The 115,343-nt window shown below is 35.2% G+C and carries 103 protein-coding genes, 5 tRNA genes and 1 other RNA gene (2 of these 109 running past the window's edge); 50 read left to right on the top strand and 59 right to left on the bottom strand.

The window, feature by feature from the left end:
• Positions 1-410 carry the 3' portion of a polysaccharide deacetylase family protein gene (locus tag ESB04_RS01055; RefSeq protein WP_164969563.1) on the top strand. 220 nt of this gene lie to the left of the window's left edge, so the window shows 410 of its 630 coding nt (coding positions 221-630); the start codon falls outside the window, past its left edge; the stop codon is at positions 408-410.
• A complete protein-coding gene (locus tag ESB04_RS01050) occupies positions 407-1,180 on the top strand; it encodes a TatD family hydrolase (protein ID WP_129025356.1) in 774 nt (257 codons plus the stop codon). Before ESB04_RS01055 ends, ESB04_RS01050 begins: the two co-directional genes overlap by 4 nt.
• On the opposite strand, the gene ESB04_RS01045 is transcribed toward ESB04_RS01050, so the two are convergent.
• Complete coding sequence (locus tag ESB04_RS01045; protein ID WP_129025354.1) at positions 1,166-1,915, bottom strand: ATP-binding cassette domain-containing protein; 750 nt, start codon at positions 1,913-1,915, stop codon at positions 1,166-1,168. The two genes, ESB04_RS01050 and ESB04_RS01045, sit on opposite strands and share 15 nt — an antisense overlap.
• 14 nt (positions 1,916-1,929) lie before the next feature.
• Between ESB04_RS01045 and ESB04_RS01040 the strand changes: the two genes are divergently transcribed.
• Entirely contained in the window at positions 1,930-3,405 is a 1,476-nt protein-coding gene (locus tag ESB04_RS01040) for a xylulokinase (RefSeq protein ID WP_129025352.1), read from the top strand.
• 34 nt (positions 3,406-3,439) lie between these two features.
• Here the strand turns inward: ESB04_RS01040 and ESB04_RS01035 are convergent.
• Together ESB04_RS01035 and ESB04_RS01030 are read right to left on the bottom strand one after the other, a co-directional pair.
• A tRNA-Leu gene (locus ESB04_RS01035) sits at positions 3,440-3,523 on the bottom strand.
• Between the two features lie 71 nt (positions 3,524-3,594).
• On the bottom strand, positions 3,595-4,833 hold the full coding sequence (locus tag ESB04_RS01030; protein ID WP_129025350.1) for an ABC transporter permease: 1,239 nt from the start codon (positions 4,831-4,833) through the stop codon (positions 3,595-3,597).
• A gap of 65 nt (positions 4,834-4,898) precedes the next feature.
• On the opposite strand from ESB04_RS01030, the gene ESB04_RS01025 reads away from it, so the two are divergent.
• The gene (locus ESB04_RS01025) at positions 4,899-6,170 is read left to right on the top strand and encodes an asparagine synthetase B (protein ID WP_129025347.1); all 1,272 of its coding nucleotides are present in this window, start codon (positions 4,899-4,901) and stop codon (positions 6,168-6,170) included.
• On the opposite strand, the gene ESB04_RS01020 is transcribed toward ESB04_RS01025, so the two are convergent.
• Genes ESB04_RS01020 through ESB04_RS00995 form a run of 6 tightly spaced genes read right to left on the bottom strand, consistent with a single transcriptional unit; the run spans position 6,167 to position 14,931 of the window.
• The gene (locus tag ESB04_RS01020) at positions 6,167-8,179 is read right to left on the bottom strand and encodes a glycosyltransferase family 39 protein (protein ID WP_129025345.1); all 2,013 of its coding nucleotides are present in this window, start codon (positions 8,177-8,179) and stop codon (positions 6,167-6,169) included. The genes ESB04_RS01025 and ESB04_RS01020 overlap by 4 nt on opposite strands.
• Positions 8,180-8,186: 7 nt before the next feature.
• Positions 8,187-9,257 carry a DegT/DnrJ/EryC1/StrS family aminotransferase gene (locus ESB04_RS01015; RefSeq protein WP_129025343.1) on the bottom strand — a complete coding sequence of 357 codons (1,071 nt, stop codon included), beginning with the start codon at positions 9,255-9,257 and terminating at the stop codon, positions 8,187-8,189.
• Positions 9,258-9,259: 2 nt separating this feature from the next.
• The gene (locus ESB04_RS01010; RefSeq protein WP_129025341.1) at positions 9,260-10,480 is read right to left on the bottom strand and encodes an ABC transporter ATP-binding protein; all 1,221 of its coding nucleotides are present in this window, start codon (positions 10,478-10,480) and stop codon (positions 9,260-9,262) included.
• 5 nt (positions 10,481-10,485) lie between these two features.
• Positions 10,486-11,289, bottom strand: coding sequence for an ABC transporter permease (locus ESB04_RS01005; protein WP_129025339.1), 804 nt, complete (start codon positions 11,287-11,289; stop codon positions 10,486-10,488).
• 5 nt (positions 11,290-11,294) lie between these two features.
• Complete coding sequence (locus tag ESB04_RS01000) at positions 11,295-12,353, bottom strand: hypothetical protein (protein ID WP_129025337.1); 1,059 nt, start codon at positions 12,351-12,353, stop codon at positions 11,295-11,297.
• 4 nt (positions 12,354-12,357) lie between these two features.
• Positions 12,358-14,931: an SLBB domain-containing protein gene (locus ESB04_RS00995; RefSeq protein ID WP_164969561.1), complete on the bottom strand. Its 2,574-nt coding sequence runs from the start codon at positions 14,929-14,931 to the stop codon at positions 12,358-12,360.
• 224 nt (positions 14,932-15,155) lie between these two features.
• Between ESB04_RS00995 and ESB04_RS00990 the strand changes: the two genes are divergently transcribed.
• Positions 15,156-17,036, top strand: coding sequence for a DNA topoisomerase IV subunit B (locus tag ESB04_RS00990; RefSeq protein WP_235832154.1), 1,881 nt, complete (start codon positions 15,156-15,158; stop codon positions 17,034-17,036).
• Here the strand turns inward: ESB04_RS00990 and ESB04_RS00985 are convergent.
• On the bottom strand, positions 17,033-17,341 hold the full coding sequence (locus tag ESB04_RS00985; RefSeq protein ID WP_129025333.1) for a tetratricopeptide repeat protein: 309 nt from the start codon (positions 17,339-17,341) through the stop codon (positions 17,033-17,035). The two genes, ESB04_RS00990 and ESB04_RS00985, sit on opposite strands and share 4 nt — an antisense overlap.
• Before the next feature lie 54 nt (positions 17,342-17,395).
• Here ESB04_RS00985 and ESB04_RS00980 point away from each other — a divergent pair, with 54 nt between their 5' ends.
• Genes ESB04_RS00980 through ESB04_RS00965 form a run of 4 tightly spaced genes read left to right on the top strand, consistent with a single transcriptional unit; the run spans position 17,396 to position 20,597 of the window.
• The gene (locus ESB04_RS00980) at positions 17,396-18,127 is read left to right on the top strand and encodes an electron transfer flavoprotein subunit beta/FixA family protein (protein ID WP_129025331.1); all 732 of its coding nucleotides are present in this window, start codon (positions 17,396-17,398) and stop codon (positions 18,125-18,127) included.
• 1 nt (position 18,128) lies between these two features.
• Positions 18,129-19,085: an electron transfer flavoprotein subunit alpha/FixB family protein gene (locus tag ESB04_RS00975; protein WP_129025329.1), complete on the top strand. Its 957-nt coding sequence runs from the start codon at positions 18,129-18,131 to the stop codon at positions 19,083-19,085.
• 43 nt (positions 19,086-19,128) lie between these two features.
• Positions 19,129-19,716: a bifunctional nuclease family protein gene (locus ESB04_RS00970; RefSeq protein ID WP_129026124.1), complete on the top strand. Its 588-nt coding sequence runs from the start codon at positions 19,129-19,131 to the stop codon at positions 19,714-19,716.
• The gene (locus ESB04_RS00965) at positions 19,713-20,597 is read left to right on the top strand and encodes a cell division protein FtsX (protein WP_129025327.1); all 885 of its coding nucleotides are present in this window, start codon (positions 19,713-19,715) and stop codon (positions 20,595-20,597) included. Before ESB04_RS00970 ends, ESB04_RS00965 begins: the two co-directional genes overlap by 4 nt.
• On the opposite strand, the gene ESB04_RS12390 is transcribed toward ESB04_RS00965, so the two are convergent.
• On the bottom strand, positions 20,589-20,783 hold the full coding sequence (locus ESB04_RS12390) for a hypothetical protein (protein WP_164969560.1): 195 nt from the start codon (positions 20,781-20,783) through the stop codon (positions 20,589-20,591). The genes ESB04_RS00965 and ESB04_RS12390 overlap by 9 nt on opposite strands.
• Before the next feature lie 27 nt (positions 20,784-20,810).
• Here ESB04_RS12390 and ESB04_RS00955 point away from each other — a divergent pair, with 27 nt between their 5' ends.
• The 3 genes from ESB04_RS00955 to ESB04_RS00945 are packed head-to-tail and all read left to right on the top strand — an operon-like array spanning position 20,811 to position 23,189.
• On the top strand, positions 20,811-21,599 hold the full coding sequence (locus tag ESB04_RS00955; RefSeq protein ID WP_129025323.1) for an undecaprenyl-diphosphate phosphatase: 789 nt from the start codon (positions 20,811-20,813) through the stop codon (positions 21,597-21,599).
• A complete protein-coding gene (gene truB / locus ESB04_RS00950) occupies positions 21,590-22,276 on the top strand; it encodes a tRNA pseudouridine(55) synthase TruB (protein ID WP_129025321.1) in 687 nt (228 codons plus the stop codon). Before ESB04_RS00955 ends, truB begins: the two co-directional genes overlap by 10 nt.
• Positions 22,260-23,189, top strand: coding sequence for a bifunctional riboflavin kinase/FAD synthetase (locus ESB04_RS00945; RefSeq protein ID WP_129025319.1), 930 nt, complete (start codon positions 22,260-22,262; stop codon positions 23,187-23,189). Before truB ends, ESB04_RS00945 begins: the two co-directional genes overlap by 17 nt.
• Here the strand turns inward: ESB04_RS00945 and pheA are convergent.
• A complete protein-coding gene (pheA, locus tag ESB04_RS00940) occupies positions 23,181-24,260 on the bottom strand; it encodes a prephenate dehydratase (protein ID WP_129025317.1) in 1,080 nt (359 codons plus the stop codon). The genes ESB04_RS00945 and pheA overlap by 9 nt on opposite strands.
• An 89-nt stretch (positions 24,261-24,349) precedes the next feature.
• Here pheA and ESB04_RS00935 point away from each other — a divergent pair, with 89 nt between their 5' ends.
• Complete coding sequence (locus ESB04_RS00935) at positions 24,350-25,450, top strand: glycosyltransferase family 4 protein (RefSeq protein WP_129025315.1); 1,101 nt, start codon at positions 24,350-24,352, stop codon at positions 25,448-25,450.
• Here the strand turns inward: ESB04_RS00935 and ESB04_RS00930 are convergent.
• From ESB04_RS00930 to ESB04_RS00920, 3 genes are read right to left on the bottom strand one after another with little or no spacing between them, the layout of a single operon-like run.
• Complete coding sequence (locus ESB04_RS00930; RefSeq protein WP_129025313.1) at positions 25,437-26,630, bottom strand: MraY family glycosyltransferase; 1,194 nt, start codon at positions 26,628-26,630, stop codon at positions 25,437-25,439. The genes ESB04_RS00935 and ESB04_RS00930 overlap by 14 nt on opposite strands.
• Positions 26,631-26,635: 5 nt before the next feature.
• Entirely contained in the window at positions 26,636-27,184 is a 549-nt protein-coding gene (locus ESB04_RS00925; protein WP_235832153.1) for a WcaF family extracellular polysaccharide biosynthesis acetyltransferase, read from the bottom strand.
• Complete coding sequence (locus ESB04_RS00920) at positions 27,181-28,065, bottom strand: glycosyltransferase family 2 protein (RefSeq protein WP_164969559.1); 885 nt, start codon at positions 28,063-28,065, stop codon at positions 27,181-27,183. The genes ESB04_RS00925 and ESB04_RS00920 overlap by 4 nt, the downstream gene beginning before the upstream one ends.
• 160 nt (positions 28,066-28,225) lie before the next feature.
• Between ESB04_RS00920 and ESB04_RS00915 the strand changes: the two genes are divergently transcribed.
• Positions 28,226-29,365: a glycosyltransferase gene (locus ESB04_RS00915; protein ID WP_129025309.1), complete on the top strand. Its 1,140-nt coding sequence runs from the start codon at positions 28,226-28,228 to the stop codon at positions 29,363-29,365.
• Here the strand turns inward: ESB04_RS00915 and ESB04_RS00910 are convergent.
• From ESB04_RS00910 to ESB04_RS00860, 11 genes are all read right to left on the bottom strand, one after another.
• Positions 29,343-30,539, bottom strand: a complete 1,197-nt coding sequence (locus tag ESB04_RS00910; RefSeq protein ID WP_129025307.1) for a glycosyltransferase — start codon at positions 30,537-30,539, stop codon at positions 29,343-29,345. The genes ESB04_RS00915 and ESB04_RS00910 overlap by 23 nt on opposite strands.
• Positions 30,540-30,545: 6 nt before the next feature.
• Positions 30,546-31,844 (bottom strand): hypothetical protein, encoded by a 1,299-nt coding sequence (locus ESB04_RS00905; protein WP_129025305.1) that lies wholly within the window; start codon positions 31,842-31,844, stop codon positions 30,546-30,548.
• 57 nt (positions 31,845-31,901) lie between these two features.
• Positions 31,902-31,975, bottom strand: a tRNA-Arg gene (locus ESB04_RS00900).
• Positions 31,976-32,033: 58 nt separating this feature from the next.
• A tRNA-Pro gene (locus ESB04_RS00895) sits at positions 32,034-32,107 on the bottom strand.
• Positions 32,108-32,118: 11 nt separating this feature from the next.
• Positions 32,119-32,205 (bottom strand) — tRNA-Ser (locus ESB04_RS00890).
• A gap of 63 nt (positions 32,206-32,268) precedes the next feature.
• On the bottom strand, positions 32,269-33,765 hold the full coding sequence (locus ESB04_RS00885) for a glutamate synthase subunit beta (RefSeq protein ID WP_129025303.1): 1,497 nt from the start codon (positions 33,763-33,765) through the stop codon (positions 32,269-32,271).
• A gap of 9 nt (positions 33,766-33,774) precedes the next feature.
• Positions 33,775-38,346: a glutamate synthase large subunit gene (gene gltB / locus ESB04_RS00880; RefSeq protein WP_394343736.1), complete on the bottom strand. Its 4,572-nt coding sequence runs from the start codon at positions 38,344-38,346 to the stop codon at positions 33,775-33,777.
• 202 nt (positions 38,347-38,548) lie between these two features.
• A complete protein-coding gene (locus ESB04_RS00875) occupies positions 38,549-38,986 on the bottom strand; it encodes an STAS domain-containing protein (protein WP_129025301.1) in 438 nt (145 codons plus the stop codon).
• Positions 38,976-39,923 carry a phosphoribosylaminoimidazolesuccinocarboxamide synthase gene (locus tag ESB04_RS00870; protein ID WP_129025299.1) on the bottom strand — a complete coding sequence of 316 codons (948 nt, stop codon included), beginning with the start codon at positions 39,921-39,923 and terminating at the stop codon, positions 38,976-38,978. Before ESB04_RS00870 ends, ESB04_RS00875 begins: the two co-directional genes overlap by 11 nt.
• A 2-nt stretch (positions 39,924-39,925) precedes the next feature.
• Entirely contained in the window at positions 39,926-40,468 is a 543-nt protein-coding gene (locus ESB04_RS00865) for a hypothetical protein (protein ID WP_129025297.1), read from the bottom strand.
• Position 40,469: 1 nt separating this feature from the next.
• Entirely contained in the window at positions 40,470-41,006 is a 537-nt protein-coding gene (locus ESB04_RS00860) for a hypothetical protein (RefSeq protein WP_129025295.1), read from the bottom strand.
• A 226-nt stretch (positions 41,007-41,232) separates the two neighbouring features.
• On the opposite strand from ESB04_RS00860, the gene ESB04_RS00855 reads away from it, so the two are divergent.
• Both ESB04_RS00855 and ESB04_RS00850 read left to right on the top strand, forming a co-directional pair.
• Entirely contained in the window at positions 41,233-42,444 is a 1,212-nt protein-coding gene (locus tag ESB04_RS00855) for a pyridoxal phosphate-dependent aminotransferase (RefSeq protein ID WP_129025293.1), read from the top strand.
• Entirely contained in the window at positions 42,441-43,178 is a 738-nt protein-coding gene (locus ESB04_RS00850; protein WP_129025291.1) for a queuosine precursor transporter, read from the top strand. Before ESB04_RS00855 ends, ESB04_RS00850 begins: the two co-directional genes overlap by 4 nt.
• Here the strand turns inward: ESB04_RS00850 and ESB04_RS00845 are convergent.
• Positions 43,175-43,903 (bottom strand): TrmH family RNA methyltransferase, encoded by a 729-nt coding sequence (locus tag ESB04_RS00845; RefSeq protein ID WP_129025289.1) that lies wholly within the window; start codon positions 43,901-43,903, stop codon positions 43,175-43,177. The two genes, ESB04_RS00850 and ESB04_RS00845, sit on opposite strands and share 4 nt — an antisense overlap.
• A gap of 3 nt (positions 43,904-43,906) precedes the next feature.
• On the opposite strand from ESB04_RS00845, the gene tamL reads away from it, so the two are divergent.
• Complete coding sequence (tamL, locus tag ESB04_RS00840; protein ID WP_129025287.1) at positions 43,907-46,189, top strand: translocation and assembly module lipoprotein TamL; 2,283 nt, start codon at positions 43,907-43,909, stop codon at positions 46,187-46,189.
• Between the two features lies 1 nt (position 46,190).
• On the opposite strand, the gene ESB04_RS00835 is transcribed toward tamL, so the two are convergent.
• The 5 genes from ESB04_RS00835 to sucC are packed head-to-tail and all read right to left on the bottom strand — an operon-like array spanning position 46,191 to position 50,272.
• Positions 46,191-47,141 (bottom strand): transketolase family protein, encoded by a 951-nt coding sequence (locus ESB04_RS00835; protein ID WP_129025285.1) that lies wholly within the window; start codon positions 47,139-47,141, stop codon positions 46,191-46,193.
• Positions 47,142-47,150: 9 nt separating this feature from the next.
• Positions 47,151-48,008: a transketolase gene (locus ESB04_RS00830; RefSeq protein WP_129025283.1), complete on the bottom strand. Its 858-nt coding sequence runs from the start codon at positions 48,006-48,008 to the stop codon at positions 47,151-47,153.
• A 7-nt stretch (positions 48,009-48,015) separates the two neighbouring features.
• A complete protein-coding gene (bcp, locus tag ESB04_RS00825) occupies positions 48,016-48,462 on the bottom strand; it encodes a thioredoxin-dependent thiol peroxidase (protein WP_129025281.1) in 447 nt (148 codons plus the stop codon).
• 1 nt (position 48,463) lies between these two features.
• On the bottom strand, positions 48,464-49,075 hold the full coding sequence (locus ESB04_RS00820; protein ID WP_129025279.1) for a fumarylacetoacetate hydrolase family protein: 612 nt from the start codon (positions 49,073-49,075) through the stop codon (positions 48,464-48,466).
• 6 nt (positions 49,076-49,081) lie between these two features.
• On the bottom strand, positions 49,082-50,272 hold the full coding sequence (sucC, locus tag ESB04_RS00815; protein WP_129025277.1) for an ADP-forming succinate--CoA ligase subunit beta: 1,191 nt from the start codon (positions 50,270-50,272) through the stop codon (positions 49,082-49,084).
• A gap of 95 nt (positions 50,273-50,367) precedes the next feature.
• Here sucC and ESB04_RS00810 point away from each other — a divergent pair, with 95 nt between their 5' ends.
• From ESB04_RS00810 to ESB04_RS00760, 11 genes are all read left to right on the top strand, one after another.
• Entirely contained in the window at positions 50,368-51,045 is a 678-nt protein-coding gene (locus ESB04_RS00810) for an ABC transporter ATP-binding protein (RefSeq protein WP_129025275.1), read from the top strand.
• A 26-nt stretch (positions 51,046-51,071) separates the two neighbouring features.
• Positions 51,072-52,493, top strand: a complete 1,422-nt coding sequence (miaB, locus tag ESB04_RS00805) for a tRNA (N6-isopentenyl adenosine(37)-C2)-methylthiotransferase MiaB (RefSeq protein ID WP_129025273.1) — start codon at positions 51,072-51,074, stop codon at positions 52,491-52,493.
• A gap of 1 nt (position 52,494) precedes the next feature.
• Complete coding sequence (locus ESB04_RS00800; RefSeq protein WP_129025271.1) at positions 52,495-53,805, top strand: sigma-54 interaction domain-containing protein; 1,311 nt, start codon at positions 52,495-52,497, stop codon at positions 53,803-53,805.
• Positions 53,783-54,289, top strand: coding sequence for an LPS assembly lipoprotein LptE (lptE, locus tag ESB04_RS00795; RefSeq protein WP_129025269.1), 507 nt, complete (start codon positions 53,783-53,785; stop codon positions 54,287-54,289). The genes ESB04_RS00800 and lptE overlap by 23 nt, the downstream gene beginning before the upstream one ends.
• Before the next feature lies 1 nt (position 54,290).
• Positions 54,291-54,836: a hypothetical protein gene (locus ESB04_RS00790; protein ID WP_129025267.1), complete on the top strand. Its 546-nt coding sequence runs from the start codon at positions 54,291-54,293 to the stop codon at positions 54,834-54,836.
• 7 nt (positions 54,837-54,843) lie between these two features.
• A complete protein-coding gene (gene secG, locus ESB04_RS00785) occupies positions 54,844-55,170 on the top strand; it encodes a preprotein translocase subunit SecG (protein ID WP_129025265.1) in 327 nt (108 codons plus the stop codon).
• A 134-nt stretch (positions 55,171-55,304) separates the two neighbouring features.
• The gene (locus ESB04_RS00780) at positions 55,305-55,583 is read left to right on the top strand and encodes a co-chaperone GroES (protein WP_129025263.1); all 279 of its coding nucleotides are present in this window, start codon (positions 55,305-55,307) and stop codon (positions 55,581-55,583) included.
• A gap of 44 nt (positions 55,584-55,627) precedes the next feature.
• Positions 55,628-57,259 (top strand): chaperonin GroEL, encoded by a 1,632-nt coding sequence (gene groL, locus ESB04_RS00775; protein WP_129025261.1) that lies wholly within the window; start codon positions 55,628-55,630, stop codon positions 57,257-57,259.
• A gap of 64 nt (positions 57,260-57,323) precedes the next feature.
• Positions 57,324-57,848, top strand: a complete 525-nt coding sequence (locus tag ESB04_RS00770; protein ID WP_129025259.1) for a 5' nucleotidase, NT5C type — start codon at positions 57,324-57,326, stop codon at positions 57,846-57,848.
• Between the two features lie 12 nt (positions 57,849-57,860).
• On the top strand, positions 57,861-58,997 hold the full coding sequence (locus tag ESB04_RS00765) for an MFS transporter (RefSeq protein WP_129025257.1): 1,137 nt from the start codon (positions 57,861-57,863) through the stop codon (positions 58,995-58,997).
• A gap of 62 nt (positions 58,998-59,059) precedes the next feature.
• Positions 59,060-60,367, top strand: coding sequence for a sugar porter family MFS transporter (locus ESB04_RS00760; protein ID WP_129025256.1), 1,308 nt, complete (start codon positions 59,060-59,062; stop codon positions 60,365-60,367).
• Between the two features lie 21 nt (positions 60,368-60,388).
• On the opposite strand, the gene ESB04_RS00755 is transcribed toward ESB04_RS00760, so the two are convergent.
• Both ESB04_RS00755 and ESB04_RS00750 read right to left on the bottom strand, forming a co-directional pair.
• Positions 60,389-60,844, bottom strand: a complete 456-nt coding sequence (locus tag ESB04_RS00755) for a GNAT family N-acetyltransferase (protein WP_235832152.1) — start codon at positions 60,842-60,844, stop codon at positions 60,389-60,391.
• Positions 60,822-61,865 carry an RluA family pseudouridine synthase gene (locus tag ESB04_RS00750; protein ID WP_129025254.1) on the bottom strand — a complete coding sequence of 348 codons (1,044 nt, stop codon included), beginning with the start codon at positions 61,863-61,865 and terminating at the stop codon, positions 60,822-60,824. Before ESB04_RS00750 ends, ESB04_RS00755 begins: the two co-directional genes overlap by 23 nt.
• Here ESB04_RS00750 and ESB04_RS00745 point away from each other — a divergent pair.
• Positions 61,858-62,727: a 1-aminocyclopropane-1-carboxylate deaminase/D-cysteine desulfhydrase gene (locus ESB04_RS00745; RefSeq protein ID WP_129025252.1), complete on the top strand. Its 870-nt coding sequence runs from the start codon at positions 61,858-61,860 to the stop codon at positions 62,725-62,727. The two genes, ESB04_RS00750 and ESB04_RS00745, sit on opposite strands and share 8 nt — an antisense overlap.
• Here the strand turns inward: ESB04_RS00745 and sufB are convergent, their stop codons facing one another.
• Entirely contained in the window at positions 62,728-64,176 is a 1,449-nt protein-coding gene (sufB, locus tag ESB04_RS00740; protein WP_129025250.1) for a Fe-S cluster assembly protein SufB, read from the bottom strand. It lies immediately after the preceding gene.
• 80 nt (positions 64,177-64,256) lie between these two features.
• Positions 64,257-64,721 carry an Lrp/AsnC ligand binding domain-containing protein gene (locus ESB04_RS00735; protein WP_129025248.1) on the bottom strand — a complete coding sequence of 155 codons (465 nt, stop codon included), beginning with the start codon at positions 64,719-64,721 and terminating at the stop codon, positions 64,257-64,259.
• Between the two features lie 406 nt (positions 64,722-65,127).
• Here ESB04_RS00735 and ESB04_RS00730 point away from each other — a divergent pair, with 406 nt between their 5' ends.
• Genes ESB04_RS00730 through pgi form a run of 3 tightly spaced genes read left to right on the top strand, consistent with a single transcriptional unit; the run spans position 65,128 to position 68,210 of the window.
• On the top strand, positions 65,128-65,763 hold the full coding sequence (locus tag ESB04_RS00730) for a peroxiredoxin (protein ID WP_129025246.1): 636 nt from the start codon (positions 65,128-65,130) through the stop codon (positions 65,761-65,763).
• A 33-nt stretch (positions 65,764-65,796) separates the two neighbouring features.
• Complete coding sequence (locus tag ESB04_RS00725) at positions 65,797-66,558, top strand: glycoside hydrolase family 25 protein (protein ID WP_164969558.1); 762 nt, start codon at positions 65,797-65,799, stop codon at positions 66,556-66,558.
• A gap of 5 nt (positions 66,559-66,563) precedes the next feature.
• Complete coding sequence (gene pgi / locus ESB04_RS00720; RefSeq protein WP_129025242.1) at positions 66,564-68,210, top strand: glucose-6-phosphate isomerase; 1,647 nt, start codon at positions 66,564-66,566, stop codon at positions 68,208-68,210.
• Positions 68,211-68,257: 47 nt separating this feature from the next.
• Here pgi and hisS read toward each other — a convergent pair whose 3' ends face one another.
• Positions 68,258-69,613 (bottom strand): histidine--tRNA ligase, encoded by a 1,356-nt coding sequence (hisS, locus tag ESB04_RS00715; protein ID WP_129025240.1) that lies wholly within the window; start codon positions 69,611-69,613, stop codon positions 68,258-68,260.
• A 92-nt stretch (positions 69,614-69,705) separates the two neighbouring features.
• Here hisS and ESB04_RS12385 point away from each other — a divergent pair, with 92 nt between their 5' ends.
• The 11 genes from ESB04_RS12385 (at position 69,706) to ESB04_RS00665 (ending at position 80,410) form a co-directional block, all read left to right on the top strand.
• Complete coding sequence (locus ESB04_RS12385) at positions 69,706-69,849, top strand: hypothetical protein (RefSeq protein ID WP_164969557.1); 144 nt, start codon at positions 69,706-69,708, stop codon at positions 69,847-69,849.
• An 87-nt stretch (positions 69,850-69,936) separates the two neighbouring features.
• Complete coding sequence (locus ESB04_RS00710) at positions 69,937-70,692, top strand: 3-keto-disaccharide hydrolase (RefSeq protein WP_129025238.1); 756 nt, start codon at positions 69,937-69,939, stop codon at positions 70,690-70,692.
• Between the two features lie 60 nt (positions 70,693-70,752).
• Positions 70,753-71,517, top strand: a complete 765-nt coding sequence (locus ESB04_RS00705; protein WP_129025236.1) for a class I SAM-dependent methyltransferase — start codon at positions 70,753-70,755, stop codon at positions 71,515-71,517.
• A 4-nt stretch (positions 71,518-71,521) separates the two neighbouring features.
• Complete coding sequence (locus tag ESB04_RS00700) at positions 71,522-72,817, top strand: aminopeptidase P family protein (RefSeq protein WP_129025234.1); 1,296 nt, start codon at positions 71,522-71,524, stop codon at positions 72,815-72,817.
• A gap of 215 nt (positions 72,818-73,032) precedes the next feature.
• Entirely contained in the window at positions 73,033-74,820 is a 1,788-nt protein-coding gene (gene lepA / locus ESB04_RS00695) for a translation elongation factor 4 (protein ID WP_129025232.1), read from the top strand.
• A gap of 71 nt (positions 74,821-74,891) precedes the next feature.
• Positions 74,892-76,520: a pyruvate dehydrogenase complex dihydrolipoamide acetyltransferase gene (locus ESB04_RS00690; RefSeq protein WP_129025230.1), complete on the top strand. Its 1,629-nt coding sequence runs from the start codon at positions 74,892-74,894 to the stop codon at positions 76,518-76,520.
• A 59-nt stretch (positions 76,521-76,579) separates the two neighbouring features.
• Positions 76,580-77,443 carry an ATP phosphoribosyltransferase gene (gene hisG, locus ESB04_RS00685; RefSeq protein WP_129025228.1) on the top strand — a complete coding sequence of 288 codons (864 nt, stop codon included), beginning with the start codon at positions 76,580-76,582 and terminating at the stop codon, positions 77,441-77,443.
• A gap of 2 nt (positions 77,444-77,445) precedes the next feature.
• Positions 77,446-78,717, top strand: coding sequence for a histidinol dehydrogenase (gene hisD, locus ESB04_RS00680; RefSeq protein WP_205749450.1), 1,272 nt, complete (start codon positions 77,446-77,448; stop codon positions 78,715-78,717).
• Positions 78,714-79,763 carry a histidinol-phosphate transaminase gene (hisC, locus tag ESB04_RS00675; protein ID WP_129025226.1) on the top strand — a complete coding sequence of 350 codons (1,050 nt, stop codon included), beginning with the start codon at positions 78,714-78,716 and terminating at the stop codon, positions 79,761-79,763. Before hisD ends, hisC begins: the two co-directional genes overlap by 4 nt.
• 3 nt (positions 79,764-79,766) lie before the next feature.
• Positions 79,767-80,288, top strand: a complete 522-nt coding sequence (locus tag ESB04_RS00670; RefSeq protein WP_129025224.1) for a hypothetical protein — start codon at positions 79,767-79,769, stop codon at positions 80,286-80,288.
• A gap of 48 nt (positions 80,289-80,336) precedes the next feature.
• Positions 80,337-80,410, top strand: a tRNA-Ala gene (locus ESB04_RS00665).
• A gap of 161 nt (positions 80,411-80,571) precedes the next feature.
• Here the strand turns inward: ESB04_RS00665 and nspC are convergent.
• The 4 genes from nspC to ESB04_RS00645 all read right to left on the bottom strand — a co-directional run bounded on the left by nspC (position 80,572) and on the right by ESB04_RS00645 (position 86,820).
• Positions 80,572-81,720 carry a carboxynorspermidine decarboxylase gene (gene nspC, locus ESB04_RS00660; protein WP_129025222.1) on the bottom strand — a complete coding sequence of 383 codons (1,149 nt, stop codon included), beginning with the start codon at positions 81,718-81,720 and terminating at the stop codon, positions 80,572-80,574.
• Positions 81,710-82,924: a saccharopine dehydrogenase family protein gene (locus ESB04_RS00655; protein ID WP_129025220.1), complete on the bottom strand. Its 1,215-nt coding sequence runs from the start codon at positions 82,922-82,924 to the stop codon at positions 81,710-81,712. Before ESB04_RS00655 ends, nspC begins: the two co-directional genes overlap by 11 nt.
• Before the next feature lie 61 nt (positions 82,925-82,985).
• Positions 82,986-83,501, bottom strand: a complete 516-nt coding sequence (locus tag ESB04_RS00650) for a C40 family peptidase (RefSeq protein ID WP_129025218.1) — start codon at positions 83,499-83,501, stop codon at positions 82,986-82,988.
• On the bottom strand, positions 83,494-86,820 hold the full coding sequence (locus tag ESB04_RS00645; RefSeq protein WP_129025216.1) for a UvrD-helicase domain-containing protein: 3,327 nt from the start codon (positions 86,818-86,820) through the stop codon (positions 83,494-83,496). The genes ESB04_RS00650 and ESB04_RS00645 overlap by 8 nt, the downstream gene beginning before the upstream one ends.
• A 101-nt stretch (positions 86,821-86,921) precedes the next feature.
• Between ESB04_RS00645 and ESB04_RS00640 the strand changes: the two genes are divergently transcribed.
• Genes ESB04_RS00640 through ESB04_RS00625 form a run of 4 tightly spaced genes read left to right on the top strand, consistent with a single transcriptional unit; the run spans position 86,922 to position 92,722 of the window.
• Positions 86,922-88,571 (top strand): CTP synthase, encoded by a 1,650-nt coding sequence (locus ESB04_RS00640; protein WP_129025214.1) that lies wholly within the window; start codon positions 86,922-86,924, stop codon positions 88,569-88,571.
• 17 nt (positions 88,572-88,588) lie between these two features.
• Complete coding sequence (yidC, locus tag ESB04_RS00635; RefSeq protein WP_129025212.1) at positions 88,589-90,412, top strand: membrane protein insertase YidC; 1,824 nt, start codon at positions 88,589-88,591, stop codon at positions 90,410-90,412.
• A gap of 2 nt (positions 90,413-90,414) precedes the next feature.
• The gene (hemL, locus tag ESB04_RS00630) at positions 90,415-91,707 is read left to right on the top strand and encodes a glutamate-1-semialdehyde 2,1-aminomutase (RefSeq protein ID WP_129025210.1); all 1,293 of its coding nucleotides are present in this window, start codon (positions 90,415-90,417) and stop codon (positions 91,705-91,707) included.
• A 28-nt stretch (positions 91,708-91,735) separates the two neighbouring features.
• Positions 91,736-92,722, top strand: coding sequence for a glycosyltransferase (locus ESB04_RS00625; protein WP_129025208.1), 987 nt, complete (start codon positions 91,736-91,738; stop codon positions 92,720-92,722).
• On the opposite strand, the gene rfaD is transcribed toward ESB04_RS00625, so the two are convergent.
• Positions 92,703-93,668 (bottom strand): ADP-glyceromanno-heptose 6-epimerase, encoded by a 966-nt coding sequence (rfaD, locus tag ESB04_RS00620; protein WP_129025206.1) that lies wholly within the window; start codon positions 93,666-93,668, stop codon positions 92,703-92,705. The genes ESB04_RS00625 and rfaD overlap by 20 nt on opposite strands.
• Before the next feature lie 132 nt (positions 93,669-93,800).
• On the opposite strand from rfaD, the gene ESB04_RS00615 reads away from it, so the two are divergent.
• Together ESB04_RS00615 and lpxB are read left to right on the top strand one after the other, a co-directional pair.
• On the top strand, positions 93,801-94,220 hold the full coding sequence (locus tag ESB04_RS00615) for a 6-pyruvoyl trahydropterin synthase family protein (protein WP_129025204.1): 420 nt from the start codon (positions 93,801-93,803) through the stop codon (positions 94,218-94,220).
• 3 nt (positions 94,221-94,223) lie between these two features.
• Positions 94,224-95,324 (top strand): lipid-A-disaccharide synthase, encoded by a 1,101-nt coding sequence (gene lpxB / locus ESB04_RS00610; protein WP_129025202.1) that lies wholly within the window; start codon positions 94,224-94,226, stop codon positions 95,322-95,324.
• On the opposite strand, the gene ESB04_RS00605 is transcribed toward lpxB, so the two are convergent.
• The 8 genes from ESB04_RS00605 to ESB04_RS00570 form a co-directional block, all read right to left on the bottom strand.
• Positions 95,309-95,872, bottom strand: coding sequence for a 1-acyl-sn-glycerol-3-phosphate acyltransferase (locus ESB04_RS00605; protein WP_129025200.1), 564 nt, complete (start codon positions 95,870-95,872; stop codon positions 95,309-95,311). The genes lpxB and ESB04_RS00605 overlap by 16 nt on opposite strands.
• Positions 95,863-96,501 (bottom strand): HAD family hydrolase, encoded by a 639-nt coding sequence (locus ESB04_RS00600; RefSeq protein ID WP_129025198.1) that lies wholly within the window; start codon positions 96,499-96,501, stop codon positions 95,863-95,865. The genes ESB04_RS00605 and ESB04_RS00600 overlap by 10 nt, the downstream gene beginning before the upstream one ends.
• Before the next feature lie 4 nt (positions 96,502-96,505).
• Positions 96,506-97,462 carry an acetyl-CoA carboxylase carboxyltransferase subunit alpha gene (locus ESB04_RS00595; protein ID WP_129025196.1) on the bottom strand — a complete coding sequence of 319 codons (957 nt, stop codon included), beginning with the start codon at positions 97,460-97,462 and terminating at the stop codon, positions 96,506-96,508.
• Positions 97,463-97,495: 33 nt separating this feature from the next.
• The gene (locus ESB04_RS00590) at positions 97,496-98,920 is read right to left on the bottom strand and encodes an MBL fold metallo-hydrolase RNA specificity domain-containing protein (RefSeq protein WP_129025194.1); all 1,425 of its coding nucleotides are present in this window, start codon (positions 98,918-98,920) and stop codon (positions 97,496-97,498) included.
• A gap of 74 nt (positions 98,921-98,994) precedes the next feature.
• Positions 98,995-100,044 (bottom strand): DUF6807 domain-containing protein, encoded by a 1,050-nt coding sequence (locus ESB04_RS00585; RefSeq protein WP_129025192.1) that lies wholly within the window; start codon positions 100,042-100,044, stop codon positions 98,995-98,997.
• Positions 100,045-100,116: 72 nt separating this feature from the next.
• Positions 100,117-101,793: a RagB/SusD family nutrient uptake outer membrane protein gene (locus tag ESB04_RS00580; RefSeq protein WP_129025190.1), complete on the bottom strand. Its 1,677-nt coding sequence runs from the start codon at positions 101,791-101,793 to the stop codon at positions 100,117-100,119.
• Between the two features lie 23 nt (positions 101,794-101,816).
• Positions 101,817-104,846: a SusC/RagA family TonB-linked outer membrane protein gene (locus ESB04_RS00575; protein ID WP_129025188.1), complete on the bottom strand. Its 3,030-nt coding sequence runs from the start codon at positions 104,844-104,846 to the stop codon at positions 101,817-101,819.
• A 278-nt stretch (positions 104,847-105,124) separates the two neighbouring features.
• Positions 105,125-105,694: an RNA polymerase sigma factor gene (locus tag ESB04_RS00570; protein ID WP_129025186.1), complete on the bottom strand. Its 570-nt coding sequence runs from the start codon at positions 105,692-105,694 to the stop codon at positions 105,125-105,127.
• A gap of 265 nt (positions 105,695-105,959) precedes the next feature.
• Between ESB04_RS00570 and ESB04_RS00565 the strand changes: the two genes are divergently transcribed.
• Positions 105,960-107,369 (top strand): APC family permease, encoded by a 1,410-nt coding sequence (locus ESB04_RS00565; protein ID WP_129025184.1) that lies wholly within the window; start codon positions 105,960-105,962, stop codon positions 107,367-107,369.
• On the opposite strand, the gene ESB04_RS00560 is transcribed toward ESB04_RS00565, so the two are convergent.
• The 9 genes from ESB04_RS00560 to fabG form a co-directional block, all read right to left on the bottom strand.
• Entirely contained in the window at positions 107,354-108,259 is a 906-nt protein-coding gene (locus ESB04_RS00560) for an alpha/beta hydrolase (protein WP_129025182.1), read from the bottom strand. The genes ESB04_RS00565 and ESB04_RS00560 overlap by 16 nt on opposite strands.
• Positions 108,256-109,155, bottom strand: coding sequence for an EamA family transporter (locus ESB04_RS00555; RefSeq protein ID WP_164969555.1), 900 nt, complete (start codon positions 109,153-109,155; stop codon positions 108,256-108,258). Before ESB04_RS00555 ends, ESB04_RS00560 begins: the two co-directional genes overlap by 4 nt.
• 27 nt (positions 109,156-109,182) lie before the next feature.
• Positions 109,183-109,857: a tRNA (guanosine(37)-N1)-methyltransferase TrmD gene (trmD, locus tag ESB04_RS00550; protein WP_129026114.1), complete on the bottom strand. Its 675-nt coding sequence runs from the start codon at positions 109,855-109,857 to the stop codon at positions 109,183-109,185.
• A complete protein-coding gene (gene rimM / locus ESB04_RS00545) occupies positions 109,847-110,380 on the bottom strand; it encodes a ribosome maturation factor RimM (RefSeq protein WP_129025178.1) in 534 nt (177 codons plus the stop codon). The genes trmD and rimM overlap by 11 nt, the downstream gene beginning before the upstream one ends.
• A gap of 64 nt (positions 110,381-110,444) precedes the next feature.
• Positions 110,445-111,074, bottom strand: a complete 630-nt coding sequence (locus tag ESB04_RS00540; RefSeq protein WP_129025176.1) for a 30S ribosomal protein S16 — start codon at positions 111,072-111,074, stop codon at positions 110,445-110,447.
• 93 nt (positions 111,075-111,167) lie between these two features.
• Positions 111,168-111,525: RNase P RNA component class A (gene rnpB / locus ESB04_RS00535), an RNA gene on the bottom strand.
• 20 nt (positions 111,526-111,545) lie between these two features.
• Positions 111,546-112,829, bottom strand: a complete 1,284-nt coding sequence (locus ESB04_RS00530; protein WP_129025174.1) for a DUF4403 family protein — start codon at positions 112,827-112,829, stop codon at positions 111,546-111,548.
• On the bottom strand, positions 112,826-114,409 hold the full coding sequence (locus ESB04_RS00525) for a hypothetical protein (protein ID WP_164969554.1): 1,584 nt from the start codon (positions 114,407-114,409) through the stop codon (positions 112,826-112,828). Before ESB04_RS00525 ends, ESB04_RS00530 begins: the two co-directional genes overlap by 4 nt.
• A 230-nt stretch (positions 114,410-114,639) precedes the next feature.
• A protein-coding gene (gene fabG / locus ESB04_RS00520; RefSeq protein WP_129025170.1) for a 3-oxoacyl-[acyl-carrier-protein] reductase crosses the window boundary here: on the bottom strand, positions 114,640-115,343 show its 3' portion. The gene runs 43 nt beyond the window's last position; 704 of the gene's 747 nt are visible here — the last part of the coding sequence; the start codon falls outside the window, past its right edge; it ends in the stop codon at positions 114,640-114,642.

Here is a 115,343-nt window from a genome sequence, read left to right as displayed (position 1 = left end):
ATTTGATTCAATCTTCGGGACACAGTTTGGGTAATCACACCATGAATCATGTGAATGCTTGGCAAGTATCATATCAAGCCTATAAAGAGGATAAAGTAGCCTGTGATGTCGTTTTCGATGAATTGGGAATTTCAAGTGTTGGATTTCGTCCACCCTATGGCCGGGTAAATCGAGAACTTATTCGGGATTTAGCAAGTCAAGAGTCCGTTTTCATGTGGAGCGTATTGACCGGTGATTATCATTCAGGTTTATCCTCTAAATCCATTATTAATCAATGTATTAAGGCTATAAAACCTGGATCAATTATCGTCTTCCATGATAGTCAAAAAGCATTTCCTCATTTGAAAATTGTATTACCAGCACTCTTGTCCTATTGTCATGGACAGGGATTTCAACTTCTACCTTTATGATTGATACGCACGCGCATTTATATGATGAATATTTTACCAATGAATGGAATCAGCATTTAGTAGAAATGCAAACTGCAGGAATAAAAGAGGTTTGGTTGCCCAATTGTGATCAAGAATCTTGGAATGCATTATGGAATTTATATACCCAAAATCCAAGCTTATGTAAACCGATGATTGGTTTACATCCTACCTATGTAAAAGAAGATTTTAACAATCAATTATCTTTTTTAGAACTGGAATTAGCTAGTAAAAAAGTATTAGCCATCGGAGAAATTGGGTTGGATTATTATTGGGATATTACGTATAAAGAGCAGCAAATAAGTGCTTTTATTACTCAATGCCATTGGGCTTTGGAGCACCATATTTGGATTGATGTTCATTGCAGGAAAGCCTATGCTGATTTAATTTCAGTGCTTAAAAGAAAGGAATTTGAAGACTTACATGGGATTATTCATTGCTTTTCAGGTGATGCGCGTGAAGCAAAAACTTTGGTTGATTTAGGATATACCTTAGGAATTGGGGGAGTTTTGACCTATAAGAATGCACAGTTATTTCAGGATATTCAGGATATTCCTTTAAGTCATTTAGTTTTAGAGACGGATTCGCCCTATTTAAGCCCCGTTCCCCATCGAGGTAAACCTAATACTCCTGCCTATTTAGGTATTATTGCTCAAAAATTGGCAGATTATCGTCAAATTTCAAAAGAGGAAGTGATTCGGATTACTACTCAAAATGCCCTGGAAATGAAAAAATTTTCAAGCTTCGAATAAATTATCCACTTTTTGTTTCCAAGCTTGCATAGCATGTTGTAATTGAAGGACAAAGCGATTTTTCGACTTTTTAAATTGCGTCCAATTTCCTTGGAAAATGATTTTACCTTGGTGTAGTATTCCTACCTGTTGGCTTAAACTTAAAATATCCAACAAATCATGACTAATGAGCAAACATGGAATTTTTTCCTCTTCGATAACTTGTTTAAAAATGGATGAAAACTCAAGCTTTTGTTCGGTGTCTAACTGGCTGAATGGTTCATCCAATACTAATATTCCGATTGGTTTACTGATGGCTTCTAATAATGCTAATTTTTGTCTTTCTCCTCCCGACAAATGTTGAATTTTGGTTTTTTTTGCGTTTTTTAGTCGGAATCGCTTCAAATTTTTCTGAATAAATTTCTCTTGTTCCTGTACGCTTCGTTTTTGAACTAACCTTTGAATGTATTCCTCAACGGTATGATGTGGCATTAAATGTAAGTTTTGAGGAACATAACCAACTTCCTTAAATAATTTAATAAGTCGGTCTGATTCGGTATTTAATTCTTTTCCATTGATTTGAATAGAGGCATCCTTTGTAATAGTTTGACCCACAACAATATTAGCGATGGTACTTTTCCCTGACCCACTTTTACCAATGAGAGCAAATATTTCACCCGCTTTTACTTTCATCTGTATATGGTTTAAAGCAAAATGACTTGTAACTTGGTGGTGATTAATTTGAATCTCTAACATTTAAATGATTTTTTATGCTTTTGTGTGGAATTGATGTAGGTACATCATCGATTAAAGTTAGTATTGTTGATGCTGCGAAGCAAACTGTTTTATTTTCCTGCTCCTTCCCAGAAACGGAAAATGAAATTTTTTCTCCAGAGCCAGGTTTTGCAGAACAAGATCCTGCTCATTGGTGGTATTGTACCCAGCAAGCTATATTAAAAGGTAATTCTTCAGGAAAATATAATCCATTGAATGTACATGCCATAGGTATTTCGTATCAAATGCACGGCTTGGTTGTTTTGGATGAACAAATGGAAGTATTAAGACCCTCCATCATTTGGTGTGATTCTAGAGCAGGATATTTGGGGGATAAAGCAGCTCAAGCTTTAGGTGAGGCTTATTGCCAAAATCATTTGTTGAACTCGCCTGGTAATTTTACTGCGGCTAAATTGGCATGGGTAAAAGAAAATCAACCAGAAGTTTTTAATAAGATTAAGCATGTTGTTTTACCTGGAGATTATATAGCAGCCAAATTAACGGGTACCTTGACCTGTACCCCGTCATCTCTTTCGGAGGGAATATTTTGGGATTTCAAGGAGAATAAGATTTCTTCTGAATTATTAGCTCATTTTGGATATTCAACTGATTTATTTCCTACTATACAAGCGGTATTTTCAGAACATGGTCAGATTCTACCTGAGATAGCAGAAAATTTAGGTTTCAATTCCTTTGTGAAAGTGACTTATAAAGCGGGCGATCAACCCAATAATGCCTTGTCCTTAGGAGTATTGGAACCCGGGGAAATTGCCACTACTGCTGGAACTTCTGGGGTTGTATATGGGGTAAGTGATGAACTAAAATTTGATCAGGGGAATCGAGTAAATTCATTTGCTCATGTCAATTATCAGGAAGAGCTTCGTCGTATTGGGGTATTGATGTGCATCAATGGCACAGGTATTATGAATCGTTGGCTGAAGCAGAACTTTTTTGATTCGAGTTCATACCAACAAATGAATGAAATTGCTTCTAAGGCAGCAATTGGCTCTAAAGGTCTTATCGTAATGCCTTTCGGAAATGGTGCGGAAAGAATTTTCCAAAATCGCGTGATAGGTGCAAGCTTCCAACAATTGGATTTGAATCGACACCAACAAGCAGAGATTTGTCGGTCTGTTCAAGAAGGAATTGCTTTCTCTTTAGTTTATGGCATTGAATTATTGGATAGTGTAGGTATCTCACCTCAACGCTTAAAAGCTGGTTTAGCCAATATGTACTTAAGTCCTGTATTTAGTCAAAGTGTGGTGAATGCTGCTCAGATTTCCTTGGATTTGATGGAATCTGATGGAGCAATGGGTGCTGCTTTAGGTGCAGGTATAGGAATTGGTTACTACAATTCTCCTACTGAGGCGGTGAGTCAATTAAAAATCAAAAAAACGATTGAACCTGATTCGAAGCAAATTGATGCTACGACAGAAAGTTATAGTCATTGGAAAACTTTCCTACCCGCATAAAAAAGTAAAAGCCTCCTGAAATTCAGGAGGCTTGTACCCAGAGCCGGAGTCGAACCGGCACGGGCTTGCACCCACGGGTGTTTGAGACCAGCGCGTCTACCAATTCCGCCATCTGGGCAATTCTTAATTGCGACACAAAAGTACTCCAAATCCTTTGATTAATCAAGTACCTCTTTAATATTTTATCGTTTATTCGTAACGTAGGGCTTCAACCGGATCCAATTTAGAAGCTTTGAAAGCAGGATAAATTCCTGAAAATAAGCCAACTAAAATACAAACAATGATACCTGTTATCATCCAGACCCAAGGTATAATAAAACTTGCATTTCCAGAGCTGATTCCTTGTGCAATTAGATTGCCTATAGGAATAGCTAATACGATTCCGCCTAATCCTCCTATGATACAAATGACAATGGCTTCAATGAGGAATTGTTGTAAAATCCTAAATGGAGTAGCCCCTAATGATTTTCTAATACCTATTTCTCTTGTTCTTTCTGTAACGGAAACCATCATGATATTCATCAAGGCAATGGCTGCTCCTAATAAAGTAATAAAACCAATTACAAAGCCACCAATTCGTAATGATGATGTAATATTTTCAAAGCTCTTAGCTATGGAATCTGAGCGGTCAATTGAAAATGAATCTTCTGCACCTATAGGATCCATTCGTACTTTTCTCATCACTCCCCTTGCTTCTTCCATAAAATCATCTAAATTTTTCACCTTGGTAGAGGAAGTGGTTATATCAAAAGTTAAATTTCGTCCCATCGCCATTTTTCTACCCGTTTCCAAAGGAACCATAATAACACGGTCATCCCCCCCTCCCATCATACTCCCTTTTTTGGCAAGGATACCCACTACCTTTAATTTTTGACCACTTACCACGATTTCAGAATTTACCGGGCTTTCTTTTTCATATAATTGATCTACCACATCTACACCAAGTACACATACATTGCTAGCATGCTGATATTCATGAGTTGAAAAATTTCTTCCTGAACTTACTTTATAGCCCTTCAATTCCATGAAATTATCATCAATTCCTATTAAGCGGGTGTTAGGATTTGTTTTTTTTGAGCCATGTTTGGCAATCGCATTGAAATTGACATTGGTTTTCAAAGACACCTTGCCCTTGGAACTGAAGAGTGATTTATACTTGCTAGCTTGTCTGTAATCAATATTTTTAAATCTCTTTTCTTTTTGACCTTCTCTACGGATTTGCATGGCTGGTCTATTTCTTATATCGAAGGAATTAGCACCTAATCCAGAAAATGAATTATCAACAGAACTTTGAATTCCATCAATGGCAGTTAATATACCCACCAATGAGGTAATTCCTAATGAAATGATTAAGGCTGTTAAAATCGTTCTTAGTAAATTTCCCTTGATTGATCTTAATCCTTCAAATACGTTTTCCTTAAGATTCATGTTGCTCTCCTAGCGTTTAAATTTTACCTTGCAATTTATTAGATAAATCATTCCATAGGAAACCAATGAAAGGGCTAATTCTTCCATTAATCATTTTTTATTCGTCGATTAACTTTTTACATGCGAATAAGTTGTTAATTCCCATGGATGAAGGCCAAAGCAATCACTTAAAAGCTTATGGGTTTACATATAAAGTTTTGCAAGGGGAAGATGCGAAAGTTTCCTGGTTATTAAATTATCGAGGTGGATCTTTTATGATGGATTATACTCCTGAATTTTCTAAAGATTTATTAAGTAAAGGAATTACCTATCAAATCATATCTGATCAGGTGGCTAGTCAAATTTTGCAGGAAGTCAATTCTGAGAGTTCCAATATGGAACAAGCACTTCTGCAGAAAGTACCCAAAATAGCGCTATATTCTCCAAAGTCTGCCTCTCCATGGGATGATGCCGTATCTTTAGCTCTTAGTTATGCGGAAATACCCTTTGAAACTATATATGATCAAGAGGTATTAGACGGTAATTTATCCAAATATGATTGGGTGCATTTACATCATGAGGACTTCACTGGCCAAATGGGTAAAATGTTTACTCAGAAAGATCAAGTTTGGTATCAATTACAGTTGCAAGAGGATATGCAAATGGCCAAGAAAAATGGTTTTTCAAAGGTTTCTCAAATGAAAGGAAAAGTGGCTTCCATGATCAAAGAATTTATGTTGGGTGGAGGATACCTCTTTGCTATGTGTACCGCTACGGATACCTTTGATATTGCCTTGGCTACCTTAGGTATGGATGCTGTACCTGCCTTTTATGATGGCGATGCCACTTCTTCTAACATAAGTGCTGATAATTTGAATTTTAAGAATACAGTGGCTTTTAAAGATTTTTCATTAATCCTTAATTATCGTGTTAATGAGTTTTCAACCATCGATTCAGCACCCAATTATACTCAAAGGCCAATAGCCGAGGAGAATGATTTTTTTGAATTGAATGAATTTTCGGCCAAATCAGACATGATACCTTGTATGTTGACACAAAACCACCAACAAGTTATTCATGGTTTTATGGGTCAAACCACTGGATTTGTTAGTTCAATGGTTAAATCTGAAGTAACTATTTTAGCTGAAAATGAAAGCTTAAAGGAAGTGAAATATTTGTACGGTCAAGTGGGAAATGGCTTTTTTGCCTTTTTAGGTGGACATGATCCAGAAGATTATCAACATTTTGTGAATGAGGAACATACCGATTTAAGTTTACATAAAAATTCCCCCGGATATCGATTGATTTTAAACAATGTACTTTTTCCATCTGCAAAAAAGAAAAAGCAAAAAACCTAGTTTAATTTTCGCAAATAATAATCCTCACCCCTAACGATTACACCCTCCACTAAAGTGGTATCTGTTCCTAATCTGATATCACCCATTTGAGGCTTTATGACATTCTTACTGAAGAACAGATACTGTGCCTTCTTTGGAATTTCTTGTAGCCCTTGCTCGAAAGGATTTAGAGGTATCAATTGTCTAGAAAATTTTGGCCCCCAAAGTGGATATTCAAAATCATCATTAATGGTCCCTAAAGCAACTACTGCATTTTGAGGAACTATTTTTTCAAAGTTTTGATAAGCTTTTGTTATGTCTGGTCGATTTATAGTCAATGCTGCCGCTCGATCTAATTTAAAAATTGACTTTTGACCATAGGCATTAAATGGTAAAGCTCTTATGTTTAATCCTAAAGTAAATAGCGCAGATAGGCAGATGATTACGACTATTCCACCTAATAATAATTGAGAAAGAATGTGTTGCCTTTGTTCAAATATGTATTTTGACATATATACCAATACTGGAAACAAATAAATGGCTGAACTAATCATATATCGACCTTTCCAAGGGTCATAAGCCGCTGTAAATGCGAGAGTGATAAAATGAATCGCAAAACATAAAAAGAATAAGCTAGCCATTAGATTCGGCTTTCTAATAAGTAAAAATATACTTGGTAGGATAATGAAAATAAAGATACTACCATAAATTGGACTTCCATTGTAAAATTCAAAACGCTTGTCAAATGTAAATGGAATGATAGTAAACTCTTTTACTTTTTCTAATCCTAATTGTAGTCCTTGGTCTAATGCTCTAAAAGGGGACTTCATGGCATGGTTCATTTTTTCGACCACCATGATATTACGTATACCATCAAAATTGAATAAGTCAAAACCGTATCGAAGAACATTTCTACTTCCTTGAACCAATAAATTACTTAAGTTACCAGCTCTTTCCACAGATTGATGTTGAGTGGCTGTTGGTGGACCAATGGGATGACCATAATTGATATAATTAGCAATATACCCTGTGGCAGAGACATATAAAATCGCCCCTAATATATGTGCTAAAAAAATATGTCTTATAACAAAAGAGGCTCTCCTTTTAATCGCAGGTAAATAGCTATATGCATATAAAATGAGTAGTGGAATAAAAGAAAATGCAAAGGTTATTTTATGGCTTAAGGCTAAACCAAAACTAAGTCCTGCCAAATAGATATAAATGGTTTTTTCTTGTTTTTTGTATGCCATTAAATAATAAACAATTGTACATAGGTAGGCAGCAAGAACAATATCTGTCTCCGTTGTAATTGATTGCATGATTACATTTGGGAGAAATAGAAATATGATACTTAAAAATAATCTTGTTTTGAATTTTACACCTTGGTTCTTTAAGATTCCATATATACCAAAAGAAATTATCCAATAGGCTCCTATGTTTGGAAGCTTAAATAAATACTCATTGTATCCGCTCATTAGAAATGGATAAACTTGTAATGAACAGAAGCTTCTCGGATAAGTGTCTATATTCCAATTGGTTCCAATAAAATGAGACATACTTCCTTTCTTTAAGAAATAGATTATTCTATTTAAATGACCAGTCATGCTGTCCCATTCATTAGGAGGACTATTGAAAATTAAAGTTAATTGAAGCGCACTTAGGGCAAGAAAAGACCAGAATAAACATGCAAAGATAAACCTTTCAATACCTGATAATTTCAAATAAGTTTGATGAGTGGTCTGAATGGCAGAACCAATGACTTTAAATGCAGAAATATGCTCTAATTCGAATGCAAATACGGGCCTTTGAAAAAAATAGTAGCTTAATGAAGTAATAAAAAATGGGATAATAGCCCAAAGCAATCTACTATTCCATAAATCTAATGCAGAAAGTCCATAGCCGGTTAAAATAACGCTACTTGTGTAAATAGTGAAACCTATGAGTAGTATTTCTTCTAAGTTTTTGTTGGATATTTTAGATGCTACCTTGTAGTTCATCAAAATAAATGAAATGAATGCAATCCAATACATGGTTAAATCATTTAAAAGATTGGTTCACTAATTCGGCAATCAAACGGATTTCTTCTTCTTTAATACTTGCACTCAAAGGTAAACACAAAACTCTTTTAGCAATATCTTCAGAAACTGGACAAGTTTGAGGTCCCACAAAACGTAAGGTATTCAAGGAAGGATAAAAGTATCTCCTAGGGTTGATTTGAACAGCTTGAAGTTTTTCTACAGCATTTAATAAATATGATTCATGGGGGAAAAGAACAGGATAGTAGCTATAATTTCGTCTTATTTGGTCATTGAATCTAATGGTCTCTCCTGGTACTTGTAATAGGCTATCGTATAGTTCACAAGCCCATTTACGATATTGTTTGATTTCTTCGAAATGACTCAAATTAACAAGACCCATGGCAGCATGAAATTCAGAATTCTTGCCATTTATTCCTGCAGAGAAATAATCATCATTTTTGTGTCCAAAGCTTCTTAATTCAATAATTTTGGCCGCTAATTGGGCATCTTTTGTAATTACCGCTCCACCTTCCACGGTATGAAATATCTTTGTGGCATGAAAGCTACAAGTACTTAATGTGCCATAATTAAATATGGATTGACCTTTATATTGTACTCCAAAGGCATGAGCACCATCGTATATTAAAGGAATATGATGTTCAGCAGCTAGGGCTTCCTGAGCTTCCAAGTCTCCCGCATTTCCATATACGTGAGTCGTTAAAATGGCCTTAGTATCTGGGGTAATCTTTGATTTAATTTCAGAAGATTCAACGGTTAAACTCCTGGGATTAATATCAGCAAAAATAGGGTTCGAACCCTCCCAAAGGATAGAATTTGAAGTGGCGCAATAAGAAAACGGAGTTGTTATGACATCTCCTTTTATTTGAAGAGCTTTTAAGCTCAATTGTAGAGCAATGGTTCCATTAGTTACGAACACCAAATGCTCTACCTGAAGATATTCTTTTAGTTTATTTTCTAATTCTTTCAATAATGGACCATCATTGGTTAAATGATTATTTTCCCAAATACGCTCCAGGTAACCAACATATTCCTTTAAATCAGGTAAGAATGATTTGGTAACATGTAACATAATTAAATGGAATCAGAAAGTTGACGAATTGGAAAGGTAAAAGAAGGTCTAACATAACCTGGCCATTTACCATACCAGGTAGTATCTTCTCTAAAATCAGCAATTTCAAAGTTAAATACTTCTTCGAAGTTAAATAACACAATGGACTTATCCTTCACAACCATAAAAGAAATAAGGTAACTACCATCATTTAAAAAATGTCCAGGTATTTCTAGACTCGCTTGTATTAGACCTACTCCAAAATTTCCTGTTGGGGTACCCACATTAAAAATACATTCGCCCGTGCTAGCAAATAAATGCAAACTCACGTTTAATTGTTGATTGGGTTCGGTATTCCAAAACTCTAAGTCGATCTTTATATTATTTCGAATATCTAAGTAATTCTGTCCTTCTATTAATTCTGGGATTAAGGAAGCTCTTTTCAAACGTATTTGCTGTGAACCAGGCGCGGAATCAAAGGAGTCATAACTTTGTTCTAGTCGATTCGTTTGTAAAGCCGCCATGTAATTGGTTAACACGTCTCCCGTTTCACCAAATTGATTAACCCTACCCTTCTCTAAATGCAAGGTTTTATTGCATAAGTTTTGAACAGCAGTGAGATTATGACTTACAAAAAGAATCGTTTTATCATTGGAAGCCACTTCTCTCATCTTTCCTAATGATTTCTTTTGGAAATCAGCATCTCCTACGGCTAATACCTCATCTACAATAAGTATTTCTGGATTCAAATGGGCAGAAATAGCAAATCCCAAACGAACATACATTCCTGAGGAATAGCGCTTAACTGGTGTGTCTAAAAATCGAGCAATTTGTTCACCAGCAAAGTCAACAATCTCATCAAATTGCGATTTGATTTCCTGTTTCGACATCCCCAAAATTGCACCATTCAGAAATATATTCTCTCTCCCTGTTAATTCAGGGTGAAATCCAGTACCAACCTCTAGTAGACTGGCTACTTTACCTTTTACATGAATTTGCCCACTCGTTGGTTGGGTAATTTTGCTTAAAATCTTAAGTAAAGTAGATTTACCGGCTCCATTGCTTCCTACAATCCCTAATTTATCTCCTCTGTTGAGAGTAAATGATACATCATTTACCGCCCAAAAGATCTCCTTTTCTTCCTTGGTAAATAGACTTTTTATCCCATTTTTTAAACTAACAGCTCCTTTATTTGCTGATAGCGCATATTTTTTCGAAATGGAATCTACTTCAATGATGTGCATAAAAATTATAAATAATCCACGAAGGAATCCTCTCTTTTATCAAATACAATAATTCCTAGTATAAAAACCAAGATACTAGCAGCAATACTAATCATTATATTTTGACTTGTTAACAAATCATAATTGTCAATCAAACAAGTACGAAACATTTCTACGATTCCTGCTAAAGGATTCAAAACATTATATAAAGTAAACCAGCTTTTTTCAGATAATTGTTTAGTGGTATAAACAATAGGTGTAGCAAAAAATCCATACTGAACAATGAGTGGAACAATTTGCTGAACGTCTCGATACTTTACCGAAAATGATGCAAATATCAGTCCAAATCCTAGGGCGATTAATGTTGTGATTAACAATGCCAAAGGCAATAAAATGATGTATGTGGATAGGCTTTGATGTAAACTTAAAGCAAGAATAATATAGACAATAAATCCAACCAAAAAGTCGACCAAAGAAACAGCAATAGAAGAAAAACAAATAATTAACCTCGGGAAATAGACCTTTGATATTAAATTACTATTCACTAATATAGAATTACTGATGGCTTGCAATGAATTAGCAAAGTAGTTCCAGAAAAGGATTCCTGAAAAAATGACTAGTTGTATGGGATACCCTGAAATATCCTGAACTTTGGCAACTTGTTTGTAGGCAAAAAGAAATACCAACATGGTTGCTACTGGTTTAACTACCGCCCAACTTAAACCAAGTATAGTTTGCTTGTATCGAACGGAAATATCTCTTTTGGCAAGTATTAATAATAATTCCCAATCGCTACCAATTTCCTTAATTTTTCTATGTACAAGATTCATATAAATTAGGCCATTAATTCTTTGTATACACTTCTGATGTAAATCAGCAATGAAGTGATTAACATGCCTATAACCATAGCCACCAAAGTAATTGGGCCCCAAAAATAGACTTCAATTTTAGTGGGTAATTCTGAATCAGAAATAATTGTAAATAAAGGTGATTCCTTGATTAAGGAGAATTTTAGATTGTCAAAATTACGAACAGCTTCAAAATACATACTTTGTAATTGAGAAGTATTCATCTGTAATCTTTCCGCAGTTATCCTTGCTCTTTGAAAAATAATCTGTTGATTCTGATCATTGTAATTAGCCAATTTGCCTTGTGTATAATACAATGCTGAACGTAAGGAATCTACCCTTTTGTCCATGATTACTAACAATTCCTTGGATTTTTTCGTCTTTGTTTGAATGTAAAAATCCGTGACCGTTTTTAGATACAATTTAGACCAAGTATATGATAAGGTATCATTGCGCGTCTCTACGGTCATGGTTAAAAAGGTAGACTTCGGATTCTCGTTGCTGATAACTGTATTTCCCTTTAAATATTCATAAATGGCATTCATGATATTTCTATCTTGCTCATTTGCTTGACTAGGGTCAGTAATTTTAAATCGATAGGTAAAGAAGTCATCTGGCAGATCACTCCATTCATGCGTTCGTAAATCAGCCTTTTGCAAAAAGAAATTGGCAAATAGATCTTCTTTGTTCCCGAATTTTACTCGGGTAAGCATAGCTTTTCTAAATAAAGCCTTGGTCTTTAATAATTCTTTGAAGTTTTCCCCGCTAAACAAGGAATTGTTGGCAGCGAAACTTCCTAATCCGAGACTACTGGCAATATCAGCCAACCCACCACCAGCTGAACCTTCTGAATCCATGACAAAGACAATCTGAGCTTTGTATATTTTGTTTTGACTACGGAAAATTTCTACACTAATTCCTGCAACAAAACCTATCAAGGCTCCAATTAGAAGTTTTTTACGGTGCATTTTAATGAAGGGAATCAATAAAAAGCACTTAAGTAATAAGCGTTTAAAAGAAAATTGATCAGATCTTAACTCTGCCATGTGATTAGTTTGAAGTAGCTTTTATCAAGGTAATAATACCGATTAAACTTGTAAGGGTTCCTGTAAAAATGGAAACAATAGACACAATTTGTTGACCAGTAGCCACTTTAGATTTCTTTGGAACAATAATTTCCGCACCTTGTTCTATTTTAGGGTGGAAACGCATAAATAAAAAGGATTTTGTTCTCTTCACAGATCCATTAGAGTACAAAACATAAGCTCTCTTTCTAGCAGAACTGGAAGTAAATCCTCCTGCTTCTGAAATAAAATCATAGAAAGACTTTCCGTCTATATATTTTACACTGTTGGGGTATAAAACCTCACCAGATACTTTTACAGTTTGTGGTTCTTTAGGGATGTCAATGATATCACCTTCTAGTACATATAGATCATCTTCACCACCTGGGTTGTTTAGCGCTTTCACCAAGTCAATACCTATAGTTTCTTTGGTTTTCGTAACAATTGTTTGGTCTCTTTGAGAAGAAATACCATTGAAGTTATCTTGAATTTCGTTCAGTTGTTCAATCTTTCTATTCTTTTCAAATTCAGTTAATTGAATTTTACGAATAAGTCTAGCACCACGTGGATAGGCCTGCTTGTTTAATCCTCCTGCACGATGGATGACTTCGCTCAAACGCTCATCTTTTTTCTCTAAACCATAAACACCTGGATAAATTACCTGCCCTTTAATAGTGATAAACTGCTGTAATTCATAGTTAGGTGATGAACGAATAAATACTTCGTCATATGGTTCTAATTCGAAAGTTGAGGCAGTTTCATCCAATTGTAATTTTTTACTAATGGAGAATCGAATGATTTCAGCAATTTGGGAATTTATCTGAGTATTATCTGCTAAATTTTTCTTTCTTCTAACAATTTCCACTACACCTGTTGCAGCTGATTCTCTTAACCCACCAGCTTGTAGAATTAAATCCTCTACCGTCATTTTCTCAACAAATGGTAGGGTTAATTTTAATTGTCTGTTAATTAGTTGATTGGATGTTTCATTGGACTTCAAATCTTCTGAAATTTCGCTTTCAATTTGAATATTATCCTCTTCTTGGTTATTTAATATGTTGTTACTGTTGCCGAGATTATTCGGATTATTGTTGTTGCCCAGATTATTACTAGCATTTAAAGTATTTAAATCTTGAGCATTGTTTAGTCTAGATGAACCCACTTCTAATTTACCAGTAGTAGAACCTACACCCGCTTCTAAATCTTTATCCTTCTTAGAGTCCTTTTTTAGATTAATTTCACCATGGATGGTGACGGTATAACCCTCTCGTAAATCTAATATGGAAAAAATATTAACAGCATCCTCTCTCCTCAAAGATATATCTGCTGATTTGTGATTTAAAATGTCTTTTAAATTAACAGATAAATTAGTTTGGGATAAATCTGGATTTATTCGTTGAATTAAAACACGATCTAAAAATGCATTTTCCTTTAAACCACCAGCACGGTCTATTAATTTCAATAAGGTTGGACTACTTTCAAGTGCAAATTGCCCCGGTCTAAATACCTCTCCTAAAATCGAAATCTTATTTTCAAAACGCTCTTGATTAACAGATTCGACCTGAATAACATCACCCATTTGTGGAGTAAATGAATCGAACAAGGCTGTATTTAAATCAATTAACTTACGCTCTCTGTTGGTATAGCGAGTGATTTTAACCAACTCTTTGAAGGCATCTTCAGTAAATCCTCCAGCAAAATCATGAATGACTTTGGTTAAATTTTCATGGCCTAATACCTCAAATAAAGCAGGTCTTTTCACTTTACCCTTTACCTCTATTCTATTCTTGTAAACCCCTACTTTGATGATATCTTGATCATGAATGTTGACATCATTCTTCTGTATTCCAGCGGTTAAAAAATCATATAAGTCTATGGTTGCAATAACCTTTTTATTACGTATTAATTGAATTTCACGGAAAGTACCATTTTCATTTGGTCCGCCTGCCAAATACAAAACGTTCATTACTCTTGCTAAAGATGGTACTGAATAAGTTCCTGGGAATATCACCTCTCCCTGAACAGTCACATTTACCGTACGAATGTTTCCGAGAGAAATAGAAGCATATAAATTTGTGCTGCTTGGCCCACTACCCTCTTTTTTCAAACCCACAAATATTTGTGACAATCTTGAAATAATACGAGCTCTGGCTTCCTCTATTGTTAATCCAGCTACATATACATTTCCTACACGATTTATTTTTACGTAACCATCTGGACTTACTGTCAAATTGTAATGATCTTCAGAATAACCATTAATATCTACAATTAATTCATCATCTGGCCCTAAAACATATGATTTAGGCGTAGCTATTTTTAAGTTTGGTTCAAAAGTTCCTGTTTTATTGTTGAAAATAGTATAGCCGAAAATACGTTTCCTTAAATTAAGTATAGCAGTATCCACTTCAGCAATATCACCCAAACCTTTTTTGCGTAAATCGATTAGACTATCGTAATTTTGCTTTTGTTTTGGCGTAGAAGTGATTGTTCTACGACCCACATTAATTTGATTTTGAGGCTGATTTCTATTTAGACTATTAGATTGATTAGTATTATTCATTCTGTCCAAAAGTTGGCCCTGTACTCCGAGTGGGATTGTCTGGCCCAAAATTTTTGTACTTAACAACAATACAGTCATTAAGACAAAAGAAAACTTTTTGTTCATAAAGTCTTTTATTTCTAATTTGACTGCAAATTAAAGAAAAAACATGATTTAATGCTAACTTTAAAGCTAATAGCAAGCTTAGCTTATTTTCGATTTAATAAATATTACTACAATTGCCCGTGGAAGAAATTAACAATAATGCTCCGATTTATAACGATGACAGTATTAGATCCTTAGATTGGAAAGAACACATACGCTTAAGACCTGGAATGTATATTGGGAAATTAGGTGACGGTTCTTCTGTTGATGACGGAATTTATGTGCTTGTAAAGGAAATCATGGATAACTCCATTGATGAGCATATGATGGGAAATGGTAAGGTGATTGAGGTAAAGATTTCGGATCATAAAGTTGAAGTGAGGGACTTTGGCCGAGGTATCCCATTAGGAAAAGTCATCGATTGCGTTTCTAAAATTAATACGGGTGGTAAATATGATTCTGGCGCATTTCAGAAGTCGGTAGGATTAAATGGTGTAGGTACCAAAGCTACCAACGCCCTTTCGCAGTATTTTAAGGTACAATCGTATCGTGATGGACAAACCAAATGGGCTGAGTTTTGCAAAGGTGAATTGATAGCCGAATCGAATGGATTTGAAACCTCTAATGCCAAAAGTGGTACACATGTATGGTTTGAACCCGATAATACTATATTTAAAAATTACCATTTCATTCCTCAGTACTTAGATTCTTTGTTTTGGAATTACGCCTATTTAAATGCGGGTTTAACCATAAACTTTAATGGAGAAAAGTATTTTTCGCAAAATGGCTTATTGGATTTATTATCTAAGAAGACCAATTCAGAAGAAAATAGGTACCCTATTATCCATTTAAAAGGGAATGATATAGAGATAGCCTTAACACACAATAATCAATATGGCGAGGAATATTATTCATTTGTGAATGGTCAAAATACGACCCAAGGAGGAACTCACTTAGCTGCATTTAGGGAAGCAATTGTTCGAACTGTTCGTGAGTTTTATAAGAAGGATTTTGATCCTTCTGATGTTCGTGCAAGTATCGTTGGCGCCATTGCTATTCGTGTTCAAGAACCAGTTTTCGAATCACAAACCAAAACCAAATTAGGTTCCACTACCATTTCACCAGATTCTAATTCCACCTCCATTAGGTCATTTATTGGAGATTTTGTTAAGACCGAACTGGATAATTTTTTACATAAAAATCCTGCTACAGCGGATGCTCTCTTAAAGAGGATTTTGCAGTCTGAAAGAGAAAGAAAGGATATTGCTGGAATTAAAAAATTAGCGAATGAACGTGCTAAGAAAGCCAATTTACACAATAAAAAACTGAGGGATTGCCGGATCCATTTATCCGATGAAAAATCAGATGCCAAACATGATACCATTTTATTTATTACTGAGGGAGATTCTGCCAGTGGCTCCATCACGAAATCTAGGGACGTTCAAACTCAGGCAGTTTTCAGTTTACGTGGTAAGCCTTTGAATTGCTTTGGCTTAACTAAGAAAATTGTATATGAAAATGAAGAATTCAATCTGCTTCAACATGCCCTTGATATTGAAGATAGTTTAGATAATTTGAGATACAATAAGATTGTGATAGCTACCGATGCCGACGTGGATGGGATGCATATACGTTTATTGATATTGACATTTTTCCTTCAATTTTTCCCTGATTTAGTTAGAAATGGACATTTGTATATCTTAGAAACTCCCCTATTCCGTGTTAGAAATAAAAAAGAAACGATTTATTGCTATTCGGATGAAGAAAGAAGAAATGCGATTGAAAAATTAGGACCTAAACCAGAAATTACTCGCTTCAAAGGTTTAGGAGAAATTTCTCCCGAAGAGTTTGGTAATTTTATTGGAGAGAACATCAAGTTGGAACCAGTCATTTTAGAAAAGGAATTTACGATTCCTCAACTACTAACTTATTATATGGGTAAAAATACTCCAGAAAGGCAAAAATTTATTATTGAAAACTTAATACTTGAGAAAGATCTAGAGGAGGTATTACTTAATTAGAAATTTAATGCCAATAACTGCTTTAACTCTTTTAAAGCTTTAGTATTTCCCGCTAATTCACTCATCTCAATACCTTTAAGAAGGACAATTTCAGCTTTATCGTCTAATTCATTTTCTATGAGGTAGTCGGCAAAGCTGTAATATGTCGGAATATAGTTTGGAAATTCGACTATTAATTTTTCAAACAGCTGAATGGCATCCACCATGATCCCCTCCTTTTTATATTCTAGCGCCAACAAATAATGATTGAAAGGATTCTGTGGGTCCTGTTCGATCTCTTTTTTTATAAATTCTTTACGTTCCATTTTTGTAATCTTAAAAAAAATTAGTATGCTTGCATAACATTTTTTTAATCGCCTATGAAAATATTAGTTTGTGTATCCATTGTGCCAGATACCACCTCCAAAATTACATTAGATTCATCGAATACTCGCATCAATTCTGAAGGTTTAACCTTCATTGCAGGTCCATACGATGATTATGCTTTATCTAGAGCTATTGAAATTAAAGATCAAACCCAAGCTGAATTGGTCGTTTTACATGTAGGATTGGCAGATTCAGAAGCTATTATCAGAAAATGTTTGGCCTTGGGTGCAGATAGTGCTGTTCGGATTGATACTGCTGCTGTAGACTCGTACCAAGTAGCTCAGGAAATAATTCAATTTGCCAAAAGTCAGTCATTTGATTTAATCATGATGGGTAAAGAGGCCATCGATTACAATGCAGGCATCGTTCATGCATTGGTAGCTCATGGTTTAGGATTCAATCATTTCTCCCCCGTCATGCATCTCGATGTAGATAATGATAAACTGACATTGGAAATTGAAACTGATTCCGGTAAATCTAAAATATCATCCACTTTACCTGCTGTTTTAGGATGTCAAGAACCTATTGCAGAATGGAAAATTCCTTCTATGCGTGGGATTATGACGGCAAGAACTAAAGAAATTCAAGTCATTGCTCCTTCTTTCAGTCCGAAAGAAAATCCAGTGAAAGCCAATGTGGTTGAAACGGAACGTTTACAAAAAATGATACCAGTGGAAGAAGCTGAGTCCTTAATTGACATGTTGAAAAGTGAAAATTTAATTTAAGATGAAAAATATAGCAGTATTTATAGATATTAAGAACGGACAAATAGCTGAAAGTTCACTTAGAGCCTTAGAATTTGCAAGTGCATGGTCAAATCAACAAGGGTTTGATGGTGTAATAGTTTATGGTTTTGAAAAAACTCAATTAGAGGCCTTAAATGCACTTAATTCTATTAAAGAATATGTTCAGATTGAAGTACCAGGTTTAGTTCAAAATAGTCAAGTATTGGCTGTACTTTTATCTCATATTCAGGAAAAAGGTATATCTCAAATATTATATGTGAAATCCTTATTGATGGATTCCGTTGCAGCTTATTTATCTGGCGCATTAGCATTTCCTTTAATTTCAAATGTAAAAGAATTAGAAAAGGTAAGTAATGGAAATCGTTTTACGAAATCGATATTTTCGGGTAAAGCTAATTTGGTTACAGAAGTAGCTGGAGATAATTTTATTGCTGCATTTAGTAAATCATTTTCCTCTAATCTAGCTCTACCAAGTGGTAATTCATCGCCAAGTCTATCATCTATTAGTTTACCCCTGAATTCCCAAAGCACCATAGTTGAGAATTATCCTTTAACAGGATCTATTCCATTGCCTGATGCGGCTGTAGTGGTAGGTGGAGGCCGTGGACTAAAGGATCCGTCAAATTGGGTAATGGTAGAAGATTTGGCCAAAGAATTAGGGGCAGCTACGGCTTGTTCTAAACCTGTATCTGATTTAAATTGGAGACCTCATCATGAACATGTTGGTCAAACTGGAGTAAAAATTGCCCCAAAATTATATATCGCTTGTGGAATTTCTGGTGCGATTCAACATTTAGCAGGAGTCAATGGCTCCAGGAAAATAGTTGTCATAAATAATGATCCAGAAGCACCCTTTTTTAAACATGCCGATTATGGAATAGTTGGAGATGTTTTTGATGTGCTTCCAAGATTGTTAAATAAGCTTAAAAGCCATTAATTTTAGGTCATTTTTTGATACATTTGTTTTTTAAAATGTAGCCTTGAACGATTTTTTAAAATTAAGTATAGTTTCCGTTTCTCCTAGTTCAGTGGGAGCCAGTTCGTTTATACTTCTATTACAATCTGAAGATTTTCCGAGTTTGCGATTTCCCATTGTAATTGGAAATCAGGAAGCTCAGGCTATTTCAGTCTATCTAGAACAAATTCAAACAAGCCGGCCCCTGACACATGATTTATTTATTCAGGTTATTGACAAATCAAATTTGAAGATAGAAAAGGTGCTAATTACTGATTTTAAAGAAGGTATTTTTTATGCCAAAATTATTTTGATTCAAGAAGATAAATGGGTTGAATTAGATGCAAGACCTAGCGATTCCATTGCTTTAGCACTAAGGGCTCAAAAAAATATCTATATCAAGGAGGCCCTGCTGAAATCAATTTGTATTCCAGAAGATGAGGAAGAGTTGGAAGATGAAGATCTATCTTCTCTTGAAACAACAGCCTACCAGTCAGTTTCACTTAGTTTAGCAGAACTAGAGGAATTGCTACAAAAAGCTCTTTTGGAAGAAAATTATGAGGAAGCAGCTAGATTAAGAGATCAAATTGAAATATTAAATAATCAAAAATGAAATATTCAAAAGCGAAGCCTAGTTCCACCAATATGTTGCTGATTTTTTCTATTTCAAGCTTAGCGTTTATCATTTGTGTGTTTTTTCAAGTCTTTGTAGGGATTAAGTCATGGGGAGATGATATAAAGTCACAAATGAAAATGTACGTTTATATGGAGGATTCTCTATCAAGTCAACAGCTTATAGATTCTTATAAGTTATTGTCCAAAAAGAATTATGTACTGTCAGCAGGAAATAAGAAACAAATTACATATGTTTCAAAAGAAAAAATTGCTACTGATTTTTTAAAATCGAGTCATGAGAACTATCAAGATTTACTAGGTGAAGAGAATCCTTTTAAAAATCTTTTCATTTTGAGCATCAGTGATGAATATAAATCTGTAAATTCTTTCAAAAAAATAGCTGCAGAGTTAAAGGCATTCCCAGGAGTATATGAAATCACTTACCCTAATGCCTTTTTGGATTCTTTTCTTTCCAAAATCAAACATGTCGGTTGGATAATAATGGTTTTCATTATTTTATTAAGTGCTTTAGTCTATCTTCAATTATCTAATTACATTCGATTAAATATACACAGTAACCGTGTATTGATTAAGACCATGCAATTATTAGGTTCTACCAATGCATTTATTAGAAAACCATATTTATTAAATGCACTTCTCATAGGATTATTAGGTGGTGGCTTAGGATATTTAATTTCCAATGGAGTTTTTTATTATTTCATTCAGAGTTTACCTGAAACCAGCTTTTTATTTTTCGACTTGAATAATCAATTCCAGTTGTTTTTATTGGCTGTTTTAAGTTCCTGCTTATTTAGTGTTATTTCAACATATTTTTCATTGAATCGCTATTTAAAGATTCAGCATACTAACTTATTTTAAAATGGCCAGTTCATCTAATTCTAATTTCCCTTTAGACAAAAAGGATATAACTATTTTGATTGTAGGAATTTGCCTTATGATCATTGGTTTTTTTGTAATGACTTTGGATAAAGAGCCTTTTGGCTTTGGATTCATTGGGATCACTTTAGGGCCTATTTTGGTTTTAATAGGTGTAATTTTACCCATCTTTTCCCTGTTTAAATTAAAGAAATAATGGGGCAATATATTGAAGCTCTAATTTTGGGAATTGTAGAAGGCCTTAGTGAATTTTTGCCAATTTCTTCTACGGCTCATATTATAGTAGCTGAGAAGTTATTAGGGATTGAGTCTTCAAAGTTTCTAAATTTTTTTACTGTATTTATACAATTAGGAGCAATTGCCGCTGTTCCTTTTTTATATTTTAAGAGGCTTTTTCATTCTTTTTATATCTATAAATTTATTATTGCTTCATTTATTCCTGCTGCATTTTTGGGTGTTTTTTTAGATGATTTTTTAGAGTCATTATTTCAAGGCTATTGGTTTATTGCAGCTTCTTGGGTAATGGGCGGACTACTATTAATTAAAATTGATGATTGGATTAAAGATCAAGACCATCAGCATAATAATTTAGATAAAATGTCCATTAGTCAATCCGTTAAAATAGGTTTATATCAATGTCTGGCTATGATCCCTGGTGTTTCTCGCTCTGGTGCTTCAATTGTCGGAGGTAGGTTGGTGGGTTTAAATCATCGTGCAGCAGTTGAGTTTTCTTTTTTATTAGGTATTCCTACCATTTTGGGAGCTTGTGCCAAGAAACTATTGGACTATCGTCATGATTTAGACATAATTTTAAATCCAACTAACAGTTTATCCCTTCTCATTGGAGCTGCTGTAAGTTTTGTAATTGCTTTAATTACCATTCAATGGATGGTCGGATTAGTGAATAAATTTGGTTTTAAATTCTTTGGTTACTATCGAGTTTTAGCCGGTATCTTTTTAGCAATTTATTTGTGGTGGAGTTAAATCTAATTGAAGATAAATTCTATTTAATTGATAAGCCCAAGACATGGACTTCCTTCGATGTTGTTAGAAAAATTAAGAACATAGGGAAATTCAAGAAAATAGGACACGCAGGCACCTTAGATCCCCTTGCTTCTGGGTTATTGATACTTTGTGTGGGGAAATACACTAAGAAAATAGAATACTTTCAATCTCTACCCAAAACATATACAGGTACTTTTGTTTTAGGTAAAACAACTCCTTCAATTGATTTGGAAACTGATTTTGATGAGGAATTTTCAGTTGATCATATTACAACAGAAATGCTAGAGAATGCTCGTGTTTCTCTATTGGGCGATATACAACAAGTACCTCCTATTTATTCGGCTGTTAAACAAAATGGTCAAAGATTATATGTCCAAGCTAGAAAAGGAGTAACTGAAAAAGAGCTAGATATTAAAATAAGACAAGCCATAGTTTATGATTTTGAGATGGATAGTTCTTCCTTCCCTGAAATCAAATTTAAAATAACCTGTTCAAAAGGTACATACATTCGGAGCATGGTTCGTGATTTCGGTTATTTTCTGAATTCTGGTGCTTATTTAAAAGAATTAATTCGAACACAAATTGGTGAATACTCCCTGGATCGAGCTCAATCCATCGAGAGTTTTAGTGCAGATCAACATGAAATACTTTTATAAGTTTCCTGAATTAGCTTTTATAGAACAGTCCGTTGTTACTATTGGAATGTTTGATGGAGTGCACCTGGGTCATGCAAAGGTATTATCTAGCTGTGTCAACATTGCCAAACAAAAAAGTATTAGCTCGGTGGTTATTTCATTCAGCAACCATCCATCTACTTATTTTAATCAATCCATTGAAAATAATGGCACCCTTTTAAGTCCAGAATCGGAAAAAATTCAATGGATTGAAGCATTAGGAATAGATTATTTATTTTTAATTCCTTTTGATCAGTTTATAGCTCAATTACCAGCTGAGAATTTAATAGAAGACATTTTGTTACCACAATTTGGCATTTGTGACTTGGTATTAGGTTATGATAATCGCTTCGGTTATCAAAGAAAAGGTTCTGTCGATTTCGTAAATGAATATTATTCTCAACATATAAAGGCATATTCAGTAGAGGTAGCTACAATAGAGGATGAAATTATTAGTTCTTCTATTATTAAAGAGTATTTATCTCAAGGAAATTTGCCCAGAGCCAATAAAATGCTAGGACGAGCTTATACCCTTTCAGGAAGCATTATTCATGGTAATCATAAAGGACGTGAATTAGGCTTCCCAACTGCTAATTTAATGTTGGAGGATTCAGCTAAATATATTCCTGGTTTGGGAGTGTATTTAAGTAAAATGAAAATAGGAAATAATACCTATTCTGGAATTACGAACATTGGCAAAAGACCTACCATAACCATGGATCAGCACATTTCTATTGAAACGCATCTCTTAAATTTTGATTGTGATATTTATGGAGAAAAGGTAGAAATATTTTTGCTTGATAAAATTCGAGATGAAAAGAAATTTAATTCTTTACAGGAGCTTATCGATCAGATATCCATAGATGTTAACCTGGCGAAATCTATCTTAGCATAGGTTCATATAGCTACCAAGGAATATAATTTCATCCTTGCGTTTATTCAATATTTGTTGAACATTTTCATCCAACTTATTTCCTTCTACATCAATAAAGAACCAGAATTTAAATTCATGCGTGTCTTTTTGTGGTCTGGATTCAATTTTCAATAAGTTAATTTGTAGCTGATCAAAATCCTTCAAGAGAGACAATAATGCACCTGGTTTATCGTCATGCTTTAATTTAACCGCCAAACTCGTTTTATCTTTATCCGTTTTTTTCAAATTCTCTACTTTGGATATAATAAAGAAGCGAGTTTGATTGGCCTCACTGTCCTGTATATTATCAAATAAAATAGGTAAAGAATATATTTTAGCTGCAATATGCGAGCATAATGCCGCAGCTTTATTATCCTCTACAGCCAATTTTGCCGCTTTTGAAGTAGAATCAACTTGAATGAAAAAGTCTTCAGGCTTATGGTTGAAGTAATCTTGCAAAAAGCCTTTGCATTGTTGGAAGGCTATGTCTTTTGAGTAAATCTTCTGAATATGGTGAATCGAATTTTCCTTAGAAGCTAGGCAAAAATTTACAGGAATAATGATTTCCGCAATGATGAATAAATTTCGTTCATTCAATAAATCCATGGTTTCTTTTACCATTCCTTCTTGATTATTTTCAATTGGGACAACTCCATACTTTGCTCTTCCTGTCTCAACTGAATCAAAAACAGAACGAATAGAAGGCAGTGAGATATAATCTGCTACAGCTCCAAATCTACTTTCCGCAGCTTGATGTGTAAAGCTCCCTTCAGGTCCTAGATATGAAATAATTTCAGGTAATTCTAAATTTCTAGAGACCCCAAAAATCTCCAAAAATATAGCTTCTATGGCTGCTTTACTCAATTTCCCAGTGTATTTTGAAGCTAAGCGATCAACGATTTCTTTTTCTCTATCCGGGTGATAAATAACCGTATTGTTCTCACGTTTTAATCGTCCAATCTCTTCAACGAATTCCATTCTTTCAACGAGAAGTTTTAAAATGGAATCGTCTATTTGATCAATGCTTTCTCTTAATTCTTGGATGCTTTTCATTCGGGAAAATTTTCAATGCAAGCCAAAATTACTAATTTTGATTGGTTGTAGAAGTTTTTCTGCCGAATAGCTTGTTTTAATTTTGCTAAATGTCAAAAAGGAAAATATTATTTTTCTCAAGTAACTTAAATCGAACAGGTGCTGAGATTGTCTTATTTGATATTTTACATCATATAGATAAAAGTAAATTTGAAATAGGTTTAGTTTTATTGGAGCGAGGTGGTGCATTAGTTGATCAAATATCCCCCGATATTCATGTATTTTATTTAGACACCCAATTTACCCTTTTGGATAAATTGAAATTTCATGCAGGGAAAAATATCATTCTTGATCGATTGGAATTTATTCAAAAACAATTTTCAGCTGATATTTGGTATATAAACACCATACAAAATGCTTTTTTATTACAATATAAAGAGGCTTGTCGTGTCACTACATTTTTACATGTTCATGAATATCTATACAATTTTGAACAACTAGAAATTAAAGATGCGAAACGAATGTTTGAACGATTAGATTATCTGGTGGCTTGTTCAGAATTGGTTTACGCGTTTTTTGCACCTATTTTTCCCAAAGAAAGCTTCATCTTTCATTCTGGAATTAATAAAAATTTGATTGATCAAAGTTTAATTGGATTTATAAAGCCTGAATCTGATAAAAAAGTAATTATCTCCTCTGGTACTGTCTGTTATCGAAAGGGAGTTGATTTATTTTTAGCCTTAAGCAAAGAATTTACTCCTTCTGAGTATAAGTTCATTTGGTTAGGTAAATGGGCAAATAACGGATATGCAGAGGTGATAAGACGTCAAATTTTGACAGGATCTTATCCAACTGTTGAATTTATAGAAGATTTAAGTCCCAAGGAATACTATCAAACAATGGCATGTGCTCATGCTTTTGTTACTTGTTCTAGAGAAGAAAGTATGGGTCTTGTGGCTATGGAGGCTATTTACTGCGGAATTCCTGTTTTAGCTACCAATTCAGGAGGTTCCAATTTAATCATAAATGAAGCCAATGGATTCCTAAGTCAAGATTTTAGACCATCTACCTTGGCAAAAGAACTTACTAATTTATTGAAAAATAAAAAGTTTGATCTGGCCCAAATGCAATCAAGTCTTTCGCATTTTGATATCGCTAAAGAATGTGGAAAACTGGAAATAGCTTTATTGAGTGCCCCTATTCAGATATAGCTTGTTGATTCCCTGTTAAGTTGGTATTCTTTTTCTCGTCGACTAATTGTAGACGTTTCAATTTATCAATCTTGGTATATTTTAACCTATCGACCGTATTGACATCGATATTTTTGGATAATAAATAAGAAACGTAACAATAGATTAAAAATGTTATTAATAGACCAAGTAAAACAGCATGGTTAGAGTATCCATGCCTTATCATCATGTAAATAAATAATACCAATAAATTAAAAGCAATTAAAATCATGGTAGCCCAAAAATGACTAAATCCATTATCTATTAAAATGTGGTGTAGGTGCTTTCTATCTCCTTTGAAAGGTGATACTCCAGTTGAAATACGAATAATAAACATTCGTAAAGTGTCAAATAAAGGTAACAATAAGATGATAATGGTTAATATTGGTGCATCTTTTTCTAACCTTGGATCATAGACGTAAGAACTATTATATACGATGTATTTGACAGCGAAAAAGGCTAGTAAAAAACCCAAGATCATAGAACCGGTATCTCCCATAAAGATCTTGTTTTTAGTTGACCAATTAAACCTTAAGAAGCCCACCAATGAGCCAGCCAAAGATAAGGCTAGTGTAGAAAGGGCAAATAAATTAAGTTGATAAAATAAAAAGGCAAAAATAACGGAGGATACAAAACCCACTGATCCAGCCAAGCCATCGATACCATCCAATAGATTTATGGCGTTGATAATCGCAATAATTATAAATAGGGTAAATACAGTACTTACGATGTAAGGAATTTGATGGATATTAAACAAGCCAAAAAATGTAGAAATACGTAAGTCACCAAAGGTAATTAGTAGTAAAGCAGCTGCAATTTGAATGAATAGTTTCTTTTTGGGAGATAATATAAGTATATCGTCTTTAATGCCTAAGAAGAACAAAATAATCAATGCAGCCACGGCTAAGTGGATTTCATGCCCTTCATTAGGATTATCCCATATAAAATAACTAATAAGAGTAGCTGCAAAAATAGCTACACCACCCAAAGTTGGCGTTAATTCCTCGTGTGAACTACGCAATTCTATTTCGGCCATTAAATCTTTTAATTTCGAGATATTAATGATCACGGGAATTGCCGTAACAGTCACCACCAAAGAGACCAAAAATGAAACAATGATTTGAAACTCTTTATTATTTAATAACTGTATATATTCATTCATTGTACCTAATTAATTTCTCTTTGTTTAATTACTTGCGCTGGGTTTCCCTGGTTTATAGTGTACGGTTTTAAATCCTTACTAGTAAAGGAAGCAACTGTTAACACACAATGACTACCTAAATGTACTCCACCGCTAACAACTGCTCTAGCCCCAATCCACACACCATCTTCCAGAATAATACCATCTGTATACAAATCAAAAGATTTTTTTTTATAGTTATGGTTTCCCGTTAATAAAAAAGCTCCTTGAGATATACAAGCATGGTCTCCTATTTGAATGATTGATAAATTATCTATCCAAACTTCTTCTCCCAGCCACACATAATTTCCAAGACTTAGTTTCCATGGAAATTTAATTTTAACCCAAGGTTTAATGACCACATGATTTCCTACTTTAGCTCCAAAAACACGCAAAAGTAAAATTTTTAAACTGTTCGGATACGGAATATTAGTTAAAAAAAACAAATTAGAAATTAATAACCATGCCAAGTATTTTACTTTCATAAAAATACCAGGTACCCCTTCGCCTGTATATGTACTAAGATCAGTTTTCAAATAATCTTCTTTAGTTCTTCTCTAATTCTAATTTTATCAAATTTATATAAATTCTCGAATTCATATACTTTGGCATCCACTAGAAATCGATACCAAAATACTTGCAATATGTTCCACATTAACCCTCTTAAACCATCCATAAAACCTAATCTAAAGAAGTAAGAATAATGGAACAAGAGTATGGATCTGACAAAAATAGGACTTTTGTTGTAAAATGTCTTTGAATAATGGATTATTGAGTCAATCCAAGGTAAGTCTTTATTATTTGGTACACTAGGTATATAGCGATGTCGCAATACTTCCATAGCCTCCCGACTAGCATACAAATTATGCTTTTGTGTCCACCAAGTTAGATTATTTAAATTATGGTCAATAATTAAATGTTTCAATTGATAAGTATTTGGATGCTCAATGACAATTTTCTCATCCATCCACTTGTCATCACATTTTCCTTCTCCCCTCTTCCAAATTCGCAAAAGCCACATAGGATTTGTCATTCCATAATGTAAAAGTCCTCCCATAAAAAAGACCTTTCTTCTCATGTAAAAACCATTAAAACTTATAAAGGAATCATCCTCCAAGCAAACCTTAATTTCATCAATCAATTCATCACTTAACAACTCGTCACAATCTACACGTATAATATAGTCAGACTCATATGGGTATACTTCTAAGGCTTGATTGATTTGATTTGCGTGGTGTATAAATTTATGCTGATATACAGGTATTTGATATTTTTCGGCAATTTCAAGAGTATTATCAGTTGAATAAGAATCTATGATAAAGATTTCAGAACTTAATTTTTGAACATTTTGAATACATCTCTCTAAATGAATTTCTTCATTGAAGGTTAGAAGTAATACACTAATAGTTCTTTTCAATATCAAAAAATTTTAAAATAAGTTGCCATTTTCATTAATGATGCAATTTAAGATTTATAATTTAAATATGCTTGTAAAGGTTCTTTAATGGGGTGAAGTGCGCAGTCTAAATTTCAATTGATGATTATTTCTTGGTAGTTTTGTTAATGAAAAGAAGCTCATGCGAATTCTAATTCTTCATAACTTATTGTGGTCTCAATACAAATCTGTTGTATTTGAAAAATTGGCTGAAATTGGCGGTAAGAATCATGATGATTTATTGGTGCTAGAAACGACCATTACAGAGGCTGGAAGAGAAGATTTAGTTGATTTTGATTTAGGTACTTATCCCTATAAGTTTCCGGTTAAATTGATTAGCAAACAACCTTTACAATCTATTTCTGCTTGGAAAGTGGGTTTTGAATGGGTTAAAGCTATTTTACGTTTTAAACCCGATGTGGTCAATTTTACTGGTTATGCTGAACCTGCCGCTTTACCTGTTTTGATTTTATGTAGAATTCTTGGTATAAAAACTGTTATGACTATTGAGTCGGTTAGGAATCAATCTGAACAACAGGGGAAATTGACTCATATTGTTAAATCAATGTTAAAAAGTGCCATATTTAAATTGACTAACGGCTTTTTTAGCTACGGCTTAAATTCTAATCTTTTTTTATTTAGAGTTGGTGTTCCTAAAAGTAAAATTTTATCCTTTTTGAACTCATTTGATAAGGTCAAATTTAGGCAACAATTATCCCAGCAATCATCAGAGAGCTTCTCAGGAAGGGCTTTTACGTATATTTTGTATGTTGGTAGGTTATCTGAAGAAAAGAACCTATTTGAATTATTAGATTTAATGAAGGAATTACCTTATTCGTTGAAAATGGTGGGTAGCGGTCCATTGTTAGAATCCATTCAAGAAAAAATAAAAAAGGAAAATATTCTAAATGTACATTTATTAGGTACAGTTGCATGGTCTGACTTGGCTGATCTTTATCAGCAGTCTTCTTGCTTGATTTTGGCCTCAAAAGCCGAAACTTGGGGAATGGTAGCTAATGAGGCACAAGAATTAGGTAAGCCTGTAATTTGTACAGAAGCATGCGGATGCGCTAATGATTTAATTATTGATAATTTCAATGGATTGGTGGTAAAACAAATAAATGATCCTCAAGAAAAGAATAGAATTAAGGAATTCTTGGAACAATTGCCTGGTAGTGCCACTCGATTAAAAGAAATCTCAAAAAGAAATTCTACAATTTTTAGTGTTGAGAAATTAGCAGATGAAATGTATGCTGGATTTAAAGCATTGACCCAGAAATGATTTCTTTTAGTTGATTCTTGACTGCATCAAATTCATAATGTTCCTGAACAAATTTCCTTCCGGCTTTTCCCATATTTACTTGGATATCAGGATTACCTAATAATTCAAGCACTGCATTTTCCAAAGAGTCATTTCCTAATTGTATGATATAAGCTGCATTAGATTCAACTAATTCTAAGGCTATACCTACCTGTTCCGATATGATAACGGGTGTTTCACACAGCATTGCTTCTACCACAGACATTCCAAAGTTCTCAGATAATGATGGTAGTAAAAATACTTGAGAATCGACTAATAATTCCATTCCTTCTTGAGGATTAAGCAACCCAGCAAAAATTACATGATCTTCAAGCTGAAGATGATTAATCATGTTTTTTAGCTCCGATATATAATTATCTTCTTCCCCGCCTGCAATTACGTATTTAATATGTGGATATTTTTTGATGAGAGAGGGTAGAATTTGTATGACAAAATTGATTCCTTTTTTGACAGTCACCCGCCCATAATGGCATAAAATAATTGCCTCCAAATTAATGGAATACTTAGTTCTAAAATTTCCCTTGATAGGTAAAGTTTTAAACTGATCTGTATTAACTATATTAGGTAAAATGGCTGATGTTATTGGCAGTGATAAGAACTTCTTTACCTTAATTTCCTCATCCCGTGTAGAGAATATAATTTTTCTTGCCCTTTTGAGCATATTTTCTACATAAATTTTTAAAAATAACTTTTTTACTTTTGAAGATTTGAGATGAAATGTTTCATCGTATAAACTACCGTGAGGTATTATAACGTAAGGTATGTTATAATATTTGCAAGCCCAATAGGCTGCCATAATCGGGAAATTCCATACCGCTTGAAATACGACTAAATCAAATTTTTTGACATGTTGAAATAACCAAAATAATAGTCCTGGAGCAAATGTATAATTAGGATATCCATAATAATGAAATCTCCAAATTGGATAAGGAAATTCATCATGAGAAACCTTGCCTATATTAAATTGTTGAATCTGTTCTTTTTTTAATCCTTGCGTAGTTGTAAGTACCTCAATATCGTAACCTATATCTACTAAAGCTTGAGAGAATGTGAGATTCGTAAAAATGGGGCCACCTATGGAAATAGCTGGGAAGTAAGCGGGTGAAACTTGTAGGACTTTCTTTCGTTTCAACATACTTAATTAAAGTGCTTGCTTAATTTCATTATTATCTGAAACCATTTCCACGTTCATAAATCGCATAAAAATCAAAAAAGAGACCCAATAGGCGAAGTCCATGGGTCTGCCTGAGGTAAACATGCCTACAAAAGTGTTTAAATAAAACAGGCCTATGAAATTTTGGAAAATACTTGAGGACTTAAAGCAGCGATAAGCGAAATATAAAAAGGTTAATTGAAAACAAGCGAAAAGGATAAACCCAAAAATTCCAAAATTTACTAATGATTCCAATATAGGGATATCAATATATCTGTACCGGTATCCATGACCAAATATGAAATCTATTTTATTGGTATTCCAAAGTTGTTTGACATAATTAATATTATACACACGTCCCATGGCCGATTCATCGACTTCTGAACTTTTACCTAATGTAACGCCCGTGCTCATGGCACGAATGAACAAGTTATAAAAGGAGCTATAGTATGAATCAAATAATTCAACGATACGCAGTTTAGTAGCGAAATAATATAAATTAGCTATTATGACAGCGTAAAATATGTAGGATTGTCTTTTAATGTTAGTGAAAATACTTCGCATAGGAACCATGAAAAATAAAATACATGGAATAGCCATTAAAAGGGTAAGAATTGTGGCCCTAGTTTGCGTTAAAATAATGACAATGAGACTAAACCACACATTGATATGTGCCAATAGTCGAGTAAAAAATGCATGAGGTACTTTAATGGAATCCCAACTCCTATTAATTATTAAAAAAGAAATTAGAAAACCCGCTAATCCATTTCTACTGTAGATGTAGGGATTTCCGGTGAAGCTTTCATTGGTTTTACTGGTATACTGCACAGTTGCTCTAGTTCCAAATACGTAATTGGGATTGGTTGCTACCGAATATATCAAGGCACAACTAGTTAAAAAAGTAATGATCAGAATTAGTACAGGTAGATATTTTTGAACCTCATTATCTACTCGTAATAAAGAAAACAAAAAGCCAAAAATTAGCGCAAAATTGATTAAATCGGTCGTAAACATGGTCATTTCCTTATTTAATAAAAAGAAATATATCATGGCTACACTAAAAAAGGTACCACCTAGAAGTAATAAGAATGTATTTGGTTTGTGACCAACTTTTGCATGAAAGTGGTTAAGCATTAATATCAACCCCATTACATATACAACTCCAGTAAATACAGATCCACCACCGAACCCAAGTTTCTCTTTGAAGAAATAAATTAATGGAGGAGCAATCCAGAATATCAGTATTCCTATCGCATTTTTAACCAAGGTGATTTGCTTAATGGTCAACGCTTTAAAGGAAGGCTAGAAATGATTGATATGGTTAGAAAGTCAAAAGACTTTTAGTGATTCCGTTTGGATTCGAACCAAAGACCTACTGCTTAGAAGGCAGTTGCTCTATCCAACTGAGCTACGGAACCTAAAAATAAATAGTCAATTTATTTTTAGTGCAAGCACTGCAATAAATTGACTATGTTGTCGGGGTGGCAGGATTCGAACCTACGACCTCTTGGTCCCAAACCAAGCGCGATACCGGGCTACGCTACACCCCGAAAAAACACTGCGGAGAGAGAGGGATTCGAACCCTCGGTACCGTTACCAGTACGACAGTTTAGCAAACTGTTCCTTTCGGCCTCTCAGGCATCTCTCCTAGCATTTAAGAGAGCACAAATGTAGTAATTTTTTTTGATTATCTAAATTTGAAAATGAAAATTTATTTAAAAATATCGAAACTTGAAACAGTTTTTCCTTCCAAACTTGTTGATCCCATTAAATAATGATCAATACTTCTTGCAGCCTCTCGGCCTTCGGATATTGCCCACACCACTAATGACTGTCCTCTGCGTGCATCACCCGCTACAAAAATTTTATCTTGGGCAGATTGATAATTAGCATTAGCTACAATATTTCCTCTTTCATCAGAAGAAATACCCGTTTCAGTCAATTGTTCAAATAAAGCACCATGATCAGTATGTAGAAACCCTGCAGCAATTAATGCCAAGTCGCAAGGTATCTCTCGAATATTAGTCACTTTTTGTTCCATTTTACCATTGGACATATCATAGCTGATATCTCCTATTTTTAACGCTACTAATTCATTTTTTTCATTTTTGATAAATTCCTGCAAAGAAATAGACCAAAGACGTTCCGCTCCCTCTTCATGTGAAGTGGACGTTCGTAGCATATTGGGCCAGTTGGGCCAAGGGGTATTTTCAGCACGATCAACTGGTGGCTTGGGCATTACTTCAATTTGAGTAATGGAGGCAGCTTTGTGCCTATTGGAAGTACCTACGCAATCTGAACCCGTATCTCCTCCCCCAATCACCACCACATGTTTTCCTGTAGCAATAATGTTCGAATTTGTGTAAGTTTCTCCTTTGTGATTGACCTCCAATGGTATATTTGCATTTCTTTTATTTTGTTGAGATAAGAATTCCATTGCAGGATAAATCCCTTGTGCATCACTTCCATTGACAGTAATTAACCTTGGAGTTGTGGAACCCGTAGCGATTAAAATAGCATCAAATTCTGTCATTAATTTGGATACCTTGAGATTAACTCCAATGTGAATGTTTGTTTTAAATTCTACCCCTTCTTTCTTCATTACATCCACCCGGCGATCCACCACTGATTTATCCAATTTGAAATCAGGAATTCCATATCGTAATAAACCACCGATTTGATCTGCTCGCTCAAAAACAGTAACTAAATGTCCAACCTTGTTTAATTGAGCAGCCGCTGCTAATCCAGCAGGACCAGAACCAATGATGGCCACTTTCTTTCCAGTTCTTTTAGTTGGAATAAAAGGAATTACCCATCCTTCGGAATAGGCTTTTTCAATAATTGATTTTTCAATCAATTCAATAGTTACAGGAGGTTTATTGATTCCCAATACACAAGCTGATTCGCATGGGGCAGGACAAATTCTCCCTGTAAATTCTGGAAAATTATTGGTAGAACTAAGAATTTCATATGCATATCTCCAATTTTGCTCGTAAACAGCATCATTGAATTCAGGTATAATATTTCCTAATGGACAACCACTATGACAAAATGGTGTGCCACAGTCCATACAACGACTAGCCTGCTTTTCAGTTTCTTCAGGTGTATTTAATAATTCAATTTCTTTATAGTCATTGATACGCTCTGAAACCACCCTCTTAGCAGAGGTCTTTCTTTCCACTTCTAAAAAACCAGTTGGCTTTCCCATCTTCAATAATTAGTTTAATTCTACTTTAATATTTTGATAAACTTTGTCTTTGTCATTTAACACATCAGTGATACTTAAATTTCTGCTAGCCAAGGCATTACGGTAATCAATTGGTAATACCTTTTTAAATAAACTGGTCATAGCTTTGAAATTATCCATCACAAATTTGCCTTTAACTGAACCCGTTAATTCGATGTGTTTAGTTAAATACAGTGACACGATTTGATCATCTTCTTGATTCAAGTCAGATATTTCTACCATCTCACGATTAACTTTAGATTCGAAATCATTCTTTTCATCAAGGACATAAGCTACACCACCTGACATACCTGCACCAAAGTTGCGACCTGTAGCCCCTAGAATGAGTACTAAACCACCTGTCATATACTCACAACCATGGTCTCCTATTCCCTCTACTACTACTTTTGCACCCGAATTCCTAACACAGAATCTTTCTCCTGCCATACCTGCTAAATATGCCTCTCCGGAAGTTGCGCCATAGAATGAAACATTTCCAACGATTGAGTTCTCAGATGCTACAAACTTAGCTTCAGGTGATGGATAGGCTATTAGAGTAGCACCACAAAGACCTTTACCAATATAATCATTGGCATCTCCTTCTATCTCAAACTTAAGTCCTTTTACAGCAAATGCTCCAAAAGATTGACCTGCAGTTCCCTTGAATTTCATATGAATTAGTCCTTCAGGTAACGCTTTATCACCATACTTCTTCGTAATTTCATTCGATAAAATCGTACCGACAGAACGGTTAACGTTGATAATATCCAATTCACCAGAAACAGGCTTTTTAGAGTCAATGGCATCCTTAGCTAATTTTAATATTTTCCAATCTAGCTGGTCAGCTAAACCATGATCTTGTTCTTCAGATTTGAATACAGCTACTCCTTCACCAGGATTAGAAGGCGTCAAAATTGGTGATAAATCAATATGCTTAAACTTCCAATGAGAAGATACATCGGTCATACTTAGGTAATCTACACGTCCAATCATGTCTTCTAGTTTTCGGAATCCTAATTCAGCCATGATTTCACGTAATTCTTGAGCTAAGAAATGGAATAGATTTACCACATGCTCAGGCTTACCTGTATACAAGGCTCGTAATTCAGGATTTTGCGTGGCAACACCCACAGGACATGTATTCAAATGACATTTACGCATCATAATACATCCTGCTGTCACTAGTGCAGCTGTAGCTACACCGAATTCTTCGGCTCCTAATAATGCAGCGATAGCGATGTCACGGCCTGTTTTAATTTGCCCATCTGTTTGAATGGTAACTCGACCTCTTAATTTGTTTTTTACCAGTGTTTGATGCGTTTCAGCTAATCCTAATTCCCATGGTAAACCTGCATGACGAATGGATGATAATGGTGAGGCTCCTGTTCCTCCGTCATATCCGGCAATTAAAATATGATCAGCATGTGCTTTAGCCACACCGGCTGCAATCGTTCCAACTCCTGCTTCAGATACTAATTTAACCGAAATTCTAGCTTCACGATTGGCATTTTTTAAATCAAATATTAATTGGGCCAAATCCTCAATCGAATAAATATCATGGTGAGGTGGAGGAGAAATTAAGCCTACACCTGGAGTAGAATGACGAGTTTTTCCAATCCAATCATCTACCTTATGGCCTGGTAATTGACCTCCTTCTCCTGGTTTTGCTCCTTGAGCCATTTTGATTTGTAATTCCACCGCATTTGTCAAGTAATTGGCTGTCACACCAAATCTACCCGACGCCACTTGCTTGATGGCTGAATTCATGGAATCACCATTTTTCATTTTTTCAAAACGAATTGGGTCTTCTCCACCTTCTCCTGTGTTGGATTTACCTCCAATACGGTTCATGGCAATAGCTAAGGTAGTATGAGCTTCATAAGATATGGAACCAAATGACATGGCCCCTGTGGCAAAACGTTTTAGAATATTCTCAATCGGCTCTACTTCATCGATCGAAATAGAATGAGAAGCATTTTTAAATCGCAACAAACCTCTAAGGGTAATGGACTTCTTACTTTGGTCATCAATTAATTTTGAATATTTTTTGTAAGTAGCGTAATCATTATTTTTAGTAGATTGTTGTAATAAGTGGATAGTCTGTGGATTGAATAAATGCTCCTCTCCTCTTTGTTTCCACTGATAAATACCTCCTACCTCTAGTTTTGGGTGATCTGATTTCAACAAGGCAAAACCTGATTGATGCTTAATTAGAGCTTCTTTGGCAATAGTATCCAAATCAACTCCATTGATTCTAGAAATTGAACCACTGAAATAATTGTCTACAACCTCTTTGCTTAAACCTAAAATTTCGAATATCTGAGCTCCTTGATATGATTGTAAGGTAGATATACCCATTTTAGAGAATATCTTGAGCAACTCCCCATTTACGGCTTTGATATAATTGTATTCTAATTTTTCGTAAGATAAACTAGCATCTACCAAACGATTATCTTTCATGGCCTTAATCGTCTCAAATGCCATATATGGATTAATTGCAGATGCACCGTAACCAATCAAAGTGGCAAAATGATGGGTCTCCCATACATCTCCTGCTTCAATAATGATCCCAACTTTAGCTCTTTTTTTAGCTCGAATTAAGTGATTATGTACTGCCCCAAGAGCCAATAAGGATGGTATTGGCGCATGAGATGAGTCAATACCTCTATCTGTCAATAAAATAATCGAATAACCATCATCTACTGCATCTTCTGCATATTGGCAAATTCTATTCAATGCTTTCTTTAAAACACCTGGTTCTTCAGATGAACGGAAAGTCATATGTATGGATTTAGTCTGAAAGTTGGCATGGTCAATCCAACGAATCTTCTCCACTTCTTTATTTCGCAATACTGGTTGTTGAATTTCAATTTGTCTACAATGACTAGGCGACTCTTCCAATAAATTAGACAATCCACCTATATCTGTCAATAAGGACATAACCATACGTTCACGTATGGGGTCAATCGGAGGATTAGTAACCTGGGCAAATAATTGTTTAAAATAACTTGACAAATGCTGAGCTTTATCAGAAAGAACAGCCAATGGGGTATCAATTCCCATAGATCCCAAGGCTTCTTTACCAGTTTCAGCCATTTGAGCTAGAATCACTCGTATATCTTCCGTGGTAAAACCAAATATTTGTTGACGTGAGATTAATTCGACTGGCTTTGGTTGACGATATTCACTTCCTGCTTCAGGCAAGTCTTCAACTCTAATTTTATTTTCTCTTAACCATTGGCCATAAGGCTGTTGTTGACAAATTTTCTCTTTTAATTCCTCGTCTGGAATAATTCTACCTTGCTCCATATCCACCACAAACATCTTTCCTGGCTGTAAACGACCTTTGGAAACGATGCTTGCTGGATCTAAATCCAAAACACCAGCCTCAGACGCCATGATAACATGATCATCATTGGTTACCCAATACCTGGAAGGACGTAATCCATTTCTATCTAGAGTAGCACCAATCATTTTACCATCAGTGAATGAAATGGAAGCGGGACCATCCCATGGTTCCATCATAGCGGCATGATACTCATAGAAATCCTTCTTATAACTTTCCATTGATTCATTACCATCCCACGCCTCTGGAATCAGCATCATCATTACATGAGGCAATGAACGTCCACTTAAATATAGGATTTCAATGGCATTATCTAGAATGGCTGAATCTGATTGCCCTAGACTACAAACGGGCAGAATCATATCCAACTCTTCTTGAGTGAAATATTTACTCGAGAATAAAGCTGATTGCGCCTGCATCCAAGATGAATTTCCTTTAACTGTATTTATTTCGCCATTATGAGCAATATACCTAAAGGGCTGTGCTAATCTCCATTCTGGAAAAGTATTTGTAGAAAAGCGAGAGTGTACAATGGCTAAAGCCGATGTGAAATTTTCTTGAAATAAATCCTGAAAATAACCCGGAACTTGCATGGTTGTCAACATACCCTTATAAATAATGGTACGGCAAGACAAAGAAGCAAAATAAAACTTACCGTTCAATTGAACAATAGTTTCATTTAACAAACGGGTTACATATTGACGGAAAACATATAGTTTTCTCTCAAAATCAATTTCAGTTAAGCAAGATTCAGGTCTTTCAATGAATAATTGTTGAATAGATGGTTCTTCATTTCCTGAATCTGCACCGATAATTTCCGAATTATTAACAGGTACATTTCGGTAACCTAATATTCTTAGACTTAATTTCTTTGCCTTCCTTTCGATAATCTCCTTACATTCTTTAATTAGAGTTTCATCTTGGGGGAAGAAAACCATACCCACACCATAATGCCCTAAAGAAGGTAAAGCGAAACCCAATTTTGCAGTTTCTTCAAAAAAGAATTCATGAGGTAACTGAACTAATACTCCAGCACCGTCTCCAGAATTAGGATCACAACCACAAGCACCACGATGGTCCATTCGAATCAACATCTTAATTGAATCTTGTACAATTCGATGCGATTTAATGCCTTTCATACTGGCTACAAATCCAATACCACAAGCATCGTGCTCAAATTCTTTCCGATACAATCCCTCTTCATTCATGACTTCCATAAAAAACTATTAATATTCTAATAATAAACTAAAAATTCTCAACAAAATTAAATATCAGTAATAAACGGCAAACAGATATTTATATAAGCAATATCAAATTTAATCAAAAATATATTTGGCAATCGATTGATTAAACAAAATATAATATGGTTTGCAAAATATCACTAAACAACTACAAAATATCTTGCTAGAGTACAATTTCTCAATAATCATCTCCATAATCAGATGATTCATTTCCATATTCATTCTCTTCTTCCCCATCGCTATCACCAAAATCATTCTCTAGATCGTTTAAATATATTGCATCAACACCTTCTCTTACGGTGTTTAGAATAGTTAAGTTTTCAATTTTAGCTTGATCAAGCCTTTCCACTACTCCTTCATCTTTATTAACCACTACGAACAGTCCTGATTCATTGGAGCATATTTTGGTACCTTTTCTAATAGCTGATACACCATAACCATCCAATTCAGTCACTTTGGATATATTTAAAATCATATTGGCATATTCTTTCTTAAAAAGCAACCGTACAACATTTTCTAATTCCTCATAATTGTTTTGAACTAAGCTTTCTTCCTTCCATTCAATTAAAGCATAGCTTTCATTTTGTTCAAGTTTAAACAAAGTATTAGTTGACATTTTCTAAAAATTGGTTTACGTGATTAAATATACGCTGTTCTAAATTTTCTTGGGGTTCTTTTTGAAATTTTTGACCGGTAATTTCTTCAAATAGTAGAATATAACGTTGTGAAATTTCCTCAACAAATTCATCTGTAAATACTGGAACCTCCTGCCCCTCTTTTCCTTGAAAGCCATTAGCAATTAACCATTCTCTAACAAATTCCTTTGATAATTGCTTCTGAGGCAAGTTCTTATCCAATAATTCTTGGTAAGTGTTAGCATAAAAATATCGAGATGAATCAGGAGTATGAATTTCATCCATAAGCATGATTTGACCATTATATAAACCAAATTCATATTTGGTGTCTACTAAAATCAAACCTTTCTCCTTGGCCATCTGTGTTCCTCTATCAAATAACTCTAAGGCTTTTTGACACAATTGATCCATTAAATCTTTATTAACAATTCCTAGTTCTAATATCTTAGCAATTGATATATCCTCATCATGGCCCTCACTGGCTTTAGTGGTAGGTGTAATAATAGGCTTTGGCAGGCGGTCGTTTTCTTTTAAGCCATCTGGAAGGACTACTCCGCAAATTTCTCTTTTACCCGATTTATACTCTCTCCAAAGGTGTCCTGCGACATAACCTCTTACTACCATTTCGATAGGAATTGCTTGACATCTATAACCATAGGCCACATTTGGATCAGGTGTGTCTATCAACCAGTTAGGTACAATGTCTTGTGTGGCTCTAAGAAAATAGGCGGCAATTTGATTCAACACCTGTCCTTTAAAAGGAATAGTTCTAGGTAAAATAACATCAAATGCAGAAATCCTATCCGATGTAACCATGAGTAGTCTGTCATCACCAATACTATATACATCCCTAACCTTCCCTCGATAAAATGCGGTTTGATTTTTAAAATGTAATGGACTTTGCGCCTGATTTGCCATAATTAATACATTAAAATTTTTTCTTTCTTCTTCATTAAATCAAGTAAACCTAAGGCTTCCTTAGCATTCATTCGATTTAAATTCTGTTGGTCAGTTAACCATTGATTCTGTTTGACTGATCTTAAGATCGGTAAAACTTTACGCCATTTAAAAGCATATATTTCAAACTGTTTGATCAATGTGTCGGAAACAGGGTTTGCTTTAATACCTTTTTCAATTAGGTCCATAGCCTGATCAATTTTCCCCTGTTTGTCCAATATGGCTGCTTGAATTAACAACTCGTTCGAATCTTTATCTGTAAGAGGAATACTTTTTTCTATGAATTGATTCAAGCGAATATTCAATAGTGCTTGTGTTCTCTCTAATTCTTTATTGATGAAAATATCCTTGCCCTTAGCTTTTTTAATCCAATACAAAGCTTCTTCGTTTTTTCCTTGCTTGATTAACAGGTTAACTTGTTGGATATCTTTATTATAAACACTGGCCCTATTAGAAAATAGCCCTTGGTATATCAATAAAAAGATGTAAAAATAAGATGTAAACAACCTAAATCTTAATTATATGCAGAATAAAGAGTAAATCCGTACAGATTAAAATCACCAACAAAATTAGCAAATATACCTTCATGTCGACTAATTCAGACCAATTATTCGAACTCAAGAAGGTAAAATATGATGCTTCATGATTAGTTAATGCTGATTCTTGTATTTGATTACCTATTTTAAGCACTTTAGTAATCGGCCTAAACTCCTCTCCCAAACGGAACTTAGAGTTCATTTTTATTGATTTCTTTGAAAGAAATGACCTTTTAAAATTTAGAATTTCGGTATTTTCAAGCAAGCTTTGAAATGAATTTGTAGGTGTATTGGGAATAAATGTTTCTATTTCACCTCTTTGATAATTATGTATTTCCAGTGAAATATAATATGATTGAGACCGCTTGATATCTTCACCAATAATATCCTGAGCCAACTTCCATTTTTCCTTGGAATTCGTGTAATAAAATGGAACTTGATAGATTAAAGTAATTTCATCGGTATCTTGATAATTAGAAACGTCTGAATCCCCATATGAAATAAACATCCAGAAGAACAAAAGAAAAATTCCAAATCGGAATAATACTTTAAATATAAAAATGCCAGATATGCGGAATATGCCTTTCGTTTTTATCCAATATTTCCATAGTATTAGCACATAAATGCAAATAAATAAACTCAATAAAATGAAAAAAAGTTGAGCAAAATTCATTGAGTTGGGTTAAAAACAATTCAAAAGTAAATGACTATTTTTACAATTCTTATTTTTTTCAATGGATATATTAAAAAGTAAAAGATTAGAGCATCTAAAATATGAGATACGTGGACCAGTTTATGATAAAGCTCTAGCTCTTCAAAATCAAGGTTATAAAATTACTTCCTTAAATATTGGAAATCCGGCGGCATTTGGATTTGAAACTCCTGATGAGATTGTGCATGATATTATTGTTAATATTCGAAATGCACAAGGGTATACTGATTCCCGAGGACTTTTTGCAGCCCGTAAGGCAGTCATGCAATATTACCAGAATAAAGGAGTAAAAAATATACTAATTGAAGATATTTATATTGGCAATGGGGTCAGTGAACTAATCTCATTAGTGATGATGGCTTTATTGAATCCAGATGACGAAGTTTTAATTCCATCGCCTGATTATCCCTTATGGACTACAGTAGTAGGCTTAGCAGGAGGTAAATCACTACATTATGTATGTGATGAAAGCAATGATTGGCAGCCAGATTTGGAGGATATGGAATCTAAAATCACAGATAAATGTAGGGCAATCGTCTTAATTAATCCTAATAACCCCACTGGAGCTGTTTATTCTAAAGAAGTTGTTGATAAAATTGTTCAACTGGCCATAAAGCATAAACTCATTTTATTCTCTGATGAGATTTATGATAAGATTTTATTTGATCAGCATGAACATTATTCAGCTGCAGGCCTATCAGATGATATTTTAATCGTTACCATGGGTGGTTTATCCAAAAATTATCGTGCAGCTGGATTTAGAGGTGGATGGATGATTTTAACAGGTGCTAAACATAAAGCTAAATCATATATTGAAGGTCTAAATTTTTTGTTTAGTACTCGATTGTGTGCGAATGTAATTACACAATTTGGAATTCAAACGGCTTTGGGTGGTTATCAGTCAATCAATGATTTGGTAGCTCCGTCAGGTAGGCTTTACAAGCAAATGCAATTGGCCTATGAAAAACTAAATGCAATAGATGGAGTAAGTTGTGTCAAACCCAAAGGAGCTTTATATCTTTTTCCAAAAATTGATTTGGGCAAATTTACTTTTGAAGACGACGAGCATTTTGTGATGTCTTTGTTGGAAGAACAAAAGATTTTAGTGGTGGCTGGTAGAGGATTTAACTTTAAACAAAGAGATCATTTCAGAATAGTATTTTTACCCCACGTAGAGCAACTTTCCGTAGCTTTGGACAAAATAGCTTTGCATTTTGATAATTATAGAAGATGATATTTAATCAGTTTTCTCGCAAGCAGAAGTTATTCATATTTCTATTTGGCATATTTCTAACCAATGCCATCGTTGCGGAGATTATTGGTGTAAAAATAGTAAGTATAGAGAAGTCATTGGGCTTTTCCCCCTTGGGCCTTTTAACTCCTTGGGGTGAAACCTGGGATTTCAATCAAACGGCTGGAGCTTTGAATTGGCCCATTGTATTTATTACTTCAGATATTATTAATGACTATTTTGGCAAAAAGGGCGTTCGTTTTATCTCCTACACTACTGCCTTATTTATCGCTTATTCCTTTTTAATCATTTATTTGGCTACCCTATTAGTCCCTGCTGATTTTTGGCTCCAAGTAAACAATTCCAGCAACTTTGATATCAATCTGTCTTTTTCTAAGATTTTCAGACAAGGTTTAGGAATTATTACGGGATCACTAACTGCCTTTTTAGTGAGTCAAATGTTTGATGCGATCATTTTTGAAAAGATTAAAAATAGAACCGGCCAGAAGTACATTTGGTTGAGAGCGACAGGCTCTACCCTTCTTTCCCAATTGATTGATAGTGTTTTAGTGATTGGTATCGCCTTTTATTTTTTTGGTAACTGGACTTTAGGCCAATGGATGAATGTCTCTTTGAACAACTATTTATACAAATTTTTTATAGCTATCTTATTTACTCCCGTTCTGTATTTGGCACATTACCTCATTGAGCTATACCTAAAAAAGGAAAAAAATTAATTTCTCTTAAGGTTATCTAAAATAATACCTGTAGAAATAGCTACATTTAGTGATTCGGCTCCACCATATCTTGGAATTGTGATTTTTTGCTGAATAATATTGTGCAGATCCTCTCTTATCCCGTGGGATTCACTACCCATAATCAAGAATGCTCTATCTGGGAATTCAAAAGCATGAATATTCTCTCCATCCAAATCAGCACCCAGAATTGAATAATTAGGATGAGATGTTAGAAATGCAGGTAAATCAGTATATAAACATTTCACTCGTTTAAAGGAACCCATGGTAGCCGATATAACTTTAGGATTGTAAAACTCCGTACAATCAGCTGATAACACTATTTGATCAATTCCATACCAATCACAAATTCTAATGATTGTTCCTAAATTACCAGGATCCCTTACTCCATCTAAGACTAAAACATATGGATTTAGCGTTTCAAAAGAAATTAAATTTTTCATCTTGACAACCGCTATTCCAAATTGATTTATAGTTAAGGTACTTAGCTTGGTAATTTCGTTTTTGGGCAAAAAATATATGGACTGTTTTATAGATGAAAATTGATGGGCATAATCTTCATTTATCACTAAAAATTCTATCTGGTATGAAGAATCAAGAACCTCCAAAATGCCCTTTTCCCCTTCCACTAAAAATAATCCATTCTCTGTTCTTCCTTTTTTAGAATGTAGAGAATTAATTAACTTTATTTGTTTATTCGTTAACATCTTTTGAAATCAATAAAATTATTTATCGGATTATTTATCATTCAGGTATTATTTCTATCCTGCAAAGGATTCCGTCAATTCAAGTTTACTGAATACAAAATAAACCGAATCGATATTCAAGGGAATAGGTTAATCTCCAAAGAAGATTTAAGAACAAATATACCTGGTTTGAAGGAATCTTATGTAAGATTATTTTCACCAAAAGTTTACGGATATTTTGAAAGCAAAAGAAAAATTAGGGATTCGCTAGGAAAGTCACCTGCTTTCATTCAACTTTTTAACACACCTAATCCTAGTAGTAATAAACAAAATCTTGAAAACGCAAAAGAGGCTCTTTATAGATATTACAGAAATAATGGCTTTTTAAGTAATCTAATTCGATTAGATTTAGACACCGTAGATCGTTTTAATAAATTGGTAAATGTGACCTTCACGATTGAAGAAAATGATTTAAGTCTGTTTTCTAAGAGAGATTCATTTTTAATAGACAATCCACTACTGAATAAAAAATTCGAGTCCTATTATACCAAAGAAAGCTTGATAAAACCTAATGATAGATTAAGCCTCGAAATATTAAGAAAAGAAAGAGAAAATATTAGTCACTACTTTAAGAATCAAGGGTATTTCTATTTTTCCAACGAAGCTGTTGGGTTGAAATTAAATGATTTAATAGACAGTAGCCTTTTAAGGGTAGGGATCATATATAAGATTCCTGATTTCAAAGAAAACAACGTAAATCGATTATATGATCGATTATTCCGTTTTGGTAAATCAAGTTTCATTAATAATCAATATGCAGATTCTTCCAACATTGATGTATTAAATACAACCGCTTTATCAAAATTAATAACTTTTAAAGAAGGTGATTTGTATTCGGTAGATCAACTCAACCAGAGCTTACAAAACATCTATTCGTCTGACCAATTCAAATCCGTATCCATTAAGTTCGACACCTCCTCTACTCGAGTGTTTCCTAAGGTCGAATTGGTACCCAATGAGAAATTTAATTTTTCTTCTGAATTAGGAGGAAGTGTCTTTAGAGGAATTCCGGGACCATTTTTAACTAATTCATTTAAAGTGAGAAGGGTATTTTCAAGCTTGGATTATTTAGATTTTTCAGCTAGAATAGGTTTTGAAGCCCAAGCTGGATTTATTAATACGGACCAAGCAAGAAAAAACCTAGAAGTTAATTTAAGTACTACTTTAAATTTCCCAAAATTGTTTCTTCCGAGCAATATTAGAAAGCAGTTAGGTGCACTTTATGCTTCTCAAACTCAAATAGGATTTGGATATGACTACATCAATCGTCCCGAATATTTGAGGACCAATTTTAAGATTTTTCAGAGATATCAATGGAGAAAGTCTCCCTACAAATCATTTCAATTTTCTTTGTTAGACTTAAATATATTAAATACCAATTATCCTGAAACGGCTACCTCTACGGCATTTAGAAATTATTTAGAGGAGTTAAGGCTTCAAGGAAATAACTTGTATAGAAGTTTTAATCCAAGTTTTGTTTCTAGTATTCATTTCAACTACAATTATCGAAGCTTCTTACCAAGTAATGAACTCCAGGCTGGAGAATCTTTTCAAATTGGAATTGAATCTGGTGGAAGTACATTGAATTTAATCAATTCAAAGAAGATTACATTTATCGAAAACATTCTAGGTAGTAGTGAAAATATTCAGTTTTATCGATTTTTAAGATTTAATTTCGATTACAGAAGATATAAAATGTTGGGCGTAAATAGGAAGTCGCAATTAGCATTTAAATTTTTAGGTGGATTAGCATATGCTTACGGGGAAGAAAATGATTTTCAATTACCATATGAAAAAAACTTCTTTATTGGAGGACCAAGTAGCTTACGTGCTTGGAAACCAAGGCGTTTAGGGCCTGGATCTTATAATTCTATTGGTAACTTAATTGAACAACCGGGAAGTATCTTAATAGAGTCTTCCTTGGAATACCGTTTTAGAATGTTTCAATTATTTGGAATTATGAATGGAGCCTTTTTTGTTGATGCTGGTAATATTTGGACATTTGCCAATTCAAAGGGAGTGAAAGACGGATATTTTAGCTTTGACAGTTTCTATAACCAAATAGCTGTTGGTACAGGCTTTGGTCTTCGTTGGGATTTCTCCTATTTCCTCTTACGATTGGACTTAGCCACTAAGGTGATTAATCCAGCCAAACAGACTAATGAAAAATGGGTCCTCTCCAAAACATCATTTAGTAGTGGTGAGAACCCAATTGAATTCAATATAGGTATTGGATATCCTTTCTAATCTATTTTCTTGCTATTACTTTCATTGATTTCTCAACGATAGCAGCTGCGTTTAAACCATATTTTTCCATCAAATCGGCTGGTTTACCTGACTCTCCGAAAGAGTCATTTACTCCCACAAATTCTTGTGGAGTTGGACGGTTAAGTGCCAAAAATTGGGCCACTGAATCTCCTAAACCACCGTTAATTTGATGTTCTTCAGCTGTTACCACACAAGAAGTTTTAGAAATAGAGGTTAAGATTGCATCTGTATCTAATGGCTTAATCGTATGTATATTCAATACATCCGCTTTGATACCCTTTTCTTCAAGAATTTCCGCGGCTTGAATAGCTTCCCATACCAAATGGCCTGTTGCTAAAATAGTAACATCCGTACCTTCTATCAAATGTATGGCTTTGCCTATTTCAAATTTTTGATTTTCAGGAGTAAATACGGGTACTACCGGACGACCAAAACGTAAATATACTGGGCCATCATAATCCGCAATGGCAATGGTAGCAGCCTTAGTTTGGTTATAATCACAAGGATTTATTACCACCATACCCGGAAGCATCTTCATTAATCCAATGTCTTCTAAAATCTGGTGAGTCGCTCCGTCTTCACCTAGTGTTAAGCCAGCATGTGAACAACAAATCTTCACATTTTTACCAGAATATGCTACTGATTGACGTATTTGGTCATACACGCGACCTGTTCCAAAATTAGCAAAGGTTGTAGCGTAAGGAATATACCCTCCAACAGCTAAACCCGCGGAAATACCGATCATATTGGCCTCGGCAATACCAGTTTGAAAAAAACGGTCAGGGCTATTTTTGATAAAACCTTCCAATTTTAAAGAGCCAATTAAATCAGCACACAAAGCTACCACTTTAGGGTTATTTTGACTCAAATATTCCATTCCTGCTCCAAAGCCTGAACGAGTATCTTTTTTTGTTTCGTAAGTAAACTTCATTGTAATTTATTAATAGTCGCCTAAAGTTTCATTTAATTGTGCTAAAGCGTCAGCTAATTGCTGATCGTTTGGTGCTACTCCATGCCACTTATGACTTCCCATCATAAAGTCAACTCCAGCACCCATTTCAGTATGCATTAACACCATAATTGGAGAGCCTTGACTGAGCATTGACTTTGCCTTTGCTACTGTAGCTTGAACTTCCTCCATATCATTACCATTCATTCGAAGTACTTGCCAGCCAAATGCCTTGTATTTAGCTTCTAAGTCACGATTATTCATAACCTTAGCTGTGGGTCCATCAATTTGTTGACCATTCTCATCAATAAAGGCAATCAAATTATCCACTTGATGATGCGGTGCATACATGGCTGCCTCCCATACTTGACCTTCATTTTGTTCACCATCACCCATTAGACAAAATACTGTGGAAGTATCTTTGGATAATTTTTTGGCTTGAGCTGTACCAATCGCCACACTTAAGCCTTGCCCTAATGAACCTGAGGCAATTCGAATACCTTCCAAATGCTCATGAGGAGTAGGATGACCCTGAAGGCGAGAATTTAATTGTCTGAAAGTCTTTAATTCTTGAACGGGAAAATATCCTCTTCTTGCCAATACACTGTAAATAAGTGGAGAAATGTGGCCATTAGATAAATAAAATATATCTTCGTTGGCCCCGGACATATTAAAAACTACTTTACCTTGGGCATCAGTAGCTAATTTCATGGAATTGAAATACAATTCAACTAATAAATCGGTACAACCTAATGAACCACCTGGATGTCCAGATTGGCAAGCATGCACTTGACGTAGAATATCTCTACGTACTTGGCTAGCAATATTTTTTAATTCTTGTGTTTGCATAAAAATGTTAGTGGATTTGAGAACTATGATTTTTGGTATCCACTTTTGAGATAATATCAGTAATAATTCCGTTTTCGTCAATTAAAAAAGTAGTTCTGGCAGTACCCATATATGTTTTACCATACATAGACTTTTCTACCCAAACATGATATTTATTAACAAGCTCATGCTCCGTATCGGCCAATAGAGAAAAATTTAAGTTATACTTTTTCTTAAACTTAGTGTGAGCAGCATTGGAATCCACACTTACTCCAATGACCCTATATCCTTTTGAACTTAAATAATCTAGATTTTCATTTAAGTTACAAGCCTGTGCAGTACAGCCTGGAGTATCATCTTTGGGATAAAAATAAAGAACAACTTTGGTACCTTTTAAAGCGGATAAATCCACTAAAGTACCATCTGAATCTACCATACTAAATGTAGGGGCAGTATCACCAATTTGTAAAGCCATATTAAGAGATGTTTAAATCAAATAATTTATCAGAGTACAAATAACCGCTTAAGCAATCACCTATTTTCACGGGTCCCACACCAGCAGGAGTTCCGGTAAAAATATAATCACCCGTTTTAAGCGTAAAGTATTGAGAAATATCAGCAATTAATTCACGTATATTCCAAATCATTAGATTGCTTTCTCCTGATTGAACGGTCATTCCATTAATGTCCAAATGAAAAGGAATCGAAGTGTCGATCTCACCTTCGTGTAATGGCCTAATAGCTGAAACGAACGCTGAACCATTAAAAGCTTTTGCCTTCTCCCAGGGTAGGCCTTTTTCTTTCAATTTGGATTGTAGATCACGGGCAGTAAAATCTATACCTAAACCAATACCATCTACATACTTATGAGCAAATTTTGCTTCAATGTTTTTCCCTACTTTACCAATACGAAATACTAATTCTATTTCGTGGTGCACATCATGAGAAAAACTCGGATAGTAAAAATCCGAGTTTTGGTCTAACAATGCCGTGTCTGGCTTCAAAAATATAACCGGATCTTTCGGCCTCTCATTAGAAAGTTCCTGTATATGATCCACGTAATTTCTTCCTACACAGATAATTTTCATCTACAATTATTTCAATACTTCAGATACCAATTTAGCCGCATCTTTTAATAAAACTGCTGAGAAAACCTTCAAGCCAGAATTATTGATGATAGCAGCACCTTCCTCCGCATTAGTACCTTGTAAACGAACAATGATTGGTACATTAATTTCCCCAATATTTTTGTAGGCTTCTACTACTCCGTTAGCAACACGATCACAACGAACTATACCTCCAAAAATATTAATCAAAATCGCTTTAACGTTAGGATCTTGCAAAATGATTCGGAAGCCTGCTTCCACAGTTTTTGCATTCGCTCCACCTCCTACATCTAAGAAGTTAGCAGGTTCTCCACCTGACAATTTAATGATATCCATAGTCGCCATAGCTAATCCAGCGCCATTCACCATACAACCTACGTTACCATCTAACTTCACATAGTTCAAATCATTGGCAGAAGCTTCTACTTCTAAAGGATCCTCCTCCGTAATATCACGAAGTACAGCCAAATCTTTATGACGATACAAAGCGTTATCATCTAAATTTACTTTGGCATCTACAGCAAGAATTTTATCATCAGAAGTTTTCAACACAGGGTTAATCTCAAACATGGAAGAATCTGTCTCCACGTAAGCCTTATATAATGACTGGATAAATTTAACCATCTCCTTAAATGCCTGTCCACTTAGTCCTAACATAAAGGCAATCTTGCGCGCTTGAAAATCTTGTAATCCAACACGTGGATCTATCCATTCTTTAATAATTTTCTCTGGACTGTGCTCAGCTACTTCCTCAATGTCCATTCCTCCTTCAGTAGAAGCCATGATTACATTGCATGCACGCCCACGATCCAATAAAATTGATAAATAAAATTCTTTAGGCTCCGAATCACCAGGATAATATACGTCCTCGCTGATCAAAACTTTGTTAACTTTTTTACCTTCCGGACCCGTTTGGTGTGTAATCAATTGCATTCCCAAAATTTGAGAAACACGCTCTTTTACCTCATCCATGTTTTTGGCAAGTTTAACCCCACCTCCTTTACCACGACCACCAGCATGAATCTGTGCCTTAACTACAAACCAACCTGTACCAGTTTGTGCTTTTAATGCCTCAGCAGCTGTGGTTGCTTCTTCTGCCTTGTCAATTACAATACCCTCCTGAATCCTTACCCCGTAACTCTTTAAAATTTCTTTTGCTTGGTATTCGTGAATATTCATTTATCAAAATTTTTATTTCGTGAAATTACTATTTATTTGCCAAACTTTTTAAATCTTATTGTATCATTCGTATTTTCTAAAAAAAAGACAAAAAAATGTTAGAATTAAAAAATATTTCCAAATCCTATGGGACTCAATTAATTCTGGATAACATTTCATTTACCATCAATAACAATGAATTAATCTCAATTCTTGGCCCCTCCGGCTCTGGAAAAAGTACTTTATTGCAAATTATAGGTTTACTAACAAACTACAATTCCGGTGAAATCTACTTAGATGGTACTCCCTACTCCAGTTTAGATAATCAAGAACAAAACATTTTTAGAAATCAAAAAATGGGCTTTGTATTCCAATTTCACAATTTATTAGGGGAGTTTACTTGTGAAGAAAATATTAAGTTTCCTCTGTTCATACGTGGCGGTAACTTTAGTAAAGAAGATCAAGAGTTTTTTCATAAACTAGTGAACAAACTAGGTATTACTGATATTCTTAAAAAATATCCAAGCCAAGTTTCAGGAGGCGAACAACAGCGCATTGCTGTAGCAAGAGCGCTCATTAATCGACCAAGTATTTTATTGGCCGACGAACCCACGGGAAATCTAGATAAAAGCAACGCGGAGAATCTTTACAATCTGTTTTTAGAATTAAAGCGAGATTGGAATCAAAGAATCATCATGGTAACTCATAATGAAGCCTTAACATATGAATCTGATCAAGTAATTATTTTAAATTCTGGTAAGATACAATTGACAAAGTCTGACAAAATGTCATAAATTTGTATTATAATTTATTATACTTCATGCAAGATTTAAAAGTAATTACGCCTGAGGAGTTAAAGGGATTGGATGAGCCAAGAATTACTCCTAGTCAGAATCAATCAGAATTTTCAAAGAAAATCTATTTGGAAAGTTATGGCTGCCAAATGAATTTTGCTGATTCAGAGGTAGTAACTTCAATTTTAATGGAGCAAGGGTATTCTACTACATCGAATATTCAAGATGCCGATACCATATTATTAAATACATGTGCTATTCGTGAAAATGCGGAGCAGAAAATAAGAAATCGTTTACAAAGCTTCAAACCACTCAAGGCTAAAAACCCACATATTACCGTTGGAATTTTAGGTTGTATGGCAGAAAGGTTAAAAACGAAGTTATTAGAAGAAGAGAAGATTGTAGACTTAATTGCAGGTCCAGATGCCTATCGTGATTTACCACGACTTTTAGAGGAAATAGAAGATGGCAACAAAGCTGTCAATGTATTTTTATCAAGGGAGGAAACGTACGGCAACATTGAACCGGTTAGGTTGCATACTAATGGTGTCAATGCACTTGTGAGTATCATGAGAGGATGTAATAATATGTGCTCCTTCTGCGTAGTTCCATATACCCGAGGAAGAGAGCGATCTCGTGATTTAAATTCTATTTTAAAAGAATGTGATAATTTATACAAAGAGGGTTATCGCGAAGTTACTCTTTTAGGACAAAATGTAGATTCCTATTATTGGGTAAATCATGAGAACCAGCAGAGTGTCAATTTTGCTCAGTTATTAGAAAAGGTAGCTCAATCTAATCCAGACTTGAGAATTCGCTTTTCTACGTCTCATCCTAAAGATATTACGGATGAAGTATTACACACCATGGCAGCATATGATAACATTTGTAAGAATATTCATTTGCCTGCACAGAGTGGAAACAATCGTATATTGGAATTGATGAATCGTACTTATACCCGAGAATGGTATTTGGATCGAATCAAAGCCATACGTCATATATTAGGAGAATCTTGTGGGATTTCACATGATTTAATTGCTGGTTTTTGCTCTGAAACTGAAGAGGAACATCAAGATACGCTTTCATTGATGGAGGAAGTAAAATACGATTTTGGGTATATGTTTGCTTATTCGGAAAGACCAGGAACCCCAGCAGAAAAGAAATTGAAAGATGACGTACCAGATGAAGTAAAAAAGAGACGTTTGCAGGAAATTATTGATTTACAGCGAATTCACTCAGGATACAGAAATCAGTTTATGGTTGGAACCATACAGCGTGTATTAGTAGAAGGTGATTCAAAAAAATCATCGGAACACCATTACGGGAGAACGGACAATAATAAGGTTGTTGTCTTTCCTAAGTTAAACATGGAGCTAAAAGGAAAATTCGTTGATGTTAAAATTACTCATTGTACAACAGGTACATTGCTGGGTGAATTAATCAATTAATATGGAATCAAGTCATTTGAATGCTATCAAAGCTCGTTTTGGTATAATCGGTAATTCTCCTGCCCTATTGAGATCAATTTCTGTAGCAGAGCAGGTGGCACCCACCGACATGACAGTTCTAATTACAGGTGAAAGTGGATCTGGAAAAGAGTCTTTTTCCAAAATAATTCATTCTCTTTCTAAAAGAAAGCATGGACAGTTTATCGCTGTCAATTGTGGTGCCATTCCAGAGGGAACCATTGATTCCGAATTATTTGGTCATGAAAAGGGTTCATTTACCGGAGCTATTGAAGCCAGAAAAGGGTATTTTGAAGTAACGGATGGAGGTACCATATTTTTGGATGAAATTGGAGAAATGCCATTAGGTACTCAGGCTCGACTATTGCGTGTATTGGAAAATGGAGAATTTTACCGCGTTGGTTCCTCGAAAGTTCAAAAAACCAATACTCGTGTAGTAGCCGCTACCAACGTTAATCTACAAGATGCCATTGCCTCAGGTAAATTCAGAGAGGATTTATACTATCGTCTTTGTACGGTGCCTATTTATGTACCTCCATTGCGTGAAAGAGGAGATGATATTGAATTACTATTCCGCAAGTTCACCACGGATTTTTCTGAGTTGCATCGTGTTAAACCGATTATGTTGACACGAGAGGCTAAAGATTTACTTCAAAAACAACGTTTTCCAGGCAATATTCGACAATTAAAGAATTTGGCTGAGCAAATTTCAGTATTGGAGGTAGGAGATCGAATTGTAGATGATGTTAAGCTTCAATATTATTTGGAATTCAATGAGCCTAAAATCAATTCTTCTGTTATCAAAGGCGATTTTTTCACAAGTCCCGAAGGTATCAATGAGCGCGAGATATTATATAAAATTCTATTTGATTTAAAGCGAGATGTGACTGAATTGAAGAAAATATTATTAAAAGTAATCGAGTCAGGTAATTCAAATGCCTATGACATTATTTCTAATAACATGTCGATTTTTGAGGATATTAAGCCTGAATTCTCTGAATTGCACAAAAACTTACCGTTACCAGCTACCACCAGTACAGTTGAAGTGAGTTCGAATCCAATTGAAATACATCCTGTAACAAACAATCGTGTAGAGGAATCAATCAATTATGAGGATGTAAGTGCCGTTGTTCAAGATGTAACCTTGTCTCTTGAAAAACAAGAAAAAGAAATCATCATACGTGCATTGAAGAAAAATAAGAACAAACGTAAATATGCAGCCAAAGATTTAGGAATATCTGAAAGAACCCTATATCGTAAAATTAAACAGTATGATTTGGAAGATATTGCCTAGATTATGGGTGCTCATATTGGCTTCTACAATTTTAAGCGGTTGTTATAGCTTTAAAGGAGCAAGTCTTTCGCCAGAGCTAAAGACGATTCACATTAGTAATATCCGTATGGAAACTGCGGGTGGTCCTGCTAATTTAAGCCTCGATGTTAATGAAAGGTTAAAGGAATATTTTCAACGTAATACCTCACTAAAATTAACCACCCAAGCGCCTGATTTGTTATTAGAAGGTACCATTGTAGGATATGAATTAAGCCCACAAGCACCTACCTCAGATGATAAAGCTGGCTTGAATCGCTTGACGCTTCGAATTCAATTTAGATTAACAAATCGTCTGGACGAGAATAAAAACTTTGATCAGGAATTTTCCTTTTACCAGGATTTTCCACAAAATCAGACTTTAAATCAAGTGGAGAAGAATTTAATCCCTAAATTATTGGATCAAATTATCTTAGATTTATTCAACAAGATAGCTGGTGATTGGTAACATGAATAATAAGGCACAAGATTTATGGTTTCTCCTTAACAAGATAGATCGAAGTAATTCGAATATTCAGCATAGCTTTGATCATGACAAGGAGATATACCCTTACTTTTATTTGTTGTTTTGGAATGAAAAATTCAACGCAGAACAACAAAAGAAAATAGCCTTGATGTCTTCCTCCAGAAAACACTATTTTGAAAGTATTTTTGATATTGAAGAAATTAGTGTCCCCTATTCTTTATCTATTTCTGAATTTTTCAAACCGTTACCTGATGTAAAAGAACAGCTTCAGGTCATTGATGATTTTTTACAGAATTTGCCTACTATCGCTAGGCCAAAGAAAAATCAAAATGATGAACCAATTGAATTAATGGATTTATCTGAATTCAAAAGTGGTCCACCTGTATCTGAAACCTTTGCAAAAATTCTAGAATCTCAAGAAAAGTATGAGCGTGCCATTGAGATGTATGAAAAATTAAGTTTGATTAAACCTGAAAAAAGCGTTTACTTTGCAGCTCGAATTTCCGAATTGAAACATAAATTAATTTAAATACACAATGTTCACCGTATTAATATCACTTATCGTACTATTTTCTGCCCTATTAATCATTTTAATTTTGGTTCAAAATCCAAAAGGCGGAGGAATTAGTGGCGAGTTTTCATCTGGAGGCGCTACTCAAATGTTTGGAGTTCAAAAAACAGGTGATTTGGTAGAGCAATTAACTTGGGGTTTCTCCATTAGCATTTTGGTTTTAGTCCTTTTGACTAATTTTACCTTATCTTCAGTTAATAGCGACGCTACTCAATCTGTCAATGTAGAAAAAGCTGCTGGAAAAACTTTACCAGCTTCCCCTGCTCCTAGCCCAGTTGCACCAGCAAAATAGTCAGACTGACATTATTTGTCGAAAAACTGACAATTTTACCGCATATTTTTTTTGGCATACATCATGCTAATAAATGTAAAGTCCTTAGATGATAAGGACTTTTTACATGTTAATAACTTAAAATCTATATTATTATGTCAAAATTAAGTATCAAGCCCTTAGCAGATCGGGTTGTTGTTGAGCCTGCTCAAGCTGAAGAAAAAACTGCTTTTGGTATCATTATTCCAGATACTGCCAAAGAAAAACCACAAAAAGGAACTATCGTAGCCATTGGTAATGGTAAAAAAGATGAGCCTATTACCGTTAAAGTGGGTGATGCAGTGTTGTATGGTAAATATTCAGGCACTGAAATTACCATCGATGGCAAAGATTATTTGATCATGCGTGAATCTGACATTTTTGCAGTTTTATAGTTTTCATACTTACAATATTCAACCAGTAAATTTTATTTAACAAAATGGCAAAAGAACTATATTTTGACACCGAGGCGAGAGAAAAAATGAAAAGAGGGGTAGATACCCTTGCAAACGCCGTAAAAGTAACATTAGGACCTAAGGGACGTAATGTAATCATTGATAAAAAATTTGGTTCACCATCGATTACTAAAGACGGTGTTTCTGTAGCAAAAGAAATTGAATTAGAGGATGCTGTAGAGAACATGGGCGCTCAATTAGTAAAAGAAGTAGCTTCTAAAACGGCTGATCAAGCAGGTGACGGAACTACAACTGCTACGGTATTAGCTCAATCTATCTACACTATCGGTTCTAAAAACGTAGCCGCTGGAGCTAATCCAATGGATTTAAAGCGTGGAATCGAGAAAGCTGTCGAAGCTATCGTTGATAACTTAAAATCACAATCTCGTCCTATCACTACTTCAAATGAAATTGCTCAAGTAGCTACCATTTCTGCTAATAACGATGTAGAAATTGGTCAAATGATTTCTTCTGCTATGGAGAAAGTGGGTCGTGAAGGTGTTATTACAGTTGAGGAAGCTCGTGGTACAGAGACTGAAGTAAAGACTGTAGAAGGTATGCAATTCGATCGCGGATACCTTTCTGCTTACTTTGTAACTAATACAGACAAAATGGAGGTTGAATTAGAAAAACCATTCATTTTAATTTCTGAAAAGAAAGTTTCCTCTATGAAGGAATTACTTCCAGTTTTAGAGGCAGTAGCTCAAACTGGTCGTCCTTTATTGATCATCTCTGAAGATGTAGACGGTGAAGCTTTAGCTACTTTAGTAGTAAACAAAATCCGTGGTGCTCTGAAAGTGGCGGCTGTAAAAGCTCCAGGTTTCGGTGACCGTAGAAAAGCCATGTTAGAAGATATCGCTATCTTAACTGGTGGTACAGTTATCGCAGAAGAAAGAGGTTTCAAATTAGAAAATGCCACTTTAGAATACCTGGGACAAGCTGAAAAAGTTATCATCGACAAAGACAACACTACAGTTGTAAATGGAAGTGGCGCTAAGAGTGATATCGACAATCGTGTAAATCAAATCAAATCGCAAATTGAGAATACAACTTCTGATTACGATCGTGAGAAATTACAAGAGCGTTTAGCTAAGTTGTCTGGTGGTGTAGCTATTCTTTACATTGGTGCAGCTACAGAGGTAGAAATGAAGGAGAAGAAAGACCGTGTTGATGATGCTTTGCATGCTACACGTGCTGCAGTAGAAGAAGGTATCGTTGCAGGTGGTGGTGTCGCTTTAATTCGTGCTATCGCTGCTTTAGATAATTTGACAGGAGAAAATGAGGACCAAAATACAGGTATCAACATCATCCGTCAAGCTGTGGAATCTCCTTTACGTACTATCGTTTCTAACGCTGGCGGTGAGGGTTCGGTAGTAATCAACGCGGTTAAAGCTGGCAAAGATGACTTCGGTTACAATGCTCGTGAAGATAAATACGAAAATATGATTGCTGCGGGTATCATTGACCCAACTAAAGTAACTCGTTTAGCTTTAGAAAATGCAGCATCTATAGCAGGTTTACTATTAACTACAGAATGCGTTATCTCCGACAAACCGGCTGCAGAACCAGCTCATGCACACGGGCCTGGTGGCGGCGGAATGGGCGGCATGATGTAATTAAATTAGATTTTCTAGTGAAAACTCCCCATCTTTGGGGAGTTTTTTTTTATACTTACTCTCAATGAAAAGAATTGCTATTGACATGGATGATGTATTAGCTGAAACATCCATCAAAATAATTGACCAGATAAATTCCCGATTAAACAAATCATATAGCCATGACGAATTATTGAAAGATAATTCATTAAAAATGGCCTTTTATCAAGATTATCAATCCAATAATCAATTTTTATGGGAACCAGGATTTTTCTTGGACATTGCCGTTAAAGATGATGCGGTGGAAGTAGTAAAGCAACTTCAAAAGAAGTACGAAGTTTTCATTGTATCAGCTGCTACTGAATTCCCAGAGTCAATGAAAGAAAAACTAGTTTGGTTGGAACAACATTTCCCATTCATAGGCTGGCAGCATACCGTATTTTGTGGGCATAAACATATGATTCAAGCCGATTATCTTATTGACGATCACGAGAAAAACTTGATTACTTTTTCAGGTAAACCCATTCTATATTCAGCACTTCATAATCTTCACATTCAAGATTATGAACGTGTAAATAATTGGAAAGAAGTTGCCCATATGTTCATATAGATATTGATTGCTATGCTACCTGCTAGACTTGCTATCAGCGTCTTATTTTTATTGTGTGGTTTGAACTTTGCTACATGGGCTACTAGAATACCAGATTTTAAGGATTTTTTAGTTTTATCAGATGCGGAATTAGGTAGCATTTTAATGGGATTGCCGATAGGTTCTATGGTTTCTTTACCCATTGCTGGATGGCTAATAGCTAAATATAATTCAAAAATTATTTGTTTGCTGGCCATCATTCTATATGTTTTTATCATACCAGCATTAACCTATATTTCAAGCTCCGTATTTCTCTTTATTGGACTTTTTGGCTTTGGTATGGCAGGTGATATTTTAAATATTGCCATGAATACGCAAGTAGTCAGCTTAGAAAAACTAACTGAGAAGAAACTCATGTCCTCTTTTCATGCTTTATTTTCCATTGGATTGATGTTGGGTGCATTATCAGGAGGTTATTTAGTAAAGGCAGACATAAGCTTGAAACAACATTTCTATTTAATTGCCTTTGTAAATTTCATTTCCATATTTACAATTTATAGACATCTATTAAAAGATGTCACGTCAGCAGAGGAGGAAGATGAGGCTACTAAACCCAAGTTTAAGCTGAATAATTACTTATTAATCCTTTCCTTGATTGCATTTTGTGGAATGCTATGTGAAGGTGCAATGGCAGATTGGATTAGTCTATATTTCAAATCATTACCTAGTCTAGAGGGGCTTCCGTTTACAATAGGCTTTTCTGCCTTTGCTTTCTCAATGGTGATAGGTCGTTTAGTTGGAGATGAAGCAGCTAAACGAATTTCTATTCGAAATATATTACTTATCAATGGAATACTAATTGCCATTGGTATGAGTATAACTATCTATTCCGCTCAAGTATATATATCTACATTAGGTTGTTTTATTACAGGTTTAGGCATTTCAACCATCGTTCCTATGATCTATTCTCAAGCAGGAAATAGCAAAGAAACTTCTCCTGCGATGGCCATAGCTGCAGTTTCTACCATAGCTTATATCGGTTTTATGTTGGGGCCAGTGGTAATTGGGTTTATCTCTGAATATTTCGGATTATCCAACGCCTTGGTTTTACTTATTATACTTGGTGCATTGGCAAGTTTAATAAGTAAGTTCGCTCTAAGTAAGGAATAATTCCATTTTAGAATTTTTCAAATAAATACTTACCTTTATTTAATAGAAATTAAAATAAAGAAATGAATAAACATGTCATATTTTGGTCTATTACCGTAGGTTTGGGTGGAATGCTTTTCGGCTTAGACGTTGCTGTAATCTCTGGGGCGGAACTAGCCATTCAGAAACTTTGGAATTTAGATAGTTGGACCCATGGATTAGCTGTTGCTACTGCCTTATACGGTACCGTAGTGGGTGCTGCATTAGGAGGAATTCCGGCTGATAAATACGGCAGAAAAAAGACACTTTTATGGATTGGAATTAGTTTTTTCATATCATCAATAGGTGCAGCTCTCGCTACTGATGTGAATTTATTTATGTTATTTAGGTTTCTAGGGGGCTTAGGTATTGGTGCCTCTTCTGTAGTAGCCCCCATTTATATATCAGAGATAGCCCCTCCTGAACATCGAGGAAAATTGGTTATTTCTTTTCAATTAAATGTAGTCCTAGGTATATTATTGGCCTATATTTCCAATTATTTACTTCAAGGTGGTGATGATGATTGGAGATATATGCTAGGAATGGTAGCTATTCCCAGTCTAGTATTTTCCATATTGATTTTATTCACCCCAGAAACACCCCAATTTTTAGTATTAAAAAGAAAAGATGAAGAAGGCGCACTCAAGGTTCTCACATTGGCAGATCCCTATCCTAAAGGTACCTTGGATCGCATCATCAAAAATGCTAATAAGCAGACAACAAAGGAAAAATTATTCTCTAATAAATATTTCAAACCCTTGCTCCTCTCCTTTCTATTCGCCTTTTTTAATCAAATGTCAGGTATCAACGCCATCATCTATTATGCTCCAAGGATTTATGAATTAACCGGATTAGGGAAAGAAGGCGCCCTTTTATCCACGGCAGGTATCGGAGTGGCCAATTTAATCTTTACTTTGCTGGGGTGGTTTTTTATAGATAAAATTGGTAGAAGGATTTTGATGTATATTGGTTCCTTTGGATATATTATTTCGCTGGGACTAATAGCCTTATCATTTTACCAAGAATCCTATTCACTCGTTCCGGTCTATATCTTCTTATTTATAGCTTCACATGCTTTAGGCCAGGGCTCTGTGATATGGGTATTTATTTCAGAAATATTTCCAAATTCTGTAAGAGCTTCTGGAATGGCATGGGGTTCATTAACTCATTGGCTATTAGCCGCCTTGGTTGCTAACTTCTTTCCAATACTTACAGAAAATTTTGGAGGAACCTTTATCTTTAGTTTGTTTGGTTTGATGATGGTCGGCCAATTAATGTATGTCATATTCCTTATGCCAGAGACCAAAGGAGCTTCTTTAGAAGATATTGAAAAACAAATTATTATACATTAATGAAGATAAGTACATCTGGGTTTATAAATCCAGATGTACATTTAACCAACCAGCATCCATTTTAACTCCATACCGATTATAGAATTGAATGGCTGGTTCGTTCCAATCCAAAACTTGCCACATCATTCCGGTACATTTCGTTCTTTTGGCTTCCTCAATAGCCTCATCTAACAGCATTTTCCCTAATCCTTTCGATCTAAATTCTTCCTTGATATAAAGGTCCTCCAAATAGAACCGCTTTCCTTTCCAGGTAGAAAAACGGAAATACCACAAGGAAAACCCCGCTAACTCTCCATTCAAATAAATCAAATTAGATTCAAAAATGGGTTTATCTCCAAAACCTCCTAAAATAAAATCATCTTTGGTGGAACTGACCTCATCAGGGGCTTTTTCGAAAATTGCCAACTCTTTAACCAAGTCCATGATAGCTGGGACATCCCCTATTTGTGCTTTCTTAATTTCTATTTGGTCCATCATTAAATACTGCTCTTAATTTATCTATTACCTCCTTCATATCTTCAGGAAATTCTTGTTCATAATACATTAGTTCCTTGCTTTTAGGATGTTCAAAACCCAGAGAATAGGCATGTAGAGCCTGTCTAGAACATACCTTCATCAAATTATTCACAAAGGTTTTAAAATTGGCCATACTACACATATACCTAATTTTATCTCCTCCATAGGCTGCATCTGAAAATAAGGGGTGACCCATTGAACTAGCGTGAGCTCTAATTTGATGTGTTCTACCTGTTTCTAAATTAAATTTAATCAAAGAACAAAAAACAAAGGATTCCACAACTTCATAATGTGTGATGGCCAATTTCCCATGATCTGCATCTTCTGGAAATATCATCATGACCTTTCGATCTTTAGGACTACGATCAATTTTACCTCGTAAGGTTGCTTTTTCCAATTTTGGCACACCCCAACACAAGGCATAATACGTCCTCTCGATACTATGATCAAAAAATTGTTTTGCTAATTGGATGAGTGAATATTCAGATTTAGCCACCACCAATATTCCAGATGTGTCTTTGTCGATACGATGAACAAGCCCAGGTCTAATTTCTTCTTTACCGGGTAATTGTTGGCAATGATAAAGGAGTCCATTGACCAAAGTACCATTCCAATTACCATGAGCTGGATGCACCACCATACCCGCTGGTTTGTTTATGATGATTAATTCATCATCTTCAAAGACAATATCTAAGGGAATATTTTCAGGCAATACATCTTTAACTCTTGGCGGATGCGAAAATGCAACAACAATTTCATCAAAGGGTTTAACCTTATAATTCGATTTAATGATTGCACCATTAACTTTAACTGCTCCTAATTCAATTCCCGCTTGAATTTTAGATCGAGTGGCATTAGAAATTTTTAAGAGCAAATATTTATCAATTCTAAGTAATTGTTGACCTTTGTCGACAGTAAAATTGAAATGTTCATACAAATCGTCTTCACTGTCAATTGGATCTATTTCTTCATTTATGGACATCGCTACTTTTGAAAATTCTTTTTTAAATCTTCCCTCTCCTCTAGAAGAAATATATGGTCCGCTTTGGCAAGATCAACAAATCCGTTTATTTTTAAAGAGAGATGATTTAATACATCAAACTGTATCAGGAAATAAATGGCGCAAATTAAAAGAATATATTCAGATCGCCCAAGATAATCCCAAAAAGGGCATTATTAGTTTTGGTGGGGCTTACTCCAATCATTTATATGCTTTGGCTTATGTATGTCATCAATTAAAAATACCATCCATTGGAATAGTACGTGGAGATGAATTAAATGAATCAAGTAATCCGTATTTGAAACAGATACATCAATGGGGCATGAAACTACATTTCTTGGACAGAAAGGCTTATCAAAAAAAAGAGGTTCATAGTATCGATAATATGAATGATTATTGGGTAATTCCTGAAGGAGGCTATTCTAATTTTGGCATTTCGGGAATAAGAGAGATAGTACTTGAAATTGAGAATAAAATATCTTCTGATTACATCATTAGTGCGGTTGGTACAGGTACAACCGTTATAGGACTTGCTAAGTATTCATCATCTAACATAGTTGGAATCCTTTGTTTAAACAACAAAATTGAAATACAAAATCACTTACAGGATTTGTCATTAGACTTACCTAATTTAATTCTTAAAGAAGATTATGTACAAGGAAAGTATGCGAAATCAAACCCCGCATTAGACGCATTTTGTGAAAATTTCAAAGCACAACATCAGATTGCCATTGAGCCTACATATACTGGAAAAATGATGTTGGGAGTTTATGATTTACTCAAAAAAAAGTACTTCCCAACAGGAAGTACTCTAATTTGTATTCATACGGGGGGAGTAAAATAATTAACCTACCGAACCTTCTAATGAAATAGCTAAAAGTTTCTGAGCTTCTACGGCAAATTCCATCGGTAATTGATTTAATACTTCCTTGGCATAGCCGTTGACAATCAAAGCAATGGCTGACTCAGTTGATAACCCCCTTTGATTACAATAAAATATTTGATCTTCTCCAATCTTAGATGTCGTTGCTTCGTGTTCAACTGAGGCCGTATTATTTTTCACTTCCAAATATGGAAAAGTGTGAGCACCACAACGATCTCCTAATAATAAGGAGTCACATTGGGAATAATTTTTAGCGTAATCTGCGCGCTTGGCAACCTGGACCAAACCACGGTAAGAATTTTGGGATACACCAGCAGAAATACCTTTTGAAACAATTCGTGATTTTGAATGCTTGCCTAGGTGAATCATTTTTGTACCAGTGTCTGCTTGCTGATGATTGTTAGTTACAGCTACGGAGTAAAATTCACCTATAGAATAGTCACCTTTCAAAATTACAGAAGGGTATTTCCAAGTTACCGCTGACCCTGTTTCTACTTGAGTCCAGGATAATTTTGAATGCGCTCCATCACAAATCCCACGCTTAGTTACAAAATTATAAATACCCCCTTTTCCTTCTTTGTCACCAGGATACCAGTTCTGAACGGTTGAATATTTAACTTCAGCTCCAGCATGAACATAAATCTCGACTACTGCAGCATGTAATTGATTTTCATCACGCATGGGCGCGGTACAGCCTTCCAAATAACTTACATAAGAATCTTCATCTGCCACGATTAGTGTACGTTCAAATTGACCAGTACCAGCAGCATTGATTCTGAAATAGGTCGACAATTCCATTGGACAGCGCACTCCTTTGGGAATGTAACAAAAAGAGCCATCAGAAAACACAGCTGAATTTAAGGCAGCAAAATAATTATCTTTTACTGGGACAACACTACCTAAGTATTTTTTAACCAATTCTGGATGTTCTTTTACAGCTTCAGAAATGGAACAAAATATGATACCCTTTTCCGCTAATGTTTCTTTAAATGTGGTGGCGACAGAAACTGAATCTATTACTGCATCGACTGCCACATTAGATAAACGTTTTTGCTCATCTAATGAAATACCCAATTTTTCAAAAGTCCTGCGTAATTCTGGATCAATTTCATCCAATGAATTCAATTGCTTCTTAGGTTTAGGAGCCGAGTAATATTTTAATGCTTGATAATCGGTGGGGGTATAATTAACATTAGCCCAGGTAGGCTCTTGTAAAGTTTTCCAATATCTAAATGCAGCTAATCGCCATTCATACATCCACTCTGGTTCATTTTTTTTGTCGGAAATAAACCGAATGGTAGACTCATCTAATCCAATGGGAGCCTCTTCTGTATCAAAATGGGATTCAAATCCATATTTATAATCGGAGCTAGTAACCTCCTGTAAAATATCATCAACCTTTTCTGCCATATAATTATGTATTTATCATCACAAAATTACGAAGCAAAATTTAGTTATGTAAGCATTTAATTAGAACTATTCTAAATAATTCAAAATAAAGGTGTATTTCTAATCAAACTTTCTTCTAAGGAGATAAAAGTTTCAGTTCTTTGAATACCAGCAACACGTTGAATTTTATCGTGTAATACCTCCCTAAGGTGTTGAGTATCCCGACATATAATTTTAGCAAATATGGAGTAAATACCTGTTGTGTAGTGAATATTGACAACTTCTGGGATCATCTCTAACTGTTTGGCGACATCTTCATATAAAGAACTTTTGTCCAAATAAATTCCCAAGAAGGCAGTAATATCCCATCCTATTTTAGAGTAATCAATTAAAAGCTGTGCGCCCTTAACCACCCCTAATGCTTCCATTTTTTTCATGCGAACATGTACTGTACCACCAGAAACATCCAATCGTTGACCAATTTCTGTGTAAGGAAGGTTGGAATCTCGAACTAATATTTCTAAAATTTTATAGTCCAAAGGGTCGAGATCTATTTTTTTATCCATAATATTTTCAATAAATCGTTAATATTTTTAAAAATTAATCAAAAAAATCAGATTTTTATTAAACTATTTTGAAAATCTAAAATTGTTTTATAATTTTGGTATATAATAATTACAAAGGTAAGTATTATTTCACTGTAGGGTGATGAAATTGGCAGACGTGCCCTCCTGTCTCGGGGGTGGTGAGTTCGGGATAAACGTAGCGTAATGGGTTGACCACTAAATCAGTTCTGCGATATGGCTAACCGCACCATGGAGGTTCGAATCCTTCTCCTACAGCATTTTAATTATTTGGTTTTTAGTTTGTTGATGAAGTGTAATGTTAAAAGCAATTCTATTTTAGAATTGCTTTTTTATTTAATAAATAGTCTATAAATTTGGTAGATAACACATATAAACATCTACTATTATGTCTTTAAGATTAGGAGATATCGCGCCAGATTTTAGCGCAGAAACAACACAAGGACCTATTAATTTTCATGAGTGGATTGGAAATTCATGGGTATTATTTTTTAGTCACCCAGCTGACTTTACGCCTGTCTGTACTACGGAATTAGGGAAAACTGCACTTTTAAATGGTGAGTTTTCTAAACGTGGTGTTAAAGCTATTGCTATATCGGTCGACAGTTTAGATTCACACAATAAATGGGTTCCAGATATTGAAGAGGTAAACCATGTTCAGATGAACTTCCCAATCATTGCCGATCCTGAAAAGAAAGTTGCTTTATTGTATGATATGATTCATCCAAATGCTTCTGAAAAAGCTACGGTACGTTCTGTATTTATTATTGGACCAGACAAAAAGATTAAACTTACTTTAACATATCCAGCATCTACTGGTAGAAATTTTACCGAAATTTTACGTGTGATTGATTCTTTGCAGTTAACTGCCAATTATCAAGTTGCCACCCCTGCTGATTGGGTACACGGAGAGGATGTAATTATTACTCCAGCTGTATCTAATGAAGAAGCTGCGACAAAATTTCCAAAGGGTTTTACGGCAATTAAGCCATATTTGAGAAAAACACCTCAACCGAATTTATAAGATTTAGTAAATTTGTTTATCAAATCATTTTCCTTGAAAAAAAGAATCCAGCTTATCCTTAGTTCCTTAGTTGTACTCATATTTTGCTGGATTCTTTTTTCTATTATTAATTCACTCTCGAAAGACGAAGGACATCAGTTTTCATATAGTGATGCCATTCAAATAGATGTTCCACAGAAACATTCCATTCATGGAATAGATGTTTCTCACCATAATGGCAATGTTCCTTGGCATCGAATAAGTCAATTGGATCTATTCGACACGGTTAGTGTCAAATTTGTTTTCATTAAAGCTACTGAAGGGAGAAGTCTTCAAGATCCAAATTTTCATACAAATTGGCATCATGCCAAACAGAAGGGTTTAACAAGAGGAGCATATCATTTTTATATTCCTACGAGAGATCCAATTGAACAAGCAAGAAATTTTTGTCAGCTAGTCAAATTAGAAGAGGGAGACCTCCCTCCTGTTTGTGATATAGAGGTTACCAATCAAGTCAACCATCATCAGTTAAAAAGAAATGTTAAGAAATTTTTAGATTATCTATCTAAGCATTATCAAACCAATCCCATCCTTTACACCAACCTAAGAATGTATTCCGATTTATTTAATAATGAGGAATTTAACGATTTCCATTTATGGCTAGCCAGTTACGATGAAGAAAATATTGTTGAACCAGATAATCTACGTTTTTGGCAGTATAGTAAACATGGCAAACTGAAAGGGAATTCCAAATCTTGGGATTATAATGTATTTTTGGGTGATCATACTGAATTTGCTACCATGCTAATCAAATAAAACACATGCTTCCTACTATCAATTTTACCCAAACCACTGCCTTTCAAAAGTTATTAGAAGACAAAAAGCGCCTGGAATCTCTTCCATTAAAATCTTTGTTTCACTCCGATAAAAACAGACAATCTACCTATAGTCTCTACTTTCAGGATATATTAATTGATTACTCTAAAAATTTAATTGATGCTGATACTTTTCAGCATCTTATTGAATTAGCCAAGGAATGTCAATTAGAATCTGCTATTAAAGCTCAACTTTCTGGTGAATTAATCAATCAAACAGAAGGAAGGGCCGTTTTACATACGGCACTCAGGAAGCCTAAGGGAGAACCTCAATTGTTGGATGGAGTAAATATCAATGCTGAGATACATCAAGTGAGGGAACATATGAAAGAATTTACTGAGCAAGTAATTTCTGGAACATGGAAAGGATATACTCAAGAGGCCATTACCGATATTGTAAACATTGGGATTGGAGGATCAGATCTGGGACCCGTGATGGTAACTGAAGCTTTAAAACCTTATAAAACTAGATTGAATGTTCATTTTGTAAGTAATGTAGATGGCACTCACATAGCAGAGACCCTAAAAAAACTTAATCCTGCGACTACCCTATTTTTAATTGCCTCTAAAACATTTACCACACAAGAAACCATGGCCAATGCTTTTACTGCTAGAGCCTGGTTTTTGGATGCTGCTCAAGATGAAAGTGCCATTTCCAAGCATTTTGTTGCATTGTCCACCAATAAATCTCAGGTGGAAAAGTTTGGAATAGATTCCAGCAATATGTTTGCTTTTTGGGATTGGGTCGGTGGACGGTATTCCTTGTGGTCTGCCATTGGACTATCCATATCATTATCCATTGGCTATGATAATTTTGAAGCATTACTAGAAGGCGCACATGATATGGATAATCATTTAGCCTATACACCATTGGAAAAAAATGCACCTGTGATTTTAGCTCTATTAGGTATTTGGTACATTAATTTTTGGAATGCTCCTACTCATGCCATTCTACCCTATGACCAATATATGCATAGATTCGCAGCCTATTTTCAACAAGGAGATATGGAATCTAACGGCAAATCAGTCGATAGAGCTGGTAATCATGTCAATTATGCCACTGGTCCGGTAATATGGGGAGAACCAGGTACAAATGGTCAACATGCATTTTATCAATTGATTCATCAAGGAACTCAAATGATACCGGCAGATTTTATTGCACCTGCACAAACGCATAATCCTATCGGAAATCATCACACCTTGTTAATGTCAAATTTTTTCGCTCAAACAGAGGCATTGATGAATGGTAAGTCCTTGGATACTGTTATTGCGGAATTACAAAAAGCAGGTTTAAATGACGAGGCTATCCAAAAATTAGCTCCATTTAAGGTTTTTGAGGGAAATAAACCTACTAATTCCATTTTGGCTAAGCAAATTAATCCTAAAACCTTGGGAGCATTAATTGCCATGTATGAACACAAAATATTTGTTCAGGGAGTTATTTGGAATATATTCAGTTATGACCAATGGGGTGTAGAATTAGGAAAGCAATTAGCCAATTCCATCTTACCTGAACTAGAAAATGATCAGACGGTTACAAGTCATGACAGTTCTACTAACGGCCTCATCAATCAATTCAAAGCGTGGAGATGATGTTCAAATCACATAAAAAAAGGCTAGTATTTCTACTAGCCTTTTTTTTATAAACTCTGAATTAATTCATTTAAAGTCAGGAGTTTCTGTTCTCCACTTCGCATATTTTTTAAATTAATTTTATTTTCAGCCAACTCTTGTTCCCCTAAAACTGCGACAAATGGAATTTTCTTTTTATCTGCAAATTCAAAAGGCTTCTTAATCTTAGCTATTTCAGGATATATTTCAGAAGCAATACCTAATCTACGCAATTCATTGACATATTGAAATGCTTGGATTTGTCCCTCTTGGTCAAAATACGCAAATAAAACTTTGGAACCGGAGACAGGAATATCTGGAAACAAGCTTAAAGCTTCCATGACGTCGATGATTCTTTCAATACCGAATGAAAGACCAACCCCAGACATATTGGGTAAACCAAAATCACTGGTTAAATTGTCATAACGACCGCCACCTGCAATAGACCCAAATGGGATATCTTTCGCTTTTCCTTCGAAAATTAAACCAGTATAATAACTTAAACCTCTAGCTAAACGATAATCAAATATGATATTGGAATTATCATAGCCATTTTTACTGATAAAATCCAATACTTGCTCTATCTCTCTCAATCCAGCTTCCCCTTGTTCATTACCGTTAAAAAATTGCCTTAATTTATCAATCTTGGCCAAGTTATTGCCTTCAAAAACGATTAAATCAGCTAAAATCACACAATGATCCTTGCTAAACCCACGTTCGACTAACTCATTGGAAACAGCATCCCAACCAATTTTATCTAGTTTGTCTATGGCAACAGCAAAGTCAACAAATAGGTCACTCATACCTAATACATCCACAACACCAGCTAAAACCTTTCTTGAGTTGATAACCAAATGAGCCTTTAAACGAAGAGAGTTAAAAACAGATTGAAAAAGGGTAATTAATTCAGCTTCATTCAATAAGGAATTGGAACCAACTATATCCGCGTCACATTGATAAAATTCTCTGTAACGCCCTTTTTGTGGTCTATCCGCCCTCCAAACAGGCTGCATTTGAAATCTACGAAAAGGGAATGCCAAATCATTCCGATTCATAGACACAAAACGAGCAAAAGGTACAGTCAAATCGTATCTTAATCCCTTTTCACTGACTTTGTAGGTAAATTTCTTACTACCTTCTTTAAAATCTTGTTCGTTTAATTTAGACAGGTAATCTCCTGAATTAAGAATCTTAAATAATAATTGATCTCCTTCATCACCGTATTTACCAGTCAAAGTAGATAAATTCTCTATGGCAGGAGTTTCAATGGCTTGGAATCCAAACTGTTCAAAATGATTTTTTATTACATTAAAAACGTAGGTTCGTTTGGCCATTTCTTTGGGCCCAAAATCTCTCGTTCCTCTAGCGTTACTTGGCTTTTGCATAATATTTTAAAAATGCAAATTTAATTAAACGAGACTTATTATTTGATTAATAAATGATATTTAGTATTTTTGCACACCAAATTTATCAAGACATGGCCGTAACTAGACTAAAACGCAAAGACAGAAGAAATCACGCAGTAGCGAATAATAAAGTAAATGCTATCAAAATTTTAAAGCAGAGACCTATTATCAAATTGGTAGATGTGGAGCAAATCAAAGCAAGTTTCGCTAAATAAGCATTATTTCAGTTAAGGAAAACCGGTTAATACCGGTTTTTTTTTATCTAAAAATTACTGTAATTTGATTTTCTAAAACCTTTACATATGAAAAAAATTACTTTCATCTACACTGCTGTTTTAGCAGCTGGTAGTTTTTGCTTACAAGCACAAGATCATCGTTTTATTGAGGAAAATCCTAACAAACCTGACAAAACGGAATACTGGGATCCAGAGGTTCGCGTTGTTAGTCCAGGTAAAATCCCTTCTGATGCCATTGTGTTATTCGATGGAAAAAACTTAGATAATTGGGAAACAGTAAAGGATGGAAGTCCTGCCAAATGGAAAGTAGAAGATGGCGCCATGACAGTGGTAAAAGGAGCTGGGCATATCTCTACCAAACAAAAGTTCACCAATTATCAATTACATGTGGAGTGGCGCTCACCTATTGAGCCTGAAACTTTAAAAAGTCAAGGAAAAGGTAATAGTGGTATTTTCATGCAAGGAATGTATGAAGTACAAGTGCTTAACTCATACCAAAACAGAACTTATCGTAATGGTCAAGCGGGTAGTATTTACAAACAATCTGCCCCACTAGTTAATGCGAGTTCACCCATGGGAGAATGGAATACTTATGACATTATATACACTGCTCCTAAATTTACAGTAAACGGAGGAATTGATACTCCTGCCTACATTACTGTCATTCATAATGGTATTGTGGTTCAAAATCATACCAAAATTCAAGGAACTACAGAATATATTGGTCAACCTAAAAACCCAGTACACGGGGCAGGTCCAATCAGTTTACAAGATCATGGTAATCCAGTAAGTTTTAGAAACATCTGGATTCGTGAAATGTAATTAGCAAATTATTTGATTTGGGAAGGTATTTCATGTAAACACCTTCCCTTTTTTTGTCTTATGAAATATTTAATAAGCTGGATTTTAAGAAATATACCTAGAAAATACATTCAATTGGTAGCTCATAAGCTGCTGAAAGTTTACAGTATTTTTTTACAAGGTAATAAAGTGCATTGCCCAATTTGCCAACAAAATTTCTCCAAATTTCTTCCTTATGGAAGACTTCAACCCAGAGAAAATGCCCTTTGCCCTTCTTGTTTAAGTTTAGAAAGGCATCGACTGATGTATCTATTTTTACAAAAGGAAACACCATTTTTTAAAAGTAATCTAAGATTATTACACATTGCTCCAGAATATTGTTTTATCGATAGGTTTGAAAAATTATTAGGCGATAATTATATCACGGCTGATATTGAATCTCCATTAGCTAAGGTGAAAATGGACTTGCATGATATTCCATTTGAAGACAATAGCTTCGATGCCGTTTTCTGTAACCACGTATTAGAGCATGTTCGTGATGATGTTCGTTGTATGCAGGAAATTCGTCGTGTTTTGAAGCCAGATGGATTTGCCCTTTGTCAAAGTCCACAGAGACTTGATTTAGAAACCACATATGAGGATGAAAGTATTACTGATCCTAAAGAACGAGAAAAGCATTTTTTACAAGATGACCATGTAAGAATTTATGGAAGAGATTACGGGAAACAATTGGAAAAATCTGGTTTTCAAGTAATACCTGTAAATATGATAGAAAAAATCGGACTTGAAAATAGTCAAAAAATGAGTTTACCTCTAGAAGAAATCATTTACCTATGTCGTAAATAAAATCATGAGATATAAAACACTTCCTTCACAATTATACGTTAAAAATCGTCAAAAATTAGTTGATCAATTAGCCCCCAAATCTATTGTATTAATTAGTTCAAACGACATCATGCCAACCAACGCGGATGGCAGTATGGGTTTCAAGCAGAATACTGATTTATTCTATTTAACGGGATTAGACCAAGAGGAAAGTTTTTTGTTGTTATACCCTGATGCACCAGAAGAACATTTAAAAGAAATTGCATTTGTTAAAGAAACCTCGGAATTAATAGCCATTTGGGAGGGACATAAATTTACTAAAGAAGAAGCTCATCAAATTTCTGGAATTAAAAACATTCAGTGGACAAGTCAGATGGATTCCATCATGCAAACGCTGGTATATACTGCTGAAAATATCTACTTATTGGATAATGAACATATCCGAAACAGTTCTCAGGTAGAAACACAAAATGCCCGTTTAACTAAACAGATCCAAAGTAAATACCCCACCCACAATTTCAAACGCTTGGCTCCTATCATGAATACGATTCGTATGAAGAAGGAGAATGAAGAAATTGGTGCCTTGCAACAGGCCATTGATATTACGGAATCGGCCTTTCGACGTATTTTGTCATATACCCAACCAGGTGTATATGAATATGAAATAGAGGCTGAATTTATTCATGAATTTATACGATCAAGAAGCAGTGGCTTTGCTTACACGCCTATTATAGCCTCAGGAGCAAATGCTTGCGTATTGCATTATATTGAAAACAATGAAGTATGTAAGGATGGCGATTTATTATTGTTAGACGTGGGTGCTTCCTATGCTAATTATAATGCGGATATGACACGAACTATTCCTGTAAATGGCAAGTTTACGACTCGTCAGAAAGAGGTGTATTTAGCTGTTTATGATGTGCTGAATTTTGCAAGTCAAATTATGCAACCTTCCGTTTATTGGACAGATTATCAAAAAGAGGTTGAAAGGTATATGGAAGGGAAATTGATTGATTTAAAGTTATTTTCTAGACATGATGTAGAGAAGCAAGATAAAAATGCGCCTTTATTCAAAAAATATTTTATGCATGGAGTAGCTCATCACCTAGGATTAGACGTGCATGATGTATGGGATAAATATAAGCCATTTGAGCCAGGAATGGTATTGACCTGTGAACCAGGTATTTATATCCGTGAAGAAGGGATAGGTATTCGATTGGAGAACAACTTACTTATTACTCCCAATGGCACAGAGAATTTAATGAAAAATATCCCTATAGAATGGGAGGAAATTGAAAGCATCATGCAAGTCGCTCATTAATTCAACCCTTTCAAATAAAAACTACCTATTAATCACAGAATAATTGAGTTCTCGTATAGCTTGCCAGCAATGCCTTGACTATATTTGTAGCTTGAAAAGGTGAGTTCCTTGGCAAGTATGATATAGAAAGTTTTTTACAAGCAGCTTTACATGGAATTCAATGCTAATTAACCAAATGCATGTTTTTTTGGTTGAATGTTACAAATAGAAATTAAATGAAGAACCTTCGTAATTTTTGTATCATCGCTCATATTGATCACGGAAAGAGTACTTTGGCTGATCGATTGATAGAATTCACGAATACAGTTCAAAAGCGCGATATGATGAATCAGCTTTTGGATGATATGGATTTAGAGAGAGAAAGAGGTATTACTATTAAATCTCATGCCATTCAAATGCAATATCCTAAGGATGGAGAGGTTTACACTTTCAATTTAATAGATACTCCTGGGCACGTTGACTTTTCATATGAAGTTTCTAGATCGATCGCCGCTTGCGAGGGAGCCTTATTAATTGTAGATGCTTCTCAAGGAATCGAGGCGCAAACTATTTCTAACTTATATTTGGCAATCAACCACGATTTAGAAATCATTCCGGTTCTTAACAAGATAGATCTCCCTGGTGCTATGCCAGAAGAAGTATCGGATCAAATTATTGATTTAATTGGTTGTAAAAAGGAAGATATCATTCATGCCTCTGGTAAAGAAGGTATTGGTATACAGGATATTTTGGATGCGGTAGTAGAGCGTATCCCTGCTCCTACAGGTAACCCAGAAGAACCTTTACAGGCATTAATTTTTGACTCAACCTTTAACTCGTATCGAGGTATCGAGGTAATTTTCCGTGTTTATAATGGAGAAATACGTAAAGGAGATAAAGTTAAATTTATGAATACAGGCAAAGAATACTTTGCCGATGAAATCGGAACTTTAGGATTAGAGCAAGTACCGAAATCCATCATTAAATCTGGTGATGTAGGTTATCTAATTTCAGGTATCAAAGAAGCCAAAGAAGTTAAAGTGGGTGATACCATCACACATGTAGCCAACCCTTGCCAAAGCGCTATTTTAGGATTTGAAGAAGTAAAACCCATGGTTTTCGCTGGAATTTATCCAGTAGAAACATCGGAGTTTGAGGATTTACGAGATGCCATGGAAAAGCTTCAATTAAATGATGCCTCCTTGGTTTGGGAGCCTGAAACATCCATGGCTTTGGGATTTGGTTTTCGTTGTGGCTTCTTAGGTATGTTGCACATGGAAATTGTGCAGGAACGATTGGAACGTGAATTTGATATGACAGTTATCACCACAGTTCCTTCTGTTAAATTCAAGGTTTTAACCACTTCCCACGAGGAATTATGGGTTTCAGCTCCAAGTGATTTACCTGAGCCTAACTTAATCAATGTAATTGAAGAACCTTACATCAAAGCACAAATCATTACTAAATCCGAGTATACCGGGGTGATTATGAGTTTATGCATGGACAAAAGGGGCATATTAATCAATCAAATTTACCTAACTACTGACCGAGTAGAATTAACTTTTGATATGCCTTTGTCAGAAGTTGTATTTGACTTTTTTGATCGATTGAAGACCATTTCTCGTGGATATGCTTCATTGGATTATGAATATAAAGGTTATCAGCCTGGTAACATGGTTAAATTAGATATCATGTTAAATGGAGAAAAAGTGGACGCACTTTCTGCTATTGTTCACCGAGATAAAGCCTATGATTGGGGTAAGCGATTGTGTGAAAAATTAAGGGAGTTATTACCAAGACAACAATTTGAGATTGCAATTCAAGCTGCCATTGGTCAGAAGATTATTGCGCGTGAAACGGTAAAAGCACTCAGAAAAGATGTTTTGGCTAAGTGTTATGGGGGTGATATTTCTCGTAAACGGAAATTGCTTGAAAAGCAGAAAAAGGGTAAAAAGAGGATGCGTCAGGTGGGTAATGTAGAAATTCCACAAGAGGCATTTATGGCAGTTTTAAAATTAGATTAATCAAATATTTTTACATAATAGTTTTCGAAACAAGCATCTAAAGCTTAATTTTGAATTTTAAAAATAAGATAATGGCTGAAGTAATAAGAATGCCCAAAATGAGTGACACCATGGTTGAAGGTGTAATCGCTAATTGGCTTAAGAAAGAGGGAGATGTAATTAAATCTGGTGACATCATAGCTGAAGTAGAAACCGACAAGGCTACCATGGAATTAGAAAATTACGAGGATGGTACATTATTATATATTGGGGTTAAGGTAGGTGAAGCTGTACCTGTTGACGGAATCATTGCCATTGTAGGTACACCTGGGGAAGATTTTTCAAGTTTACTTACTGGTGGAACTACTCCAGCGGCTCCTATTGCAACGGAAGTTAAAGAAAGTTCCAGCCCTGTTGAGGTGGCAGCCACACCAGCCCCCCCTGCAGTTGATCTATCTAGTATTCCAGCTAAGGCAGTACGAATGCCCAAAATGAGTGATACCATGATCGAAGGTGTCATTGCTAAATGGTTAAAAAAGGTAGGTGATGTGGTTAAATCGGGTGACATCATCGCTGAAGTAGAGACAGACAAAGCTACCATGGAGTTGGAAAACTATGAAGATGGTACTATTCTATACATAGGAGCGAAAGAAGGGGAGGGCGTTATTGTTGACGGAATTATCATGATTGTTGGAGAGCCTGGAACAGATTTCCAACCATTATTGGCACAAACACCTGCACCTGCAGCTCCTGTAGCTGCTTCTCCTGCGCCGGCACCAGTTGCCGCAGCGCCGACTACTCCAGTCAAAGAATCTCCAAAAGCTGCTGAAGTAAAATCCAGTACTTCTTCCGGCATTCAAGCTAATTCTACAGGTGGTATTATTAAAGCCTCTCCCCTAGCAAAAGCTTTAGCTAAAGAAAAGAATATCAATCTATCATGGTTACAAGGAACAGGAGAAGGTGGAAGAATCACCAAGATTGATGTAGAAAACTATAAGCCTTCTCAAGGAGGAGCCACGGGTAATTTTATTTCAGGAGAAGAAAGTTTCGAAGATATTCCAAACAGTCAAATGCGGAAGACAATTGCTCGTCGATTGTCAGAATCAAAATTCAGTGCCCCTGAATTTTATTTGACCATGGAAATCAATATGGATAAAGCCATGGAGGCTCGTGTGAGTATGAACGAAGTTTTACCGGTTAAAATTTCATTTAATGATATGGTAATCAAAGCTGTGGCCTTATCCTTAGTAAAACATCCAAAAGTAAACTCCTATTGGATGGAAGACCGTATTCGTGTCAACAAGCACGTGCATATTGGAATGGCTGTTGCAGTTGAAGATGGATTACTTGTACCAGTTATCCGTTTTGCTAGCGAAAAATCCATTGCTCAGATTTCAGCAGAAGCTAAGGAATTAGGATCTAAAGCTAAAAACAAGCAATTACAACCGAAAGATTGGGAAGGTAATACGTTCACTGTAAGTAATTTAGGTATGTTTGGCATTGACCAATTTACGTCCATCATCAACTCACCAGAGTCGTGTATTTTGGCAGTAGGTGGAATTAAAGAAACCGTTGGTGTCAAAAATGGACAGTTTTATGCCACAAACATCATGAAGATAACATTAACCTGTGATCATCGTGTGGTGGACGGAGCAACAGGAGCTGCATTTTTACAAACATTAAAGCAGTACCTTGAGGATCCCATTAAGATGTTTATCTAAACATTCAATGGCAAGCCTCGAAAATTTCGGGGCTTGTCTATTTTAGGAAAAATACATATATGAGCAATACAAATATTAGAATCGCAGTTCAAAAATCAGGCAGATTAAGCGACGATTCATTGAAGTTATTTAAAGAGTGTGGAATTAAATTTGAATCGGGAGGTTCTAAGTTGCGTTCCATTTCTAGCAATTTTCCCATAGAATTTTTGTTTTTACGTGATGACGATATTCCTGGTTATGTAGAGGATGGAGTTGCGGATTTGGGAGTGATTGGCCTAAATGTGTTAGAAGAAAATAAGAAAGATGTAGAGATCGTCAAGGAATTAGGTTTTTCCAAATGTCGTTTGTCATTAGCTATACCAAGAAATGAAATTTATACTGATCTAAGTTATTTTGAAGGTAAAAGTATCGCTACCTCCTACCCTAACTTAACCAACAACTTTCTAAAATCTCAAGGAGTTAATGCACATACTCATGAAATTTCGGGATCAGTTGAAATTGCCCCAAGTATAGGCCTAGCTGAAGGTATTTGTGACATAGTTTCTACTGGAGGAACCTTATTAAGTAATGGATTAAAAGAAGTTGCTGAAGTATTTAAAAGTCAAGCCGTTCTCATATCCAATAAATCATTATCTCCCGATAAGAAAATCTTATTAGATAAACTTACTTTTCGGATTGATTCTGTACAAAGAGGGCAAAATGCCAAGTATGTGGTATTAAATGCTGAAGAAAAGAATTTGGATAAAATCATTGCCTTATTACCAGGCATGAAATCACCTTCTCGTGTACCATTAGCTGAAAATGGCTGGTATTCTTTACACTCCGTCATATCAGAAAATGATTTTTGGGAAATTATTGAATCTTTACGTGAAGCTGGTGCGCAAGGAATATTAGTCCTACCAATTGAGAAAATGATTTTGTAAGCATGATTCCATATATAAAATATCCTGATTCAAATAGCTTTGCGCAGATTTGTCAAAGACCAAGTCTGAACGCTCAATCTTTGGATGAAATTATTGAAGGAATATTTAAACAAGTAGAGATAAAATCAGATCAAGCCTTACGAGATTTCACTTTACAATTTGAAAAAAGAGAAATAGATTCCATTCTCTACACAGAAGAAGAAATTAAAATATTTGCAGATCAGGTTCCAGAAGCTTTAAAACAAGCCATACAACAGGCATATTCCAACATTTATACCTTTCATAAGTCGCAAGAGTTTATTTCTCAAAAAACAGAGACTAGTCCTGGTGTTATTTGTTGGCAAAAAGCGAGTGCCATTGAAAAGGTTGGAATATACATTCCTGGAGGAACGGCACCCCTTTTCTCCACCATTCTAATGTTAGCTATTCCTGCCCAAATTGCGGGTTGTCGAGAGATTGTATTGTGTACTCCAGCGATTCATCCAGCTATATTTTATTCCGCGCAATTATGTGGGATTACCAAAATGGCAAAAGTAGGAGGAGCACAAGCTATAGCGGCTTTGGCATTAGGCACTGAATCTATTCCTAAGGTTTTTAAAATATTCGGACCTGGGAATCAGTATGTGACAGCGGCTAAAATGTTTGCCAATCGAAAAGGGGTTGCTATTGATATGCCTGCAGGACCGTCTGAGGTGGCAGTTTATGCAGATTCTACGGCTAATCCGGCCTATGTGGCTGCTGATTTATTATCACAGGCGGAACATGGAGTTGATTCACAAGTATTTTTAGTTGCTTTAGATGAAACCTTTATCTTTAATGTTCAAGAGGAGCTGGAAAGACAAGTGAATGTGCTTGAAAGAAAGGATTTGGCAAAGATGTCGCTGGCGAATTCCAAGATTGTATTAGTTAAGGATCGTTCTGAAGCCGTTCAACTTTTAAATGAATACGCGGCAGAACACCTGATTTTGGCTTGTGAAAAACCCGAAGAATTGGCAGATAACATTTACAATGCGGGTTCTATTTTTTTAGGGAATTACACTCCTGAAGCGGCTGGCGATTATGCCTCAGGTACTAATCATACCTTGCCAACCAATGGCTTCGCTAAAGCTTATTCAGGGGTGAATTTAGGAAGTTTTCAAAAAATAATTACGCTACAAAGTATCAGTCAATCTGGATTACAACATTTAGGATCAAGTATCATACAAATGGCTGAAGCTGAATCACTTCAGGCGCATGCTAATGCAGTAGCTATTCGAATAAAAAATCCCTCATGAATTACCAATCCATCATTTTACCTCACATTTGGAATTTAAAACCTTATTCATCTGCTCGAGATGAATTTAAGGGTAAAGAGGGTATATTTTTGGATGCCAATGAAAATCCATTGGGTTCACCCCTACCTGTAAGCTGGAATCGCTATCCAGATCCCATGCAGTGGGAAATAAAGGAAGAGATTTCTCAAATTAAAGGTATACCTGTAGACCAAATATTCATTGGAAATGGTTCAGACGAGGCGATTGATTTAATTATGCGGATGACTTGTGCTGGTTCAGAACATTCCATATTACTATGTCCACCAACATATGGAATGTATGAAGTGAGTGCCTCAATCAATCATGTGTCCATTATTTCGGTCAGTTTAACACAGGAATATCAATTGGATGTCCCTAAAATATTAACGTCTATTGAGGAAAATACTCGGATTATATTCATTTGTTCACCCAATAATCCAACCGGAAATAAAATTAATAGGGCGGATATATATCAAATTATCCAACAATTTCAACAAGGATTTGTCATTATTGATGAAGCCTATATTGATTTTTCGGATGAACCAAGTTTTATAGTTGAGTTGGAAAAATATCCGAATGTCATTGTTATGCAAACTCTTTCTAAGGCCTATGGGTTAGCATCATTACGACTAGGAATGGCTTTTGCTCATCCTCAAGTCATCCAAATATTGAATAAAATCAAACCTCCATATAACATTGGTGGGGCTACTCAAACATTGGTTTTACAAGCGTTAAAAAACAGAGAATTTTTAATTAATTCTGTGAAGCAAATAAATGATGCAAAAAATACGTTAATTTCAATGTTAGAACGAATACCTCAGGTAATTCAAATCTACCCTTCGCATGCCAATTTTATATTAGTTAAATTTGAAAGGGCTCAAGAGTTATTTGATAATTTAATTTCGCAAAAAATAATTACCAGAAATAGATCTAATGTGGCACTTTGTGAAAGTTCGATCAGAATTACTGTTGGTTTGCCTGATGAGAACCAAGCATTATTTCAAAAAATAAAAGAATTTTATTCTTAATATATGTTTAAAAAGAGCCTATTTATTTTATTATTTACTTGTATCTCCTCATTGACGTTCGGTCAAATTCAGGATTGGGCATCTGGTTTCAGAATTGGAGAACCGGGTGGATTTATGGCGAGAAGATACTTGAGTAATGGAATTAATGCGGTAGAAATCAATGTTGGGGCGTACGGTGGACTTTGGGGAACTGATCGCAATTACAAAGATGGTACATTTAAGAACATTGGATTTACGATGAATGCCCTCTACTTATGGCATCATCCTACCCTAGTCAATTCAGATATTCATACATATTATGGCTTTGGTCCTCAGTATACTTCTAGAGACTTATATTTAAAAGGCAGTAATACAGCCACTAACAATGGTGGATTTGGGGCAGCGGCGTTAGGCGGAATTGAATTTTATCCAGTAGATGCACCAAATTTATCATTTTTCGGGGAGATCGGTTTTTATAATGAAATAGCACCCAACCCATTCTTTTTCCACGTTCAAGGAGGAATTGGGGTAAGAGTAAATTTCTAATAACCTTGCAATTTCAGTTAATATTCATGAAATTTGTACCCATATGTCGGGGATGTAGCTCAGTTGGCTAGAGCGCTTGCATGGCATGCAAGAGGTCGTCGGTTCGAGCCCGATCTTCTCCACTTAATCAATGTAGAATAGAGAATGATGAATGATAATTCGCATCTTTGTTCTACATTTTTTTTGATGAAGAGAAGTCAGCTTTGTCAACTTTTCAAAAGTTGACAAAGCTAGGTGAAATTAAGCAATTGAATGGGTAAGTTTTATCAATAAACTTGATATTTTACAAGCGATCTTTAAACGATTCGTAACCAAACCTTTTATACAACACAAATTCATTTCGGGTATTTAACTTGCCAATACTTGGTAGGTTAACACCATTAAAAGTGGTTGTTTTAACCATCGTATAATGAATCATATCTTCCAAGATAATCTCATCCCCAATTTTTAATGGTTCATCAAAAGAATAATCACCGTAATAATCCCCCGCTAAACAAGTCATACCGCCAAATCGGTAGGTAGGTTTTCCTTCAACAGGCTCATGATATGCATATCTAATTCTAGGTTTATAAGGCATTTCCAAGGTATCGGGCATATGAGCTGCAAATGAAACATCCAGTATTGCTACTTGAATGCCTGCTGAGTCAACGATATCTAACACCGTTGACTTAAGAAAACCTGTTTGCCAACCAATAGCTGAACCAGGTTCCATAATAATGGATAAATTAGGATACTTGGATTTAAAGCCCTTTAATAGTTGAATCAAATGATTAACATCATAATCAGCTCGCGTAATGAGATGTCCACCACCCAGATTTAACCAAGATATTTGAGGTAAAAGATCACCAAATTTTTCTTCAATAACCGACAATGTTCTTTCTAGAACAAAAGAATCATTTTCACATAAAGTATGCGAATGCAATCCTTCAATACCATCCGGTAAATGTGAGCCTAAATCCGATCGCCTAATTCCTAACCTAGAACCTGCTACACATGGATTATACATATCGGTATCCACCTCTGCATATTCAGGATTAATTCGGACTCCGCATGAAATCCCCTTTTCTTTCGCTCTAGTATAATATTGTTGGTATTGATTTAAGGAATTAAAAGAAAGATGACTTGTATAGGAAGCCAGTTCCTCAAATTCATGTTCTAAATAGGCAGGCGAGTACACATGACACTTTACCCCCATTTCCTCGTAAGCAAGTCGGGCCTCATGCAATGAACTTGCCGTGGCACCAGCCAAATACTGTTTGACTAATGGAAATTCGTGATAAAAAGAAAATCCTTTTAGCGCACAAATAATGTCAATACCTGCTTCCTGCTGTACCCTTTGCAATAATTGAAGATTTTTAATCAAAAGATTTTCTTCCAAAACAAAGCAAGGAGAAGGAATAGTAGAATAACTAACTTGAGGTCTAATACTCATGAGGCAGCGTTATGTTGTGCAATTCATGCCATGGTAAACCATGAATATTTAGCATCTTCATGAATGGATCAGGATTAAACTCTTCCACATTATATACACCTGGTTTCATCCATTCTCCTTGAATCATTAAACTTGCCCCAATCATGGCTGGAACTCCAGTGGTATAACTCACACCTTGCGCTTGCACTTCTTTGTAGCATTCAGCATGGTGACAATTATTGTAGACATAATAGGTTGTATCTTTTCCATCTTTGATACCCTTGATTTGACAACCAATAGATGTTTGTCCAGAATAATTCTCGCCAAGGGTACCAGGTTCTGGTAGAACTGCTTTCAGAAATTCCAAAGGCACGATATCCATTCCATTGAATTTGATAGGTTGAATGGAAGTCATACCAACATTTTGTAATACCTCTAAATGAGTTAAATACGCTTGACCAAAAGTCATCCAAAAACGCGCTCTTTTCAGTGTAGGGAAGTTCTTGGTTAAGGATTCAAGCTCTTCATGGTACAACAAATAAGATTCTTTAGGGCCAATATTAGGGTATTCAATAGGCTTGTGAATTGACATAGGTTCAATTTCTACCCATTGACCATTTTCCCAATATTTACCTTTCTGAGTAATTTCTCTGATATTAATTTCTGGATTAAAATTAGTTGCAAAGGCCTTACCATGGTCTCCTGCATTACAATCAATAATATCCAAATAATGCATTTCATCAAAATGATGCTTATTGGCATAAGCCGTATAAACACCTGTAACACCTGGGTCAAATCCACAACCCAAAAGCGCCATTAATCCAGCCTCTTTAAATTTTTCTTGATAAGCCCATTGCCAAGAATATTCAAACTTAGCTTCATCTTTAGGCTCATAGTTTGCCGTATCTAAATAGTGAACACCCGTAGCTAAACAAGCATCCATAATCGTTAAATCTTGGTAAGGCAAGGCCACATTAATCACCATAAAAGGCTTTTCCTCGGTAAATAACTTCACTAATTCAGGAACAGAATCAGCATCTACTTGTCGGGTCCTAATAGAAATAGGCAAACCTATCTCTTCAGCTTCCCTAGCGATGGCATCACATTTTGACAAGGTTCTAGAAGCTAAGACTACTTCAGAAAATACCTGTGGATTCATCGCACATTTCTTAGCAACAACATTTCCAACACCACCAGCACCAATAACAATTACCTTTTTTGACATAGTTTCATTTAAAAAGAATGCAAAAATACATCAAGCTAAGCTTTTATCCTTATGGCAATCATTAATTTTTATAAGGTCGAATAATTTTAACAAAACTACCTAACCAATATTTCTGGTATAAATTATCTTCTCTGACTCCTTTGGAAGTACTTGCATGTATAAAATAGACTTCATTGGCTGATTTTATTTGAGAGACTATCCCCGAATGGTTAATAGAATTACTCTTGTTCGTTGCAAAAAATATCCAATCCCCTACTTGAATTTCCTGAATAGAAACAGGTAAACCAAACTGTGCTTGATCTTTGGAAAGCCTAGGAATTACTCTTTTCTGATCGGCGTAAATTCTAAATAATAAACCAGAACAATCCATCCCTTTTGCATCTATTCCTCCAGTTCGATAAGGCACACCCACATAAGTATAAGCTGAACGAATTATTTGATCTACTTCTCTAATGGAATAATTATTATTTTCCACATGAGGTTTACTTACACCCAAAAACTGCATCGTTTTTTTCCAAACAGAGCATGAAGATATCAGAATACCTATTAATAAAATGAATAGAATTTTCTTACACATATACCACTTCCTTGGTTTCGGTATAAATTAAAGCCCCACTGACCTCTGTAAATCCCATAGATTTAAAAACCTCACAATAATTTTTCACCTGACTAATATGCTCCTCTTTTTTATGGCTGGTTTTATAATCTACCACGACTAAAGCATTATTTTTCTTTATGACGCGGTCTGGACGTAAAATTTGACCATTAGACATTAAAATTTCTTGTTCCGACATAAACAATTCACCAGGTACAAAAAAATCTCTTACCGTTTCTACTTGTAACAAGTCGATGATTTCTGGCAAGATATTACTAGCATCTACATCCAAATAAGAATTCAACTTTTCCAATTGCTTATGAATTAAATCCCCGCGCTCCCGTTTTTCTTTAGCCAAGGTATATACATCTGATTTAGATGATTTTACACGCAAAGCAGGTTTGGCAAAAGTTTCACCTTGAATGAGCAAATTGACATGATCATTATCCAAATTTTTACGCTTAACTTGAATAAATTCGGGTGATTTGTTCCATAAATAATATTGACTATTGGAAACAAATTCGTGCCATAAATAAGGAGGATATGCATGAGCCTCATCCAAATTATTACCTACAAAATCCAACAGAATTTGTCCAATAGACTTTTGAAAAGAACTTCTAGTCCTTCCAGAAACTTCCGCATTTGGTGTAGCTAAAAGAATATGTAAATGCTGTTTAGCACGAGTAGTTGCCACATATAACATATTCAATGAATCTAAAAAAACGGCATGCATTTCTTGCTGTTTTTGTGTAGCTAAAGATGGGAAATAGTCTAAATCTTTGGCATTAACTCTTGAGTAGAAATATGGCAATAGTTGATTTTCTGCCAATTCAAGACTATCCTTTTCCTCTTTTAAATCATACCAAATTCTACTTTGATCATTAGCTTGAAAAGACCAAGACGCAAATGGTAAAATGACTACAGGATATTCTAATCCCTTTGATTTATGGATGCTAGTAATCGTGATCGCATTGACGTTTTCTGGACTAGCAATCGTAAAACTATGCTTATTACTTTCAAAATAGCTTAAAAACGCGGAAATGGATGGAGTATCCTTCAGGGTAAAATCCTGAATGATATCCAGAAACTTGAAAATATAATCAGAACCTTCTGACTGATTAAAAAGATCAAATAAACCAATAACCTGGAAAACAAAATCATATAAATTATCCTCTTGCCAAACGCTACTAATCTCCAATTGATAATACTCAAGCATATACTTATTGAGGAACTCTTGTGCATTATACGAGCTCGAATTCTCCATCTCAAGAAAATCAGCAGCTTCCTCCGACAGACTTTTTCCTTGAGTGTTTGCCAATGAATAGGCAGCCTCAAATACTAACAAATTTTTCTTGGGATCCTCTTTCAGCTTCAAAAGTGCCAAAATAAAAGTAACTGGATAAGAATAATACACCAATAATGAATCCGCTGAAATAATGGGAAAATCAGCTTCTTTTAATTGCAAAGCCAAAAAATTAGCTTCCTTATTTTTCCGCGTCAGGATAGCCATATCCTCATAGCGAAAACCCAATGATAGATTATAATTAATTAAATGAACGACCTGATGGAACATCCAAGTCAATTCCACATTCTCATGTGCCTCATCATCCAAAGGCATCTCAAAAACCAATAAGTCCACCTGTCCAGAAATATCCTGAGAACTTACCTTGGGAATTTGTTTCAAATGTTGACCATAAACTGGTTCCAATAAAGCACTTAATTCTTGGTAAGGAACATGTTGAGCTATCCAACTAAATAAATCATTATTAAAATTGACTATTTCAGGAGCGCTTCGATAATTACTTTCTAATTGATTCAAAGAAATTTGTTGTGATAAGTAATCAAATCGTACATAATCCAATTCACTAGGATTCATTTTTGAACCTAACAAACTAGCATCTTTGGCTACTAGTGAAGCAATTAGACTTACTTCCCCTCCTCTAAATTTATAAATCGATTGTTTCGCATCCCCTACCAACAAATTAACTTTGCCATATGAAACCGTATTTTCTAATAAGGGCATAAAATTTTTCCATTGCAAAACGGAAGTATCCTGAAATTCATCAATTAAAATATGGAAATAACGGTCACCTAATTTTTCATAAATAAATGGAACAGGGTCTTTAGAAATAATTTCATTAATTCTACGAGCAAATTCTGTAATTGAAATTCTAGATTGTTCCAATTGATATACCTGTAATTCCTCATTAATAGAGGAAATCAAAGCCATTTTTTTTAAATCCTTACTGATCAATTTGTACAACAAATATCTCGAAATTGTTTCGTCATAAATTTGTAGAAATTCACCTGCAAATTCACTTAAATATTCAGAAATATAGTCTATTTCCCCTTTATTAGAGGGACTTGTCTTAGCAGCGTACCATTTATTTTGTTCAACAGCTTTGCGTAAATTGACAAATTTATTGTATTCAATACCGCCACCATTAGTCAATTTTCTAAAAACACTTATGGTCCCATTACCACCATTAGCAAATTCGGAATCTGGAATTTGCTTGTAATCAACCAACGAAACAAAAGCCTGAGCATTTTGCATCAATTGACCTTCCACTGCATTCATTTTATCTAGTAGAAGCAGTTCAATTTGAATAAAATCGGACATGGAGAAACGATCCATTTCCGACTTAATTTGAAAATAGTCCTCCTTAAAAGCAATTTTCAAAAAATCCATTAAACTTTGTCTAATTCGATTCCAATTTCGACCATCAATCACTTCCTGTCTTGCAAAAGACAAAACCAGTTCGGTTAATTGAGGATCTCCTGACTGATTTACTTTATCCAGTAGTTGATCCATCAAATCATTCATTAAAGAATCTAAATCTAGTATAACTTCAAACTGACTAGGTAAATGTAATTCATCCACAAATGAACTACTCAGTCTTTGAACAAATGCATCAATGGTCATAACAGAAAAAAGACCATAATCTTGTAGTATTTGTTGAATAGTATTTTTGGCTCTAGATGCTATATCAAGTAAACTCAAATCCAATCCATCCTTTTTGAAATCATCGTGAATTCTATTTAATAGCAATAAGGATTCCTTTTTATCTTTTTCCGATATATTCAAATAATCGGGATAGGCCGATAAGCCTGCCAAAGCTTTCACGATTCGTGTTCGCATCTCTTCGGCGGCTTTAATAGTAAAAGTAACAGCTAAAATTCTTCGAAAATACCCATTATTATCCACCTCACTTAAAGCCAATTTGATGTACTCCAATGTTAGCGTGTAGGTTTTGCCTGAGCCTGCGGAAGCAGAAAAAAGTTGTAAAGGGGTGGCTAACATGAAAAAACTATTTAGAATGCAAGATAAAATAAAAATAGGATTAATTCGGTGTGCCTTTTATTACTATCTTTGTTTCCCGTAACCAAACAATTATTTTCCCAATGTCAGGTAAAGGGACCTCTAAAAAATCAAAGTACATTTTCGTTACGGGTGGAGTAACTTCTTCATTAGGTAAAGGCATTATAGCCTCTTCGTTAGCTAAACTACTACAAGCCAGAGGTTTATCTTGTACCATTCAAAAATTTGATCCATATATTAATATTGATCCAGGTACATTAAATCCATACGAACATGGCGAATGTTATGTTACCAATGATGGGGCAGAAACAGACTTAGACTTAGGCCATTATGAGCGTTTTTTAAATACTCCTACTAGCCAAGCAAATAATATCACTACAGGTCGTATATACCATAATGTTATCACCAAAGAACGAAAAGGAGATTATTTAGGAAAAACAGTCCAAGTGGTTCCTCATATCACAGATGAAATCAAAAGAAACATTCTTTTGTTAGGTGAAACTGGAAAATATGATATTGTTATCACTGAAATTGGTGGATGTGTGGGTGATATAGAATCCCTACCCTTTATAGAAGCAGCAAGACAGTTAAAATGGGATTTAGGAGAAAAAAACACACTCTTTATACATTTAACTTTAATTCCTTATTTAAGCTCTGCCGGTGAATTAAAAACGAAACCAACGCAGCACTCAGTAAAAACCTTATCTGAATCAGGGATTCAACCTGACATTTTAGTTTGTCGGACAGAACACCCTATTCCTCAGGAAATGAAGCGTAAAATAGGTTTGTTTTGTAATGTAACCGAACAAGATGTTATTGAGGCCATGGATGCTGATACCATTTATGATGTGCCATTATTGATGAAGGAAGAGCGTTTGGATAGTAGAGTTCTGTACAAATTGGATATTTACAACGACAAAGATTCCAATTTAGTCAACTGGAAAAATTTCTTGACTAAACTTAAAAATCCAAAGTTTGAAATTACCATTGGACTAATAGGAAAATATGTGGAGCTGAAGGATTCCTATAAATCCATTGCTGAAGCATTTATCCATGCCGGTGTAGCCAATGAAATAAAAGTGAATGTTAAATGGATCTCTTCCGAAACGATGGATGAAGAAAATTTACAGGATACATTAGCTGGTTTAGATGGAATTTTAGTTGCTCCTGGATTTGGAGAAAGAGGAATTCAAGGAAAAATTAATGCCGTAACTTATGCCAGAGAAAACAACATTCCTTTCTTAGGAATTTGCTTGGGTATGCAATGTGCTGTTATTGAATTTGCTAGAAATGTCGTTGGTTTAAGCGATGCACATTCCTTTGAAATGAACCCTGACTCTCCACATCCTGTTATAGACATCATGGAGGATCAAAAAAAGGTATCTGAAAAGGGTGGCACCATGCGTTTGGGTGCTTATCCATGTAAGATTGAAAAAGGCACCTTAGCACATAAAATTTATGGTAAAACTTCCATACAAGAACGTCATAGGCATAGATATGAATTCAATAACCAATATTTAGCTCAGTTTCAACAAGCTGGACTAATTACTTCAGGAGTTAATCCAGATAGTAATTTGGTTGAAATCATTGAATTAGCCAATCATCCTTTTTTTGTAGGAGTTCAATTCCATCCAGAATACAAATCAACAGTAGAAGCACCTTCTCCACTATTTGTACATTTTGTTAAAGCGGCATATCAGCACGCAGTACCATTCATCAAAAACTCAAAATAGTTAGTTAGACATACCTTATGGATAAAAATTCAGTTACCGGTATAGTATTGATTTTGGCCATGTTATTGGGCTATCAATATTTCTTTGCACCCAAGGAACCGATTACCCAAGAAACTAAAGTTGCTGCTCCCAATCAGCCTAAAAAAGTAGATACTACTAATAAAGTGGTAGCAGCTGTTCAGGCCGCGGTACATGACTCTGCAGCTGTTGCGATCAAAGAAGAAAACTTTAGTTTGGAAAATAAAGACATCAAAGTTGAACTAAGCAATCACGGTGGTAAGATTGTTTCAGTGACTTTGAAAAATTACGAATCGTACAAAAACTACAACCAAGGTTTAAAGGCAGGCTTGCAATTGTTTGATGCCCAAAAAGATCAATTTGAGGTTGAATTAGCCATTTCTGGCAAAAAAACTAAACTGAATAATCTTATTTACCAAGCCAATGCAAGTGCCGACAAGGTAGAATTTACTACCACTTTACCTTCAGGAAAATCCATCAAACAAATCTATACTTTAGGAAATGATGGCTTTGAATTAAATTACCATATAGATGCCACAGCCATTGGAAATGAGTTGGGAAATGAATACCAGATTCATTGGAAAGAAAATATACATCAAACCGAAAAAGATGTAGCAGAAGAAAGAAAGGCAACCATCAATTACCTTTTGCATGAAGATGAGGAATTTGATTATTTATCTGAAAACCCTGCAGCAAACGAATCAGAAAATATCACTGCAGCTATAGATTGGGTAACATTCAAAAAGAAATACTTTATTGTCGGTTTAATTCCTCAAGGTTTCCAATTTCAAAAGGCTGCCTTAAGTAGTATTCCAAATTTGAATGACACTACCAATATTAAAACTTTAGATGCTTATTTAGCGGGTTCGAGTCAAGATTTACGCCAAGGAAAATCTAATTTCAAATTTTATTTTGGACCAAATGACTATTCTATTATTAAGCATGTAGCACCATCATTTGGTAAAAACGTAAAGTTGAGCTACGACTTTTTATTGCCAATTACCCGTTACGTTTTTGTTCCTTTGTTTGACTTTTTGGAGAGCATAGTTTCTAATTATGGATTACTCATAGTATTACTAGTTTTAATCATTAAAACAGCCTTATTGCCATTGACATATAAATCTTATGTATCCATGGCGAAAACCAGAATTTTAGCACCTGAGATAGCCGCTATTAAAGAAAAAATTGGGGATGATGCCGCTAAAGTTCAACAGGAAACCATGAAGCTTTACAGTGAAGTAGGTGTTAATCCATTAAGTGGTTGTATTCCTGTTTTAGCTACTATGCCTATTTTAATGGCGGTTTTCATGTTATTTCCGAACCTTATTAATTTACGTCAAGAATCATTCTGGTGGGCTAATGATCTATCTACTTATGATTCAGTTCTAAATTTACCATTCAGTATTCCTTTCTATGGTTCTCATGTCAGTTTGTTTTGTTTATTAATGACCATCTCTCAGTTAGCTTATGGTTACTATAACAATCAAATAACACCTGATCAACCTGGGCAGCCTATTAATATGAAAATGATGGCTTATGTAACGCCGGTTATCTTTATGTTTGTCATGAACTCGTTTCCTGCCGGATTAAGCTTTTATTACTTTGTATCTAACTTAGTAACAATAGGTCAACAACTGGCTATTCGCAAATTTGTGGATGAAGATAAAATCAAACAATTATTAGACGAAAATCGCAAAAAAATTGCTGCTGGTGGGGGGGCTAAAAAATCACGTTTCTCTCAATATCTACAAAATCAAATGAAGGCTATTGAAGAACAACAAAAAGAGCAAAAAAACAGCAACTCCAAGAAGAAGAAGAAATAATTATGGGTTCATTAAGTGGTTCTTATTTTGATCGTGCCTTGCAAGTCATTCCTGGCGGAGTAAATTCTCCAGTAAGGGCATTCAAATCAGTGGGTGGTTCTCCGTTATTTATTCAATCAGCTAAAGGTGCCTACCTCAAAGATGTAGATGGCAAGGAATACTTAGACTTAATTGGTTCTTGGGGACCCATGTTATTTGGTCAAGCTCATCCAGCCATTGAAAATGCCGTAAGAAATGCCTTGGGAAATGGATTTTCTTTTGGGGCCCCATCCTATAATGAAGTACTAATCGCGGAAAAAATTGTTTCCATGATACCTTCCATAGAAAAAGTGCGCTTGGTTAATTCTGGTACAGAAGCCACCATGGCTGCAATTCGGTTGGCTAGGGCATATACTAAACGGGATAAAATCATCAAATTTGAAGGCTGTTATCACGGGCATGGAGATTCATTCTTAATTGCTGCCGGATCTGGTGTAGCTACATTAGGCACGCCTGATAGTCCAGGAGTAACAACCTCCACAGCAAAGGATACATTAACCGCGGTGTACAATGATTTAGCATCTCTAGAACATCTATTTAATGCCAACCCTAGTTCGATTGCTGCTGTCATTTTAGAACCTGTAGTAGGAAATATGGGATTAGTAATCCCAGAACCCGGTTTCATTGAAGGTATTCGACAATTATGTACTGCCCATGGTAGTTTATTGATATTCGATGAGGTGATGACGGGCTTTAGATTATCCCCTAGCGGGTATCAAGGATTGACACCAGTTCAACCAGATTTAACTACCTTAGGTAAAATCATTGGTGGAGGTTTACCTGTGGGGGCTTATGGAGGTAGAGCAGAAATCATGAACATGATTGCTCCTGCTGGACCAGTATACCAAGCTGGAACTTTATCTGGTAATCCGTTGGCTACAACAGCTGGATTGGCTATGTTAAACCTCATTACCGAACATCCTGAAATCTATCCAGAGTTAAATAGAAAAGGTGAATACTTAGCTCAAGGAATACGTGAACAATTATGGGAGTTGAATATCGATGGCTTTGTCAACCAAATAGGTTCCATGTTTACGCTCTTTTTTACCAAAAAAGCTGTTAAAAATTTTAGTGATGCTAAAACTTCTGACACGACTAAATTTGGAATTTACTTTAGAGAAATGTTAGAGCAAGGTGTCTATTTACCACCATCGCAATTTGAATCATGGTTTTTATCTACAGCCTTGGAAGATGCTCATCTTGAACATATTTTAAAAGCTAGTCGGATTGCTTTGGAGAAAACAATACAAGCATAGAGATTAAAAGCTCTGGTAAAACAACTACATGAAAGATCATGCCACTTTCTTTAGTGTTATTATACCTGTTTACAATAGGCCTCAAGAGTTAGACGAATTGTTGGCTTGTTTAAGTAATCAAAGCTATAATACCTTTGAAATTTTAGTGATTGAAGATGGCTCAAGCATTTCATCCAAGAAGGTAGCCGAAAAATATCAGGATAAACTCCAAATTCATTATTTTTTTAAAGAAAATGCAGGACAGGGTTTCGCGAGAAATTATGCATTTGAAAGAGCAAAAGGAGATTTTTTCATCATACTAGATTCGGATGCATTGGTGGAATCTAGTTATTTGGAAGAAGTCAATCTCGGAATTAAAGAGAAAAACCTTGATCTATTTGGTGGACCCGATAAAGATCATCCTAGTTTCAGTCCCATTCAAAAAGCCATTAGTTTTAGTATGACTAGCCTATTTACGACTGGAGGAATTAGGGGCAAAGAAAAGAATGTAGGCGGCCAATTTCATCCCAGGAGCTTTAATATGGGTATTTCCAGGAAAGTCTGGGAGGCTACCAAGGGTTTCAAAATAACCCGTATGGGTGAAGATATCGAGTTTAGTATACGCTCTCTATCATTGGGTTTTAAATCAGCTTTACTTCCTAAAGCATTTATCTACCACAAAAGAAGAACTGATTTTAGTCAATTCTATAAACAACTGCATTTCTTTGGAAGGGCAAGAATCAATATTTCACGCTTTTACCCCAATGAACTAAAATGGGTGCATTTTTTCCCTGCCTGTTATTTGATTGGCCTATTTATTAGTCTCCTTAGCTTAATCGTAATTCCATCGATTGGGAAAATAATGGGATTAATGGTGCTTCTTTATTGGTTTGCCATCTTTATAGACGCCATATTTCAAAGTAAAAGTCTAAAAATAGGAATCCTAGGCCTTATTGCTGCTAATATTCAATTAATAGCGTATGGACAAGGATTCCTGGAAGAGGCTTGGAAAAAAATTACCAATAAGCCTTCTTGAGTAGATAATTCTGTACATAATCCTTCACCCCTTCTTCGAGGGTATGAAAAGGTTGGGTAAAACCAATCTCCCGTAATTTACTCATATTGGCTTCCGTGAAATATTGGTATTTATCTCGAATATCTGCGGGAGTGTCAATGTAATTAATCACGGCTTCTTTTCCCATAGCTGCAAAAGTAGCTTTTCCTAAATCATTGAAGGATCTTGCTATGCCAGTACCTAGATTATAAATACCTGAATTTTTACGATGCTCCATCAAGAAAATGCATACATCGATTAAATCTTTAACGTAGATAAAATCACGCATTTGTTCACCATCACCATAGTCAGAACGGTGGGATCTAAACAAATTAAGACTTCCCTTTTCATTAATCTGACGAAAAGCATGCCAAATAACAGAGGCCATACGACCCTTGTGGTATTCATTGGGACCATATACATTAAAGAACTTTAAACCAGCCCAGAAGAATGGTTTCTTTTCTTGCTGCAAAGCCCAAATATCAAAATTGTTCTTGGAATCACCGTAAGGATTAAGTGGCTTTAAACCAGGTATTTTACTTTCGTCATCATCATATCCCAATTCTCCCAAACCATAAGTAGCTGCTGAAGAGGCATAAACTAATGGAATTTGATAATCTACACAACGATTCCAAATTTCTTTAGAATAGTTTACATTTAACTCATCAAATATGGCTTTATTAAACTCCGTCGTATCTGTACGGGCGCCAATATGAAATATAAATTCAACTTCTCTAAAGTTGACATCCAACCAATCAAAAAAATGAGTGCGATCCACCCTTTCTTTAATTTTTTTACCCACCAAATTTTTATTTTTTTCTTCAAAAGAAAAATCATCTACGGCGATGATATAATTGAAATTTAACTCATTCAATTTTTGAATTAAACAACTACCAATGAATCCAGCAGCTCCTGTAACAATGATCATAATTAAATAGATTATATAGATTTAGCCTTTAAATTTACACAGAATCCCGTTAGCATTCCATACCTTTGCAGAATTAATGGTGATACTGCTATTGTTTTCCCAGTTCACCTTCACTTAAAACAACTGAAAACAATGGTTTACGTTATCCGCAAGGAACATTTCAATGCCGCACATCGCCTATACAATCCCCTTTGGTCAGAAGAAAAAAATGAAGCTGTTTTTGGACCTTGTGCCAATAAAAATTGGCATGGGCATAATTTTGAATTAATTGTTACCGTAAAAGGTAAGCCAGACCCAGAAACAGGATTTGTATTTGATTTAAAAGAATTAGGTCAATTAATCAAAAAAGAAATAATTGATAAAGTAGATCATAAAAATCTAAATATGGATGTAGATTTCATGTTAGGTAAATTGGCCAGCTGTGAAAACTTAGTTATGGAATTTTGGAAAATATTAGCTCCCAAAATAAAAGCATCATCAGAGAGTGCTGAACTGCATAAAATTCATTTGGTTGAAACGAACAAAAACTCCGTAGAATACTATGGTGAATAATGCATGAAATATTTCATTTTAGCTGGCGAGAAATCTGGAGACTTACATGGTTCTAAGCTTATTCAAGAATTATTAAAACTTGATTCCGATGCTGAAATTAAAGCCTGGGGAGGTGATGACATGCAAAAAGCTGGAGCAGAAATCCTCATTCATTATAAAGAACTAGCCATTATGGGTTTGTTGGGAGTTTTACAAAATATCCAACGATTAAAAGGTTTATTTCAAAAATTCAAACAACAAATTCAAGCCTTCCAACCAGATACAATCATCTTCATTGATTACGGAGGTTTTAATCTAAAAGCAGCTAGAATAGCAAAATTGGCAGGATTTCATACTCAATTTTATATAGCCCCTAAGGTTTGGGCTTGGAATAAAGGTCGAGTGGATGTAATCAAAAAATGGGTAGATGAACTATATGTCATATTTCCCTTTGAACAAGCACTTTTTGAATCTCAAGGAATATCCACCCATTACGTAGGTAATCCCTTAAAGGATTCCATCGATAACTTTAATCCAAATCCTAATTTTTCAATGGAAAAAGCTATCAATCAACCCTGTATAGCCCTTTTAGCTGGAAGTAGAAAGCAAGAAATCACAGTGGCATTGCCTGTTTTTCAAGAATTGAAAAACCTATTTCCACAAGCTAACTTCTACGTGGCGGGGCTTAAAGAATGGGAAAACCTGTACAAAAATTACGATTTACCTATCATTTACGATGATACATACAATTTGCTTCAAGTATCGAAAGTAGCCATCGTAACTTCTGGTACGGCTACATTAGAAACCGCTTTATTTAAAATCCCACAAATTGTTGTTTATAAGACCGATTGGCTTTTTTACTCGCTTGCTAAATTAGTGGTGAAGATTCCTTATATCTCCTTAGTCAATATAATTTTAGGAAAAGAAGCCATCCCCGAATTGATACAATCGAAATTTACTGCTTCGCACGTTGCCTTGGAACTAAAAGACTTATTGAATGAATCTTCTACCAGCAGGCAAAAACAATTGCATAGCTATGAAGAACTTGCAAAGCAAATCGGTTTAGCTGGAGCATCCCAAAAAACAGCCAAATTAATCGTTGAAAAGGCTCAATTAGCTAAGTAATTTTTAATCCAAGACTTTTGGACACCAGGAATACCTGCAAAATATTGGGCAATAACCTTTTTATCACTTTCGAAGTCTCCAGTAGGATAAAATGGTGAATTGATATGAACTAATTTGTTGACATAGTCAAAGCCCACCATAATGATAGGAATGTTCGCTTGTACAGCTATATGATAAAATCCTGTTTTTAATTCCTGAACATCTTTACGAGTCCCCTCAGGTGCTAAAGCAGCATGAAAGTATTCATTAGAATTATAAATATCAACAATTGCCCCTACCAAATTCTGATTTTTAGAACGATCTACCGGATATCCTCCTAACCAACGAAAGACCCATCCAAATACTCCTTGGAATAATTCCTTTTTTCCCCAAAAATGGATCTTCATATTCAATAACGAACGAACACCTAAACCAATAGGAAAATCAACCCAAGTGGCATGAGGACATACAATAACAATACTTTTAGGAATATCTCGAGGTATATCACCCTTCATTTCCCAACCCATTGTTTTAAAGAATAAGTCAAATAAGGCAGACTTTATGAGCATAAATTCAATAAATAGGAATCAATTTGTTGTAAAGAACACGAAGGATTAATGAGTACAGCATCAATACCTATTCGCTTTGCAGATTCAATATTATGAAAATTATCATCAAAAAAAATAAGATTTTCTGGTTTTAATGATAATTGTGTTAGCACATGCTGATAGATTTTCTCGTCGGGTTTAATCATACCCATGTTAAAAGAAAAATATGTCTGTTTAAATAAACTAAAGAGACTTTCACCACTTGGACCTAATGGCACCTGAGTAAATCTTCTGGCATGAATGGCGCTAGTATTACTCAATAAATAAATAGGGTAACGCTGAGATACTTTCTCTAACCAAGAATATACACCAACATGAAAATCCAATAATAAGGCAGAAAAAGCCTGGTCAAATTGAGCATCAGAACAATCTAATGCCAATTTATCACGCAAAAAATCCCTAAACTCCTCATCAGATTGCAAACCACTTTCATATAATGCCCAAAGTGATTGACGATGTGTCAAATTTTTTATTTCCTCAGCTGAATATTTACTTGAAAATATTGCTAATTCCTGATAAGTCCTATCTAAGTCAATAGGTAATAATACATTCCCTAAATCAAATAAAAGAGTTGGAGATGTATGATTCATGGATTTATTCAACAAATACACCCATCTTACCGTACTTTTCTATACGAGCATCAATTCTAACACGAGGATCCACGGAAAGAAGTTTTTTCAATTCATCCTTGATAACTGCCTTCATTTTAGCTGCAGCAGCGTCTGGATCTAAATGAGCTCCGCCTAATGGTTCAGGAATAATTCCATCAATTAAGCCATTTTGCTCCATATCTGTCGCCGTTAATTTTAAAGCTTCTGCAGCTTGCTCTTTATAATTCCAAGATCTCCATAAGATAGATGAACATGATTCGGGAGAAATAACCGAATACCAAGTATTTTCCATCATTAAAACTTTATCACCTACTGCTATACCTAAAGCTCCACCCGAAGCACCTTCACCAATGATTATACAGATAACAGGTACCTTTAACATGAACATATCTCGTATATTGCGTGCAATGGCTTCACCTTGCCCTCTTTCTTCTGCCTCTAAACCAGGGAACGCACCTGGAGTATCTATCAAACAAATAATAGGTTTATTGAACTTTTCGGCCATCTTCATTAAACGCAAGGCTTTTCGATAACCTTCTGGATTAGGCATTCCGAAATTGCGATATTGACGCTGTTTGGTATTACGACCTTTTTGTTGGCCAATAAACATCACCGAAAACTCTCCGTCAATATTACCAAATCCACCCACCATGGCTTTATCATCTGCAACTGAACGATCACCATGGATTTCAATAAACTCCTCACAGATTTTCTCAATATAATCAAATGTATAAGGACGATCGGGATGTCTTGATAACTGAACCCTTTGCCAACGAGTTAAATTAGAAAAAGTTTCTTTTTTCAATTCTAAAATTTTTTCTGTCAACGATTCAACTGCACTACTGACATCAACATTATTTTCAATTGCTAATTTGCGCATTTCTATCAACTTATCCTCTAATTCAGCAATTGGCTTTTCAAATTCTAACAATGTTCTCATAATTGATGTTTATTTCAATTGTAAAATTATAGATTAAAGAATGAATGTTTGATTCTTTTCCGGCAAAATAACCTCTTGATACCCCAATTTTGTTAACTCTTCTTTGAATTCTACCATACTTTCCTCATCACCATGCGAAAGAAAAAGTTTTTTAAGCTGACTCGTAGACTGAACTTTAACGAAATCCAATAAGCCCAATTTATCAGCATGACCTGAGAATACATCTATCTTCCTAATTTTGGCTTGAACTCTATATTCCCGATCACGCACTTGAATGTGATCTAATCCTGCCAATAATTGTCTTCCTAGAGTACCTTCCGCAGCATAACCAATTAATAAAATGGTACAATAGGTATTGGAAATGTTATCAGCTATATGTGTCTCTACCCTACCACCTGAAATCATACCTGAAGAGGAAATGATGATACAAGGTTCATGATAATTTCTTATAGCCTTACTTTCCTTTTCTGTTTGTAAAAACTTTAAATTCTCAAAATCAAACAATTCATCATAATCTGCTTGAAAAGTCCGCGCTTCTTGATTTAAATAAGAAGAGAATTTAGTATATATTTTGGTAGAACTTCTTCCCATGGGACTATCCGTAAACACTCGGATAGGTGGAAAATTATCTTCTTCGATTAAGCGGTTTAGAGTATATAAAACAGCTTGAGTACGACCAACGGAGAAAGCAGGTATGATTAAACGACCTGGCTTATCTATGCAAGTTTCTTTGATAATATCACCCAAAGCCTGTTTGGTTGATATTTTATCCTCATGAATCCGATTACCATAGGTGGACTCACAAACCAAGTAATCACATGCTGGCATATCTTGTGGATCAATGTGTAGTGGATAATTTTTCCGACCCACATCACCGCTAAATCCTAAAGTCTTTTTGGCTCCATTTTCTGTAATACCTAAATGCACATGGGCTGCTCCTAACAAGTGACCAGCAGGAATAAAAGTGATTTCCAGATTTTCCGTAGCCCGGAATTTTTTATTGAAAGGAATAGTAATAAAATGATGCAGCGAATCCTCTACATCTTTTTGCAAGTACAAATCGCCCTTTCGTAAAAGACGATCCATTTGCTTATGTTTCTTTCTGCTTTCCCCTTGTGCTGCCTTCAACTTACGTAAATGTAAATTAGCCGAATCCATTAAAAGCAATTCAGCCAATTCTGCCGTAGGTGGTGTACATAATACTTGTCCTTCATAACCTTCCCGATAAAGCATAGGAATATTGCCAGAATGGTCAATATGTGCATGCGTTAGTATAACTAAATTTATCAGTGAGGCATCGAAGGGGAAAAATGCTTTACTTTCATAGGGCTCTTCAAAATTGATTTCCCTTTCCATGTCAGTCCCACAATCAATCAATATTTTGTAACCATCTTCAAGTTCCAGTAAATACATACTACCTGTCACTTGCTTCGCTGCACCTAAAAATTGTAGCTTCATAATTCAAATAAATAGGGGCTCAAAGAGCCCCTGATCCTGTACAAAAATACAGTTTTTTCATGAAAATATAACGCCTATTTTACTTGCTTAGCAAAATCAGCTTGCATTTTATCAAGTACTTCTTTAGTTAATTGCTTGTCAGCTATGACAGTTCTATACCTAAACGTAACCGACTCGCCTTTTTTCAAAGTTAGGTTTCTTTCGTCTTTACCATTACTAAAAACCTTAGCTCCTAATGGATTAACTGCAAATAAACCATAACCTCTGGCATGCCAATAACTTGGATAACTCACATTAGAAGGATGATCTAAAATAGCAATATTGATAGGGTGATTATCCAAAGTACCTTTCAAATTCATCCATTTAGCCCTGGTGCTCCATACCTTTTCACCGGTAATTCCTTCACTACTTTCATAATCCCCGCTGACACCTGTATTATCCAACACGGGAACTTTGGTTTCAACTCCATGGGCATCGGTAAAAATATCTGGTTTGTTCGATGGAATTTCTAACTGACGGGCCACGCGAATCGCAAACATTCCATCTTTTACATCTTTGAAAAGAACTGTCTCAGCCATGGCGGTTAAGGTTGTAATTCGATCTATCACACGAATAACACTTGTGCCAGAAAATACATAGCTTGTTTTCTCGGCAAGAACCTTTGCTCCTTTGCCGTCTTGATCAATCCATGTGGCAGAGACATCCAATACCCCTTTATCCTTCCCAGCTTTCATGTTAAGAACCTGACCATGTATAATGGTACCAAATTTATGACTTTTCATACCATCAGAAATATTATTGGAATTATTCCAATAGTCAAATCCATTGACATCCTCATAATTTAACCACATACCTACATGATGAGGATGGTCCGTACGCTCACCTGGACGTATATTAACCGGATAACCACGAGTGATGGTGCTACCTTGGGCACTTAGAATAGGATAAAGAACGGCTTTCTTTAAAACTGCTTCACCCGGATAAAAATAGGAAGTGAAATATTTACCGCCCACCAAGACGTCAATCTTCTTTTCAGCTTCATTCTTTTTAAAACTAACAGCTTGGTTTTGTGCATTAGCTTGAAGGGCTAAGCAAGTAGATAAGATTAAAAATAATTTTTTCATAAAAATAAGTTTAAAGTAAAATTCCGAGAATAAATCCTCGGAATTTTACAAAATAACAAAATCAATTTGACATTAATAACCTGGATTTTGAGGGAAACCAGTAGAAGTTCCTTCCGCTCTATCAATTTGTATTTGAGGAATTGGCCTTAAAACGTGATGAGGCTTAATATAAGGCGCCGCCTGAGCATTGTAAAGTTTAACTCGCTCAATTAAGTTACCCCATCGAGCTAAATCAAACCAACGAGATTGCTCACCTAGTAATTCACGCTCACGCTCATCCATTACAAAATTAATATTTAATTTATCTGCTGTAATTAACATAGCAGATTCCTTGCCAGGCCATGCAGCTCGACGTCTTACGACATTGTATGTATTTACAGCATCAGAAATAGCTCCCGAGAAAAACTGTGCCTCGCCAAGCATTAAATAAGTGTCTGCTAAACGAAAAGCAATAAAATCTCGCCCTCCTTCAAACTGAGTACGATCTACTCGAGCACCATCAAAATGTTTATTTAGAGCTAAGAAAATACGTTCATCATAACGAGAAGGCACTAAAACTTGGTATTTCTTTTTTGCACGTTCAGATTCTGGCATCTCATATCCAGGTAGATATATTGCCGTATCTCCTAAAGCAAAAGTTACCGTCTTCTTAGTCAAGTCAAAACTAGTATTATATGTACCTGGTCTATTAGATAGATAGGTATCTTTAAAAGACTTTTTGTAACGACTATCATTTTCTCTATCCTTGAAAACCACATCTAAGGTATAATTAGTGGGCTTATAACGCTTAAATGGACGACCATTTTCTGTGTCTCTCTGCATTCCTGGCAAAACATCATATTCCATTCCAAAAAATACGTGAGCGTTATTGCCTCCAGCATTCGTTAAAGGATCACGAGTATATTGAATAGACCAAATTACTTCATTATTAGCTTCATTACCTTGCTTGTGCACATCAGCAAAATCTGGTAATAATGAAATACCATAATTATTAATGACATTTTTTAAGCTGGCAATTGCTTTCGCATAATCATCACCAGCTTTGGCAACTGAAGTAGCCTTAGTCAAATAAACTCGACCTAATAAATGTTCAGCACCAGCACGAGTAATACGGCCATACTCAGAGGACCTAGCCTTGTTTTCTAAATCAGGCAAAGCTTCAGTTAAATCTTTTATGATTTGAGCATATTGTTGTGCTACTGTACTACGCTTCACTATCTTAGTAGGAGCCAAAGTCTCAGTCAACCGTAAATCAACACCGCCAAATAATTGAGTCATGATAAAATAGTGATGGGCTCGAATAAATTTTGCTTCGGCAACCCGTTGCTTTTTTACTGCATCTGTTAATCCGGTTACAGCAGGAGCACGCTCAATAATCGCATTGCAGGTATTAATTCCTTGGTAAAAATCATTCCAAACTTCAGCAAGCTGACCATTTCTTGTATCAAAATCCGTAGTATAAGTATTCATAAACTTCCAACTACCATCAGCACCATTAGTATATGAATCGGTACCAAAAATAGTTAAATTCATGCCTCTTTCTGTACCATACCAAGAACGTAAAGATGAATATGCCGCACTAGTTGCATCATTTAATCCTTTAGCTGTATTGATATAATCATTACCAATTCGAGAAACTACATTTTCTGTGAGCAAATCATTACAAGATTGTAAACCTAATCCAAGAGTTCCAATCAATCCTAAATTTGCTAGTAAACTTATTTTTTTAAATAATTTAAAGCTTTTCATATCTATTAATAGTTGAAATATTTTTAAAATTTAAGATTAACACCAAAAGTGATTACACTTGTAGCTGGAGAAACGTTAGTATTCACTTCTCCTCCTCCAACTCCTTGTTCTCCGTCCACATATGTCTCAGGATCAATACCTTTATATTTTTGACGATATTCTGCCAAAATTAAAGGCTGCTGAATACTAGCATAAACTCTTACGCTTTCCATTTTCCATTTTTTAGTAACAGATTCTGGAATATTGTAACCAATATTAATATTTCTAATCTTAAAGAATGATCCCTCAAAATAAGTTAAGGCACTACCATACTTCGGAAATTCTTGAGTCACTACAGGTTGAGGGAACTCATTGGTAGGATTATTGGGGGTCCAGTAATTCAAGGAAAGATTGTTATACCGACCTGCTAATTGATTTACGTTGTCATGGAAACGACTTCGAATCATTTGACCTACACGTGCAAACACAAAGAATGATAAATCAAAGCCTTTGTAAGAAAAACGGTTAGTCAAACCTGCAGTAAATGAAGGAACAGCAGAACCTAAAATTTGACGGTCATCGGCATTAATTTTACCATCGTTATTAAAATCCTGAACTTTAATTTGACCAACTTTGTCACCATATCTTGAAGCTTCTGCCGCTTCATTAGTTTGCCAAATACCTATTTTTTTGTAATCGAAAAATACACTCAATGGTTGACCTATGAACCTTCCAGCACCAACATCATCCACTTTTCCATTGGCTAGTTCAACAATTTCTTCTCTATTTCGATTGAAAATTAAATCTGAAGTCCAATTGAAACCACCTTTATCTACATTAACAGTAGATAAAGTTAATTCGATACCCGTATTCTTAGTTTCACCTACATTAGTAGTAAATCCACCGAAACCAATAGAAGTAGGAAGTGGTTGCGGAGCTAATAAGTCAGTTGTATTGGTTACATAATATTCGGCTGTACCTGAAATTCGACCACGAAGTAAACTAAAATCTAAACCAACGTTTTTAGTCGTTGAAGTCTCCCAACGTAAATCAGGGTTACCAATAGTGTTTGGACGATATCCATATGCAGCCGTATTATTATCCCAGGCATAAGCAGTTCTGCCTAATAAGGCTTGAGTTTGATATGGTGTAATTGCTTGGTTACCAATTGCACCCCAGCTTGCACGTAATTTAAGTTGATCTATTGCTGTAATATCCTTGAAAAATGCTTCTTCTGACATATTCCATCCTAGAGCTACGGATGGGAATAAACCGAATTTAGTATTCGCACCAAAACGAGATGAACCATCAGCACGTAAAGTAGCTGTAATCAAATATTTCTCTTTGTAATCATAGTTCAAACGACCCATATATGAAAGCAATGTCCACTCTATCAAATCGGTATTAGCTCCAGTTATTTGACTTGCATCACCTAAACGATGATAAGATTCAGATTCCGCGGGAATACCATTGACAGAGATCGTAGTTCTTTCATCTCTATCCCTCTGAATAGATTGCAAACCTGTAAAATTTAAATTGTGTACATCTTTAAACTTACGATTATAGGTAATAACGTTTTCTAAAGTCCAGTTAAACAGGAATTGCTCTGATACACCACCATTGGCATTACCACCACGATTATTATTGGTAAATGCACCAACAAATCTACCAGCTCTACCAATAGTCAAATCTGGACCAAAGTTAACTCGATACTTTAAACCTTTAGCAATATTCCATTCTCCATAAATACTGTTGAAAGTTCTAAAACGCTTATTTTCATCAACATTAGCACCTGGCACAATCTCAGAGAATGGATTAGTTCTTAAACCATCATTGGTTGGTAAAAATACTAAATTTCCATTAGCATCATAAGGCTCTCCTAACGGATTCTCTTGCATAGCTCCACCCAAAATATTAAGGTTTTCTCCATTTCTAAGGCTATTCACAACTAAAGTTGATAAACCAATTTTAATTTTATTATTTATTTGATGATCCAAATTCACTCGGAAAGTATAACGAGTGAAATCCTGCATTTTTACCACACCTATATCATTGAAGTAATTAGCAGATATGTTAAAAGTTGTTTTTTCAGATCCTCCAGAAACGGAAACTTGATGACTTTGGATAGTTCCTGTGCGTAACATGCCAGCAACATAATCAGTACTTCTTCCTGCTGCAATACTTGTCAACTCTCTTGGCTCAAAAATCTTGGCATCATCAGCTGCAGTTCCAGCTCCCAATGGATATTGTCCAACTGCACGACGAGACTCACGCTTGTATTCTGCAAATTCTGCACCATTCATAACTTGAATAGTACCTAATTGTTGGTTTACACCATAATAAGAATCTACTGAAACAACAGTTTTGCCTGCCTTACCACGCTTAGTAGTAATAATAACCACTCCATTAGCGCCTCTAGAACCATAAATAGCAGTTGCAGAAGCATCCTTTAAAACCTCCATTGACGTTATATCTGAAGGGTTAATATCATCTATTCCCCCTGATAATGGAATGCCGTCAACCACATACAATGGATCATTTGATGCATTAAATGAACGACGCCCACGAATACGAATCTGAGGACCTGCACCAGGCTTTGAACCAGGTTGAACAACATCGACTCCAGCTGCACGACCTTGTAATGCTTGTCTAGCATTAGTAACCGGTAATTCTGAAATTTCCTTTGCTCCTACAGAAGAAATAGCACCAGTCATTTGACTCTTTTTCTGTGTACCATAACCAACTACCACAACTTCACTCAAACTTGTATTATCAGCAACAAGCTTAATTTCAATTTGACTTTTTGAGCCTACTGGTACTTCTTGAGGCAGATATCCTACCGAGGTAATTAATAAAACAGAAGTACTAGAAGCAGAAATTTTAAAATTTCCATTAACATCTGATGATGTTCCTGATTTTGTACCTTTAATTAAAACAGATACACCGGGTACTCCAGAACCATCTTCTGCAGAAATTATTTTTCCGCTTATAGACCGATCTTGAGCAAATAATTGAATACCTATTAATACAAATAATATGCTTAATAGGAATTTTGAAAGTAATTTTTTTCTCATTTGTTTCAAAATAATTAAGTTATAAAGAATGCAAAGTGTTTTGAATTCTACTCCATAATGCCTTGCTCTCATTAGGAGTTAGCTGGTCCTTAGGGCTTTTAAATTTTCGAGGTTGGTTCCAGTTGGCCTTAGAAAATTTGATTAAAAATTGATAAATACGTTGCCTTAGTGGCTTTTTTAGGGTCTTTTTTACATGTTCATTGTGCTGTAACATTTAAAGGTTTTTTTGTACAATTACTATCTAAAGTAATTATCTCAACCTTTTTACTCATTTTCTATTAAAAAGATACCTGCTCAAACATCATATTATTTTTCATCTGACGAAGAGCCCCAAATATTAAGTTGTAAACTGATTGTGGATTGATTTTCATGGATTGGCTAATCTGTTCTGTATCCATATTGTGAAAAAATTTCAATGCAATAGCTTCTCTTTGTCTTTTACTTAATTTCATCAAACATTCATTCAATTGCTTATTTGTAGCGAACTCCTCTTCTACTCGAATCATTTGATATTCATGACTGTAGTCTCGATCTAAAGACTCTAAATAGTAATTTGTGTGATGCTGCGCATGTTTCATTTGTCCTTCCATTTGCCGAACAAGCTTTCTTTTAATGGAGGCCATTAAATAAAATTTTACACTTGTTGTAGGTCCCAAACTGGCATGGTTACGCCATAGCTCAACAAATAAATCATGCAAACAATCTTTAATCAATTCTTTGTCGCTTGTAATACCCATGGAATAAGAATAAAGCGGCTGAACAAAATGTTGATAAAGGTTAGTGAAGGCTTGATGACTTCCGTTACGAAATTGATCCCACACTTCCACCTCATTGATTTGCTGTTTCATTTGAATGTAATTAATTGAACTATTATAAGTTATAAGGGAATATTTTGTTTCCTTCACTACTTGATTTAAGCCAATATAGATATAGGAATTATAATAATTCAATGAAAATCTTTAATTTTTTTCCGTAAACGTTTACGTAAACGTTTACAATTTTGCAGCCTTCTGAATTGGGAAAATTTTATAAAAAAAAATCAACGAATTAATATTTATCCCAAAAAAAATACCAAAAACTAAAAATTGACTAATTTTAAGTTTCCCAAGTAAAATGAATCACACCATAAAGAAGTTAAACACCCTAGATGCCTCCATGCTGGTCATGGGCTCTATGATTGGATCTGGTATATTTTTAGTTAGTTCAGAGGTAGGTAGACAATTAACTAGTCCATATTTGTGGATAGGTACCTGGATATTAACCACCTTCTTAACCATAACTGGAGCTTATGCCTACGGAAAGCTTTCCTCTTTATTTCCTCAAACAGGTGGGCAATACGTTTATTTAAAGGAGGCCTATTCTCCTATGACAGGATTCTTGTTTGGATGGACTACCTTTTTAGTGATTCAAACGGGAACAATTGCTGCTGTGGCAGTGGCTTTTGCTAAATACACTGGATTTTTATTCCCGAATTTTATCAATGAAAATCCCCTACTATTCAATTACATCAATAGTCAACAATTGTTGGCCGCAGCATTAATTGCACTTTTAACTTATTTCAATTTAAAAGGTATTTCTTTTGCCTCTTTTATTCAAAACCTTTTTACTTTCACGAAAATTGGGGCTATTGTAGTCTTGGTTTTACTTGGATTTTTTGCAGCTTTTCAAAATGATTGGATTCATTTTGAAAACTTTTTCCGATCCCCAACTACCTTTGATTCGGGATCTCAACAATTTATAACTGTTGACACCTTCACCTTAGCAAGTTTATTTGGAGTAGCCATGATTGGTCCATTGTTTTCTTCCTCAGCATGGAATAATGTTACCTTTGCTAGCCAAGATTTCGAGGATCCAAGTAAAACTATTGCCAAAGGGTTGGTTTATGGATCTGCATTAGTATGTTTATTATATATTTTAACCAATATCGCTTATCTAGGAATTTTACCACTTGAAGGTAATCCATCAGGAACCACGGCATATGAACGGGGTATTATATTTGCAAGTCAAGATCGACTAGGCTCTGCTGCCTTAGAAAGTTTGTTAGGAAATATTGGGGCCACTGTCATGGCTATATTAATCATGATTTCCACTTTCGGATGTAATAATGGCATCATATTAGCTGGTGGAAGATTATTTGAGGCAATGGCCCAAGATAAATTATTTTTTTCGAAGGCAGCACACTTGAACAAGAACGGGGCACCATCCTATTCTTTAATTATTCAAGGAGTATGGGCTATCCTATTGTGCTTTTCCGGTGGTTATGGAACTCTATTAGATTTTACTGTTTTCGCTATATTACTGTTTTATTTCCTCACAGTAATGTCTTTATATAAGTCTAAAATTTCAAAAGGATCATTAAGTAAATCGAATCAAGTATTGTTCGCTATTTACCTACTAATCCTTTTGGCCATTGCTGGCAATTTACTCTATGTAAAAACGCTATCTTCTACTATTGGTTTAGCGCTGGTATTGTCTGGTATTCCATTCTATTTCTTCATGAAAAGAAATCAAAGTAATGATTGACTTTTAAACCATTTCATCAAACTCTCAAACCAATCGTCTGAGGTGGTTTTGTTATTTAGACCAAAACCATGTCCTCCTTTGGCAAAGACATGTAAATCACTGGAAATATTTAGATCGCTCAATTTTTCAACATAAATCAACGAATTCTTAACAGGTACCGCCTTATCATCGGCTGCATGCACTAAAAATGCTGGAGGTGTTTGGGCCGTTACTTGTTCCTCATTGGAAAATAAATGTAAATTTTCTTCATTCATTTCGGGTCCAATTAGATTTTTAGCCGAACCTTGATGCCCAAATGAACGGAAACTAATAACTGGATATAATAAAATTTGATAATCAGGACGCAAATTAGCCCCATCATTAATACCTGTATAATCTTTCGAGAAATGCGTAGCTACACTAGCAGCTAAATGTCCTCCCGCTGAAAAACCCATAATACCGACCTTCTTGGGATCTACTCCCCACTCCGAGGCATGTTGTCTCAAGATACGAATAGCTTGTTGAGCATCTTGTAAAGGAGCAATACGCTTATCAACTTGTCTTTTTGCGTCAGGTAATCGGTAAAATAACACTAAAGCATGAATGCCTCTTTCATTAAACTTTTTTGCAATATCTGAACCTTCATGTGAAGAAGCTAAAATACCATAACCTCCACCAGGGCATACCACTACACAGGGCTTATTAACTCCAGGACCAGCAGAATAAAATTGATAGGTAGGAATAGTTACCTTGGCGATTCTAGATATTCCATTGGTCACCGCTACATTTTGTTCATTGGGACCATCGATGTAATTGGGAATTGCGGCAGGATATAATGGCTGAGGACCTTGGGCCATAAGGGCAAATGATAGATTGAAAAAGGAAAAAACAAGCAATAAAGATTTTTTCATGATTTGAAAGCAGGTTTAGTTTTATCCGTTGAAATTAAAACAACTGCCAATAGTATGAAAAAACTTGCAAATAATAAAATAGGATGTAATTCTTCATTTAAAATAAAATGCCCCAAAATCAAAGCAACTACAGGGTTTACATAAGTATAAGTAGCTACTAGAGTGGCATCGCATTCCTTAGATAAATAACCAAAGATGGAAAAACCAGCCAGTGATCCAATTAGAATAAGATACAGAAATACACTCCATGCATACAAAGGAATGGTAGTTAAATGTAGTAAAGCGAGATCTCCTTTAAGTGTACTAATAAATATCAAAGGAATACTTCCTGAAATCATTTGAATAGCACAAACTTGGGTAAAATGATAGGAATTGGCTTTGGTCGATTGAACTCTAAATACAGCTAAGTTCCATGCAATAACTGCCCCAAGTAAAAGTAGAATACCAGTAAAAAACTCGGATGACTTGCCTGGAATAGATAAGTTTTTCTGCGAACTCATTAATAATATACCCACTAATCCTAATAAAGTAGCTACTATTTTTTTGAAACTAGGCTTGACTCCTTCTACCCAAAAAAATATAACCAATAATAAAGGGCCCAAGGCCATAAAAACTGCAGAGAAACCGGATGGAACAATGGCACTAGCAATAGCCAAGGAGGCATTATTCACAGTAATAAATAATATTCCAGCCATGATATGCACTTTGAGATGCTTCAAAGGCATTTGAACCCAATGTTTTCCTAAAATAGACCAAAGCAATAATAAGAAACCTGCAGAAAAATTACGCGTGTAGGAAATAAATAAGGGAGGAAAATAATCAATTAAAATTCTAACACTTAAAAAGGTGGAGCCCCAAATAAGATAAAGCATGCCCAAAGCTATCATATTAGGCATGCTTATAGATTTCTCTTTAATCATAAACTATTGCAATAAATCGGGTCTTCTTTCTTGCGTACGCTTGACAGATTGTTCATGTCGCCAAGCTTCAATATTTTTTTCATGCCCGGATAGTAAAACATCTGGTACATTCATTCCGCGAAAACTAGCAGGACGTGTATACACGGGAGGGGCCAATAATCCATCTTGAAATGAATCTGTCAAGGCAGAACTTTCGTCACCAATGGCCCCCGGTAATAGCCGTATAATGGCATCAGCGCAAACAGCAGCAGCTAATTCACCTCCTGAAAGCACATAATCTCCAATGGAAATTTCTTTAGTAACGTATTTCTCTCGTATTCTTTCGTCTATTCCTTTATAGTGCCCACAGATAAAAAGTAAATTTTCTGATAAGCTCAATTGATTAGCCATGGACTGATTAAAGCATTGCCCATCTGGACTTAAAAATATGATATCTTGATAAGATCTTTGGGCTAATAAATGATCTAAACATGTAGATAAAGGTTCTATTGCAATGACCATACCTGCCCCTCCCCCAAACGGATAATCATCCACTTGTCGAAACTTCTTAGATGAATAATCATGTAAATCATGTAATTGAACATCTACTAAACCGCTTTGTATAGCCCTTTTGCAAATAGAATGCTCAAAGAAGCTACTCATTAAGGCTGGAACTACGGATATAATATCAATTCTCATCATCTAAATATACTTCAAGTAATCCATCAGGAAGAACACTGTTGATAATCTGGTTTTTCTTATCCACTTTGGGGATTATTTCATCCAATAAAGGAATCAAAACTTCTTTGGATTGATAAGTCATCACCAACACATCCTGTGCACCAGTAGAATACACTTCTTTTACGGTACCCAATTTACCGAGATTTACATCAATCACTTGATAACCAACAATTTCATGGTAATAAAACTGATGATCTTTTAATTTAGGTAACATTGAAATAGGTAAGAATAACTTTATACCTACCAAATCCTTGGCAGCATCAAGTGATTCAATGCCTTCAAAAGAAATCAAATTTAAATTAGAGCGAATTTGAAGGTCAGAGATAAAATAAGGAACCATCTCATTCCCTATTTGCAAAAACACAGCATCTAATCCTTCATACTCTTCAGGATCATCCACATCTAGGTAAACATGAAGCGCACCTTTGATACCATGTGGTTTGGAAAGTGTTCCTAATTCGAAATATTCTGTTTTTGCCATGGGTACAAAAAAAAATCATACAAATCTGAAATCAAATTTGTATGATTTTCAATGAATTAAAAAATTATTCAGCAGCAGGCTCTTCAGCGGCTGACTCTTCAGCAGCAGGAGCAGCTTCTTCCGTTGCAGGAGTTTCCTCTACAGCAGCCTCAGCAACTTCTGTCTCTTCAACCTCAGATGATTCATCAACTTCGTTGATAGCTTCTACTACGCTAGCTACTAAAGCTTCCTCTTCAACTTTGTTTTTAGCTGCAATAACTTCAGCACGTGCAGCAGAAACCTTAGCTTCCGCAGCTAAACGAGATGCCTTAGACTTATCTTTTGAATCCTGAATGCTAGTAGATTTGGTTTGAATCTTAGTCTCTTTCTCCGTTTTCCATGCTTCAAACTTAGCATCTGCTTGCTCTTGAGTGATAGCACCTTTGATTACACCTACTTGCAAGTGTTTTTTGTATAAAATACCACGATAAGACAAAATTGCCTTAGCAGTATCTGTTGGTTGTGCTCCATTCATTACCCACTTTAAAGCTTGCGTCTCATTCAATACGATAGTAGCAGGGTTTGAATTTGGATTGTAAGTACCAATTTTTTCAATAAAACGACCGTCGCGAGGAGCACGAGCATCCGCTACAACTAAGTCAAAAATTGCCAATTTCTTGCGTCCACGACGCGCTAGTCTGATTTTAACAGCCATTATTTCTTGGGTTATGAGGGATCTCGTCCCTCGAGTTTATAAAAATGTCTGCGAAATTAAGGAATTTGAACAGAAAATCCAAAGAATTAAAATAGAGAAAATAAATCTATAAGCCGAATTCTGTAAGCCCGAAGGCCTTCTTATCATTTATCTTGAATGAACATCACTGTTCACCTCTAGCAATCTACCCGCTGGCATCGGACGAGCAACCCTTTTGTCTTTCAACAGCCAGCCTATTTGATCTTGCAACTCGTGAGGTTTACCTGGACCCATTTTGTCACCAAAATAGCGGTGAGCTCTTACCTCACCTTTTCACCCTTACCTCGAAAGGCGGTAATTTTCTGTGGCACTTTCTGTCAGATTAGTTAAAATCTGCCTTCCTGTTAGGAAGCACGATGCTCTGTGTTGTTCGGACTTTCCTCTTTAAAAAAGCGATAAGACGATTTATTTTCTCTGAAACAAAGGTAAGCTTTATTTCTTTATGAACCATTTGCCCAGCATCTTACCCGATAAGTGCAGTGCATCCTGATTCCATTGTAATGTCTCTAAATTTAAATCCATCGATTCTACATGAATACCTTTTTCTCTCCATATCGACATATCAAGGAAAGATGTTGGATCCACCGAAAACGAAGCTAAATTACGCTCTAATCTTCGAATGATGCTTTTTTTAAACAAGCTTGAAGGAAAACCTAAACCCTGTAAATCTTTGGAAACCAAACGAATACTGACTTTTTTATCTTCCACCAATACGGGAATAAAATTAAAATGAAAGGTACTGGCTTTACCTTTATACCCTTTGATTTCACATTGAACAAAATCCTTATTGGTTCTATCAATGGACAAGCTTAAACTAGGTTGATTGGAAGCTTTTCTCCACTGACTTTCAACCATTTGACGCAAATACTCCCAATTCAAATCCACCGAAAAAGGAAGGGAAGAATTTGTTAATGAAGGAACCTGAGAAATTAACTTAACCGAGTTACTCAGGGTATTCCGATTCTCCATTGGCTGAGAAAACTCCAATGAACTATTGACATAGGCTGTTCCTGTCAAAACTGAGGTTCCTAAATCTAATTGAGCAAGGGCAATTTGATTAACCTTTGGATGAATCATAAAATCATTAATTGGCATACTTCGGATAGAATTATTCAACATCTTTTCTAAAGAGGAAGCATGTATACTCTGATTTACTTGAGACGTAATTTGATGGATAAATTGATCTTGTTTACTGGCTAATAATCGATCAATAACTGAAGTAACATTCACACCAAAACCTGCCACTTTCAAACTTGGTTTCTCTTTCCAAGAATAGGAATACTGTAACTGTTTAATTGACAATGAATTAGCAGATGTGGATTGCAATTCTGCTTGTACTGATACATCCATTTGTCCATTTACCTTACCGGCTGAGAATCCCGCTAAACTTGGCTCTGCTATAAATCCTATGGGCATTTGAAATTTTAAACCATTAGCATTATTGCCCTGAATTTTGATGGAATTCAGAAGTGTAACTTGTAAAGGAAAGCCAATAAAAGATGCATTATTTGAACTTTGAAATATCGTTTTACCTGGCTTAAAGGATAACCATTTTTGAATAGTATCATAACTAATTTCAAAATCCACCTGCATAAATTGAGGTTGAATTTGACTGAATTTCTCTTGAAATATAGCTGGTTTTGCATCCGGCAAAACCACTTCCCGCCGACAAGAAAATGCAACAACAAGTAAAAACAAACCTAACAAATACCTCATATCTGATGCAAACTTTTTCTAATAATCCATTCAACAGCCAAAATCATTAGCATGACTAATCCAAAATAGGGCCACTCCCAAAGATTAATTTCCTTTAACTTTCCTTTATCCGTGTTTATTGTGTCATTAAATGAAATAGACGATAATCCTGCCAATTCCACCACCTTTACGCCGTCTTTACTTGCTAACAATTGCAAATTAACTGAGTTCCTACCTTTTACACTTTCCAGATTTAAATCTTGAACGGTAAATTTCCCTTTAAACTCGACCACTTTATTAGCTCCTTGAAGGGTAGCTATGTACTGATAATTTCCTGGCCGACTTGGTATAAAACTCTCTACTTGATGCGCCTGAGTAATCTTTCGATTAAAACGAGTTGTTGTACCTCCTCCTTTTATTTCAACATTTAATTGTAAACCTTTAAGCTGTAAATTCTCTTGTTCCAATTGCCTTAATTCAAAAACCACTTCCTCGCCCAACAAAAAAGATGTCTGATTTAACTCCAGAGAAAATAGATCATCCGCTTTTCTTAAAAAGCTAATTTTAAATAATTCATTGATGGCAGAATCTATATATTGATGATTTCCTTTGGCCTTCATTTCAGCCATTTGTTCCTTCCAAAGTTCTAGGGAATTAGCAGATAAAGACGTTCTTTGGGCAACCCATTTTTTCCAAACACTTGGAAAATGTTCCCCAATTGAAGACATCTCCTCCATCTGTGGGATTTGTTTTAGGTTCTCAGGCAATACATTTAGTATCCAAATAGATTTGTCTTTGGGTAATTCTTTCGGCAAAATTCCATAAAACAAATAGTTATCAGCTGGTGCCAAGGAATTTACTTGTTGAGTAAAATTCCAATGCACATTCATGTGAGCCTCTTTGGCTATTCGATTGATGACACCTATGCTAGGATTGGGTGCTATGGCATAGGCCTCAATATTGGCTTTAAATTCTTGAACAATCCAAGTGAAAGTTTGACTATCATTGGGGCTTTCAGACCAATGAATACTCACCTCAAATTTACCTTGACGTTTCCCTACCATTTCAAGATCCACCTGTTTAAAATCAACATTTCTATCAAATTCTACTTTCAATTCTCGAAATAATTGACCGTTCAAAAGGACATTAATCGATGGCGTTTTTCTATTTACTTGCCCATTTGACCAGACAGAAATGGGAACATGAATAGGTTCATTTAATACAGATATTAGAGGCTTAGAAGGAACCAGTAAACCTAATTTTTGACCAATGACTTCTTTTCCAAATGGAATTACATAAATCGTTCTTCCTAAAGGATTAGGGGAATCTAAATGACTTAATTGAGCATCGGTGGCAAAAAATACATGAGTGACATCAACATCTTTTGATTCTTTTCGAATAATTTCTTGAACCTGTGCCCAAGAAGAAAACTTACCATTCGGTAAAATATCTCCTAATTCGTTGACACGCTGATTCAGTGATATCAATTTCAATTCCAGTTCACCAGAATTTAGCTTTTTAATTTTATCATAAGCTTCATTGATGAAACTTTTGAAATTGGATAAATTCATCGATTGCGAATCATCCACTATGAACAACATGCGTCTAGGAAGATGTTGAGGCTCCTGCACCGATATTTTCCATGGAACAAAACACAATATTAATCCCAGTAAGAAAAGACCGCGCAAAACCGCTTGAATTACGACTAAAACACTAATGGACGAATTTTTTAATTGCAGCCAATAATAGACTAAGCCAATAAAAAAAACTAAGCCCAGTCCCAACCAAAGGGGAACTGAGCTTAGCCATGAATTGAGTAAAACCAATAACATCAGGTTAAAAGACCCCCATCCACTTGTAACACTTGACCAGTCACATAAGAAGATAATTCTGATCCCAAAAATAAACAAACGTTGGCCACCTCATCAGCTTGTCCTCCCCTTTTCAGTGGGATAGCTTTTGTCCACTCATCTACTGTAGCTTCATTTAATTCGCCAGTCATCTCGGTTTCGATAAATCCAGGCGCAATGGCATTACAACGAATATTTCTAGAACCTAATTCAAGGGCAACAGATTTGGTAAAACCAATAATACCGGCCTTGGAGGCAGAATAATTGGCTTGACCTGCATTTCCTTTAATTCCAACTATGGAAGTTAAATTAATAATCGAGCCAGACTTTGCTTTCATCATTGGTTTGATGGCAGCTTTAGTTAAGTTGAAAACAGATTTTAAGTTCACTCGAATCACTTCATCCCACTGCTCCTCACTCATACGCATCAATAAACCATCTCGTGTAATACCCGCATTGTTTATCAATACATCAATAGAACCAAAATCCTCCAGCACTGAATTTACTAATTCTTCCGAATCACTATACTGTGAGGCATCCGAGCGATAACCCTTAGCACGAACACCAAAAGCCGCTAATTCTTTTTCTAAAGCCTCTCCCTTCTCCACGGAAGATAAGTAAGTAAAAGCTACATTAGCCCCTGATTTAGCAAATGAAATGGCAATCGCTCGCCCAATTCCTCTAG

Source organism: Aquirufa rosea (assembly GCF_004118285.1).
Classification (GTDB): Bacteria; Bacteroidota; Bacteroidia; order Cytophagales; family Spirosomataceae; genus Aquirufa; species Aquirufa rosea.
The sequence above is the reverse complement of the archived record's forward strand: the minus strand, read 5'-3'. Positions and strand labels throughout refer to the sequence as shown.

Excerpts from the sequence above, each read along its gene's own strand:
- ESB04_RS00560 (WP_129025182.1), bottom strand. The coding sequence starts at position 108,259 with ATGAAAAAATCTTTATTGCTTGTTTTTTCCTTTTTCAATCTATCATTT.
- ESB04_RS01025 (WP_129025347.1), top strand. The coding sequence starts at position 4,899 with ATGAAAGGGCTAATTCTTCCATTAATCATTTTTTATTCGTCGATTAAC.
- ESB04_RS00595 (WP_129025196.1), bottom strand. The coding sequence starts at position 97,462 with ATGAGAACATTGTTAGAATTTGAAAAGCCAATTGCTGAATTAGAGGAT.
- ESB04_RS00730 (WP_129025246.1), top strand. The coding sequence starts at position 65,128 with ATGTCTTTAAGATTAGGAGATATCGCGCCAGATTTTAGCGCAGAAACA.
- ESB04_RS01020 (WP_129025345.1), bottom strand. The coding sequence starts at position 8,179 with ATGTATTGGATTGCATTCATTTCATTTATTTTGATGAACTACAAGGTA.
- hisS (WP_129025240.1), bottom strand. The coding sequence starts at position 69,613 with ATGCAAAAGCCAAGTAACGCTAGAGGAACGAGAGATTTTGGGCCCAAA.
- gltB (WP_394343736.1), bottom strand. The coding sequence starts at position 38,346 with ATGGAAGTCATGAATGAAGAGGGATTGTATCGGAAAGAATTTGAGCAC.
- nspC (WP_129025222.1), bottom strand. The coding sequence starts at position 81,720 with ATGAGTATTAGACCTCAAGTTAGTTATTCTACTATTCCTTCTCCTTGC.
- ESB04_RS00625 (WP_129025208.1), top strand. The coding sequence starts at position 91,736 with ATGAAAGATCATGCCACTTTCTTTAGTGTTATTATACCTGTTTACAAT.
- ESB04_RS00710 (WP_129025238.1), top strand. The coding sequence starts at position 69,937 with ATGAAAAAAATTACTTTCATCTACACTGCTGTTTTAGCAGCTGGTAGT.
- ESB04_RS00700 (WP_129025234.1), top strand. The coding sequence starts at position 71,522 with ATGAGATATAAAACACTTCCTTCACAATTATACGTTAAAAATCGTCAA.
- ESB04_RS01000 (WP_129025337.1), bottom strand. The coding sequence starts at position 12,353 with ATGGCAGAGTTAAGATCTGATCAATTTTCTTTTAAACGCTTATTACTT.
- ESB04_RS00930 (WP_129025313.1), bottom strand. The coding sequence starts at position 26,630 with ATGAATGAATATATACAGTTATTAAATAATAAAGAGTTTCAAATCATT.
- ESB04_RS00650 (WP_129025218.1), bottom strand. The coding sequence starts at position 83,501 with ATGTGTAAGAAAATTCTATTCATTTTATTAATAGGTATTCTGATATCT.
- ESB04_RS00800 (WP_129025271.1), top strand. The coding sequence starts at position 52,495 with ATGGAATCAAGTCATTTGAATGCTATCAAAGCTCGTTTTGGTATAATC.
- ESB04_RS00765 (WP_129025257.1), top strand. The coding sequence starts at position 57,861 with ATGCTACCTGCTAGACTTGCTATCAGCGTCTTATTTTTATTGTGTGGT.
- lepA (WP_129025232.1), top strand. The coding sequence starts at position 73,033 with ATGAAGAACCTTCGTAATTTTTGTATCATCGCTCATATTGATCACGGA.
- lptE (WP_129025269.1), top strand. The coding sequence starts at position 53,783 with ATGATTTGGAAGATATTGCCTAGATTATGGGTGCTCATATTGGCTTCT.
- ESB04_RS00530 (WP_129025174.1), bottom strand. The coding sequence starts at position 112,829 with ATGAGGTATTTGTTAGGTTTGTTTTTACTTGTTGTTGCATTTTCTTGT.
- bcp (WP_129025281.1), bottom strand. The coding sequence starts at position 48,462 with ATGGCTTTACAAATTGGTGATACTGCCCCTACATTTAGTATGGTAGAT.
- rimM (WP_129025178.1), bottom strand. The coding sequence starts at position 110,380 with ATGGCAAAAACAGAATATTTCGAATTAGGAACACTTTCCAAACCACAT.
- sufB (WP_129025250.1), bottom strand. The coding sequence starts at position 64,176 with ATGGCAGAAAAGGTTGATGATATTTTACAGGAGGTTACTAGCTCCGAT.
- ESB04_RS00755 (WP_235832152.1), bottom strand. The coding sequence starts at position 60,844 with ATGATGGACCAAATAGAAATTAAGAAAGCACAAATAGGGGATGTCCCA.
- ESB04_RS00555 (WP_164969555.1), bottom strand. The coding sequence starts at position 109,155 with ATGCCTAATATGATAGCTTTGGGCATGCTTTATCTTATTTGGGGCTCC.
- ESB04_RS00540 (WP_129025176.1), bottom strand. The coding sequence starts at position 111,074 with ATGGCTGTTAAAATCAGACTAGCGCGTCGTGGACGCAAGAAATTGGCA.
- ESB04_RS00980 (WP_129025331.1), top strand. The coding sequence starts at position 17,396 with ATGAAAATATTAGTTTGTGTATCCATTGTGCCAGATACCACCTCCAAA.
- ESB04_RS00855 (WP_129025293.1), top strand. The coding sequence starts at position 41,233 with ATGGATATATTAAAAAGTAAAAGATTAGAGCATCTAAAATATGAGATA.
- ESB04_RS01005 (WP_129025339.1), bottom strand. The coding sequence starts at position 11,289 with ATGAATCTTGTACATAGAAAAATTAAGGAAATTGGTAGCGATTGGGAA.
- pheA (WP_129025317.1), bottom strand. The coding sequence starts at position 24,260 with ATGAAAAGCATCCAAGAATTAAGAGAAAGCATTGATCAAATAGACGAT.
- ESB04_RS00820 (WP_129025279.1), bottom strand. The coding sequence starts at position 49,075 with ATGAAAATTATCTGTGTAGGAAGAAATTACGTGGATCATATACAGGAA.
- ESB04_RS00850 (WP_129025291.1), top strand. The coding sequence starts at position 42,441 with ATGATATTTAATCAGTTTTCTCGCAAGCAGAAGTTATTCATATTTCTA.
- miaB (WP_129025273.1), top strand. The coding sequence starts at position 51,072 with ATGCAAGATTTAAAAGTAATTACGCCTGAGGAGTTAAAGGGATTGGAT.
- ESB04_RS00770 (WP_129025259.1), top strand. The coding sequence starts at position 57,324 with ATGAAAAGAATTGCTATTGACATGGATGATGTATTAGCTGAAACATCC.
- ESB04_RS00600 (WP_129025198.1), bottom strand. The coding sequence starts at position 96,501 with ATGAATCATACATCTCCAACTCTTTTATTTGATTTAGGGAATGTATTA.
- ESB04_RS00875 (WP_129025301.1), bottom strand. The coding sequence starts at position 38,986 with ATGTCAACTAATACTTTGTTTAAACTTGAACAAAATGAAAGCTATGCT.
- ESB04_RS00585 (WP_129025192.1), bottom strand. The coding sequence starts at position 100,044 with ATGAAAAAATTATTTTTAATCTTATCTACTTGCTTAGCCCTTCAAGCT.
- ESB04_RS00910 (WP_129025307.1), bottom strand. The coding sequence starts at position 30,539 with ATGTTGAAACGAAAGAAAGTCCTACAAGTTTCACCCGCTTACTTCCCA.
- hemL (WP_129025210.1), top strand. The coding sequence starts at position 90,415 with ATGGGTTCATTAAGTGGTTCTTATTTTGATCGTGCCTTGCAAGTCATT.
- ESB04_RS00780 (WP_129025263.1), top strand. The coding sequence starts at position 55,305 with ATGTCAAAATTAAGTATCAAGCCCTTAGCAGATCGGGTTGTTGTTGAG.
- ESB04_RS00605 (WP_129025200.1), bottom strand. The coding sequence starts at position 95,872 with ATGCTCATAAAGTCTGCCTTATTTGACTTATTCTTTAAAACAATGGGT.
- ESB04_RS00835 (WP_129025285.1), bottom strand. The coding sequence starts at position 47,141 with ATGAAGTTTACTTACGAAACAAAAAAAGATACTCGTTCAGGCTTTGGA.
- ESB04_RS01030 (WP_129025350.1), bottom strand. The coding sequence starts at position 4,833 with ATGAATCTTAAGGAAAACGTATTTGAAGGATTAAGATCAATCAAGGGA.
- ESB04_RS00760 (WP_129025256.1), top strand. The coding sequence starts at position 59,060 with ATGAATAAACATGTCATATTTTGGTCTATTACCGTAGGTTTGGGTGGA.
- ESB04_RS00915 (WP_129025309.1), top strand. The coding sequence starts at position 28,226 with ATGCGAATTCTAATTCTTCATAACTTATTGTGGTCTCAATACAAATCT.
- hisD (WP_205749450.1), top strand. The coding sequence starts at position 77,446 with ATGATTCCATATATAAAATATCCTGATTCAAATAGCTTTGCGCAGATT.
- ESB04_RS00975 (WP_129025329.1), top strand. The coding sequence starts at position 18,129 with ATGAAAAATATAGCAGTATTTATAGATATTAAGAACGGACAAATAGCT.
- ESB04_RS00790 (WP_129025267.1), top strand. The coding sequence starts at position 54,291 with ATGAATAATAAGGCACAAGATTTATGGTTTCTCCTTAACAAGATAGAT.
- ESB04_RS00580 (WP_129025190.1), bottom strand. The coding sequence starts at position 101,793 with ATGAAAAGCTTTAAATTATTTAAAAAAATAAGTTTACTAGCAAATTTA.
- ESB04_RS00965 (WP_129025327.1), top strand. The coding sequence starts at position 19,713 with ATGAAATATTCAAAAGCGAAGCCTAGTTCCACCAATATGTTGCTGATT.
- pgi (WP_129025242.1), top strand. The coding sequence starts at position 66,564 with ATGCTTCCTACTATCAATTTTACCCAAACCACTGCCTTTCAAAAGTTA.
- ESB04_RS01040 (WP_129025352.1), top strand. The coding sequence starts at position 1,930 with ATGCTTTTGTGTGGAATTGATGTAGGTACATCATCGATTAAAGTTAGT.
- yidC (WP_129025212.1), top strand. The coding sequence starts at position 88,589 with ATGGATAAAAATTCAGTTACCGGTATAGTATTGATTTTGGCCATGTTA.
- ESB04_RS00525 (WP_164969554.1), bottom strand. The coding sequence starts at position 114,409 with ATGTTGTTCATAGTGGATGATTCGCAATCGATGAATTTATCCAATTTC.
- ESB04_RS00705 (WP_129025236.1), top strand. The coding sequence starts at position 70,753 with ATGAAATATTTAATAAGCTGGATTTTAAGAAATATACCTAGAAAATAC.
- ESB04_RS01050 (WP_129025356.1), top strand. The coding sequence starts at position 407 with ATGATTGATACGCACGCGCATTTATATGATGAATATTTTACCAATGAA.
- ESB04_RS00565 (WP_129025184.1), top strand. The coding sequence starts at position 105,960 with ATGAATCACACCATAAAGAAGTTAAACACCCTAGATGCCTCCATGCTG.
- ESB04_RS00845 (WP_129025289.1), bottom strand. The coding sequence starts at position 43,903 with ATGTTAACGAATAAACAAATAAAGTTAATTAATTCTCTACATTCTAAA.
- ESB04_RS00735 (WP_129025248.1), bottom strand. The coding sequence starts at position 64,721 with ATGGATAAAAAAATAGATCTCGACCCTTTGGACTATAAAATTTTAGAA.
- hisG (WP_129025228.1), top strand. The coding sequence starts at position 76,580 with ATGAGCAATACAAATATTAGAATCGCAGTTCAAAAATCAGGCAGATTA.
- ESB04_RS00590 (WP_129025194.1), bottom strand. The coding sequence starts at position 98,920 with ATGAAGCTACAATTTTTAGGTGCAGCGAAGCAAGTGACAGGTAGTATG.
- hisC (WP_129025226.1), top strand. The coding sequence starts at position 78,714 with ATGAATTACCAATCCATCATTTTACCTCACATTTGGAATTTAAAACCT.
- ESB04_RS00575 (WP_129025188.1), bottom strand. The coding sequence starts at position 104,846 with ATGAGAAAAAAATTACTTTCAAAATTCCTATTAAGCATATTATTTGTA.
- ESB04_RS00870 (WP_129025299.1), bottom strand. The coding sequence starts at position 39,923 with ATGGCAAATCAGGCGCAAAGTCCATTACATTTTAAAAATCAAACCGCA.
- sucC (WP_129025277.1), bottom strand. The coding sequence starts at position 50,272 with ATGAATATTCACGAATACCAAGCAAAAGAAATTTTAAAGAGTTACGGG.
- groL (WP_129025261.1), top strand. The coding sequence starts at position 55,628 with ATGGCAAAAGAACTATATTTTGACACCGAGGCGAGAGAAAAAATGAAA.
- rfaD (WP_129025206.1), bottom strand. The coding sequence starts at position 93,668 with ATGATCATTGTTACAGGAGCTGCTGGATTCATTGGTAGTTGTTTAATT.
- ESB04_RS00830 (WP_129025283.1), bottom strand. The coding sequence starts at position 48,008 with ATGCAAACACAAGAATTAAAAAATATTGCTAGCCAAGTACGTAGAGAT.
- ESB04_RS00810 (WP_129025275.1), top strand. The coding sequence starts at position 50,368 with ATGTTAGAATTAAAAAATATTTCCAAATCCTATGGGACTCAATTAATT.
- ESB04_RS00935 (WP_129025315.1), top strand. The coding sequence starts at position 24,350 with ATGTCAAAAAGGAAAATATTATTTTTCTCAAGTAACTTAAATCGAACA.
- ESB04_RS00985 (WP_129025333.1), bottom strand. The coding sequence starts at position 17,341 with ATGGAACGTAAAGAATTTATAAAAAAAGAGATCGAACAGGACCCACAG.
- lpxB (WP_129025202.1), top strand. The coding sequence starts at position 94,224 with ATGAAATATTTCATTTTAGCTGGCGAGAAATCTGGAGACTTACATGGT.
- ESB04_RS00655 (WP_129025220.1), bottom strand. The coding sequence starts at position 82,924 with ATGTCAAAAAAGGTAATTGTTATTGGTGCTGGTGGTGTTGGAAATGTT.
- secG (WP_129025265.1), top strand. The coding sequence starts at position 54,844 with ATGTTCACCGTATTAATATCACTTATCGTACTATTTTCTGCCCTATTA.
- ESB04_RS12390 (WP_164969560.1), bottom strand. The coding sequence starts at position 20,783 with ATGGGTAAAATTACACCTATTAAAACCAAAATAGGCCCTAAAGTGATC.
- ESB04_RS12385 (WP_164969557.1), top strand. The coding sequence starts at position 69,706 with ATGGCCGTAACTAGACTAAAACGCAAAGACAGAAGAAATCACGCAGTA.
- ESB04_RS00860 (WP_129025295.1), bottom strand. The coding sequence starts at position 41,006 with ATGTTTATTTCATATGGGGATTCAGACGTTTCTAATTATCAAGATACC.
- ESB04_RS00885 (WP_129025303.1), bottom strand. The coding sequence starts at position 33,765 with ATGGGAAAGCCAACTGGTTTTTTAGAAGTGGAAAGAAAGACCTCTGCT.
- ESB04_RS00955 (WP_129025323.1), top strand. The coding sequence starts at position 20,811 with ATGGGGCAATATATTGAAGCTCTAATTTTGGGAATTGTAGAAGGCCTT.
- ESB04_RS00750 (WP_129025254.1), bottom strand. The coding sequence starts at position 61,865 with ATGTCCATAAATGAAGAAATAGATCCAATTGACAGTGAAGACGATTTG.
- ESB04_RS00745 (WP_129025252.1), top strand. The coding sequence starts at position 61,858 with ATGGACATCGCTACTTTTGAAAATTCTTTTTTAAATCTTCCCTCTCCT.
- trmD (WP_129026114.1), bottom strand. The coding sequence starts at position 109,857 with ATGAGAATTGATATTATATCCGTAGTTCCAGCCTTAATGAGTAGCTTC.
- ESB04_RS00615 (WP_129025204.1), top strand. The coding sequence starts at position 93,801 with ATGGTTTACGTTATCCGCAAGGAACATTTCAATGCCGCACATCGCCTA.
- ESB04_RS00570 (WP_129025186.1), bottom strand. The coding sequence starts at position 105,694 with ATGAAACAGCAAATCAATGAGGTGGAAGTGTGGGATCAATTTCGTAAC.
- ESB04_RS00670 (WP_129025224.1), top strand. The coding sequence starts at position 79,767 with ATGTTTAAAAAGAGCCTATTTATTTTATTATTTACTTGTATCTCCTCA.
- ESB04_RS01045 (WP_129025354.1), bottom strand. The coding sequence starts at position 1,915 with ATGTTAGAGATTCAAATTAATCACCACCAAGTTACAAGTCATTTTGCT.
- ESB04_RS01015 (WP_129025343.1), bottom strand. The coding sequence starts at position 9,257 with ATGTTACATGTTACCAAATCATTCTTACCTGATTTAAAGGAATATGTT.
- ESB04_RS00640 (WP_129025214.1), top strand. The coding sequence starts at position 86,922 with ATGTCAGGTAAAGGGACCTCTAAAAAATCAAAGTACATTTTCGTTACG.
- ESB04_RS00995 (WP_164969561.1), bottom strand. The coding sequence starts at position 14,931 with ATGAATAATACTAATCAATCTAATAGTCTAAATAGAAATCAGCCTCAA.
- ESB04_RS00690 (WP_129025230.1), top strand. The coding sequence starts at position 74,892 with ATGGCTGAAGTAATAAGAATGCCCAAAATGAGTGACACCATGGTTGAA.
- ESB04_RS00645 (WP_129025216.1), bottom strand. The coding sequence starts at position 86,820 with ATGTTAGCCACCCCTTTACAACTTTTTTCTGCTTCCGCAGGCTCAGGC.
- ESB04_RS00945 (WP_129025319.1), top strand. The coding sequence starts at position 22,260 with ATGAAATACTTTTATAAGTTTCCTGAATTAGCTTTTATAGAACAGTCC.
- ESB04_RS01010 (WP_129025341.1), bottom strand. The coding sequence starts at position 10,480 with ATGCACATCATTGAAGTAGATTCCATTTCGAAAAAATATGCGCTATCA.